Origin of the sequence: Tsukamurella sp. PLM1 (genome assembly GCF_023168325.1) — a bacterium.
Lineage (GTDB): Bacteria > Actinomycetota > Actinomycetes > Mycobacteriales > Mycobacteriaceae > Tsukamurella.
Genome location: NZ_AP025688.1, coordinates 2788854 through 2902023, shown reverse-complemented (window position 1 = coordinate 2902023; position 113170 = coordinate 2788854). Strand labels below are relative to the sequence as shown.

General features: G+C 69.8%; 103 protein-coding genes, 3 tRNA genes, 1 other RNA gene and 19 pseudogenes (1 of these 126 running past the window's edge). 75 read left to right on the top strand and 51 right to left on the bottom strand.

The annotated features are described in order from the left end of the window. The 4 genes in view from MTP03_RS14950 to MTP03_RS14935 are tightly spaced (at most 40 nt apart) and all read right to left on the bottom strand, a layout consistent with a single transcriptional unit that may run on beyond the window. A protein-coding gene (locus tag MTP03_RS14950; protein ID WP_248488930.1) for a sulfate adenylyltransferase subunit 1 crosses the window boundary here: on the bottom strand, positions 1-58 show its 5' portion. The gene continues 1220 nt to the left of window position 1, outside the view; 58 of the gene's 1278 nt are visible here — the first part of the coding sequence; its start codon is at positions 56-58; its stop codon lies off the left edge, out of view. After that, the gene (gene cysD, locus MTP03_RS14945) at positions 58-999 is read right to left on the bottom strand and encodes a sulfate adenylyltransferase subunit CysD (RefSeq protein ID WP_248488929.1); all 942 of its coding nucleotides are present in this window, start codon (positions 997-999) and stop codon (positions 58-60) included. The genes MTP03_RS14950 and cysD overlap by 1 nt, the downstream gene beginning before the upstream one ends. Then, complete coding sequence (locus tag MTP03_RS14940; protein ID WP_248492211.1) at positions 996-1697, bottom strand: phosphoadenylyl-sulfate reductase; 702 nt, start codon at positions 1695-1697, stop codon at positions 996-998. The genes cysD and MTP03_RS14940 overlap by 4 nt, the downstream gene beginning before the upstream one ends. Positions 1698-1737: 40 nt before the next feature. Then, the gene (locus tag MTP03_RS14935; RefSeq protein WP_248488928.1) at positions 1738-3459 is read right to left on the bottom strand and encodes a nitrite/sulfite reductase; all 1722 of its coding nucleotides are present in this window, start codon (positions 3457-3459) and stop codon (positions 1738-1740) included. A 270-nt stretch (positions 3460-3729) separates the two neighbouring features. Here MTP03_RS14935 and hemW point away from each other — a divergent pair, with 270 nt between their 5' ends. After that, positions 3730-4911 carry a radical SAM family heme chaperone HemW gene (hemW, locus tag MTP03_RS14930; RefSeq protein ID WP_371820773.1) on the top strand — a complete coding sequence of 394 codons (1182 nt, stop codon included), beginning with the start codon at positions 3730-3732 and terminating at the stop codon, positions 4909-4911. Position 4912: 1 nt separating this feature from the next. Here hemW and MTP03_RS14925 read toward each other — a convergent pair whose 3' ends face one another. The 3 genes from MTP03_RS14925 to MTP03_RS14915 form a co-directional block, all read right to left on the bottom strand. Further along, positions 4913-5650 carry an SIMPL domain-containing protein gene (locus MTP03_RS14925; RefSeq protein ID WP_248488927.1) on the bottom strand — a complete coding sequence of 246 codons (738 nt, stop codon included), beginning with the start codon at positions 5648-5650 and terminating at the stop codon, positions 4913-4915. 68 nt (positions 5651-5718) lie between these two features. Next, complete coding sequence (locus MTP03_RS14920) at positions 5719-6351, bottom strand: SIMPL domain-containing protein (RefSeq protein WP_248488926.1); 633 nt, start codon at positions 6349-6351, stop codon at positions 5719-5721. Positions 6352-6363: 12 nt separating this feature from the next. After that, positions 6364-6714, bottom strand: a complete 351-nt coding sequence (locus MTP03_RS14915) for a type II toxin-antitoxin system VapB family antitoxin (RefSeq protein ID WP_248488925.1) — start codon at positions 6712-6714, stop codon at positions 6364-6366. 63 nt (positions 6715-6777) lie between these two features. Between MTP03_RS14915 and hrcA the strand changes: the two genes are divergently transcribed. The 13 genes and pseudogenes from hrcA to MTP03_RS14845 all read left to right on the top strand — a co-directional run. Further along, a complete protein-coding gene (hrcA, locus tag MTP03_RS14910; RefSeq protein ID WP_248488924.1) occupies positions 6778-7812 on the top strand; it encodes a heat-inducible transcriptional repressor HrcA in 1035 nt (344 codons plus the stop codon). 114 nt (positions 7813-7926) lie between these two features. Beyond that, on the top strand, positions 7927-9093 hold the full coding sequence (gene dnaJ, locus MTP03_RS14905) for a molecular chaperone DnaJ (protein WP_248488923.1): 1167 nt from the start codon (positions 7927-7929) through the stop codon (positions 9091-9093). A 6-nt stretch (positions 9094-9099) separates the two neighbouring features. Next, a pseudogene (locus tag MTP03_RS14900) lies at positions 9100-9875 on the top strand (16S rRNA (uracil(1498)-N(3))-methyltransferase). 55 nt (positions 9876-9930) lie between these two features. Then, positions 9931-10659 carry a S9 family peptidase gene (locus MTP03_RS14895; protein WP_248488922.1) on the top strand — a complete coding sequence of 243 codons (729 nt, stop codon included), beginning with the start codon at positions 9931-9933 and terminating at the stop codon, positions 10657-10659. Between the two features lie 77 nt (positions 10660-10736). Further along, positions 10737-11156 carry a hypothetical protein gene (locus MTP03_RS14890; RefSeq protein WP_248488921.1) on the top strand — a complete coding sequence of 140 codons (420 nt, stop codon included), beginning with the start codon at positions 10737-10739 and terminating at the stop codon, positions 11154-11156. A gap of 147 nt (positions 11157-11303) precedes the next feature. After that, positions 11304-12313: pseudogene (locus tag MTP03_RS14885) on the top strand (PhoH family protein). After that, positions 12310-12849 carry an rRNA maturation RNase YbeY gene (gene ybeY / locus MTP03_RS14880; protein ID WP_248488920.1) on the top strand — a complete coding sequence of 180 codons (540 nt, stop codon included), beginning with the start codon at positions 12310-12312 and terminating at the stop codon, positions 12847-12849. The pseudogene MTP03_RS14885 and the gene ybeY overlap by 4 nt, the downstream one beginning before the upstream one ends. 3 nt (positions 12850-12852) lie before the next feature. Then, a pseudogene (locus MTP03_RS14875) lies at positions 12853-14173 on the top strand (hemolysin family protein). Beyond that, complete coding sequence (locus MTP03_RS14870) at positions 14170-14502, top strand: cytidine deaminase (protein WP_248488919.1); 333 nt, start codon at positions 14170-14172, stop codon at positions 14500-14502. Before MTP03_RS14875 ends, MTP03_RS14870 begins: the two are co-directional and overlap by 4 nt. Continuing rightward, positions 14499-15455: a GTPase Era gene (gene era / locus MTP03_RS14865; RefSeq protein WP_248488918.1), complete on the top strand. Its 957-nt coding sequence runs from the start codon at positions 14499-14501 to the stop codon at positions 15453-15455. The genes MTP03_RS14870 and era overlap by 4 nt, the downstream gene beginning before the upstream one ends. 64 nt (positions 15456-15519) lie before the next feature. Continuing rightward, a pseudogene (locus tag MTP03_RS23860) lies at positions 15520-16457 on the top strand (LLM class flavin-dependent oxidoreductase); the annotation flags it as partial. Positions 16458-16682: 225 nt separating this feature from the next. Beyond that, positions 16683-17501 (top strand): annotated as a pseudogene (gene recO / locus MTP03_RS14850) (DNA repair protein RecO); the annotation flags it as partial. Positions 17502-17504: 3 nt separating this feature from the next. Beyond that, positions 17505-18262 (top strand): annotated as a pseudogene (locus MTP03_RS14845) (isoprenyl transferase); the annotation flags it as partial. Between the two features lie 32 nt (positions 18263-18294). On the opposite strand, the gene MTP03_RS14840 reads toward MTP03_RS14845, so the two are convergent. Next, on the bottom strand, positions 18295-19722 hold the full coding sequence (locus MTP03_RS14840) for a zinc-binding dehydrogenase (RefSeq protein ID WP_248488916.1): 1428 nt from the start codon (positions 19720-19722) through the stop codon (positions 18295-18297). A 117-nt stretch (positions 19723-19839) separates the two neighbouring features. Then, entirely contained in the window at positions 19840-20265 is a 426-nt protein-coding gene (locus MTP03_RS14835) for a MarR family winged helix-turn-helix transcriptional regulator (RefSeq protein ID WP_248488915.1), read from the bottom strand. Between the two features lie 212 nt (positions 20266-20477). On the opposite strand from MTP03_RS14835, the gene MTP03_RS14830 reads away from it, so the two are divergent. The 5 genes from MTP03_RS14830 to MTP03_RS14810 all read left to right on the top strand — a co-directional run bounded on the left by MTP03_RS14830 (position 20478) and on the right by MTP03_RS14810 (position 23908). Continuing rightward, positions 20478-21740 carry an alkane 1-monooxygenase gene (locus tag MTP03_RS14830; RefSeq protein ID WP_248488914.1) on the top strand — a complete coding sequence of 421 codons (1263 nt, stop codon included), beginning with the start codon at positions 20478-20480 and terminating at the stop codon, positions 21738-21740. Then, positions 21737-21898 carry a rubredoxin gene (locus MTP03_RS14825; RefSeq protein WP_248488913.1) on the top strand — a complete coding sequence of 54 codons (162 nt, stop codon included), beginning with the start codon at positions 21737-21739 and terminating at the stop codon, positions 21896-21898. The genes MTP03_RS14830 and MTP03_RS14825 overlap by 4 nt, the downstream gene beginning before the upstream one ends. Before the next feature lie 42 nt (positions 21899-21940). Next, complete coding sequence (locus tag MTP03_RS14820) at positions 21941-22129, top strand: rubredoxin (protein ID WP_068521261.1); 189 nt, start codon at positions 21941-21943, stop codon at positions 22127-22129. Beyond that, the gene (locus tag MTP03_RS14815) at positions 22126-23166 is read left to right on the top strand and encodes an NAD(P)/FAD-dependent oxidoreductase (RefSeq protein WP_248488912.1); all 1041 of its coding nucleotides are present in this window, start codon (positions 22126-22128) and stop codon (positions 23164-23166) included. Before MTP03_RS14820 ends, MTP03_RS14815 begins: the two co-directional genes overlap by 4 nt. A gap of 226 nt (positions 23167-23392) precedes the next feature. Next, the gene (locus MTP03_RS14810) at positions 23393-23908 is read left to right on the top strand and encodes a TetR/AcrR family transcriptional regulator (RefSeq protein WP_248488911.1); all 516 of its coding nucleotides are present in this window, start codon (positions 23393-23395) and stop codon (positions 23906-23908) included. Between the two features lie 10 nt (positions 23909-23918). Here the strand turns inward: MTP03_RS14810 and MTP03_RS14805 are convergent, their stop codons facing one another. Both MTP03_RS14805 and MTP03_RS14800 read right to left on the bottom strand, forming a co-directional pair. Continuing rightward, positions 23919-24299, bottom strand: coding sequence for a Fur family transcriptional regulator (locus MTP03_RS14805; RefSeq protein ID WP_248488910.1), 381 nt, complete (start codon positions 24297-24299; stop codon positions 23919-23921). Positions 24300-24343: 44 nt separating this feature from the next. Continuing rightward, positions 24344-24670: pseudogene (locus MTP03_RS14800) on the bottom strand (ArsR/SmtB family transcription factor); the annotation flags it as partial. A gap of 184 nt (positions 24671-24854) precedes the next feature. Here MTP03_RS14800 and MTP03_RS14795 point away from each other — a divergent pair. Next, on the top strand, positions 24855-26258 hold the full coding sequence (locus tag MTP03_RS14795) for a glycine--tRNA ligase (RefSeq protein ID WP_248488909.1): 1404 nt from the start codon (positions 24855-24857) through the stop codon (positions 26256-26258). Between the two features lie 61 nt (positions 26259-26319). Here MTP03_RS14795 and MTP03_RS14790 read toward each other — a convergent pair whose 3' ends face one another. Further along, on the bottom strand, positions 26320-26748 hold the full coding sequence (locus tag MTP03_RS14790; protein WP_248488908.1) for a lipoprotein LpqH: 429 nt from the start codon (positions 26746-26748) through the stop codon (positions 26320-26322). A gap of 50 nt (positions 26749-26798) precedes the next feature. On the opposite strand from MTP03_RS14790, the gene MTP03_RS14785 reads away from it, so the two are divergent. The 5 genes from MTP03_RS14785 (at position 26799) to MTP03_RS14765 (ending at position 31578) form a co-directional block, all read left to right on the top strand. Further along, complete coding sequence (locus MTP03_RS14785; protein WP_248488907.1) at positions 26799-27290, top strand: cold-shock protein; 492 nt, start codon at positions 26799-26801, stop codon at positions 27288-27290. Continuing rightward, positions 27291-28613: a deoxyguanosinetriphosphate triphosphohydrolase gene (locus MTP03_RS14780; RefSeq protein WP_248488906.1), complete on the top strand. Its 1323-nt coding sequence runs from the start codon at positions 27291-27293 to the stop codon at positions 28611-28613. A 20-nt stretch (positions 28614-28633) separates the two neighbouring features. Beyond that, the gene (dnaG, locus tag MTP03_RS14775; protein ID WP_248488905.1) at positions 28634-30562 is read left to right on the top strand and encodes a DNA primase; all 1929 of its coding nucleotides are present in this window, start codon (positions 28634-28636) and stop codon (positions 30560-30562) included. Positions 30563-30739: 177 nt separating this feature from the next. Next, positions 30740-31108 (top strand): hypothetical protein, encoded by a 369-nt coding sequence (locus MTP03_RS14770; protein ID WP_248488904.1) that lies wholly within the window; start codon positions 30740-30742, stop codon positions 31106-31108. 65 nt (positions 31109-31173) lie between these two features. Next, on the top strand, positions 31174-31578 hold the full coding sequence (locus tag MTP03_RS14765; protein ID WP_248488903.1) for a helix-turn-helix domain-containing protein: 405 nt from the start codon (positions 31174-31176) through the stop codon (positions 31576-31578). Positions 31579-32024: 446 nt separating this feature from the next. On the opposite strand, the gene MTP03_RS14760 is transcribed toward MTP03_RS14765, so the two are convergent. Continuing rightward, positions 32025-32339, bottom strand: a complete 315-nt coding sequence (locus MTP03_RS14760) for a hypothetical protein (protein WP_248488902.1) — start codon at positions 32337-32339, stop codon at positions 32025-32027. 90 nt (positions 32340-32429) lie between these two features. On the opposite strand from MTP03_RS14760, the gene MTP03_RS14755 reads away from it, so the two are divergent. From MTP03_RS14755 to MTP03_RS14745, 3 genes are read left to right on the top strand one after another with little or no spacing between them, the layout of a single operon-like run. After that, a complete protein-coding gene (locus MTP03_RS14755) occupies positions 32430-33113 on the top strand; it encodes a YggS family pyridoxal phosphate-dependent enzyme (protein ID WP_248488901.1) in 684 nt (227 codons plus the stop codon). Between the two features lie 48 nt (positions 33114-33161). Continuing rightward, complete coding sequence (locus MTP03_RS14750) at positions 33162-33404, top strand: hypothetical protein (protein WP_248488900.1); 243 nt, start codon at positions 33162-33164, stop codon at positions 33402-33404. A gap of 41 nt (positions 33405-33445) precedes the next feature. Continuing rightward, positions 33446-34444 (top strand): DUF5685 family protein, encoded by a 999-nt coding sequence (locus MTP03_RS14745; protein ID WP_248488899.1) that lies wholly within the window; start codon positions 33446-33448, stop codon positions 34442-34444. A gap of 28 nt (positions 34445-34472) precedes the next feature. Here MTP03_RS14745 and MTP03_RS14740 read toward each other — a convergent pair whose 3' ends face one another. Continuing rightward, positions 34473-35288, bottom strand: coding sequence for a class I SAM-dependent methyltransferase (locus MTP03_RS14740; RefSeq protein ID WP_248488898.1), 816 nt, complete (start codon positions 35286-35288; stop codon positions 34473-34475). 193 nt (positions 35289-35481) lie between these two features. Here MTP03_RS14740 and MTP03_RS14735 point away from each other — a divergent pair, with 193 nt between their 5' ends. Further along, the gene (locus MTP03_RS14735; RefSeq protein WP_248488897.1) at positions 35482-36246 is read left to right on the top strand and encodes a helix-turn-helix domain-containing protein; all 765 of its coding nucleotides are present in this window, start codon (positions 35482-35484) and stop codon (positions 36244-36246) included. Between the two features lie 12 nt (positions 36247-36258). On the opposite strand, the gene MTP03_RS14730 is transcribed toward MTP03_RS14735, so the two are convergent. The 3 genes from MTP03_RS14730 to MTP03_RS14720 form a co-directional block, all read right to left on the bottom strand. Continuing rightward, positions 36259-37767 carry a glyceraldehyde-3-phosphate dehydrogenase gene (locus MTP03_RS14730; protein ID WP_256465156.1) on the bottom strand — a complete coding sequence of 503 codons (1509 nt, stop codon included), beginning with the start codon at positions 37765-37767 and terminating at the stop codon, positions 36259-36261. Positions 37768-37849: 82 nt separating this feature from the next. Beyond that, a tRNA-Ile gene (locus tag MTP03_RS14725) sits at positions 37850-37926 on the bottom strand. Between the two features lie 24 nt (positions 37927-37950). Continuing rightward, complete coding sequence (locus MTP03_RS14720) at positions 37951-38568, bottom strand: trans-aconitate 2-methyltransferase (protein WP_248488896.1); 618 nt, start codon at positions 38566-38568, stop codon at positions 37951-37953. 114 nt (positions 38569-38682) lie between these two features. On the opposite strand from MTP03_RS14720, the gene MTP03_RS14715 reads away from it, so the two are divergent. The 4 genes from MTP03_RS14715 (at position 38683) to MTP03_RS14700 (ending at position 41980) form a co-directional block, all read left to right on the top strand. Continuing rightward, positions 38683-39723, top strand: a complete 1041-nt coding sequence (locus MTP03_RS14715; RefSeq protein WP_248488895.1) for an adenylate/guanylate cyclase domain-containing protein — start codon at positions 38683-38685, stop codon at positions 39721-39723. A 142-nt stretch (positions 39724-39865) separates the two neighbouring features. Next, entirely contained in the window at positions 39866-41443 is a 1578-nt protein-coding gene (locus tag MTP03_RS14710; protein WP_248488894.1) for a hypothetical protein, read from the top strand. A 99-nt stretch (positions 41444-41542) separates the two neighbouring features. After that, positions 41543-41615 (top strand) — tRNA-Asn (locus MTP03_RS14705). A 134-nt stretch (positions 41616-41749) separates the two neighbouring features. Then, positions 41750-41980: an alpha/beta hydrolase gene (locus MTP03_RS14700; RefSeq protein ID WP_371820977.1), complete on the top strand. Its 231-nt coding sequence runs from the start codon at positions 41750-41752 to the stop codon at positions 41978-41980. A 71-nt stretch (positions 41981-42051) separates the two neighbouring features. On the opposite strand, the gene MTP03_RS14695 is transcribed toward MTP03_RS14700, so the two are convergent. After that, positions 42052-42609, bottom strand: a complete 558-nt coding sequence (locus MTP03_RS14695; protein WP_248488893.1) for a TetR family transcriptional regulator — start codon at positions 42607-42609, stop codon at positions 42052-42054. A 104-nt stretch (positions 42610-42713) separates the two neighbouring features. Here MTP03_RS14695 and MTP03_RS14690 point away from each other — a divergent pair. Both MTP03_RS14690 and MTP03_RS14685 read left to right on the top strand, forming a co-directional pair. Further along, a pseudogene (locus MTP03_RS14690) lies at positions 42714-43316 on the top strand (MFS transporter); the annotation flags it as partial. A gap of 208 nt (positions 43317-43524) precedes the next feature. Further along, positions 43525-44217 (top strand): MFS transporter, encoded by a 693-nt coding sequence (locus tag MTP03_RS14685; protein WP_248488892.1) that lies wholly within the window; start codon positions 43525-43527, stop codon positions 44215-44217. 181 nt (positions 44218-44398) lie between these two features. Here MTP03_RS14685 and MTP03_RS14680 read toward each other — a convergent pair whose 3' ends face one another. Beyond that, entirely contained in the window at positions 44399-45931 is a 1533-nt protein-coding gene (locus tag MTP03_RS14680) for an FAD-dependent oxidoreductase (protein ID WP_248488891.1), read from the bottom strand. 374 nt (positions 45932-46305) lie between these two features. Here MTP03_RS14680 and MTP03_RS14675 point away from each other — a divergent pair, with 374 nt between their 5' ends. The 3 genes from MTP03_RS14675 (at position 46306) to MTP03_RS14665 (ending at position 47392) form a co-directional block, all read left to right on the top strand. Then, positions 46306-46524 (top strand): DUF2945 domain-containing protein, encoded by a 219-nt coding sequence (locus tag MTP03_RS14675; protein WP_248492204.1) that lies wholly within the window; start codon positions 46306-46308, stop codon positions 46522-46524. 77 nt (positions 46525-46601) lie between these two features. Then, positions 46602-47072: a DUF488 family protein gene (locus MTP03_RS14670; protein ID WP_248488890.1), complete on the top strand. Its 471-nt coding sequence runs from the start codon at positions 46602-46604 to the stop codon at positions 47070-47072. Then, entirely contained in the window at positions 47069-47392 is a 324-nt protein-coding gene (locus MTP03_RS14665) for an MGMT family protein (protein WP_248488889.1), read from the top strand. Before MTP03_RS14670 ends, MTP03_RS14665 begins: the two co-directional genes overlap by 4 nt. Here MTP03_RS14665 and MTP03_RS14660 read toward each other — a convergent pair. Further along, positions 47361-47810, bottom strand: a complete 450-nt coding sequence (locus tag MTP03_RS14660; protein ID WP_248488888.1) for a Rieske (2Fe-2S) protein — start codon at positions 47808-47810, stop codon at positions 47361-47363. The genes MTP03_RS14665 and MTP03_RS14660 overlap by 32 nt on opposite strands. Continuing rightward, entirely contained in the window at positions 47807-48256 is a 450-nt protein-coding gene (locus MTP03_RS14655) for a DUF2231 domain-containing protein (RefSeq protein WP_248488887.1), read from the bottom strand. The genes MTP03_RS14660 and MTP03_RS14655 overlap by 4 nt, the downstream gene beginning before the upstream one ends. 173 nt (positions 48257-48429) lie before the next feature. Here MTP03_RS14655 and MTP03_RS14650 point away from each other — a divergent pair, with 173 nt between their 5' ends. Next, positions 48430-48975 carry a pyridoxamine 5'-phosphate oxidase family protein gene (locus MTP03_RS14650; protein ID WP_248488886.1) on the top strand — a complete coding sequence of 182 codons (546 nt, stop codon included), beginning with the start codon at positions 48430-48432 and terminating at the stop codon, positions 48973-48975. On the opposite strand, the gene MTP03_RS14645 is transcribed toward MTP03_RS14650, so the two are convergent. The 5 genes from MTP03_RS14645 to MTP03_RS14625 all read right to left on the bottom strand — a co-directional run bounded on the left by MTP03_RS14645 (position 48968) and on the right by MTP03_RS14625 (position 52873). After that, on the bottom strand, positions 48968-49510 hold the full coding sequence (locus tag MTP03_RS14645) for an AAA family ATPase (RefSeq protein ID WP_248488885.1): 543 nt from the start codon (positions 49508-49510) through the stop codon (positions 48968-48970). The genes MTP03_RS14650 and MTP03_RS14645 overlap by 8 nt on opposite strands. Positions 49511-49615: 105 nt before the next feature. After that, positions 49616-50203 (bottom strand): DUF3558 domain-containing protein, encoded by a 588-nt coding sequence (locus MTP03_RS14640; protein WP_248488884.1) that lies wholly within the window; start codon positions 50201-50203, stop codon positions 49616-49618. After that, positions 50200-50577, bottom strand: coding sequence for a hypothetical protein (locus tag MTP03_RS14635; RefSeq protein ID WP_248488883.1), 378 nt, complete (start codon positions 50575-50577; stop codon positions 50200-50202). The genes MTP03_RS14640 and MTP03_RS14635 overlap by 4 nt, the downstream gene beginning before the upstream one ends. Positions 50578-50711: 134 nt before the next feature. After that, positions 50712-51203, bottom strand: coding sequence for a hypothetical protein (locus MTP03_RS14630; protein WP_248488882.1), 492 nt, complete (start codon positions 51201-51203; stop codon positions 50712-50714). Positions 51204-51385: 182 nt separating this feature from the next. Beyond that, entirely contained in the window at positions 51386-52873 is a 1488-nt protein-coding gene (locus MTP03_RS14625) for a hypothetical protein (RefSeq protein WP_248488881.1), read from the bottom strand. 208 nt (positions 52874-53081) lie between these two features. On the opposite strand from MTP03_RS14625, the pseudogene MTP03_RS14620 reads away from it, so the two are divergent. The 6 genes and pseudogenes from MTP03_RS14620 (at position 53082) to MTP03_RS14595 (ending at position 56176) form a co-directional block, all read left to right on the top strand. Beyond that, a pseudogene (locus tag MTP03_RS14620) lies at positions 53082-53902 on the top strand (serine hydrolase domain-containing protein). A 138-nt stretch (positions 53903-54040) separates the two neighbouring features. Further along, positions 54041-54556 (top strand): DUF3145 domain-containing protein, encoded by a 516-nt coding sequence (locus MTP03_RS14615; protein ID WP_248488880.1) that lies wholly within the window; start codon positions 54041-54043, stop codon positions 54554-54556. A gap of 124 nt (positions 54557-54680) precedes the next feature. Then, positions 54681-55100, top strand: coding sequence for a pyridoxamine 5'-phosphate oxidase family protein (locus tag MTP03_RS14610; protein ID WP_248488879.1), 420 nt, complete (start codon positions 54681-54683; stop codon positions 55098-55100). A gap of 157 nt (positions 55101-55257) precedes the next feature. After that, complete coding sequence (locus tag MTP03_RS14605) at positions 55258-55518, top strand: type IV toxin-antitoxin system AbiEi family antitoxin domain-containing protein (RefSeq protein ID WP_248488878.1); 261 nt, start codon at positions 55258-55260, stop codon at positions 55516-55518. Then, a complete protein-coding gene (locus MTP03_RS14600; RefSeq protein ID WP_248488877.1) occupies positions 55515-55964 on the top strand; it encodes a hypothetical protein in 450 nt (149 codons plus the stop codon). The genes MTP03_RS14605 and MTP03_RS14600 overlap by 4 nt, the downstream gene beginning before the upstream one ends. Continuing rightward, complete coding sequence (locus tag MTP03_RS14595; protein ID WP_248488876.1) at positions 55961-56176, top strand: hypothetical protein; 216 nt, start codon at positions 55961-55963, stop codon at positions 56174-56176. Before MTP03_RS14600 ends, MTP03_RS14595 begins: the two co-directional genes overlap by 4 nt. A gap of 218 nt (positions 56177-56394) precedes the next feature. On the opposite strand, the gene MTP03_RS14590 is transcribed toward MTP03_RS14595, so the two are convergent. From MTP03_RS14590 to aceE, 5 genes and pseudogenes are all read right to left on the bottom strand, one after another. Beyond that, positions 56395-57702, bottom strand: coding sequence for a KasA/KasB family beta-ketoacyl-ACP synthase (locus MTP03_RS14590; protein WP_305852762.1), 1308 nt, complete (start codon positions 57700-57702; stop codon positions 56395-56397). Between the two features lie 4 nt (positions 57703-57706). Beyond that, positions 57707-58012, bottom strand: coding sequence for a meromycolate extension acyl carrier protein AcpM (gene acpM, locus MTP03_RS14585; RefSeq protein ID WP_248488875.1), 306 nt, complete (start codon positions 58010-58012; stop codon positions 57707-57709). 120 nt (positions 58013-58132) lie between these two features. Next, complete coding sequence (locus tag MTP03_RS14580; RefSeq protein WP_248488874.1) at positions 58133-59035, bottom strand: ACP S-malonyltransferase; 903 nt, start codon at positions 59033-59035, stop codon at positions 58133-58135. Between the two features lie 137 nt (positions 59036-59172). Continuing rightward, positions 59173-60462 carry a CdaR family transcriptional regulator gene (locus MTP03_RS14575; protein WP_248488873.1) on the bottom strand — a complete coding sequence of 430 codons (1290 nt, stop codon included), beginning with the start codon at positions 60460-60462 and terminating at the stop codon, positions 59173-59175. A gap of 6 nt (positions 60463-60468) precedes the next feature. Further along, a pseudogene (gene aceE, locus MTP03_RS14570) lies at positions 60469-63188 on the bottom strand (pyruvate dehydrogenase (acetyl-transferring), homodimeric type). A gap of 367 nt (positions 63189-63555) precedes the next feature. On the opposite strand from aceE, the gene MTP03_RS14565 reads away from it, so the two are divergent. The 4 genes from MTP03_RS14565 (at position 63556) to MTP03_RS14550 (ending at position 65308) form a co-directional block, all read left to right on the top strand. Further along, complete coding sequence (locus MTP03_RS14565; protein WP_248492198.1) at positions 63556-63942, top strand: DUF3052 domain-containing protein; 387 nt, start codon at positions 63556-63558, stop codon at positions 63940-63942. Next, positions 63939-64448, top strand: a complete 510-nt coding sequence (locus MTP03_RS14560) for a peroxiredoxin (RefSeq protein ID WP_248488872.1) — start codon at positions 63939-63941, stop codon at positions 64446-64448. The genes MTP03_RS14565 and MTP03_RS14560 overlap by 4 nt, the downstream gene beginning before the upstream one ends. Beyond that, positions 64439-64512, top strand: a tRNA-Val gene (locus MTP03_RS14555). The genes MTP03_RS14560 and MTP03_RS14555 overlap by 10 nt, the downstream gene beginning before the upstream one ends. Before the next feature lie 265 nt (positions 64513-64777). Further along, positions 64778-65308: a DUF6817 domain-containing protein gene (locus MTP03_RS14550; RefSeq protein WP_248488871.1), complete on the top strand. Its 531-nt coding sequence runs from the start codon at positions 64778-64780 to the stop codon at positions 65306-65308. Between the two features lie 23 nt (positions 65309-65331). Here the strand turns inward: MTP03_RS14550 and MTP03_RS14545 are convergent, their stop codons facing one another. Then, positions 65332-66747, bottom strand: a complete 1416-nt coding sequence (locus MTP03_RS14545; protein ID WP_248488870.1) for an NAD(P)/FAD-dependent oxidoreductase — start codon at positions 66745-66747, stop codon at positions 65332-65334. A gap of 222 nt (positions 66748-66969) precedes the next feature. On the opposite strand from MTP03_RS14545, the gene MTP03_RS14540 reads away from it, so the two are divergent. The 4 genes and pseudogenes from MTP03_RS14540 to cbiB all read left to right on the top strand — a co-directional run bounded on the left by MTP03_RS14540 (position 66970) and on the right by cbiB (position 69349). Beyond that, entirely contained in the window at positions 66970-67434 is a 465-nt protein-coding gene (locus MTP03_RS14540; RefSeq protein WP_248488869.1) for a hypothetical protein, read from the top strand. Then, complete coding sequence (gene infA, locus MTP03_RS14535) at positions 67431-67655, top strand: translation initiation factor IF-1 (RefSeq protein ID WP_248488868.1); 225 nt, start codon at positions 67431-67433, stop codon at positions 67653-67655. The genes MTP03_RS14540 and infA overlap by 4 nt, the downstream gene beginning before the upstream one ends. Before the next feature lie 81 nt (positions 67656-67736). Continuing rightward, a pseudogene (locus tag MTP03_RS14530) lies at positions 67737-68352 on the top strand (glyoxalase). 295 nt (positions 68353-68647) lie between these two features. Beyond that, entirely contained in the window at positions 68648-69349 is a 702-nt protein-coding gene (gene cbiB / locus MTP03_RS14525; RefSeq protein WP_371820772.1) for an adenosylcobinamide-phosphate synthase CbiB, read from the top strand. Here cbiB and MTP03_RS14520 read toward each other — a convergent pair. Both MTP03_RS14520 and MTP03_RS14515 read right to left on the bottom strand, forming a co-directional pair. Then, the gene (locus tag MTP03_RS14520; protein ID WP_371820976.1) at positions 69288-70157 is read right to left on the bottom strand and encodes an SURF1 family protein; all 870 of its coding nucleotides are present in this window, start codon (positions 70155-70157) and stop codon (positions 69288-69290) included. The two genes, cbiB and MTP03_RS14520, sit on opposite strands and share 62 nt — an antisense overlap. Further along, positions 70150-70620: a low molecular weight protein-tyrosine-phosphatase gene (locus MTP03_RS14515; protein ID WP_248488866.1), complete on the bottom strand. Its 471-nt coding sequence runs from the start codon at positions 70618-70620 to the stop codon at positions 70150-70152. The genes MTP03_RS14520 and MTP03_RS14515 overlap by 8 nt, the downstream gene beginning before the upstream one ends. A 63-nt stretch (positions 70621-70683) precedes the next feature. Between MTP03_RS14515 and MTP03_RS14510 the strand changes: the two are divergent. From MTP03_RS14510 to MTP03_RS14465, 10 genes and pseudogenes are all read left to right on the top strand, one after another. Next, a pseudogene (locus tag MTP03_RS14510) lies at positions 70684-71774 on the top strand (Nif3-like dinuclear metal center hexameric protein); the annotation flags it as partial. A 12-nt stretch (positions 71775-71786) separates the two neighbouring features. Then, complete coding sequence (locus tag MTP03_RS23855) at positions 71787-72563, top strand: zinc ribbon domain-containing protein (RefSeq protein ID WP_371820975.1); 777 nt, start codon at positions 71787-71789, stop codon at positions 72561-72563. Continuing rightward, positions 72560-73282, top strand: coding sequence for a histidine phosphatase family protein (locus MTP03_RS14500; protein WP_371820771.1), 723 nt, complete (start codon positions 72560-72562; stop codon positions 73280-73282). Before MTP03_RS23855 ends, MTP03_RS14500 begins: the two co-directional genes overlap by 4 nt. Before the next feature lie 33 nt (positions 73283-73315). Beyond that, positions 73316-73725, top strand: an RNA gene (gene rnpB, locus MTP03_RS14495) — RNase P RNA component class A. Between the two features lie 187 nt (positions 73726-73912). Next, a complete protein-coding gene (locus MTP03_RS14490) occupies positions 73913-74212 on the top strand; it encodes a DUF6194 family protein (RefSeq protein ID WP_371820770.1) in 300 nt (99 codons plus the stop codon). Between the two features lie 34 nt (positions 74213-74246). After that, positions 74247-75240, top strand: a pseudogene (locus MTP03_RS14485) (ATP-binding cassette domain-containing protein). Further along, positions 75237-76064 (top strand): annotated as a pseudogene (locus MTP03_RS14480) (ABC transporter permease); the annotation flags it as partial. The pseudogenes MTP03_RS14485 and MTP03_RS14480, both read left to right, overlap by 4 nt. Before the next feature lie 13 nt (positions 76065-76077). Beyond that, complete coding sequence (locus tag MTP03_RS14475; protein ID WP_248488865.1) at positions 76078-76896, top strand: acyl-[acyl-carrier-protein] thioesterase; 819 nt, start codon at positions 76078-76080, stop codon at positions 76894-76896. 16 nt (positions 76897-76912) lie between these two features. Further along, positions 76913-78309: pseudogene (locus MTP03_RS14470) on the top strand (RNB domain-containing ribonuclease). Position 78310: 1 nt separating this feature from the next. Beyond that, positions 78311-79048: a cutinase family protein gene (locus tag MTP03_RS14465; RefSeq protein WP_248488864.1), complete on the top strand. Its 738-nt coding sequence runs from the start codon at positions 78311-78313 to the stop codon at positions 79046-79048. 4 nt (positions 79049-79052) lie between these two features. Here MTP03_RS14465 and MTP03_RS14460 read toward each other — a convergent pair whose 3' ends face one another. The 4 genes and pseudogenes from MTP03_RS14460 to MTP03_RS14445 all read right to left on the bottom strand — a co-directional run bounded on the left by MTP03_RS14460 (position 79053) and on the right by MTP03_RS14445 (position 84253). Next, a complete protein-coding gene (locus MTP03_RS14460) occupies positions 79053-80576 on the bottom strand; it encodes a CYTH and CHAD domain-containing protein (RefSeq protein ID WP_248488863.1) in 1524 nt (507 codons plus the stop codon). 3 nt (positions 80577-80579) lie between these two features. Next, a pseudogene (gene pip / locus MTP03_RS14455) lies at positions 80580-81552 on the bottom strand (prolyl aminopeptidase). A 64-nt stretch (positions 81553-81616) separates the two neighbouring features. Then, entirely contained in the window at positions 81617-82465 is an 849-nt protein-coding gene (gene panB / locus MTP03_RS14450) for a 3-methyl-2-oxobutanoate hydroxymethyltransferase (protein WP_248488862.1), read from the bottom strand. Positions 82466-82519: 54 nt separating this feature from the next. Further along, entirely contained in the window at positions 82520-84253 is a 1734-nt protein-coding gene (locus MTP03_RS14445; protein WP_248488861.1) for an NAD+ synthase, read from the bottom strand. A gap of 54 nt (positions 84254-84307) precedes the next feature. On the opposite strand from MTP03_RS14445, the gene MTP03_RS14440 reads away from it, so the two are divergent. Next, entirely contained in the window at positions 84308-85915 is a 1608-nt protein-coding gene (locus tag MTP03_RS14440; protein WP_248488860.1) for an alpha/beta hydrolase, read from the top strand. A 40-nt stretch (positions 85916-85955) separates the two neighbouring features. Here MTP03_RS14440 and MTP03_RS14435 read toward each other — a convergent pair whose 3' ends face one another. Continuing rightward, positions 85956-86531 carry an FKBP-type peptidyl-prolyl cis-trans isomerase gene (locus tag MTP03_RS14435; RefSeq protein WP_248488859.1) on the bottom strand — a complete coding sequence of 192 codons (576 nt, stop codon included), beginning with the start codon at positions 86529-86531 and terminating at the stop codon, positions 85956-85958. A gap of 98 nt (positions 86532-86629) precedes the next feature. Here MTP03_RS14435 and MTP03_RS14430 point away from each other — a divergent pair, with 98 nt between their 5' ends. The 3 genes and pseudogenes from MTP03_RS14430 to MTP03_RS14420 all read left to right on the top strand — a co-directional run bounded on the left by MTP03_RS14430 (position 86630) and on the right by MTP03_RS14420 (position 91972). Next, positions 86630-87970: a glutamine synthetase family protein gene (locus tag MTP03_RS14430; protein WP_248488858.1), complete on the top strand. Its 1341-nt coding sequence runs from the start codon at positions 86630-86632 to the stop codon at positions 87968-87970. A 10-nt stretch (positions 87971-87980) separates the two neighbouring features. Continuing rightward, a pseudogene (locus MTP03_RS14425) lies at positions 87981-91009 on the top strand (bifunctional [glutamine synthetase] adenylyltransferase/[glutamine synthetase]-adenylyl-L-tyrosine phosphorylase). Positions 91010-91033: 24 nt separating this feature from the next. Beyond that, positions 91034-91972, top strand: coding sequence for an endonuclease/exonuclease/phosphatase family protein (locus MTP03_RS14420; RefSeq protein WP_248488857.1), 939 nt, complete (start codon positions 91034-91036; stop codon positions 91970-91972). Here MTP03_RS14420 and MTP03_RS14415 read toward each other — a convergent pair whose 3' ends face one another. Next, positions 91973-92359: an FKBP-type peptidyl-prolyl cis-trans isomerase gene (locus tag MTP03_RS14415; RefSeq protein ID WP_248488856.1), complete on the bottom strand. Its 387-nt coding sequence runs from the start codon at positions 92357-92359 to the stop codon at positions 91973-91975. Positions 92360-92545: 186 nt separating this feature from the next. On the opposite strand from MTP03_RS14415, the gene MTP03_RS14410 reads away from it, so the two are divergent. Continuing rightward, entirely contained in the window at positions 92546-93889 is a 1344-nt protein-coding gene (locus MTP03_RS14410; RefSeq protein WP_248488855.1) for a polysaccharide pyruvyl transferase family protein, read from the top strand. Here the strand turns inward: MTP03_RS14410 and MTP03_RS14405 are convergent. After that, a complete protein-coding gene (locus MTP03_RS14405; RefSeq protein WP_248488854.1) occupies positions 93798-94184 on the bottom strand; it encodes a class I SAM-dependent methyltransferase in 387 nt (128 codons plus the stop codon). The genes MTP03_RS14410 and MTP03_RS14405 overlap by 92 nt on opposite strands. Positions 94185-95616: 1432 nt before the next feature. Here MTP03_RS14405 and MTP03_RS14400 point away from each other — a divergent pair. The 3 genes from MTP03_RS14400 (at position 95617) to MTP03_RS14390 (ending at position 100706) form a co-directional block, all read left to right on the top strand. Further along, a complete protein-coding gene (locus tag MTP03_RS14400; RefSeq protein ID WP_248488853.1) occupies positions 95617-97872 on the top strand; it encodes a protein kinase/lanthionine synthetase C family protein in 2256 nt (751 codons plus the stop codon). A gap of 220 nt (positions 97873-98092) precedes the next feature. Continuing rightward, positions 98093-98776, top strand: a complete 684-nt coding sequence (locus tag MTP03_RS14395; RefSeq protein ID WP_248488852.1) for an ABC transporter ATP-binding protein — start codon at positions 98093-98095, stop codon at positions 98774-98776. 19 nt (positions 98777-98795) lie between these two features. Continuing rightward, entirely contained in the window at positions 98796-100706 is a 1911-nt protein-coding gene (locus MTP03_RS14390) for an FtsX-like permease family protein (RefSeq protein ID WP_248488851.1), read from the top strand. Between the two features lie 44 nt (positions 100707-100750). Here MTP03_RS14390 and MTP03_RS14385 read toward each other — a convergent pair whose 3' ends face one another. From MTP03_RS14385 to MTP03_RS14375, 3 genes are all read right to left on the bottom strand, one after another. Beyond that, positions 100751-100945 (bottom strand): hypothetical protein, encoded by a 195-nt coding sequence (locus MTP03_RS14385; protein WP_248488850.1) that lies wholly within the window; start codon positions 100943-100945, stop codon positions 100751-100753. A gap of 76 nt (positions 100946-101021) precedes the next feature. After that, positions 101022-101489, bottom strand: a complete 468-nt coding sequence (locus MTP03_RS14380; protein ID WP_248488849.1) for a hypothetical protein — start codon at positions 101487-101489, stop codon at positions 101022-101024. A gap of 126 nt (positions 101490-101615) precedes the next feature. Next, positions 101616-102836, bottom strand: coding sequence for a DUF222 domain-containing protein (locus tag MTP03_RS14375; RefSeq protein ID WP_248488848.1), 1221 nt, complete (start codon positions 102834-102836; stop codon positions 101616-101618). Here MTP03_RS14375 and MTP03_RS14370 point away from each other — a divergent pair. Then, complete coding sequence (locus MTP03_RS14370; protein ID WP_248488847.1) at positions 102827-102976, top strand: hypothetical protein; 150 nt, start codon at positions 102827-102829, stop codon at positions 102974-102976. The genes MTP03_RS14375 and MTP03_RS14370 overlap by 10 nt on opposite strands. A 215-nt stretch (positions 102977-103191) precedes the next feature. Here MTP03_RS14370 and glnA read toward each other — a convergent pair whose 3' ends face one another. After that, positions 103192-104625 (bottom strand): type I glutamate--ammonia ligase, encoded by a 1434-nt coding sequence (gene glnA / locus MTP03_RS14365; protein WP_248488846.1) that lies wholly within the window; start codon positions 104623-104625, stop codon positions 103192-103194. A gap of 198 nt (positions 104626-104823) precedes the next feature. Here glnA and MTP03_RS14360 point away from each other — a divergent pair, with 198 nt between their 5' ends. Further along, on the top strand, positions 104824-105306 hold the full coding sequence (locus tag MTP03_RS14360; protein ID WP_248488845.1) for an RDD family protein: 483 nt from the start codon (positions 104824-104826) through the stop codon (positions 105304-105306). 37 nt (positions 105307-105343) lie between these two features. On the opposite strand, the gene MTP03_RS14355 is transcribed toward MTP03_RS14360, so the two are convergent. Next, positions 105344-106111, bottom strand: a complete 768-nt coding sequence (locus MTP03_RS14355; RefSeq protein WP_248488844.1) for a DUF4191 domain-containing protein — start codon at positions 106109-106111, stop codon at positions 105344-105346. A 78-nt stretch (positions 106112-106189) separates the two neighbouring features. Further along, complete coding sequence (lipA, locus tag MTP03_RS14350; RefSeq protein ID WP_248492193.1) at positions 106190-107143, bottom strand: lipoyl synthase; 954 nt, start codon at positions 107141-107143, stop codon at positions 106190-106192. Positions 107144-107212: 69 nt separating this feature from the next. On the opposite strand from lipA, the pseudogene MTP03_RS14345 reads away from it, so the two are divergent. Further along, positions 107213-108307, top strand: a pseudogene (locus tag MTP03_RS14345) (MFS transporter); the annotation flags it as partial. A 215-nt stretch (positions 108308-108522) separates the two neighbouring features. Here MTP03_RS14345 and MTP03_RS14340 read toward each other — a convergent pair. After that, a pseudogene (locus MTP03_RS14340) lies at positions 108523-109464 on the bottom strand (MMPL family transporter); the annotation flags it as partial. Then, entirely contained in the window at positions 109461-111560 is a 2100-nt protein-coding gene (locus MTP03_RS14335; RefSeq protein ID WP_248488843.1) for an MMPL family transporter, read from the bottom strand. The gene MTP03_RS14335 and the pseudogene MTP03_RS14340, both read right to left, overlap by 4 nt. Positions 111561-111698: 138 nt before the next feature. On the opposite strand from MTP03_RS14335, the gene MTP03_RS14330 reads away from it, so the two are divergent. Then, positions 111699-112082 (top strand): helix-turn-helix domain-containing protein, encoded by a 384-nt coding sequence (locus tag MTP03_RS14330; protein ID WP_248488842.1) that lies wholly within the window; start codon positions 111699-111701, stop codon positions 112080-112082. On the opposite strand, the gene lipB is transcribed toward MTP03_RS14330, so the two are convergent. Both lipB and MTP03_RS23850 read right to left on the bottom strand, forming a co-directional pair. Next, positions 112073-112774 carry a lipoyl(octanoyl) transferase LipB gene (gene lipB, locus MTP03_RS14325; protein ID WP_248488841.1) on the bottom strand — a complete coding sequence of 234 codons (702 nt, stop codon included), beginning with the start codon at positions 112772-112774 and terminating at the stop codon, positions 112073-112075. The two genes, MTP03_RS14330 and lipB, sit on opposite strands and share 10 nt — an antisense overlap. 111 nt (positions 112775-112885) lie before the next feature. After that, complete coding sequence (locus MTP03_RS23850; RefSeq protein ID WP_371820769.1) at positions 112886-113071, bottom strand: DUF1731 domain-containing protein; 186 nt, start codon at positions 113069-113071, stop codon at positions 112886-112888. Between the last annotated feature and the right edge of the window lie 99 nt (positions 113072-113170).

Sequence of the window (113170 nt, the reverse complement as noted above, 5' to 3'; positions counted from 1 at the left end):
TGCCGTCGTCGACGGAACCCGCGGTGGCGAGACGCAGGAGGGCGGGGGCGCTGCTCATCAGAAGTAGCCTTCCTTCTTGCGGTCTTCCATGGCGGCCTCGGAGACCCGGTCGTCGCCGCGGGTGGCGCCGCGCTCGGTGAGGCGCGACGCCGCGACCTCGGCCATGATCTGCTCGTTGGTCGACGCGGTGGACTCGATCGCGCCGGTCGTGGAGCCGTCGCCCACGGTGCGGTACCGCACCGACAGGGTGCGCACCTGCTCGCCGTCGCGGGCCCCGCCCCACACGCCGGAGGTCATCAGCATCCCGTCGCGGTCGAACACCTCGCGCTCGTGCGCGTAGTAGATCGACGCCAGCTCGATGTCCTCGCGGGCGATGTAGCGCCAGATGTCCAGCTCGGTGAAGTTGCTGATCGGGAACACGCGCACGTGCTCGCCCGGCGCGTGCCGGCCGTTGTACAGGTTCCACAGCTCGGGGCGCTGCCGCTTCGGGTCCCACTGGCCGAAGGCGTTGCGCAGCGAGAAGATCCGCTCCTTGGCGCGGGCCCGCTCCTCGTCGCGGCGGCCGCCGCCGAACACGGCGTCGAAGCGGTTCTCGGAGATGGCGTCCAGCAGCGGCACCGTCTGCAGCGGGTTGCGGATGCCGTCGGCGCGCTCCTCGAGCCGGCCGTCGGCGAGGTAGTCCTCGACCTTCGCCACGTGCAGGCGCAGGTTGTACTTCTCGACCATCCGGTCGCGGAAGTCCAGCACCTCGGGCAGGTTGTGCCCGGTGTCCACGTGCAGCAGCGCGAACGGCAGCGGCGCGGGCCAGAAGGCCTTCACCGCGAGGTGCAGCAGCACCGTCGAATCCTTGCCGCCGGAGAACAGGATGACGGGCCGCTCGAACTCGCCCGCCACCTCCCGGAAGATGTGGATGGCCTCGGACTCCAGCGCGTCGAGCGTGCTGAACTCCGTGGGGTCGCCAGTGGACACGATCGGCTCCGTGGGCTCAGTGATGGTCATGAGGCGTGCAGTCCGCATTCTGTCTTGGTCGAACCGGCCCAGCGGCCGCTTCGAGGATCGGAACCCGGGGCGGGCTTGTTCGTGCAGGGCTGGCAGCCGATCGACGGGTAACCCTCGTCGACCAGCGGGTTCACCAGGATGCCGTTCTCGGAGATGAACTCCTGCATCTGCTCGTCGGACCAGTCCACGATGGGGTTCACCTTGAGTAGCCCGAAGCCCTCGTCGAACGAGATGAACGGCGCGTTCGCGCGGGTCGGCGACTCGACGCGGCGGATGCCGGTGACCCACGCGCGGTAACCCTTCAGGGTCTCGCGGAGCGGCACGACCTTGCGCAGGTTGCAGCACTGCGCCGGGTCGCTCGCGAAGAGGTCCTTGCCGACGGTGGCGTCCTGCTCGCCGACGCTCTGGTCCGGGGTCACGTTGAGCAGTTCCACCTCGTAGATCGACTCGACTGCATCGCGCATGCCGATGGTCTCCGGGAAGTGGTAGCCGGTGTCCAGGAAGAGCACCTTGGGCCGGTCCTGGACCTGCTTGGCGAGGTGCACCAGTACCCCGTCCTGCATGTTGGACGCGACCACGAAGTCCTCGCCGAACGTGTCCAGGGTCCACTGCAACAGCGTGAGCGCGTCGGCGCCCTCGAGCTCCTTCGCGGCGCGGTCCGCGAGCGCGCGCAGGTCGTCCGCGTCGCGTCCGGTCAGGGGTTCGACGGTGACTGTGTCGCCGAGTCCGCTCGTGCGCTCATCGCAGGTCCTCCTCCGCGGCGCGCGCCACCCACTGCGCGAACCGCTCGTCGCCCTCGCGCTGCTCGGCGAACTTGCGCACCACTCGTTCCACGTAGTCCACGACCTCGGTCGCGAGCACCTTGTGCGCCCGAAGCTTGCGTCCGAACCCGGTGTCCTCGCCGAGGCTGCCACCAAGGTGAACCTGGAACCCCTCGACGTGATTCCCGTTGTGGTCGTCCACGAGCTGGCCCTTGAAGCCGATATCGGCGATCTGAACCCGCGCGCAGCTGTTCGGGCAGCCGTTGACGTTGATGGTGATGTTCGTGTCGTGCAGCTCGTTGAGATCGGCGAGCCGCTTCTCCAGCTCGGGCACGAGCGACTGGCTGCGGCTGCGGGTCTCGGTGAACGAGAGCTTGCAGTACTCGAGGCCGGTGCAGGCGATGAGGTTGCGGCGCCAGCGCGACGGGCGGGCCGTCAGCCCGACCTTCTCGAGCGCCGCCTCCAGGCCGGCGACCTTGTCGTCGGGCACGTCGACGACCACGATCTTCTGGTACGGCGTGGCCCGCACGCTGTCGGTGCCGGCCTCCTCCATGGCGTCGGCGATGGCGTCGAGGGCGTCCGCCGACAGGCGGCCCGAGACGGCGGAGAAGCCCACCGCGTTGAGCCCGTTGCTCTGCTTGGTCACGCCCACGTGATCGATGGTGAACTTCGGCGGGGTGGGGGCGGGGCCGTCGATCAGCTTGCGACCCAGGTACTCGTCCTCGAGGATCTGCCGGAACTTCTCCGGTCCCCAGTCCTTCATCAGGAACTTCAGCCGCGCCTTGCTCCGCAGGCGGCGGTACCCGTAGTCGCGGAAGATGGCGACTACGCCCTCCCAGACGTCGGGCACCTCGTCGAGCGGCACCCACACGCCGAGGCGCTGCGCGAACATCGGGTTGGTCGACAGGCCGCCGCCGACCCACAGGTCGAGGCCGGGGCCGTGCTCGGGGTGGTGCACGCCCACGAAGCTGACGTCGTTGATCTCGTGCGCCACGTCCTGCAGGCCCGAGACGGCGGTCTTGAACTTGCGGGGGAGGTTCGAGTACTCGGGGTTGCCGATGTAGCGGCGCTTGATCTCCGCCAGCGCGGGCGACGCGTCGAGCACCTCGTCGGGGGAGAGGCCGGCCAGCGGCGAGCCGAGCATGCCGCGCGGGCAGTCGCCGCACGCCTCGATGGTCTCGAGCCCGGCCTCCTCAAGGCGACGCCAGATCTCCGGGATCGACTCGATCTCGATCCAGTGGTACTGGATGTTCTGCCGGTCGGTGATGTCGGCGGTGCCGCGGGCGAAGTCGCGGGAGATCGACGCGAGGGTCCGGACGCCCTTGAGGCTGAGGTTCCCGCCGTCGGTGCGCACGCGCATCATGAAGTACGGCGCCTCGATGAGGTCCACGTGGTTGTCGCCGCTGTAGCTGCCGTCGAACCCCTCGGCGCGCTGGGTGTACAGACCCATCCAGCGGAATCGGCCGCGCAGGTCGGCCTTGTCGATCGAGTCGAAGCCGGCCTTGGAGTAGATGTCCAGGATGCGGCGCCGCACGTTGAGCGGATTGTCGTCGCGCTTGGACTGCTCGTTCGGGTTCAGCGGGGTCCGGTAGCCCAGCTTCCACTGGCCCTCGGACTTGCGCTGCGCCGGTCGCTTGCGGGCCGGGCGTGTGGGGGCCGTCGTGGCGGCAGGGGCAGGGGCGTCGGTGGTCGACGTCATGACAGACTCCTGGATTCAGCGGATGGTGCGCCGGGGCTGACGGCGCAGAGCGACTTCGTAACGCGCGACGGGCGTCAGGAATCAGGGCCGACAGCTGCTGCTGCAGACCCGCAGGTAGTCGATGTGCCGGCGCGATGCCAGCAGCTCACCCTGTCCATCCATCGAGATCATTGTGCCACCGGTCGGTACGGAAATGGGAATCGGGTTTTGCTCGCCCGTGCGTGAAACTCCCGTGAAACTCGGCCGCCGCGCACCTGCCAGACTGATCGGGTGTCAGTGCCCTCGGTCTCCTCGGTCCCCGCGCTCGGCCGGCTCGACGGTGACTCCGCGCCGTTCGGGCTGTACCTGCACGTCCCGTTCTGCGCGACACGCTGCGGATACTGCGACTTCAACACCTACACCGCCGGCGAGCTCGGGAACACGTCGTCGCCGCAGGCGTGGGCCGCGGCGATCGACGGCGAGCTGGCCCGCGCCCGCGACACCGTCGGCGACGTGGAGGTCTCGACAACGTTCGTCGGCGGCGGCACCCCGTCGCTCCTGGGCGGCGAGGGGCTCGCCGACCTTCTCGCGACGGCCCGTCGGCACTTCAGGTTCGCGGACGACGCGGAGGTGACCACCGAGTCCAACCCCGAGTCCACCTCGCCGGAGTTCTTCGCCCGGCTGCGCGACGCCGGGTACACGCGCGTGTCGCTGGGCATGCAGTCCGCGGCCGCGCACGTGCTCAAGGTACTGGACCGCAGGCACACCCCGGGGCGGGCCGTGGCCGCGGCGCAGGAGGCCCGGGCCGCGGGCTTCGAGCACGTGAACCTGGACCTGATCTACGGCACGCCGGGGGAGACCGACGACGACCTGCGCGCCTCCCTGGACGCGGTGCTCGACGCCGGTGTGGATCACGTCTCCGCGTACGCGCTGATCGTCGAGGACGGCACTGCGCTGGCCCGCCGGATCCGCCGCGGCGAGGTGCCCGACACCGACGACGACGTGCTCGCGCACCGCTACGAGCTGCTCGACGGTGCGCTGCGGGCCGCGGGCTTCGAGTGGTACGAGGTGTCGAACTGGTCCCGCTCTGAGGCGGGCCGGTGCCGGCACAACGAGCTGTACTGGGAGGGCGCGAACTGGTGGGGCGCCGGGCCCGGCGCGCACGGCCACGTCGCCGGAACGCGGGTGTGGAACGTCAAGCACCCCGCCCGGTACGCCGACGCCGTCGCGCGCGGCGAACTGCCCATCGCCGGCCACGAGGTGCTCACCGATGAGGACCGGCACGTCGAGGACGTGATGCTGCGCGTGCGCATGCGGTCGGGCATCCCGCTCTCGGTGCTGCGGCCCGACGAGGCCGCGCGGGCCGAGGAGGAGGTCACCGTCGGGAACCTGGAGCGGGACGGCGACGCGTACGTGCTCACCGACGCCGGGCGGCTGCTCGCCGACGGGGTGGTGCGCCGGATCCTCGGCTGATCTACGACAGCTGCCACACCACCGTGACCGTCACGGTGAGTGACTGCTCGCCGACCTCGATCGGAACGGCCGACGCGGCCGACGGCGCGGGGGTCATCGTGTAGTTGCGGCTGGTCGTGGGCCTGGGCGCGGCGCCCTCGGTGATGGTGCGTACCTCGCCGAGCTTGCCGCCGGACAGCTTCGCGTACTGCTCGGCGCGGGTCTTCGCCTCGGCGAAGGCCTTGTCGCGGGCGGTGGCCTTGAGTGCGGCGTCGTTCTCGATGTCGAAGCCCACGGAGCTGATCCGCGTCGCATCGCCGCCCGCGGTCGCGAGGTCGCCGAGCAGCTTCGACGCCGTGTCTACCTTGCGGACCTTGACCGTGAGCGACTGCGTCGCCTGGTATGACATGATCGCCCGGTCGGTGCCGTAGCGCGGGTCGACCTTGACGTTCGCCGTCGCGATGTCCTTGTCCTCGACACCGTTGGCCTTCGCGGCGTCGATCACCTTCTGCGCGCTCGCGGAGGCGTCGTTGAGGGCCGTCGTCACATCGCCGGCCTCGTGCTGGACCGCGAGCTGGACCGTGAGCACGTCCGGCTTGCCCGACGACTCGCCGACGCCGACGGCCGTGATCTCGCGCGGGGAGTCGTTGGAGGTGGCGGACGACCCGCACGCCGTCACCGATCCGCCGAGTGCGACCGCCGCGAGCAGTGCGGCGATGACGCGCAGTTTCCGTGCCGTGCTGGATCTTGAGTTCGCCATGCCACTCAGGGTGGCAGCGGCGGCGTGCCGCCGCAGCGGTTCGCGGGTTACGGCAACCGGGAAGACGGTTACGCCAACTCCCATTCGACGGTGACCCGCGCCGTGATCGTCTGTCGGCCCGCCTCCAGTGCGGGGCCGGCCGACGGTCCGCCGCCGGCCCGGGCGGCCAGCATCACCTCCGGCCGCGGCGCCGCGGGCGCCTCGTCGGTGATGGACAGCACCGCACCCAGCGCGTTCCCCGAGAGCCGCGCGTACTGCTCGGCGCGGGCCCGCGCGTCGGCGAACGCAGCCTCGCGGGCCCGGGCAGCGGGGGCGGCACCGTCGGACAGGGTGAAGGTGACGGAGCTGATCCGGGCCGCGTCCCCGGCGGCGGTCGCGGCGGCCTGCAGGACGGCGGCGGCCCCGGCGGTGTCCCGGACGGTGACGGTGAGCGACTCGCCTGCCGTGTACCCCTCGAGCCGGCGGTCCTCCCAGGGCCCGGTCTCGACGGCCTGCAGCGTGAGGTCGGCCGTCGCGACGTCGGCGGGCGCGACCCCGGCGGCGCGGACCGCGGCCACCACGGCGCGCGCGGCCTCGCCGGCCCCGGTGAAGGCGGTGGCGACGTCGTCGGCGCGAACCTGGACACCCACCTGCGCCACCACCGTGTCCGGGGTCGCGAAGGCCTGTCCGGTGCCGGTCTGGCGGATCGTGCGGTGCGTCATGGTCGGGTCCTCTCAGTCGCGACGTGCGTGCTTGCCGTGACCCTCCGGGGCCGGCCGCGGCGGAGTGCCGGGCGGGAGGGTGTGCACGCGGCAGTGCAGCACCTCGCGGCCGCGCAGCGCGGACCGGACGGCGCGGTGCAGCCCGTCCTCCAGGTACAGGTCCCCGTTCCACTGCACCGCGTGCGGGAAGAGGTCGCCGTAGAAGGTCGAGTCCTCGGACAGCAGCCGGTCCAGGGCCAGCACGGTGGTGGTGGTGACCAGGTCCGACAGGCGGACCTGCTGCGGCGGGATCTGCGACCATTCGCGGGGTGCGAGACCGTGATCGGGGTACGGCTTCCCGTCGAGTACGCCCTTGAAGATCACGGCTTGACTCTAGCCCGCGTAAGCTGGACATTCGAAGATTGCAGGCGAAAGGAGCGCGTGGGGATGTCGAGCACGGAGGATCGGCGTTTCGAGGTGCTCCGGGCCATCGTCGCGGACTACGTCGAGACCCACGAGCCCGTCGGGTCGAAGGCTCTCGTCGACAGGCACCAGCTGGGCGTCTCGAGCGCCACGGTCCGCAACGACATGGCGGTGCTCGAGGCCGAGGGCTACATCACGCAGCAGCACACCAGCTCCGGGCGGATCCCCACGGAGAAGGGTTACCGGCAGTTCGTCGACCGGATCGCGCAGATCAAGCCGCTGTCGCCGGCGGAGCGCCGGGCGATCCTGCAGTTCCTCGAGACCGGGGTCGACCTCGACGACGTGTTGCAACGCTCGGTCCGGCTGCTCGCGCAGCTCACCCGACAGGTCGCGGTGATCCAGTACCCGGTGCTCAGTTCGGCGCGGGTCCGGCACCTCGAGGTGGTGGCGCTCGCGCCCACGCGGCTGCTGCTCGTGGTGATCCTGGACTCGGGCCGGGTCGAGCAGCGGCTGGTCGAGCTCGGCGGGCCCGCGTCCGACGAGGACATGTCGCGCCTGCGCGAGCTGTTCGGCGCCGCGGTGCAGGGCAAGCTGATCCCCGACGCGTCGATGGCCGTCGCGGACCTGGCGCCGCTCGCGTCCCGGGATCTGCGCGACGCGGTGATCCGGGTGTCGACGGTGCTGGTGGAGACGCTGGTGGAGCGTGCGGACGACCGCCTGGTGCTCGGCGGCACCGCCAACCTCACGCGGAACGCGGCCGACTTCGACGCGGTGTCCGGATCGCTGCGGAGCGTGCTCGAGACGCTGGAGGAGCAGGTGGTGGTGCTCAAGCTGCTCACCTCGCGGCAGCAGCCGGGCACGGTGTCGGTGGCGATCGGCTCGGAGACGCAGGACGAGAACCTGCGCGGCGCGTCGGTGGTGTCGACGGGGTACGGCGCTCCGGGGACGGTGTTCGGCGGGCTCGGCGTCCTGGGGCCGACGCGGATGGACTACCCGGGCACGATCGCCTCGGTCGCGGCGGTGGCGCGCTACGTCGGCGAGGTGCTGGGCGACCGCTGACCTGCGCTGACCAGGCCGAATCGTCCTCGGGCCGGGCGGAGTGGAATCATGGGTTGAGTGCGGTCCGAGCAGGTCCGCGAGATGTCGTCGAGTTCGTTAGAGGGATTAGCCGCTGTGGCACGTGATTACTACCGCATCCTCGGGGTCGATTCGAAGGCCTCCGACCAGGAGATCAAGCGCGCGTACCGCAAGCTGGCCCGCGAGCTCCACCCCGACGTGAACCCGGACGATGCGGCACAGGAGAAGTTCCGCGACGTCTCCGACGCGTACGAGGTGCTGAGCGACCCCGAGAAGCGCCGCGTCGTGGATATGGGCGGCGACCCGCTCGACAGCTCGCCGGGCGGCGGCTTCGGCGCCGGCGGCTTCGGGGGCGCCGGGTTCTCCGGTGGCCTGGGCGACGTCTTCGAGGCGTTCTTCGGCGGTGGCATGGGTGGCGGCGGACGCGGCCCCCGCGGCCGCGTCCGCGAGGGCAACGACGCGCTGATCCGCATGGAGCTGAATCTCGACGAGTGCGCGAACGGCGTGAGCCGGGAGCTCACCGTGGACACCGCGATCCTCTGCGACAAGTGCCACGGCGCCGGCACGGAGGGCGACAGCAAGCCCACCACGTGCCCCACCTGCCAGGGCGCGGGCGAGGTCCAGTCGGTGCAGCGCTCGTTCCTCGGCCAGGTCATGACGTCGCGGCCGTGCCCCACCTGCGGCGGCGTCGGCGAGATCATCCAGAACCCGTGCAGCAAGTGCAGCGGCGACGGGCGGGTGCGCACGCGCCGCAACCTCACCGTGAAGATCCCCGCCGGCGTCGGCGACGGGATGCGCGTGCGGCTGGCCGGCCAGGGCGAGGTCGGCCCCGGCGGCGGCCCGGCGGGTGACCTCTACGTGGAGGTGTCCGAGAGCGAGCACGAGTTCCTCGTTCGCGACGGCAGCACCCTGCACGTGACGGCCCGCGTCCCGATGTTCGATGCGGCGCTCGGCGCCGAGGTCACCGTGCCGACGGTGATCGACGGCGAACTCACCGTCGAGGTCCCGGCCGGCACCCAGACCGGTGACACGAAGGTCCTGCGCGGCCACGGCATGCCGCAGGTCAACTCGCAGACCCGGGGCAACCTCGTCGTGCACTTCGACGTGGCGGTCCCCGCCCGGCTGGATCGCAAGCAGACGGAGAAGCTGCGCGAGCTCAAGGCGCTGTTCCCGGGCGAGGGCCCGCACGCGGCGCGCCGCGGCGGCGGCGAGCAGGCCGGCGGCATCTTCTCCCGCCTGCGCGACACCTTCGTCGGGCGGTAGACCCGAGTGGCGGCCACCGTCTTCCTCGCGGACCCGCTGCCCGCGCCCGGCGAGGAGTACGTCCTCGCCGGAGACGAGGGCCGGCACGCGGCCGCGGTGCGCCGAGTCCGGGTGGGCGAGGAACTCGTCCTGTCCGACGGTGCCGGCGGCCTCGCAAGGTGCGAGGCGACCGCGGTGGGCAGGGGGAGGTGACGGTCCGCTGCTCCGAGGCGTGGACGGTGCCGCCCGCGTCGCCCCGCGTCGTGCTGGTGCAGGCGCTGCCGAAATCCGACCGGTCCGAGCTGGCGGTCGAGCTCGCCACCGAGGCGGGTATCGACGCGATCGTCCCGTGGCAGGCGGCTCGCTGTGTCTCCCGGTGGGACGGCGGAGGGGCCGGTGGGAAGGGCGCCGGCAAGGCGGAGAAGGGCGTCTCCCGGTGGCGCGCGGTCGCGCGGTCGGCCGCGAAACAGGCACGGCGAGCGTACGTTCCAGAGATCCACGACCTGGTGACCACACGGGAACTCGTTCCACTACTCACCAGTATGGATGCGAATGTAGTTGTCTTGCATGAGGGTTCGGCGGTGCCTCTGGGTAAGGTTGACTTCTCAGTAACCGAAACCGTCGTTATCGTGGTGGGGCCGGAGGGCGGAATCAGCCCCGAGGAACTGGATGCCCTGGTCGGAATGGGTGCGCAGCCCGCGCTCCTCGGCCCGACGGTGCTGCGGACCTCCACCGCCGCCGCCGTCGCGCTGGGTGCTCTGGGAGTGATGACAGACAGGTGGTCCGGCACGCCGCCGGACTGATCGACCGGATCGGCGGGTGCCGTCCGGCGCTGGGACGAAGGAGTGCTCGGACACGATGGCGCGTCGCATCTTCTACGGCAGCGAGGAATCGCAGCACGGGCACTTCTATCCCGGCGACAAGGATAAGCCGCTGATCACGCTGGTGCACGGTGGCTTCTGGCGGAGCCTCTACACCATGAAGATGGAGGCGAAGGTCGCCAAGGACTTGAGCGACCGCGGCTACCCGGTCTGGAACGTCGAGTACCGCCGCGTCGGGGAGCCCGGCGTGACGTGGCCGATCCTCAGTCAGGACGTGCTCGCCGCGATCGACTACGGCACGGCCAAGCTGGCCAAGGGCGCCGGGCACATCGTGGCCGCGCACAGCGCCGGCGCCACCCTCGCGGTCTGGGCGGCCGCGCAGCGTCCGGACGACCTGCTGGGCGTGATCTCGCGCGGCGGCGTGCTCGACCTGATCGAGCGCGGCGACGGCGACCAGTCGATGCGGCTGCTCTTCGACCTCGGCCCCAACGCGAATCCGCGCCTGCTGAGGCGGACCTTCGCGGAGGCGAGCCCCGTGGGTCAGATGCCCTTCGCCACGCGGGTGCGGGTGCTGCACGGCCGGCTCGACGAGCAGGTGCCCTACCAGCTCTCCGAGTGGTTCCTGCAGCAGGCGCAGGAGAACGGCATGAACGACGTGACCATGACGATGATCGAGGGCGAGGGCCACGACGACTTCCTCGAGCCCGGATCGAAGGGACACAAGGCCACCGTGGCCGCCATCGAGGAGCTGTCCGCCGCGCCGTAACGGCGCGCGATCTCTCCACGACGTTCTGTAGAGACAGCAACGGAACGAGGTGGGAGAGCACGATGCGCGTACGCACGATGATCGGCACGACTACCGCGGCGCTGGTCGGCGCGGCCGGCCTGGCGGCGGGAGGCGGCACGGCGGCCGCGGACCCGCAGGCGTGTCGGGCGGACGGGCGGATGTCCGTCATGGCCGTGCAGGAGATGACGGGGTCCGTGCCGGGCCACGGCCCCGACACCCCCGTCCCTGGGAAGGCGCGGATCGAGATCAGCGTCCCCGAATGGAAGCAGACGCCGTGGACGGGCACGGTCTCCTGGCACGACCCCGTCACCGGAGCCCGCGGTGTCCTCGGACCCGAGCGGCCGCATCCCGTCGCTCCGGCCTTCACCACGTTCTACGCGGTGCCGACGGGGCCGGGGACCAAGACGCTGACCGCGTCGGCGACCGGCCACGGCGGCGAGACGCTGACGTGTTCGGGCACGTTCACGATCCGCTGAACCGCCCGGGCGAATCTCAGAGGCGGTGCGGTAGGCCGAGGGATTAAACTGGACGTATCCGCACCGTCAGGCGCGGTGACCGTTCCGGAAGAAGGATTGACGCACCGCGTGCCAGACCCCACCAGTTCCGAGAGCCGTGCCCGGGCAGTGACGCCGGCGCGGTCCACCATCGAGATCCCCATCGAGCTGACCTTCGGACTCCTCGGCCCCGCGGATGCCAATCTGCGCGCCCTGGAGGGTGCCCTGGCGGCGGACATCCACGCTCGCGGCAACGTGCTCACCCTGTCCGGTGAGCCGGCCGACGTGGCGCTCGCCGAGCGCGTGGTCGCCGAGCTGCTGGCCGCCGTGCGCAGCGGGGTCGCCGTCAGCGCGGAGGAGGTGCGGCGGTCCGTCGGCATGATGACCGACGGTTCCGGCGAGTCGCCCGCCGAGGTGCTCACGCTCGACATCATCTCGCGCCGCGGTAAGACCGTCCGCCCCAAGACGGTCAATCAGAAGAAGTACGTCGACGCGATCGATGAGCACACCATCGTGTTCGGCGTCGGCCCCGCCGGCACGGGCAAGACCTACCTCGCGATGGCCAAGGCCGTGCAGGCGCTGCAGTCCAAGCAGGTCAGCCGCATCATCCTGACCCGTCCGGCCGTGGAGGCGGGGAGCGGCTGGGCTTCCTCCCGGGCACGCTCAACGACAAGATCGACCCGTACCTGCGCCCGCTGTACGACGCGCTGCACGACATGATGGACCCCGAGGCCATCCCCAAGCTGATGGAGGCGGGCGTCATCGAGGTGGCGCCGCTGGCGTTCATGCGCGGCCGCTCGCTCAACGACGCGTTCATCATCCTCGACGAGGCGCAGAACACCACCGCCGAGCAGATGAAGATGTTCCTCACCCGCCTGGGCTTCGGGTCCAAGATCGTGGTGACCGGCGACGCGTCGCAGGTGGACCTGCCCGGCGGCGCCACCAGCGGTATGCGCGCCGCGGTAGAGATCCTGCGCGGCATCGACGACATCCACATCGCCGAGCTGACCAGTGCCGACGTGGTGCGGCACCGGCTGGTCGCGGAGATCGTGGACGCGTACGCGCAGTTCGAGGCGCAGCTCGCGACGGCCAAGCGCCCCCAGCTGGGCGGCGCGCGACGGATCCCGGGGCGCCGATGAGCATCGAATTCGCGAACGAGTCCGGCTTCGACGTCGACGAGGCGGAGGTCGTGGCGGTGGCCGGCTTCGCCATCGCGGCGATGGACGTGCACCCGGGCGCCGAACTGAACATGCTGGCCGTCGACCTGGACACGATGGCCGACCTGCACGTCAAGTGGATGGACCTGCCCGGCCCCACGGACGTGATGAGCTTCCCGATGGACGAGCTGACGCCGGGCGGCCGACCCGACATGGCGGACGCCGGCCCCGCGACGCTCGGCGACATCGTGCTCTGCCCGCAGTTCGCGGCCGAGCAGGCCGTGGCCGCGGGACACTCGACCGGCCATGAGCTGAACGTGCTCACCGTGCACGGCGTGCTGCACCTGCTCGGGTTCGACCACGCCGAGCCCGACGAGGAGCGCGAGATGTTCGCGCTCCAGGACAGCATCCTCGCGGAGTACTACGCGCAGCAGCGGGAGAAGGATCGCCGAGCCCGCCAGTCGGCGCGCGACGAGAAGCTGCTCGGACGGACGGGCTTCCTGGGGCGGCGGGACTAGCGCGTGCTCTCGTCGATCCCGCTGATCGTCGGCGTCGTCGCCCTCGTGCTGCTGGGCGGCCTGTTCGCGGCGCTCGACTCGGCGCTGCTGACGGTGTCGCCGGCCCGCGTCGAGGACCTCGTCGAGGAGGAGGCCCGGCGCCAAGCGCCTGCAGCGCGTGCTGGTCAACCGGCCCATGTACGTCAACCTCGTGGTGCTGCTGCGCACGGCGTGCGAGGTCCTGGCGACCGTGCTCGTGTTCCTCGTCCTCGACCGCTACCTGTCCACGGTGTGGACGGCCGTGGTCACCGCCGCGATCATGGCCCTGGTCAGTTACGTGCTGATCGGCGTCGGCCCGCGCACCCTGGGGCGGCAGCACGCGTACACCCTGGGCTGCACCACCGCGGTGGTGCTGCAGGGCATCGCGATCCTCATGGGGCCGATCACCCGCCTGCTCATCCTGCTCGGCAACGCGATCACGCCCGGCCGCGGCTACCGCAACGGCCCGTTCGCGACGGAGGTCGAGCTGCGCGAGCTCGTCGACCTCGCGCAGCAGCGCGGCGTGGTGGACGAGGACGAGGGCAAGATGATCCAGTCCGTGTTCGAGCTCGGCGACACCGCCGCGCGCGAGGTCATGGTGCCGCGGCCCGAGATCGTCTGGATCGAGGCCGACAAGTCGGTCCCGCAGGCGATCAAGCTCGCCGTCCGGTCCGGGCACTCGCGCATCCCCGTCATCGGCGAGAACGTCGACGACGTGCGCGGCGTCGTCTACCTCAAGGACCTCGTCGCCCTTCCCGACGGTGCCGACCGGCACACCATCGAGGTGGGCACGATGGCCCGCGCCGCGGTGTTCGTGCCGGACTCGAAGCCGGTCGACGCGTTGCTCCGGGAGATGCAGCACACCAACAACCACATGGCCGTCCTGGTCAACGAGTACGGCTCCATCGCCGGGCTCGTCACGATCGAGGACGTTCTCGAGGAGATCGTCGGCGAGATCACCGACGAGTACGACACCGACGAGATCGCCCCGGTCGAGGACCTCGGCGACGGGGTGTTCCGGGTGTCCGCCCGGCTCGACCTCGAGACACTGGGCGAGCTGTTCGACTCCGACATCGAGGAGGACGAGGTCGACACCGTCGGTGGCCTTCTCGGCCTCGCGCTCGGCCGTGTCCCGCTGCCCGGGTCCGAGGCCCGCGCGCACGGGCTCCTGCTGGAGGCGGAGGGCGCCACCGACCGGCGCGGGCGGATGCGGATCACCACGGTCCTGGTGCGCCGCGCCGAGGACGAGGAGGCGGCACCGTCGGACGACGCGGCCGCCGGCGACGACGAGAAGGAGACCGCATGACGGAGATCTCGGACGAGGATCGCAAGTTGGTGACCCTCGCGCGCGGCGCGATGGCCCGGGCGGGCGCCGGGCACGGCGCCGCGATCCGCGACCTGGACGGCCGCACCTACGCGGGGGCGCCGGTCGCGCTGCGGTCCCTGGCGCTGACGGGGCTGCAGGTGGCCGTCGCGACGGCGCTGAGCTCCGGGGCCCAGGGGTTCGAGGCCGCCGTCCTGGTGGGCGGCGTCGGCGGGGCCGACGGTGCCGACCCCGGGACCGCGGCCCTGCACGAGGTGACGCCGGCCGCGCCGGTGCTGGTGTTCGACGCGCGTGGAGAGGCCCTGACGTGACCGAGGAGACCCGGACGGCCGGCGACGAGGAAGCGGACTTCCGTTCCGGTTTCGTGTGTTTCGTGGGTCGGCCGAACACCGGCAAGTCCACCCTGACCAACGCGCTGGTCGGGACGAAGGTGGCGATCACCAGTTCGCGGCCGCAGACCACGCGCTCGACGATCCGCGGCATCGTCAACCGGCCGGACTGCCAGCTGGTGCTGGTGGACACGCCGGGCCTGCACCGCCCCCGCACCCTGCTGGGGCAGCGGCTCAACGACCTGGTGCGCGACACCTACTCCGAGGTGGACGCGATCTGCCTGACCATTCCCGCGGACGAGAAGATCGGCCCCGGCGACCGGTACATCCTGGACCAGGTGCGGCACATGGCGCCGAAGACCACGCTGATCGGCGTGGTCACCAAGATCGACAAGGTGGGCCGCGACCGGGTCGCGGAGCAGTTGGTGGCGGTGTCCGCGTTCCTCGGCGGCGACTGCGATGTGATCCCCGTGTCCGCCACCTCCGGGCAGCAGACCGAGGACCTGGTGCAGCTCCTCGCCTCGAAGATGGAGCCCGGCCCGGCGTTCTACCCCGACGACGAGATCACCGACACCGACGACGACACGATGATGGCCGAGCTCATCCGCGAGGCCGCGCTCGAGGGCGTGCGGGACGAACTGCCGCACTCCCTGGCGGTCGTGATCGAGGAGGTGGTCGAGCGGGAGAAGACGCCGGCGCAGGAGAAGTCCGGCAAGCCCGCGATGCTCGAGGTGCACGCGCTGCTGTACGTGGAGCGGCCCTCGCAGAAGGCGATCATTATCGGCAAGGGCGGCGCGCGCCTGAAGTCGGTGGGCACGGCCGCCCGCGGCGAGATCGAGCAACTGCTCGGCCGCAAGGTGTTCCTGTCGCTGCACGTGAAGGTCGCGAAGGACTGGCAGCGCGACCCGAAGCAGCTGGGACGCCTGGGCTTCTAACGCCGGAAGGCCGCGCGGAACCAGCGCCGGCCCCGGCGACCGATGGTAAGGATATGCTTACCTGATGGGCGGAACGGGAGCACTCGCGGTCGGGGTGGCGTTGTCGCCCACGTGGATGCGGGGCGACGGGTGGCGGCGGCCGGACAGCCGGGTGGAGGAGCTGTTCGCGCTGCCGTTGTTCGCCGACCTGGCCCGGGAGGCCGAGGCGGTGGGAGCCGACTTCCTGTTCCAGCCCGACGCCGGCCACCTCGATCCGACGGTGCTCGACGCCTCGCCCGGCTTCTCGACGTTCGATTCGACGGTCCTGACGGCGGCGCTCGCGGGAATCACCCGACGGATCGGCCTGGTCCCGACGGTGCAGACGGGTTTCGCTGAGCCCTTCACCGCGGCGCGACAACTGCAGTCGCTGCACCGGATCAGCGGGGACGCGCGGGGTGGAACGTCGTGACGGCGATCGGCGGCCATCGCAACTTCGGCGCGGATGATCCGCCGCCGTCGCCCGCGCGGTACGCCCGCGCGGCCGAGTTCGTCGCCGCCGTGCACGCGGTGTGGGAGAGCTATCCCGCGGACGCGCTCGTCCTGGACCGTGCGTCGGGCCGGTTCGCCGGCCCCGGCCGGGTGCGAGCGATCGACTGGAGCGGCGAGCACTTCAGTATCGCCGGGCCCGACACCGTGGCCGCGGACCCGGCCGGCCCGCCGCCGCTGTTCCAGGCCGGCGCCTCGCCCGCGGGCGTCGCGTTCGCCGGCGCCACCGCCGATGCGGTGTTCGGCGCGGCGCGCACCGTGGACGACGCCGTCGCGCAGCGCACCGCCGTCCGCGCGGCCGCGGCAGCCGCCGGACGGGACCCGGACGCGGTGCGATTCCTGCCCGGGCTCGCGTTCGAGGTCGTGGACGAGGCACCGTCGGACCCCGCGGAACGGGCCCTGCACTGGACCGTGCGCGGCACCGTCGACCAGGTGGTCGCGGAGGTGGAGCGCTGGACGGAGGCCGGAGCACTCGACGGCTTCATCGCCCTGGGCGGCGGAGGCTGGACGTCGGTGCAGCGGTTCCTGCGCGAGGTGCTGCCGCGGCTGTCCACGGCCGGAATCACCCGGCGCCTACCGCGGCACCACGCTGCGCGAGCATCTCCGGATCTGAACCGCGTACGGGCGGGGCCGGGTCACCGGGAGCCGAGCGCGGAGCGTCGATGGCGCCGGATGTCTGCGCGGGGTGGGATGATGTTCCTCATGAGGTCGTACCGGGACAGCGCTGTGGTGCTGCGGCAGCACAAGCTGGGGGAGGCCGACTACATCCTCACGCTGCTCACCCGGGAGAACGGCCTGGTCCGCGCCGTTGCGAAGGGGGTGCGCAGGCCGCGGTCGCGGTTCGGCGCCCGGCTGGAGCTGTTCGCGCACGTGGACCTGCAGCTGCACCCCGGCCGCAACCTCGACATGGTGACGCAGGTGCACTCCATCGCCGCCTACTCGGGCGATCTGGCGGGCGACTACGGCAGCTACACCACCGCGTGCGCCGTGATCGAGACTGCGGAGCGGCTCGCGGGCGAGGAGCGGGCGCCGGCGCCGGAACTGCACCGGCTCACCGTCGGGGCCCTGCGGGCGATCGCGTCCGGCCTGCGCGAGAAGGACCTGGTGCTCATCTCGTTCCTGTTGCGCGCCATGGACGCCGCGGGTTGGGCGCCGGCGCTCACGCTCTGCGCCCGCTGCGGCGACGAGGGGCCGCACCGGGCCTTTCACGTGGCCGCCGGCGGCGCGGTGTGCGTGCATTGCCGCCCGCCTGGATCGGCCGTCCCGAGCCAGGGCGTGCTCGACCTGATGGCCGCGCTCGCGCGGGCCGATTTCGCGTTCGCCGAGACCACGACGGACCGGGTGCGCAGGCAGGCGAACGGGCTCGCCGCGGCGCACCTACAGTGGCACGTGGGGCGGCAGCTGCGGTCGCTGCCCATGATCGAGCGGCACGCGCCGCACAGTCCGGCCCTCGCGGCCGGTGAGAGGAGGTCGACGGTGCCGGGACTGCGGCGGGGTAGGTCGAAGACGCCACCGGCATCGGTCGCGGTCCGGCCGCCGGATCCGCATCCCTCGGGCGCGACGCCGCCGGAGATCCCCGCGGAGCTCGTGCCGAACCACGTGGCCCTCGTGATGGACGGCAACGGCCGCTGGGCGAAGGAACGCGGGATGGCGCGCACCGAGGGGCACAAGCGCGGAGAGGCCGTCCTGATGGACACGGTCTGCGGCTGCATCGAGCTCGGCGTGAAGCAGTTGTCGGCGTACGCCTTCTCGACGGAGAACTGGTCGCGCAGCCCGGAGGAGGTGCGCTTCCTCATGGGGTTCAATCGCGACGTGATCCGCCGCCGCCGCGACGAGATGCACGAGATGGGCGTCCGGGTGAAGTGGGCCGGACGGCGGCCGCGCCTGTGGGCCAGCGTGATCCGCGAGCTCGAGGTCGCGGAGGAGCTGACCAAGGACAACACCGTCATGACGCTCACGATGTGCGTCAACTACGGCGGACGGGCCGAGATCGTCGATGCCGCACGGGAGATCGCGCGCCGCGCCGCGGCGGGGAGATCAGCCCGGACCGCATCACCGAGCAGTCCTTCCAGCAGTACCTGTACCAACCGGACATGCCCGATGTGGACCTGTTCCTGCGTCCCTCGGGGGAGAAGCGGAGTTCGAACTTCCTGCTGTGGGAGAGCGCGTACGCCGAGTACGTCTACCAGGACACGTTGTTCCCGGACTTCGACCGGCGGAACCTCTGGGACGCGTGCCTGGAGTACGCCAAGCGCGACCGCCGGTTCGGCGGCGCCGAATGACGACGCAGGACCCGCGGCTCGATGCGCTGCGCTCACGGCTCGAGTCGGCGCTGGCCGACGGGGTCGTGCTGCGCCGTGACGAGAACCAGGCGGTGCTGGTCGATTTCGGTGACACCCCGGCGTCGGTGCAGGTGTTCGAGCTCGCGCGCGAGGTGGACGTGTACTCGCTGACCCAGGTGGTGGCCTGGGACCTCGCGCTGACGGACGAGCTGCGTGACGACGTCCGGACCGTGGCCGAAGGCGTGCAGTTCGGGTCCTTGCGGCTGATGGAACGCGAGATCTCGGCCGATCTGGTGCTGCACTACAGCTTCCCGGCGGGGACGCTCGCGGGCGACGCCCTGCGGGAGTTCGTACTGTTCGTGCTCGCGCAGGGCGTCGACGCGCGCCGCCGTCTCGTCGGCTGAGGACGTGCGGTCATCGGTACCCGCGGGTACGGATGACCGCACGTTCCGCGCCGTCCGGCTCAGGGGCGGAGCAGGACCTTGCCCACGCGCCCGGGGCGCGCTCGCCGCAGCGGCTGCCGAGATCTCGTCGAGCGGATACACCCCGTCGATGGGGAGCGCGAGGGTGCCGGCGGCGACGCCGCGCACGACCTCGCCCATGAGCTCCGCGCGCTTGGCCGGAGGCATCTCCTGGCTCACGGTGCGGCCCCAGAAGCCCTTGACCACGATCTCCTTGAAGATCGCGACGTTGACCGGGATCTCCAGCATCGCGCCCTCGCCGGGGTTCGTGGCGCTCATCGCGCCGAACGAGACGAGGGTGCCGCGCCGGCCGAGAAGGAGGGCGAGCTGGGTGCTCGCCGCGCCGCCGATCGAGTCGACGGCGGCCGCGTACCCGGCCTCGCCGGCGAGCTCCTCGGCGCGGCCGCGCCAACCCTCGGTGTCGGTGGCGATCACGTTCGTCACGCCGAAGGTCGCGAGCTCGTCGACGGCGGCGGACCGTCGGACCAGGCCCGTGACGTTGATGCCCCGGGCGGTCGCGAGCTGCGCCAGCAGGCGCCCGACCATGCCGTTCGCGGTGTTCTGCACGATCCACTGCCCGGGCGCGACGTTCAGGTAGTCGAGCAGGCTGATCGCGCTGAACGGCATCGCGAACAGCTGCGCGGCCGACTCGTCGGAGATCTCGTCGGGCACGGGCAGCAACCCCGAGGCGCCCGCGACGAAGTACTCGGCCCAGGTGCCGAACGCGGAACCGGTGGCCACGCGCTGGCCCACGGTGAAGCCCTCGACGCCCTCGCCCAGCGCGTCGATCACGCCCACGGCCTCGGAACCGGACCGGGCGCCGGGGAGGGTGGGCTTGTAGCCGTAGTCGCCCTTCACGGTCCACAGGTCGTGGTTGTGGATCGGGGCGAGCAGAGTGCGGACCCGCACCTGGCCGGGCCGCGGCTCGGGCAGCGGGACGTCATGGACGGACAGGACGCGCGCCGGGTCGCCGAACTCGTCCTGGATCAGTGCACGCATGTATGTCTCCTTGGTCGGGTGGTGCGTGGGTCAGTCGTCGGCGACGGTCACGGTGACGTCGATGTCGCCGCGCACGGTGTTCATCTGAGGTGGTTCCTCCTGGAACGGTGCGGTGGATCAGGTGTGGGCGGCGCAGAACCGGTTCGCTAGGTCGCGGAGGAGGACGGTGTCCTCCATCGGCAGGTCGAACTTCTCGTAGACCCGGCGCCGCGCCGCGTCGACCCGGGGTCGCAGCGCGCGGCCCCGGTCGGTGACGTGGACCGTGACCAGGCGCTCATCGGCCTGGTCGCGACGCCGCTCGACGAGGCCCGCCCCCTCGAGGCGGCGGATCAGTGGCGAGAGCGTGCCGCTGTCGAGCCGCAGGCGTTCGCCCAGCGCCGAGACGGTCACGCCGTCCTGCTCCCAGAGCGCGAGAAGCGTGACGTACTGGGTGTAGGTGAGGCCGAGTGCCGACAGCTCGTCGCGGTACGCGTTCGACGCCACCCGTGCGGCGGAGTACAGCGCGAAGCACAACTGTTCGTCCAGGGTCGGGTGCGTGGTCACCCACGAATACTGACACACAACTCAGTTGTGCACAATCCAATTCGGCCTGGTTTGACGAATGTGCCCATGCTGTCTACCTGCGGCTTTACATTGGCTGCAGAAATGTCCACGATTCGCTTGACAGAGGCGAGCAACCTGTCAAATACTCATGCAAGAGCGTATGACATCAGTCACAGCCCCGACCCGGGGCGAACCAGAATAAGGAGGGCACCATGAAGGGCCTGGCTTATATCGACGCAGACGGCAACGAGGCCGTCTGGACCGACCACAAGAAGCGACTCTGGCTGTGGGGCCTGTTCGTCCCCACCGCCCTGTTCTTCGCGGTGGGGCTCATGATGCTGCTCGGCATCGGCAACACCCCGCTGCAGTACCTCGCCCCCGTGTTCTGGTGGATCGGCCCGATCCTGCTGTACGTCATCCTCCCGATCGTGGACATCAAGGCCGGCGACGACGGCGAGAACCCGCCGGAGGAGGTGATGGAGGCGCTGGAGGAGTCCAAGTACTACCGCTGGCTCACCTACATCTTCCTCCCGTGCCACCTCGCCTCCCTGGTCGCGATGTGCTACTTCCTCACCGCTGACAACCTGACCTGGCTCGGCGGCGTGTACGGAGACGGCGGCGGACTCGGCCTGATCAGCCAGATCGGCATCACCCTCAGCCTGGGCGTCGTCACCGGCATCGCGATCAACACCGGCCACGAGCTGGGTCACAAGAAGCCCGAGAACGAGCGCTGGATCGCCAAGATCACCCTCGCGCCGGCGATGTACGGCCACTTCTTCATCGAGCACAACCGCGGCCACCACGTCCGCGTCGCCACGCCCGAGGACCCCGCGTCCGGCCGCTTCGGCGAGACCTTCTGGGAGTTCCTGCCGCGCAGCGTCTGGGGCAGCCTCAAGTCCTCGTGGAGCCTGGAGAAGACCCGCCTGGAGCGCCTCGGCAAGAGTCCGTGGACCCTCAAGAACGACGTGCTCAACGCCTGGCTCATGACGGTCGTCCTGTTCGGGGGCCTCACCGCGATCTTCGGTTGGTACGTGCTGCCCTTCCTGATCGTCCAGGGCATCTACGGGTTCAGCCTGCTGGAGTCCGTGAACTACCTCGAGCACTACGGCCTGCTGCGCCAGAAGACGGCCTCCGGCCGGTACGAGCGCTGCGCGCCGAAGCACTCCTGGAACTCCGACCGCATCATCACCAACGTGTTCCTGTACCACCTGCAGCGCCACAGTGACCACCACGCGAACCCGACCCGCCGCTACCAGACTCTGCGGTCGTTCGAGGAGGCGCCGTCGCTGCCCCAGGGCTACGCCACGCTGATCGGCGTGACCTACTTCCCGCCCGTGTGGCGCAAGCTCATGGACCACCGCGTCCTCGACCATTACGACGGCGACATCACCAAGGTGAACATCCACCCCCGGGTCCGCGACAAGGTGCTCGCCAAGTACGGGGCCCCCAGCGCCGGAGAGCAGGCCGCGGCATGAGCTCCTACAAGTGCCCCATCTGCGACTACGTGTACGACGAGGCGGCAGGCGCACCCCGCGAGGGGTGGCCCGCCGGCACGACCTGGAACTCGATCCCGGACGACTGGAACTGCCCCGACTGCGGGGTCCGAGACAAGGTCGACTTCGAGCCGGTCTGACCTCGGCCACCCCACCACACCATCACGGAAAGGCGAACGATCATGAGTGATGCACCCTTCAAGCTGTTCCGCTGCCTGCAGTGCGGCTTCGAGTACGACGAGGCCGAGGGCTGGCCCGAGGACGGCATCGAGCCCGGCACCCGCTGGGACGACATCCCCGACGACTGGTCCTGCCCCGACTGCGGAGCCGCCAAGGCGGACTTCGAAATGGTCGAGGTGTCGCGGGCATGAGCACCGACGGTGTGGTGATCGTCGGCACGGGCGTCGCGGGCGCCACCGCGGCCCTGGCGCTGCGGACCGGCGGATTCGGCGGGGACGTGACCCTCATCGGGCGCGAACCGCACCTCCCGTACCGACGGCCCACGCTGAGCAAGGACGTGCTCCTCACCGGGATGGCGGTCGAGAAGGCCCTCATCAAGCCGCAGACCCACTGGGACGAGGCCGGAATCGGACTCCGCACCGGCGTGGCGGTCACAGGGGGCGACACCGCGTCGCACACCCTGGAGCTGTCCGACGGTGCCGGCCTCGAGTACGGCTCGCTGGTGCTGGCCACGGGCGGCGCCGCCCGGCACCTCCCGGGCCTCGAGCCCGGGCCGCGGGTGAAGTACCTGCGCGACTTCGCCGACGCCGCGGGCCTGCGCGACGAGTTGGAGCGGGCGGGCAGCGTGGTCGTCCTCGGCGCCGGCCTGATCGGCTCCGAGGTCGCCTCGGCGTCCGCGAAGCTCGGCGCGAAGGTCACCGTGATCGAGCCTGCGCCGCTGCCGCTGGTTCGGGTGGTGCCCCCGTCGATCGGGGAGCGGTTGGCCGCCCTCCAGCGCGGCGCCGGCGTGGACCTGCTGTTGGGCGTCCGTCCCGGCGAGATCACGGTCGAGCCGGATCACGTCGCGGTGGGGCTGCCCGCCGGCGCCGCGGTCGTGGCGGACCTGCTGGTCGTCGCCGTCGGGACCACCCCCGACACCGGGCTCGCGGAGCGACTGGCGGTGCGGGTGGACGACGGTATCCTGGTCGATGAGCGGTATCGCGCATCCGCCGACGACGTGTACGCCATCGGTGACTGCGCACGGGTGCCCAATCCGCTGGAGGGCGGCACCTACCGCGCCGAGAACTGGTCGGCTGCGCAGGATCAGGCACGGCGGTGGCGCAGGTGCTCCTCGGCGAGATGCCCGCCCCCACGGTGCCGTGGGGCTGGTCGAACCAGTTCGGTGCGGTGCTCCAGTTCGCGGGTTGGCCCGCGGCGGACGACACGTTGGAGGTGGACGGCTCGGTGAACGGAGCGACTGGCGGTACGTTCTTCGCGCGCTGCAACAGGGAGGGCTCCTCGTCGGCGCTGTCGCGATGGGCCGGCCGAAGGAACTGCGCGCCGTGCGCGGTGAGCTGTCCGAGCAGATCGCCACGGCGGTCGTGCGATGACCGTCCTCGTCGGGCGCGACGTCGATTCCGCGCCCAAGCACACGGTGCGTGATCAGGCGCTCGACGCGGTGAGCGGCTTCCTCCGTGGCCACGACTGGTCGGCGGTCACCATGGCCGCCGTGGCCGGAGGCCGGCGTCAGCCGGCAGACGCTGTACAACGAGTTCGGATCCCGCAAGGGCATGGCGGTCGCGTACGTCACGCGGTTCGTCGACGGCCTGCTGGCCTACGTGCAGGAGCGGATCGACGCGCATCCCGGGCAGATCGACGAGGCCGTCCAGGACGCCATGCACGGCGTGTTCCGGATCGGCATGGGGGACCCGGTGGTGCTCAACATCGTGGGTCCGGACCCCCATCGCGACCTCATGGGCATCGTCACCATCGACGGTACGCCGATCATGAAGCGCGCCTCCGACGGCCTGGCGGAGATCCTCGCGATGAGCTGGGCGCAGGTGCGGCGCTCCGAGGCGCAGATCGCGGCGGGCGTGCTCGTGCGCCTGGCCTTCAGCCACCTCACCATGCCCATCGAGGGGCCGGAGGAGGCCGCGCGCGAGGTGTCCTCGGTGCTGTCGCCCTTCCTGGCGCAGGCCGTCCGGGCCTGACGATGCGCTCTCAGGCGCGCGAGCAGTCCTCGCAGCGGCCGAAGATCTCCAGGGTGTGGGTGACATCCGTGAAGCCGTGGGCGGCGGCAGTGCGCGCGGACCATGCCTCGACCGCCCGGTCGGTCACCTCGACGGTGCGCCCGCACTCGCGGCAGACCAGGTGGTGATGGTGGTCGTCGGAGCAGAGCCGGAACAGGGCCTCGCCGCTGTCGGTGCGCAGGGTGTCGACCGCGCCGGCGTCGGCCATCGCCTGCAGGTTGCGGTAGACGGTGGTCAGCCCGATCGACTCGCCGTCGGCGCGCAGCTGCTCGTGCAGCTCCTGCGCCGACTTGAACTCCGATACCGATTGCAGCGCGTGGGTGATCGCGCCGCGCTGCTTGGTGGCGCGCACCCCGTGCCCTTCGTGGGTTCGCCGGGCACCGTCAGGCCCTGGCGTTCGGTGGCGTGCGCGACCGCGTCCACCACGATGTGCGCGAGGTGGTCGTCGACCAGGCGGTAGACGATCTCACGCCCGTTGCGCTCGCCGCGGACCACGCCGGCGGACTTGAGCACTCGCAGGTGCTGGCTGACGAGGGGCTGGGTGACGCCGAGGCTGTCCACCAGCTGGTGCACGCACAGCTCGGAGCGCATGAGTTCGAGCACGATCGCGATCCGGACCGGTGCGGCGAGCGCGCGCAGCAGGTCGCCCGTGGCGATCAGTACCTCGGGGTCGGGTTGGCCGGTCGGCTCGCAATCGGCGTCGACGGGGCACTCGGCGACGATGTCCGCCGCGATGTCGGTGGGAATGAGGGACACCTCCTGTTATCAAGAATCATTTTCATATGCAGAGTCGGCTACGTCAAGCCGGGTCGCGGGACCGTCCCATCGCGCCGCCCCGACCGGGGCGAACGGTAGAGTCGATGTGTTCGATCAGACCCGTCCCGCAGTTGGAGAGTTGAAGTACGCCGTGGCCAAAGCAACCAAAGTCGATACCGTCGCCAACCTGTGCAAGCGCAGGGGACTGGTGTTCCAGTCGGGTGAGATCTACGGCGGCACGAGGTCGGCCTGGGACTACGGCCCGCTGGGCGTGGAGCTCAAGGAGAACATCAAGAAGCAGTGGTGGCGGAACATGGTCACCTCACGTGACGATGTCGTGGGCCTGGACAGCGCGATCATCCTGCCGCGCCAGGTGTGGGTGGCCTCGGGGCACGTCTCCGTGTTCAACGACCCGCTGGTCGAGTGCCTCAACTGCCACAAGCGGCACCGTCAGGACCACCTGCAGGAGGCGTACGCCGAGAAGCGTGCCGCCAAGGGGGACGAGGTGAACCCGGACGACGTGCCGATGACGGAGATCGTCTGCCCGGACTGCGGCACCAAGGGACAGTGGACCGAGCCGCGTGATTTCAACATGATGCTCAAGACCTACCTCGGCCCGATCGAGTCGGAGGAGGGCCTGCACTACCTGCGCCCCGAGACCGCGCAGGGCATCTTCGTGAACTTCAAGAACGTGATGACCACCGCGCGCAAGAAGCCGCCGTTCGGCATCGGCCAGATCGGCAAGAGCTTCCGCAACGAGATCACGCCGGGCAACTTCATCTTCCGGACCCGCGAGTTCGAGCAGATGGAGATGGAGTTCTTCGTCAAGCCCGGCGACGACGAGACCTGGCACCAGTACTGGATCGACCACCGCCTCAAGTGGTACACGGACCTCGGCATCGACCCCGAGAACCTGCGCCTGTTCACGCACCCGCAGGAGAAGTTGAGCCACTACTCGAAGGGCACCGTCGACATCGAGTACCGGTTCGGATTCGCGGGCGGCGAGTTCGGCGAGCTCGAGGGCATCGCCAATCGCACCGACTTCGACCTCGGCACGCACACCGAGCATTCGGGCGAGTCGCTCGAGTTCTTCGATCAGCAGTCGGGCGAGCGGTACACGCCGTACGTGATCGAGCCCGCGGCCGGCCTCACCCGCTCGTTCATGGCGTTCCTGGTGGACGCCTACACCGAGGAGGAGGTGCCGAAGGCGGGCGGCGGCACCGACACCCGTGTGGTGCTCAAGCTGGATCGCCGGCTCGCGCCGGTCAAGGCCGCGGTGCTGCCGCTCTCGCGCGACGAGAAGCTTTCGCCCAAGGCCCGCGAGCTCGCCGCGCAGCTGCGTCAGTTCTGGAACGTGGAGTTCGACGACGCCCAGGGCATCGGCAAGCGCTACCGCCGCCAGGACGAGATCGGCACGCCGTTCTGCATCACCGTCGACTTCGACACGCTCGAGGACGACGCCGTCACCGTGCGCGAGCGCGACACGATGACGCAGGAGCGCGTGCCGCTGGCCGAGGTGCAGCAGTACCTCGCCGCGCGCCTCGCCGGCTGCTGAGTCCCGCCCGCCTTGCCCGCTCCGGAGGTGGACGGCGAGTACAGGTCGTCGTGTGCCGCGGTCAGCTGCAGGTGAACTCGAGCCGGAACTTCTTCATGCTCAGGTTGGCCGCGCGGGCTTCGCCGGTGACCGTGTAGCGGTTGCCGGCTCGCGACGCGGTGGCCGAACCCACCTTGCCCACGGGCGTGTTCAGCACCGTCATCGCGTTGCCGCCCGTGGCGATGAACAGGCTGTTGACAGTGGGCGGGTTGCCGTCGGCGAGGACGGCGCCGACGCCCTGGGCCGTCTGCACGCTGCCGGAGCCGACGGTGATCGTGTCGCCCACGCGCTGGCACCCGGCGTTGACGAACTCGGCCGCCGACTCGGCCCTGCCGTCGATCTCGACCACGGTGCTCGAGTCGATGTTGGGGGAGGTGCATGCCGCGAGCGCGGCCACGGCGCCGATGGCGACGACGGTCGCCACGCGGGCGGGAAGACGACGGATTCGCATAGCGACACCGTACCGGTCGATTCGCACTGCTCCGTGGGATACTGGCGGGCATGACGAACGGCAAGGTGGTCCATTTCGACACGCAGCGCGGCTTCGGCTTCCTCGCGCCCGATGAGGGCGGCGAGGACGTGTTCCTCCACGTCAACGACATCGACTTCGACGAGTCGGCGCTGCGTCCCGGTACCGCGGTGACCTTCGAGGTGGAGAAGGGCGACAAGGGGCTCAAGGCGGTGAAGGTCGCCGTGGTCGGCGGCGCACCCGCCGCGGCCCCGCGCCGCGATCACCGGGACAGCCGCGATCACCGGGACGGTCGCGACCACCGCGGCGACCGGGACCACCGTGAGCAGCGGCCCCGTCGGGAATCCGGCCCGCGCGACTCCGCGCCCCGCGCGGCCACCGGCGCGCTCGACATGCAGTCGTTCGTCGATGAGCTGACCGAGCTGCTGCTGGACTCCTCCGACGACCTGACCGCCGGCCAGATCATCGAGATCCGCCAGCGCATCGCGGACTTCGCCTTCTCTCGCGGCTGGGTCACCGAGTAGGTGCCGCTGCTCCCCGGGCCGGCGGCGTACCAGCCGGCCGATGTCGAACGCCTCGTCGCCGAGCCGCCGAAATCGGCGGGGCTCGAACCGGATTCCGAGCCCGCGCTGTTCTCGGGTCCGCAGTGGGAGGCGCCCCGGTGGGAGGGGCACAGCTCCGCGTTCGCACGCGACCGCGCCCGCGTGCTGCACAGCGCTGCACTGCGCCGCCTGGCCGATAAGACGCAGGTCGTGGGCCCGCGCGAGGGCGATACCCCGCGCACCCGGCTGACGCATTCGCTGGAGGTCAGCCAGATCGGCCGCGGTATCGCCCTGGGCATCGGCTGTGATCCGGACCTGGTGGACCTCGCCGGCCTCGCCCACGACATCGGACATCCGCCCTACGGGCACAACGGGGAGCGTGCGCTCGACGAGGTGGCCCGCGACATCGGCGGCTTCGAGGGCAACGCGCAGAACCTGCGCATCCTCACCCGGCTCGAGCCCAAGGTGCTGAACGCCGCGGGGGAGTCGGTGGGCCTCAACCTCACCCGCGCCGCGCTCGACGCCGCCACCAAGTACCCGTGGCTGCGCCGCGAGCCCGGCGGCAAGTTCGGCGTGTACGACGACGACGCGCACGTCCTCGAGTGGATGCGCGGCGGCGAGGACGGGCCGCACGGACGCCGGCAGTGCCTCGAGTCGCAGATCATGGACTGGTCCGACGACGTGGCCTACTCGGTGCACGACGTGGAGGACGGCGTGCTGTCCGGACGGCTGGACCTGCGGGCGCTCGCGTCGCCGGGCGAGGTGCGCAGCCTGTCCGGCTTCGGGGCCACCAGCTTCCGCGGGGTCGAGGCCGCCGAGTTGGAGGAGGCAGGCGCGCGCCTGGCGTCCATCGAGGTGGTCTCCGCGGCCGCGCAGTACGACGGTGCCCTCGCCTCGTCCGTGGCGCTCAAGCGGATGACGAGCGAACTGGTCGGGCGGTTCGCGTCCGCGGCGATCGACGCGACCCGCGCCGCCACCGGCGACCGTCCCGTGTGCCGCTATCAGGCCGACGTCGAGGTGCCGCGCACCGTGAAGGCCGAGGTCGTGCTGCTCAAGACGATGGCCCTGCAGTACATCTACTCGAACCAGATGCACCTGGCGATCCAACACGGCCAGCGGGACCGGATCCACCGCGTGGCCGACTTCCTGATGGGGGCGTCACCGTCGAACATCGACCCCCTGTACTCTCCGGCCTACCTGGCCGCGGAGTCCGACGCCGCCCGCCTGCGGGTGGTGATCGACCAGATCGCGTCGATGACGGAGACCCGCCTGGAGCGCCTGGACCAGAAGGTTCTCGAGGGCTGAGCGGCAGTACACTCGAACTCGTGGTCGGCAGAATCCCGGAGCGTGACATCGCGGCGATCCGCGAGCGTGCGCGCATCGAGGACGTCGTCGGCGATTACGTGGCGCTGCGTCCCGCGGGTGTGGGATCGATGAAGGGCCTGTGCCCGTTCCACGACGAGAAGACCCCCAGCTTCCACGTGCGCCCCACACAGGGCTTCTTCCACTGCTTCGGCTGCGGCGAGGGCGGCGACGTCATCTCGTTCCTGCAGAAGATCGAGCACGTGCCGTTCGTGGAGGCGGTGGAGCAGCTCGCCGACAAGGTGGGCATCCAGATCAGCTACGAGGGCGGCGCGCCCGGCCCGAAGCAGGACCGCGGCACCCGCATGCGGCTCGTCGCCGCGAACGCCGCCGCCCAGAAGTTCTACGCCGAACAGCTGCGGACCCCGGAGGCGGAGACTGCGCGGAAGTACCTGCAGGACCGCGACTTCACCGAAGAGGACGCGCAGTTCTACGGGTGCGGATACGCGCCCGCGGGGTGGGACACGATGACGAAGGCGCTGCTGCGCCAGGGGTTCGAGGTCAAGGAGCTCGAAGCCGCGGGGCTGACCAAGCAGGGCCAGCGCGGGCCGATCGACCGGTTCCACCGCCGGCTGCTGTGGCCCATCAAGAACCTGGGCGGCGACGTGATCGGCTTCGGCGCCCGTAAGCTGTACGACGACGACAACCTCGGCAAGTACATGAACACCAACGAGACCATGCTCTACAAGAAGTCTCAGGTGCTCTTCGGTCTGGATCACGCGAAGAAGCACATCGCCAAGGGGCATCAGGTCGTGGTCGTCGAGGGCTACACCGACGTGATGGCGATGCACTCCGCCGGCGTGGAGACCGCCGTCGCGTCCTGTGGCACCGCGTTCGGCGAGGAGCACGTCGCGCTGGTGCGGCGGCTCATGATGGACGACAGCTACTTCCGCGGCGAGGTGATCTACACCTTCGACGGCGACGAGGCCGGCCGCGCCGCTGCCATGAAGGCCTTCGACGGCGATCAGAAGATCGCCGGGCAGACGTTCGTGGCGGTCGCGCCCGACGGCATGGACCCGTGCGAGCTCCGGCAGAAGCGGGGGGACGAGGCGGTGCGCGACCTCATCGCCCAGCGCGTCCCGATGTTCGAGTTCGCGGTGAAGACGCTGATCGCGGAGTTCGACCTCGACACCGCGGAGGGGCGGGTGCACGCGCTGCGTCGCTCGGTGCCGGTGGTCGCGCGGATCAAGGACATGTCGCTGCGGGACGAGTACGCGCGTCAGCTCGCCGGCTGGGTCGGCTGGGAGGACGTGGCGCAGGTGCTGCGCCGCGTCCGCGAGGAGTCCGCCCGGATCCGCCGCGGCGAGGTGCGTCCCGGGCCCGGGGCGCCGGCACCGTCGAACGGCAGGCGCGAGCCGGTCCCGGCGGCGCAGGTCGCGCCCGCCCGCCCGACGGGGCCCCAGCGCCCCAATCCGGCCGACCCCGTGCTCTGGGTGCAGCGCGAGGTGCTCAAGGCGGCGCTGCAGGTGCCCGCGCTGGCGGGCACGGTGTTCGACGCGCTGTCCGACGACATGTTCACCGATCCCGCGTACCGCGCGGTGCGGCTGGCGATCGAGGGCGCGGGCGGGATCGCCGCGGGCCTCGGTGGCCCGGAGTGGGTGGATACCGTGGTCCGGCAGGTGGACGGGCCAGTGCTCGAGCCGCTGGTCACCGAGCTCGCCGTCGAGCCGATGCAGGTGGCGGGCGACCCGACGCCGCGGTACGTCGAGTCGGTGATGGCGCGGCTGCAGGAGGTGTGGGTCGGCGGGCAGGTGGCCGACCTCAAGTCGCGGCTCCGGCGCATGTCGCCCAATTCCGACGGTGACTACAACCGTCTGTTCGGCGACCTCGTCGCGCTCGAGAGCTACCGGCAGAGCCTGCTCAAGATGGCCGTGGGGGACACGGCGTTCTGATCGACCGATTCTTGTCGGACCTCGTCTGTACCGTGCCGATATCGTCGTCGGGTCGAGGGGGCTGAAGTGAAGAGACAACCTGCGCAGGGGGCTTCGGCGCGGGTCCTTCAAGGTGGCTGCTCGTGGAAGCGGCACAAGGATCTGTCCAACGACTTCGCGGCATACCCTGCCGAGGTCGTGCTCGATCGGGCATGGCTCGCCACCCTGAAGCAGTTGCTTCGTCGCGCGGCGCAGGGGACCGTGCGGAACGAGGAATGGGAGTACCCCTGCGCCACGTCTCGCGGCCAGATCGGCGAGCTCAAGATGACCTACGCGCACGAGTGCGAACGTGATGGCGAGCTCACCGATCTGAATGTGTGGCACCGGATCTACTACCACGAGCCGAGTGCCTGTCCGGCCGAGCTGTGGGCGGTGAGTGCGGGGTGCAAGGTGGACGGCGACGCGACCGGCGCCGCGCAGCAGCAGGATGCCATCGATCGTGCGTGCACCCGGGTCGCCTTCACCGACCCGCTCGGACGCGAGCTCCAGGAATGGCCGGTCTCGTGAATGCGAGGAAGGGGCCTCGTCGAACCGATTACCCGGGCAGCGGAGTTACGGTTAACCTGAACATCATGGACGATATGATCTCGGCCCTGGAGAAGGAGCTCGCAGCGGACCCGTACGGTCGGCTGCACGAGCGCCTGGCGATGAACGACGATGAGCTGCTCGAGGCGCTCGTCGTGCTCCGGCGCACCAAGAAGCTGACTCAGGACCAGGTGGCCGAGCGGATGGGCCGCTCGAAAACCGCGGTATCGAACTTCGAGCGACTCGGCGCAGATCCGCACCTGTCCACGATTCGCCGATACGCCGCGGCGATCGGAGCGTTGATCAGCACTCGGGTCGAGGACTACGACCTCGTGCGCGTCGGGCTCGAGCCGATCAAGACCGAGTATCGTCACCTGCCCAAGTCGGAGCAGTCCGACGATGTGGTCGCCGGGGTCGGCGAGTGGAACGGGACCCGGGTGACCTTGGTATGAGCGGCATTCGTTCTGATTCGCAGAAGGTGCAGCGTCTGGCGAGCGGTGAACACCTGGGTCGGTCGAGTATCCGAGTCGTTTCGGCTCAGTTCAAGCCGCGCGATGCGGATCCGGCTGAGGGGCAGTCATCTGCTGAACAGCTACAACGGCCCATGTCGATCGCCGGCCGTGTCAACACACCTGATCCAGGGGACTCGGCCTCCCTCGGGGTCGTCCTCAGGCTCGGGGGTGAATGGCCGGGACTCGAGGCTTCGCTGGAAGTCGAATCGACGTACGCATGGCCGATGCTCGACGTTGATCGGGACGAGTTGTTCGACTTCGCCGAGCAGTACGCGGTGACCGCCCTGTTCAACGCCGCGGTCGGCATATTCGCTGTTGAGCTACGGAAATTCGGAATCAGGATCGCGTTGCCACCCCGGGGCTGGTGGTGGACATCGCCAGCCAATTCATCGACCAGGCGCGGGAGCTGGTGGGCCGGAACGGTACGGATACCGGGACTGCGGGAGACGGCCCGGCTGATCAGTCGAGATCGGTCTTGGGGAGTAGATCACCGTCTGCGCGTCGATCTCGCGCATGGTGCGCATCTTCGGATCGGGGTTCAGCTGCTCGGACAGCTTGCGGCGCCCGATCTCGACGGCCTTCTTGGTGGCGGGGCTCGTGGCGATGGCCTTCGCGGTGCGATTGATCTGCTCGTACCGGCGGCGCCCGGCCTTGGTGCCCAGCACGTAGCCGGCCCCTGCAGCGATAACCAGACGGATCATGGGCTCGACTCTACCCGGCCGATAGGCTCGGCCCATGACTTCCTACCCCCGCCGCAGACCGTCGCCGAGTTCGAGACGAACATCGCAGGGGTGTTGGCGAAGATCGATGCGGCGGCGACCCGGGCGGGCCGCGCACCGTCGGACGTGCGGCTGCTGCCGGTCAGCAAGACCGTGCCCCAGGAGCGGCTGCGGCTCGCCGTCGCGGCGGGATGCCGCGAGCTCGGCGAGAACAAGGTGCAGGAGGCCAAGCGCAAGAGCGAGGAGATGGCCGACCTGGACCTGTCGTGGGCGGTGATCGGCCACCTGCAGACCAACAAGGCCAAGGACGTGGCAGCCTTTGCGAACGAGTTTCAGGCCCTCGACAGCGTGCGGCTCGCCGAGGCGCTCGACCGGCGGCTGCAGATGGTGGGGCGCGGCCTGGACGTGTACGTGCAGGTGAACACGTCGGCGGAGCCCCAGAAGAGCGGCCTCGCGCCCGCGGAGGTCCCCGCGTTCCTCGAGGCGCTCCCCGCGTTCAGTGCGCTGCGGGTGCGGGGGTTCATGACGCTCGCGGAGTTCTCGTCGGACGAGGCCCGCGTGCGGCGGTGCTTCCGGGTGCTGCGGGACGTGCGCGACCGCGCGGTGCAGGACTGGCCCGAGGTGGGGGAGCTGTCCATGGGCATGTCCGGCGACTACGAGATCGCGATCGAGGAGGGCGCGACGTGCGTGCGCGTGGGGCAGGCGATCTTCGGTTCCCGCGCGACCCCGGACAGCGCGTACTGGCCCGCGGGCTGACGGAGCCGCGGCGGGCCGCGGGGGTCGCGCGGCGGTAGGGTTCTCGGCGTGATGATCAACGACGAAGACCGCACGTTCACCCTCGGTGACCTCGTCGAGATCGTCCTGCTGGTCGCCGCGCTGGGCCTGTTGTTCTGGCTGCTGGATCCGCTGAACGCGTGGCTCAAGATCCCCGCGGTCCTGCTCGGGACCGCGGTGGTGCTCATCGCGTGGCGCGGGGTGCGCAAGCTGCTCGAGCGCCGGTCGGATCGCCGCAACGCCTCCGAAGACGGGCCGCCGGCCGCAGAATGAGCGGACCCACCCGGTTGTAGCCACTGATCGGAGGCCGCCCCGTGCTCGGACTCGTGCGCCCCTGTGCGTCCCACCTCGACCCGGCCGTCCGCGCCCGCTGGCGCGCGCACATGTGCGGCCTGTGCCTCGCGCTGCGCGACGCCGCCGGGCAGCCCGCCCGGGCCGCCACCAATACCGACGCCGCCCTCCTCTCGGCGCTCGTCGAGGCCCAGCAGCCCGACGGTGCCGCCACCCGTACTGCGGGTCCGTGCGCGCTGCGCGGCATGCGCCGCGCGGACGTGATCGCGCCGTCCGAACTGAGTGTGCGCCTGGGGCGTACGGCGTCGCTGGCGCTCGCCGCAGCGAAACTCGGGGATCGCGCCGCGGAACAGGAGCACGGCCTCGCCGGGCACGGCGCCACGGTGGTGGGACGGCGCACCGTCGGGCTGCTGCGGCGGGCCGAACGACGGGCGGGGGCCGCAGCGCTCGCGGACGGGGAGGTGGCGGCCGCGGCGCACGTGCCCGAAGCGCTGGCCGGCCTCGCGGAGCAGGCCCGGATCGAGGCGCGGGCGACGGAGCTCGCCGAGGTCACCGCGCCCACGGCGGCCGTCGTGGGCGAGATGTTCGCGGCGTCGGCGACGCTGGCGGGTCGCCCCGAGAACGCCGCCCCGCTGGCGGAACTGGGACGGGCGTACGGGGAGTTCGCGCACCTGGCCGACGCCCTGGAGGACCTGCAGCGCGACCGCGCCCGGGGCGACTACAACCCCCTGGACGCGACGGGGACCACGCGGGAACAGGCCGTCGAGCGGCTTCGGGCGTTGCAGGACATCGCGATCGAGCTGCTCGGTCGGGTGCGGCTGCGCGACGACCGGCTCGTGCGGCCGCTGCTCCTGGCGGCGATGGCGACGGTGCTCGTCGCGAACGGCGCCCAGAGCCGGAAGAAGCCCGACGACAAGGCGGCCAAGAAGCTGGTTCAGGCCGGCGAAGCGAAGCAGAACGCCGACGATTGTTGCGACGGGGACTGCTGCTGCGGCGACGGGTGTTGCTGCGACTGTTCGTGATTGGGTGACGTTCGGCGGCACCGACGGGTCACGGCCGGATGCCGGACACCACCAGCATCTCGCACGGGCCGACGAAACCGGTGGGTCCGTCGTACTCGCCGAGCGCGTGCTCGATCCGCTCCCACGTCTGCGTGCGGGTCGATTCGTCGACGCCCGCGAGCATCTGGTGGAGCGCGCCGAACGACTCCCGCTCGAAGCGCGTGCACTCCGCCGAGGAGGAGAACCGGACGGGCGACGGTACGGCCGTTGCCGTCACGTCGACGAACCCGGCGGCGGTGAAGGCCGCGGTGGCGACGCCGTCGCCGGCAAGACTGAACGGCCCGGGGAGCCCCGGGGCGGGCGCCGGAAGGCCGGCCGCGGCGCCGATGATGCCGACGGGAACGGCGAAGAATCCGTTCCGCTCCGCCGCGGCGTACACGACGGCCGACGCGCGACCGCCGGGCCGGAGTACGCGGTGCATCTCCGCGAGCGCCTGCCCGCGATCGGGGAAGTAGATCAGGCCGACCCGGGAGATCGCCGCGTCATAGGTCGCGTCGGGGATCGCGCGGAGGTCCTCCCCGTCCGCCTCGAGGGTCTCGACGTTCGTCAGGCCGGCGGCCGCTGCGGAGCGTGTCGCGAAGTCGAGGATCGCCGGCGAGATGTCGGTCGCGAGCACCCATCCCGAGCTCCCGGCGCGCCGGGCGGCGGCGACCGTCTGCCCGCCGGCTCCGGCGGCGATGTCGATCACGTGGGAACCGGCGGTGACGCCGGCGTCGTCGAGCATCCGCACCGTGGATTCGCCGAGCCATTCCTCGATCCGGGCCCCACCGATGCCAGGCCTCCGCGGCCGCCTGCCATTGCTCACGGGTGGTGGACTTGAACACCGATGGGTCGAACGTACTGGTCATGATAATTCCCTTCCTCGCTGGTCCTCTCAGGATGGCGGCGTCGGGGCGCGCGAACCAGGACGAGAACTGGACCGAGCCGGGACTGAATCTGGACCCGGCGCCGGAGGCGCCCACACTCGAAGGGAGCGCCCGCTCTCCGAGGAGGCCGCAGTGAAGGACTACAACCAGTACTGCCCGGTGGCCCTCGCCAGTGCCGTGATCGGAGAGCGCTGGACGCCGCTCATCGTCCGCGAGCTGATCCTCGGCGGACGCCGGTTCAACGACATCGACCGCGGGCTCCCGGGGATCTCGCGCTCGCTGCTCAAGTCCCGGCTGAGCTACCTGGAGCGCAAGGGGGTCGTCGAACGCGTCGCGGTTCCGCGCGGGGGTGGGCACGAGTACGTGCTGACACCGGCGGGCCGCGACCTCGAGCGGGTGATCATGGCGCTCGGCGAGTGGTCGGTGCGCTGGATGTTCAGCGAACCCGAGCCGCGCGAGGTGGACCCGGTGACGTTGACCTGGTGGATGTCTCGGAGATTGGTGACCGACGCGCTTCCCGAGCGGCGCACCGTCGTCGAGTTCGATTACGTGGGCGACGAGCCGCTCCGGATCTGGCTCGTCATCGAGCGCCGGGAGTCGTCGGTCTGCACGGATCCGCCGGGATACGACACGGACCTGGTCGTGCGCACCGACCCGGTGGACTTGATGCGGGTGTTCTCGGGCATCACCGACTACCCGCGGTCCGTCGCGACGGGAGGCCTGGTCCTGTCCGGCTCCGCCGGCCTGATCCGGTCGTTCCCCACCTGGTTCGCGTGGAGCCCGTTCGCCCCCGTGGTGCGGGAGCGCCTCGCGGCTCGGGGAGGGACCGGGGTGCCGCGCGACGTATCGGAAACGACACCGTCCCGGCAGGAGCAGCTGCTCCCACCGGGACGGTGACGGGTTCGGGTACTAGGCCTCGACGCGGACGTCAGCGCGGGCCGGGATGACCACCGGGTGCACGCCGGACATGCGCTCGAGCACGCGGACCACCTGGCAGGAGTAGCCGTACTCGTTGTCGTACCAGACGTAGAGCACGAGGTCCTTGCCGTCGGCGATGGTCGCGAGGCCGTCGACGATGCCGGCGCGGTGCGAGCCGACGAAGTCGGTGGACACGACCTCGGGCGACTCGATGTAGTCGATCTGCTGGCGCAGCTTCGAGTGCAGCGAGACGCGGCGGAGGTAGTCGTTGACCTCCTCCTTGCTGGTCGGCTTCTCGAGGGTGATGTTGAGAATCGCCAGCGACACGTCAGGGGTGGGGACGCGGATGGACGAGCCCGTGAGCTTGCCCTCGAGCTGCGGCAGCGCCTTCGAGACGGCCTTGGCGGCACCGGTCTCGGTGATCACCATGTTCAGCACCGCCGAGCGGCCGCGGCGGTCGCCCTTGTGGAGGTTGTCGATCAGGTTCTGATCGTTGGTGAACGAGTGCACGGTCTCGACGTGGCCGCGTTGGATGCCGTACGCCTCGTCCAGGGCCGCGAGCACCGGGGTGATCGCGTTCGTGGTGCAGGACGCGGCCGAGAGGATCGTGTCGGCGTCCTCGATCGTGCTGTCGTTGATGCCGTGCACGATGTTCTTCAGCGGCGCCTTGCCGGGCGCGGTGAGCAGCACGCGCGCGGCGCCCTTGCTCTTGAGGTGCAGGCCGAGGCCCTCCTCGTCGCGCCACTTGCCGGTGTTGTCGACGATGAGCGCGTCCTTGATGCCGTACGCGGTGTAGTCGATGGTCGACGGGTCGTCCGAGTAGATGACCTGGATGCGGGTGCCGTTGGCGATGATCACGTCGTTCTCGGCGTCGATCGACACCGAGCCCGCGAAGGGGCCGTGCACCGAGTCGCGGGCCAGGAGGCTCGCGCGCTTCTCGAGGTCGTTCTTGACGCTGCGGCGCACCACGATCGCGCGCAGGCGCAGGCCGTGCCCGTTGCCGGCGTGGCTGATCAGGATGCGGGCCAGCAGGCGGCCGATGCGGCCGAAGCCGTACAGCACCACGTCGGCGCCGCCGTCCTCGCCGGGCACCGGCACGTTGCGCTTGGCGATCTCCGCGCGCAGGAGCTCCTGCACGGCCTCGTCGTCCTCGAGGTCGGCGGCGAGCATCGCCAGGCGCGCGATGTCGATCGACGCGGGCTCGGGCTCGATGGCCAGCAGGCCGCGCAGCACCTTCTCGGTCTGCGACAGCGTGAGCGCCTGGTGGCCCAGCTCCTCGGCGCGCTCGTGCGCCGAGATGACCGCCGAGGTCGACAGGTTGATCAGCCGATGGCCGTGGATCGACGACACCACGCCGAACTGGCGGTACAGCCGCCCGATCATCGGGATCAGGCGCTCGGCCTGCTCCTCGCGCGCGACCCATTCGTCGCGGTGGCTGTCGTACGCGCCGCGTGCGCTCGCGTCGTACGAAGGGGAATCCGAATCCAGCTGTTGCGTCACGGGTGACATTATGCCTGCGAGCGGCACCGTCGTGGCCAGGTGGGTCGGATGCGGCGGGGTGGGCGACGCGCGCGGCGCGGTGTGGTGGGGCGAGTGGGGCTCGAACCCACGACCAGCGGATTATGAGTCCGCGGCTCTAACCGACTGAGCTATCGCCCCCTGGTGGAATCACCGCAGGTGAGGCTACAGGATTTCCCGTTGCTTCCGCGCGGCCAGGTGCAGCTCGGGGAACCGGTGGTGCGCCATCCCGTCGGGCCGGGAGATCAGCCGCCACTGCTCGGCGAACCCGGCGTCGGTCACCGCCTCGGCCAGCGCATCCGGATGCCAGCGCCAGGCCGGCGCGACGGCATGGTCGAACGGATGCACTCCGGGATCGTCGGTGGACTGCGTCGCGACGAGGAGCACGGCACCGTCGGGCAGGCGGGCGTGCCAGTCGCGCAGCACCGCACGCACCTCGTCGGGCGGCAGGTGGATGAGGCTGTAGCGGGCGAGGGCACCGTCGAACCCGCCGAGCTCGAGCCCGGCCAGCCCGGCGTCCCCGGCGCGCAGGTCGAGGCCGGGATGCGCGGCCCGGGCGAGCGCGAGCATGTTCGGGCTCGGTTCCACCCCGACGACGGTGCCGCCCCGCTCGGCGATGTGCGCGGCCACGTGGCCGATGCCGCAGCCGACGTCGACGATGCGGGGGCCAGGGAGGGAGCCGAGGAACGCGTCGACCGCCGCGCGTTCGAGGGAACTGGTGAACGCGTCCGGGAAGGTGTCGGCGTAGAGCTGGGCGAGGGCGTCGTAGCCGGGCTGATCCACCGTGCGAGTATGCCGCGCCGTCTCGCTCGGCGCGCCGTGCGCCAATCCCTCCCGTGTCGAAGGAACCCGTTCTACGCTGACCTCAGAAGACCCGAACCGGACGAAGGGGACAGCGTGCTGGATCACTACGACGTGCGCAGCGGCTACTTCAACCTCGGGATCCGCCCGCCCGCGGGGCGCCGCGCGAGCTTCGGCGTGTGGCGGGTGGTCAAGGCGGTGCTCGACGCTGCGGCGGACCTCGACGCACACGTCTACGGCGCGCGGCTGTGCGCGCGGAACGGGACGTGGTCAGCCTCGCAGTCGCGGCTGCGCCCGTCTACTGTTGACCGCATGCCGGACGACGCACTCGACGTGCCCGACGATGCCGCGGCTCGGCCGCAGGGACGGGGCCGCGCGTTCCTCGCCAGGAGCGCCGAGGCGGCGCACAAGGCGAACCGCAGTAAGGCGATGACCTCGCTGGTGCGCGCCGCGCGCGAGAACATGCCCGGCGGCCCCAAGAAGGACCTGTTCCAGCCCGACGCGGAGTCCACGGAGCGGCTGGCCGGCCTGGTGGACCGGATCGTGGGCGACGAGCCGACCGTGACCCGCGAGCTCGGCACCCTGGCTACCGCGACGTGGCAGGCGATGATCAGCCGACGCGACCGCGGCTACCTGCCGCCGAAGCCGATCACCATCATGTTCACCGATCTCGTCGCCTTCTCGACCTGGGCGCTGGGTCGCTCCGACGACGACATCGTTCGGCTGCTGCACGCGGTGAACAAGACGACCAAGGAGCTCGTGGAGCGGCATGGGGGAGTCATCGTCAAGACCATGGGCGACGGTGCCCTGGCCGCCTTCGACGGCGACACCGCGATCGAGGCGGCGTACGAGGTGATCGAGGCGGTGGGTGCGATCGACCTCGCCGAGGATTACCGGCCGACCCTGCGCGCCGGCCTGCACACGGGCACGCCCCGACGCGTGAAGGGCGATCTGATCGGCGTGGACGTCAACATCGCCGCGCGGGTCGCGGAAGCGGCGAACGGGGGCGAGGTGCTCGCCTCGGAGACCGTGTTCAGTATCGCCGATAGGGCCCGCTACCAGGTGCGACCGCGCAAGTTCAAAGCCAAGGGTGCGCCCCAGAAACTACAGGTCTTCTCTGTGCGTCCCCTGTACTGAACCTGCGGGAGAACCCTGAACTTCGCGATTTTCGCGGGTGGTGTGTAACGAAGTGGGGCATCGTCGGGATACAGGCTGTGACTTGAGTCCAGAGTCCACCGGCGGCCCTCGGCCCCGTCTCATCACCAAGGATGGATACCGCATGAACACCAAGAAGATCGGAGCCGCGTCGTTCGCCGTCGTGGCCGTCGCAGGCCTCGTCGCCGGGTGTGGCAAGTCGACCGAGGGGGAGAGTCCCGTCGCGTTCTCGCCCGTCACCGGCGATCAGTTCACCGCGAACCCGGGCGCCTTCCAGACCGACGGCATCGCCGTCCCGCCGAAGGGCGTCACGATGGTGGGCAACACCGTCGCCGCCCAGGCAGTGGCGAACTCCGGCCTCCCGCAGGGCACCATCACCTCGACCAGCAACAACACCACCGTCTACTACCCGGCCGCCCCGATCCCCGGCGTGCGCGTGGCTCCCCAGGCGCCGCCCCCGCCGCCGATGCAGCGCCCGGTCAACCACCGGCCGTGGAACTACACGCAGGAGCAGATCGAGATCTACCAGCAGATCTGTGAGTCGGCGTCCTGGAAGCGGACGTCGACCACCCCGGGCGGCACCGTCAGCACCGAGGTCCAGACCCAGACCTGCTGGACTCTGTACGGCCGCCAGCTGGGCGTGAAGCCGTGGCACCCGGGCGAGCCCCGCCCGTGGCAGCGGCCCGACTACCCGAAGCCGTGGTTCTCGGCCGAGTTCAAGGTCGACGTGCCCGTGTTCTACGTGTACCCGCCGAGCTGGACCGCGCCGCGGCCGCAGCCGCTGATCAACGTGTCGATCGGCATCAACATCGGCAACAACCCGTACCGCCGGGTGAACCCGGCCTGGGATCAGCCGTACTACCCGGTCTGGGCCGTGACCCCGGGCCGCGTCGTCGACGTGCGGGGCCAGGGACGGATCGTGGCGCCGGTGTACGCGACCGTCGGTGGGAGCGCCACCGTGACGGCCCCCGTCGCGCCCGGCGTCGTGCTCGCCCCGCTGCCGACCTCGGCGAACGTCAAGGCCGAGGTGGCCCTCCCCGGTGCCAAGGTGACCGGCAACGTCAACCTCGACGCCGGGGTGACCAACCCGCTGCCCACCGCGATCAAGGGTGCGACCATCCAGGCCGGCACCGTCGCCTCGCTGAACGAGGCCGTCGGCACCGAGGTCGAGGCGACCATCGCCAAGCCCAGCGCGGACAACGGCAACCGGGTGACCGCCAAGGTCGAGGCCACGGGTAACGCAGGTGCCACGGGTACCGCGGGCTCGGGTTCGACGGTGACCGGCGGCGCCGGTGTCGGCGGTTCGGTCGGCGGCAACGTGGGTGGCAACGGTGCGAGCGCCGGCGCCAGCGCGGGCGCCAGTGCCGGAGCCGGTGCCGGTGCGCAGACGACCACCACCACCAAGCCGGCCGACAAGCCCGCCGCGAAGCCGACCACGCCGGCGGAGCAGCCGACCAAGCCGGCTGAGCCGACCAAGCCCGCTGAGGAGACCACGGAGGCACCTGCGCCTACCCAGACGCAGACCCAGACCACCGAGGCTCCGGCCGTGACGACGACCACCACGCAGGCCCCGGCCGTGACCCCGCAGGCGAAGACCCGGACCGTGGCTCCGACTGCGACGGCCTCCGCCGGTGCTGAGGCCACGGTGTGCACCCCGGCGCAGGTCAAGGCCGGCACCTGCACCACCGGCGCAGGCAACTGAGCTGACCGCACTCGGGGAGACCTTCGGCAGGCCCTCTGACCTGCCGATTGGTCTCCCCGAGTGCGTATGCGCTAGACTCTCTTCTCGGTCAAAGTTCAATCCCCCATAGCTCAATTGGCAGAGCATTCGACTGTTAATCGAAGGGTTACTGGTTCGAGTCCAGTTGGGGGAGCAAGGAAGCCGCCTCTTCGGAGGCGGTTTTTTGTTTCTCCTGCTGTGTGAAGGGCAAGGCCCCGACGGCGAGGCTGAGCGCGTCGATCTCTCGTGTGAGAGCGGAGACCGGGAGGGGTAGCGCTCTCCAGAGGGATCACCGGTCTGCCAGGAACTCTCACCGTCTCAATCACAGGCGATCCCACGACTCCGTACGAGGGCGGCGTCTCGCTCGCCGGCTCTCTGGGCGGTGCGCTGCTCACCGTGGAGGGCGAGCAGCACACCGTCGTGATGAGTGGTGCGAGCAGATGTGTCAACGACGTCGTCAACGACTATGTCGTCGACCTCACGCTGCCGGATGAAGGAGCGACCTGCGCGCTCGAATGAGACCACCGTCAGCGCCGGCCTCATGTCAGCGCCGGCCTCGTGTCAGCGCCGGCCTCGTGTCAGCGCCGGCCTCATGTCAGCGTCGGCGCCGTGACATCGCCGAACGCCTCGAAGTAGGCGTCGAGCAGGGGCCGCAAATTCGCTGTCGGCGTGCGAGCCCACTCCTGCCAAGCGAGATCGACGGCCGTGACACCGGCAGCGGCGAGGATGTCGGCGCTGCGGTCATCGCGCAGACGAGCACGTAGCACGTCGGCGACCGCTGATTGGTCGCTGGCCCGCTGGGAGGCCAGGTACGCCTTGAGCGCGGGCACCTCGGTGATCATGCGTATCCGCGCTCGCAACGGATCTCCGCGCGTCTCGGCTGTGGTGACCATCGGTGCCGTCGCCGCGTGCAGGACCTCCCACGCGCGTGTGCCGGGTGTGGCCGCCTCGGTGGCCTCGGCGACGCTCTCGGCGAACGAGCCGGCGCGCGCGGCCGCACCGCGTGCGGCGAGCACCACCGCATCCTCTTTCGAGGTGAAGTAGCGGAAGAAGGTGGCGCGGGAGATGCCGATGCCGTGTGCCAGCTGCTCCGCCGTCACGTCGTCGAAGCCGTGCTCGACACAGAAGGTGGCAGCGGCGTCCGCCAACTCGCCCCGGAGGATGTCGCGACTGCGGCTGCGGACACTAATGGGCATGAATCGAAGTCTACAAGATGATACCGTCTGCTCTTGCTTGAGACTGAGTCTCAAGCATGTCCGATACACGAATGGAAGACTTACCGATGACCTCCACCCAGGACCAGGGAATGCCCCCGGTCTCCGTCGATGACCGCGGCACGCGTACGCCCCGACGCGCACGTGCGCAACACGAACGAGGCTCGGGGGTGATCCTCGCCGTGCTCGCCTTCGCGGGGCTCGGGGCGTCGTTCATGCAGACGATCCTCATCCCGATTCAGGGCGAGCTGCCGAGGCTGCTCAACACCACCAGCGATAACACGGCGTGGGCGATCACGGCCACCCTGGTGGCCGCTGCTGTGTGCACTCCTGTCGCCGGGCGGCTCGGTGACATGTTCGGCAAGCGGCGTGTGGTCATGGCGCTCTTGCTGCTGCAGGCCGGCGGCGCGATTCTCGCGGCGCTCTCGAACGATGTCGCGACGCTGATCATCGCGAGGGCTCTTCAGGGAGCAGTTGCCGGTGTCATCCCATTGGGGATCTCGATTCTTCGCGATGTCATGCCGCCGCAGCGGCTCGGTGGGGGAATCGCCCTGGTCAGCGCAACCCTCGGAGTCGGCGGAGCACTCGGCCTGCCGCTCAGTGCTCTCGTGGCCGAACATTTCGACTGGCATGCGCTGTTCTGGGTCGCGGCCGGCATCGCGGTCGTCGCCTTCATCGGTTGCGCTGTGTTCGTGCCGTCGGGCACACAGCGTTCGCCCGGCGCATCGATGTCGTCGGAATCATCGGACTCACACTCGGACTCGTGGGCGTGCTCATCGCCGTGTCACGCGGTGGCGAGTGGGGATGGGGAGACGCACGAACCTGATCCCGCTGATCGGTGGCGTCGTCGTGCTGGTGATCTGGGGCATGTTCGAGCTGCGTGTCCAGAGCCCACTCGTCGATCTGCGGGTCAGTTCACGCGGCCCGGTGCTTCTCACCAATCTCGCCTCGGTCGCAATGGGCTTCGCGCTCTTCGCATCGAACGTCGTGCTTCCGCAGTTGCTCACGCTCCCGCGGGAGACCGGAATCGGCCTCGGCCTGACCCTCACGGTCGCGGCACTCGTCATCGCGCCATCAGGCCTGGCGATGATGGCGGTCTCGCCCATTGCGGGTAGGGCCCAGCGGCGCTGGGGCGGGAAGACACTGCTGATCATCGGTGCTGTGATCCTCGCCCTTGCCTACGGACTCGCGGTGCTCTTGCACGCCGAGGTCTGGCAGATCCTCGGTGTCAGCGTTGTGCTCGGTGTCGGAGTCGGCCTCGGCTACGCGGCGATGCCAGCACTCATCATGCAGGCGGTGCCAGTAGAGGAGACCGGGGCGGCGAACGGACTCAACGCGCTGATGCGCTCGCTCGGAACGACGATCGCTGCGGCCGTCGCCGGCGCGATCCTCGCCCAGTCGGTCACGACCGTGGGCGGCGTGACCGGTCCGAGCGAGACCGGGTTCGTCGTGACACTCACGCTCGCGTTCGCCGCCTCGGTGGTCTGCATCGTCATCGCGGCTTTCATCCCGCGCACGGAGAATGCGGCAGCGCGCTCCTGACCCAGCAGCTGCGGCCCGAGGTCGTATCGGCGTCCGCCACCGTCACTCCCGTACGCCTCGGCGGCGCAGTCGCGGACGAGGCGCGCCGGGGCGTCGGCGGGCGTACCGTCGTCCGGCATCGGGCCCCAGCCGGCGGCGAGGCGGTCGTAGGCGGCCACGGTGCGCCGCCGGCGCTCTCCCGTCACGCGCTGTCGATGACGCCGACCCGCACCAGGTAGTCCCGGACGGCGGTCGTGCTCGTGGCGGGCGTGCGGAGTGCGAGGTAACCGTCCGGTCGCACCAGGACGAGGGTGTCACCGGTGACGCCGTATGCGGTGCGGGCGTGCCCGTCGACGTCCACCAGATCGGCGCCGCTTTCCGGCGCGCCCACCGACACCCGCCTGATGAGCCCACCGTGCGCGACGGAGGAGGCCCGGAACAGATCGACGCACGAGTCGCCGAATCCGAGAAGCGTGAAGTGCGGGCCGCGGAAGACGTCGAACAGCCGCCGTGGTGTGCCGGAGCTGTCCGCGCAGGGCGCGTCGGGTGCCCGATCACCGGCCTGCGGACCGGTCGGGGCGGCGCCGTTGGCGGACAGGTCGCTGGACCGGTACCCGAGCTCGAGCTGCTGGCCGTCCCGGTGTGCTCCTTCCGCGAGGTCGGTGCTGCCACCGGTGACGAACCGCTGCGAGATCCTGCGCAGCCCCTCGGTGCTCACACCGAGGGTCCACGCCGCGACCGGAAGCCGCTCCTGCTCGAACGTGTCCAGTAGCGACTGGCGTGCGCCGGAGCACACCAGGGCGAGCTTCCAGCCGAGGTTGTACGCGTCCTGGATCCCGGTGTTCATTCCCAGGCCACCGGCGGGCGGATGTACGTGCGCCGCATCGCCGGCCAGCAACACCCGGCCCACCCTCCATCGGTCGGCCATCCGCACGTTCACTCGGTAGGTGGACGTCCAGCTCGCCTTCGACAGCCGGATTCCGTGCGTGTCGGCGATGTCGTCCACGATTCGTTGGAAACGCGGCAACGAGAGGTCGCCCTGCGCGGCGACGTCGCTGAAGGGTACGGCCTGAAGCTGCCAGGACCGCTCGTGGCGGAACGGGCACAGGGCCACGAAGCCGCGGCCGCCGGCCGTCCACTGGTACCAGGCGTCCGGTTCGAGCCCGTCGAGTTCGACGTCGCCGAGCAGCATGGCCTGCTCCCCGCTCTCGCCCTCGAAGGGCACGCCGAGTGTCTTGCGCACGGTGCTGCGGCCGCCGTCGCAGCCGACGAGGTAGCGCGCACTCACCTGCTCGCCGGTGTCCAGCACGGCGTGTACCCGGTCCCGGTTCTGCCGGAACTCGACGACGCCCGCGGCACGCTCGACGTGCACCCCGGTCTCGGCGAGCCGCGTGCGCAGGATCCGTTCGGTACGCCACTGCGGGATCAGCAGCCCACCGTCATAGGGGCGATCCGGTGTGGGGGAGCGGTGCACGTGCGGATCGGTTTCGGCGACGAGGGCACCGTCGAGGTAGCGCCGATGCGGCAGGTGCCGGAATCCGTAGTGGAGCACCTCGTCGATGACACCGAGGTCGTCGAACACCTCCTGTGTGCGTGCGGTGATTCCCTTGCCGCGCGAACCGGCGAAGGGCTCGCCGGCTCGGTCGACGATGCGGACGTCGACTCCGCGGCGGGCCAACTCGATGGCGAGCGTGAGTCCGGTGGGGCCCGCGCCCACGACCAGTACGTCGATCACCGATTTCCCTCCCCGTACGCCGAAACCGCCGAGGCGGATTCCATGTTCACCATCAAGTCCTACCTGCCTATCGCTGCTTCTGAGACATCAACTGCGACGCTAGGGGACTCCGGGCGGTTGTCCTCGTGCTGGGGGTGGAGGTCTCGGTGGAGATCTTCCTGGGGAGTCTCCACCCGCGCAGCGAAGCCGGTTGCCACCTGATCCTGCAGGTTGATGGACGAAGCGACACCCCAGGGAGGATCATTACGCGGAGACCAGCCGGCCCGAAGGAAGCACTGCTGGCGCCGCACGGACAGGAGGACCGATATGAGTGGCTGCGTGAGCCGGTACTCGCAGGCGGAGACCTGCCGGGGTGGAAGGCATCTCTGACGATCATGGCACCGAGATTCGTTGTGGGCGAGCACGTCCGGTGGAACTCCGAGGCCGGTGAAGTGGAGGGGGTGATCCGCAAGGTGCACACCCGGAACGTCGATTTCCACGGTTACACGCGCCATTGCAGCGTGGATGATCCGCAATACGAGATCGAGAGCGATAAGACCGGTCATATCGCGATGCACAAAGGGAGCGCGCTCCACAGGATCTCCGACGCGTGACCTCATCACCGCTGACCAAGCCGAATGCGATTCACACCATCGGTCACTCGAATCGTGACTTCGATGACGTGGTCGAGATGCTTCGGGCGAATTCGATCACCGACCTGGTCGACATCAGATCGCTGCCCGGTTCGCGGAAATACCCGCAGTGGGATCAGGATCGGATCATCGAGGCCCTGCCGTCGGACATCTCCTACCACTGGATTCCCGAGCTGGGTGGGCGCCGCTCGACACCCGCAGCGCTGGACAGCCCGAACACGGGATGGGCGGTCAAGGCGTTCCAGGCCTACGCCGACCACATGGACACCCCCGAATTCGCGCGGGGTCTGGCGGCGCTGATCGAGATCGCCCGGGAGAGGCGCCCCGCGATCATGTGCAGTGAGGCCGTTCCGTGGCGGTGCCACCGTCGGTTGGTCACCGACGCGCTCCTCGTCGCGGGAATCGACGTCCTGGACATCATGTCGGCTACCTCGACGAGACCGGCCACATTGACCCGCCACGCACGGCTCGAGGGCGAACGCCTGACGTATCCCCCGGAGGTCGGATGAGGTCGGCCCTGATCGAGGAAGTCCGTGAGCGGATCTGCGCGATCCCTGCCGGTCGGGTGTCGTCGTACGGCGATATCGCTCACGCCGTGAACACGAGCGCCCGTCATGTGGGGCGCATCATGGGCTCCCTGGACGGTGGAGTGCCGTGGTGGCGGGTGGTGCGCGCCGACGGTACGCCGGCGACGTGCCACGGCGGCCGCGCGCCGGTCCTCCTCGAGGGTGAGGGGACGCCGATGCGAGGAGCGAAGGTCGACATGTCCCTCGCGCGATACCGCGATGCGGCGTGGCTCAGTGATCGGGCACGGGGTCGATCATCGTGACGCTGACGTGATCGTCCTCCACCTTGACGGCCCACGCGGGCTGCCGCACCGAGGCGGGGCCGCGAACCACGGCACCGTCGGCGAGGCGGAAGACGCTGCCGTGCCACGGGCACCGGACGCAGGCGCCGTGGCTGTGCTCGTCGATGATGTCACCCTCGTCCAACGGGCCGCTGGCATGCGTGCACGTCGACGACAGTGCGGTGATTCGCCCGTCGACCTTGACCAGGACGACGGGGACGGTCCCGGCCACGACCCGCTTCGGTGTGCGCTCCTTGAGCTCTGACACCGACGCGACCCGCACCCAGTCCGTGACGGGTGGCTCGAACGAGGTGTTGTTGACCCCGACGCCCCGGCCGAAGGAGAGGTGACCGCCCAGGTAACCCGCGGTCGCGGTGAGCCCCAGGGCGGCGGTGCTCACGGCGACACCTGTGCGCCGCCGGCCCCTTCCCGCTCGACCCACGACCAGGTGTGCATCGCGGTGGCGGCGAGATTGACCATGCCGTGGACGAGACCGACGCGTTGGTCGCCGCCGTACGAGTCCGACCAGTCCGAGGCGCCGGCGGCCGCGGTGGGCACCGCGCTGAGGATCCCGAGCCCCACGAGCCGTCGCGCCGCTGCGGCACCCTGTGCGCCCACGGTGAGGTCGACGGCGGACGCCATGACCCAGGCCCCGATCGGAAGGTCGGTGAGCAGTGGGTGCAACTGGTGCCCGAGCCAGTTCCCGGACAGTGCATTCTTGACCTGATCGGTCTTCGTGGCGCGATGGACGGCCTTGATCACGGGAGTGCCGATCTTGTCGAGCGGACGGTACTCACCGATACGGCTGATCGCGTCGCTCGCTAGCGTTACGGGTGAAGTTCCCATATCACACTCGTTTTCAGGCGACATCAGATATACGGGCAATGTACTCCGCGACGACCGCGCGCGAGTTGCTTCCGGTGTCCTCGATTTCAGGGCGGTGTCGAGATCACTCACTCGTTCGTCGAGTGAGCGGAAACGGCTGGCCGCCGGTCTCGCGCGCCCGCGATACTGATCGCATGGCGACGCAGTACGACCACATCACCGAGAAGCTGCAGGCTTTCATCGCGGAGCAGCACATGTACTTCGTCGCGACGGCCGCCCCCGCCGGGCGGGTGAACGTCTCGCCGAAGGGGCTCGACTCGCTGCGCGTCCTCGGCCCGAACCGGGTGCTGTGGCTCAACGGCACGGGCAGCGGCAACGAGACCGCCGCGCACCTGCTGCGGAGCCCGCGGATCACGCTGATGTTCTGCTCGTTCGAGCACAAGCCGCTGATCCTGCGGCTCTACGGCACCGCTCGCGCCGTGCACGCAGGGGATCCGGAATGGCCGGAAATGCTGTCCCGGTTCCCGACGGTGCGCGGCTCGCGCAATCTGTTCGACGTCACCGTCGACCTGGTGCAGACCTCGTGCGGCTTCGGCGTGCCGCTGTACGAGTTCGGTGGGCAGCGGACGCTGATGGACTCGTGGGCGGCCAACAAGGGCGACGAGGGCCTGGCCGAGTATCAGCGCGCCAAGAACGTCGAGAGCATCGACGGGTTCCCGACCGGGCTGCCCGTCACGTAGACAGCGCGTGCCGGCCCGCGTTGACGGCGGCATGCACGGCGTCGACGGTCTGCGCGACCGTCAGGGCCGTGGTGTCCAACGCGTGTGCGGCGTACCCGCCGAGGTCCGCGAACTGATCCACAGCCGCCAGGACCGGACCGGCGTCCGTGAGCGCGTCGGGGCCCGTTCGCTGCTGTGCCCGCGAGAGCGCGGTGGCGCGGTCGGGACGCAGGATCGTGTAATGCATCGCGATGTCGGGGTGGTGGGCCTGCGCCCGCAGGTAATGGTGCAGCATCCACGGCCCGACGATGCCGTCGACGATCGTCGTGTACCCGCCCTCGGCGTAGCCGAACGCCGCCGTCGCGATGACGCCGACGACGGTGTGGTTCTGCGGCTCGGATTCCGGCCGGTACGGCGGGATCGCGCCGCGGACGATGTTGTGCCAGAAGTCGTCCGTGTGCAGGTGAACCGCGCGTTCGTAGCGCTGCGCCAGCTCGCGGGCGACCGTGGACTTCCCCGAACCTGGCGACCCCGAGACGATGATGACCTCACCCATGCGGCAGCTCCGATCCTCGTGGTCAGGTATGCCCGATCGTGTATCAACCGCCGGCGCGCGGGCAACCGGATTGTTCATGGGGCGGAGCGAGGTGAGGTTGGAGCGTCACGGCGCCTTCGAGATCGCCAGCGTCGCAAACGCTATGGCGATCCTGCATTCCTCGGCGAGCCCGGCGGAGGGCGTGCCGGCCGAGGTGGTGCGGTAACTCGAGTGGACGATCGCCTTCTGTGACATGAAGGACGCGAAGCAGCCGTCGTCGTCCTCCTTGGTCCAGATGACGGTCCGCCCTCCGATCTGCAAGTCCGGTTCCCAGGGGCGAAAATCTTGCTTCGCCTTGTAGTTCGCGAGGGATTCTTCGTCGCCGACGATCTGATCAAGCTGGCCGACTTGTCCTGGCGTTTCCCAGTCGCAACCACGGAAGTTGGGGGAGTCGGAGAATCCGGCGTCCGAGATGGTTGTTGGGTCCGCACCTAGAGCTCGAATTTCTTCGGCGGAGTACGCCGTGCACGGTTCGAAGGATGTGCCGTCATTCCGATCGTTGGTGCGCTCCGAGATCGTCGGAGTGAATGGAAGTGGCTGGGGGCTTACTGCTGGGCGTGAACTAGATCCTGGCATTGCCTCACCACCTATCGATGCTGTGCAGCCGGATGTTGCCAGCATCAGTGCGGCGAGGATCGCGACGCGCAGCTTCACCGGGCAGCCGCTGTGATCGCGTGCTGGTTATCTACCTCGGTGTCTGTCAGGTCCGCGCCGATCTGCCTGAGCGCCCCAGCAATGTATCGCGCTCGCGACGCCTGTTCTTCGGTTGACTTCACCACAGACCGCTCGTGGTCGTGTACCGCGACGACGATGTTGTGGGTCGCTGCTTCGCCCTCGGAAGTGTTTCCGAGATGATTCTCGCGTCCGACGAAGCGCAATTCGCGGACGATCGCCTCCAAGCGAGCCGCGTGGCGGTCGTGGGCCTTCGCGAGTTCCTCGACGGGGTCGCCGTCGAGGACCATGGTGGGGCGGCCGGCGATGCGCTCGCGGGCCTCGTCGCGGATCTTGTCGGCTTCTGGGCTCCCCATGCTTCCTCCGATCGCAGAACGCCCCTCTATGAGTTGGACGCACCAGCAACGCGATCGGTTCCATCGAGTTCTTCTGAACGCACCGCGGGCCCGACGGCGTGCAGCCGTCGGGCCCGAAGTGCGGCGGTGCAGGACTACTCGGCGCCCGCGTTCTCCGTGGATCCGGATTCGGCCCCACCATCGGTGGTCCCTGACTCGCCCGCATCGGCACTGCCGACGTCGCCACCCTCGGCGTCATCACCATTGGCCTCATCACCACTGGCGTCGGCGCTGTCGTCAGCGGGGACGGTGTTATCGGTGGCGTCGGTCGTATCCGCGCCCTGGTTCTGATCGGTCGAGCCATCGTCGTTGCCGGTGATCGTGTCGATTCCGTCGGACACCTTGTCGCCGACCTTGTCGATCCCGGTCGTGATCTTGTCGCCGGTGTTCTGGATGCGGTCAGCGATCTTCTGAACGGGGGTGCCTTCCCGGTGTTTGCCACCGCTCTGGGCGGGCTCGGGCGTCTGGTCACCTGTGCCGTCGTCGGTGGAGCCGGCGTCACTGACGGGCGGCTTCGGGGCGTCGCCAGGTTCGCCCTGTTCCGAGCTGAGCGCTGTGATCGCGGGCACATCTTTCTGCTTCGTCACGGTCGACTGGCTGTTGTCTTCGGTGGGCGATGCCGCAAGTGCGGTCTGAGGTGCGCTGGGGAGGGCCTCCGCAGCTTGGCCGGAAATGTTCTTGAACCGCTCGGACAGGTCGAGGATGCCCGAAGCCGTGCCGTTGAGGAACGGGCCGTACTGCTGCGTGGCGAAGTCCGAGATCGGCGTAATTAGGGGGTGACCAGTCCTGTGTAGATCGGGGTCAGGGCGGTGCCGGTCTGTCCCATGAAGTCGGGCAGACCGAGCAACTCGGTGACCGAGGTGAGCTGCGTGGGAAGCAGTCGCGGGCCCACCAAGTTCAAGACGGACGCTGGGATGAGTCCATCTGGGCTCGTCTGTCCGGGAGCGGTGCCGATCTGGAACGAGGGGACCAGGCCGACGCCGAACAGCGACGGCAACGTGAAGCCCATGCCGGTGGTTCCTGCGTTGAACGAGCCCATCGAGTACACGATCGGGACCGGAATACCTGGCAGAGTAAGCGCGGTCTGTCCGGAGTTCACGTGGAAGCCGTTGGTGCCGAAGTACGACGAGCGCAAGGTGTTCGCATACAAGGCCGGCGTCGGCAACATAGGAATGTTGAACTGCCCGATGGTCGTGCCGCCGACCGTCGTTACGCCCGTGGCGGTTGGGAGTACCACGCCCGGGGTGTTGATGAATCCGGTCTGAAAGAGATCGAGAGGCGCGCTCAGACCGAATCCGCCGATCGGGATCGCGACTACCGTGTCGGTCGATGACAGCCCAAGGGGACCCGCGGCGACGGGACCGATGGCCAACGTGGGCATCGTCGCGAACCAACCAGTGCTTCCGCCCAGTGGCAGGTCGTAGAGGCCGCCGGCACTCGGCACCCATGCTGTGATCGTCGGAGTGTTGACGAGGTCATCAAGTGGGGCAAGGACACCTTCGAGGAGTGATGGCACGCCGCCTGGGAGATCTCCGAGCTTGATACCGCCGATCTCGAGGTTGCTCGTAATATCGGTGACGATCTTGGCTGCCGTGAGCTTCGGAATCGTGAGGAACAGGTTCGAAGCGGACGTACTGCCATCCATGCCGAGCCAGCTGTAACTGGAGTTGTACAACGTGCTCGTTGCCTCGAGGCCGGTGATGATCTCGCTCAGGGCTGGGATGCCGGTAAGTAGTCCTCCAAGAAGGGGGTCGTTCTGGATGCTCTCGAGTCCTTCCAGGACCGGGCCGACTACGGCAGCAATGCCGCTGACGGCCCCGAGCGCTGGATCGACCAGATCGCTGACGCCCGGTATTGATCCGATCCCAGGAATTGTGTTGCCGCTCGGCAGGCCGGGGATGTTGTCTGGGATCTGGATTTGGCCCACCTGACCGAGCGCGGTGAGGATTCCCGTGATCGATGTCAGGTCTGCCTGTGTCGTGTCCGCGGTGAACGTCGGAAGCAGGCCAAGGGGTACCTGCGAGGCGATCGGGTTCCAGGCGTTCCCGGCCGCACCGCCGAGATTGCCTGCACCGAGGAGGAAGTTGTCGTAGGCGTGCGAGTAGTCGCTGATGATCTGGGTGTAGTTCGGTGTGACCGTCGCTGCCTGCGCCGGGGCGCCCATCAGGCCGATGCTGGCGGTGGCGCCGATCGCGGTGGCGGCGATGGCGGTACGTTTGGCAGCCAGCTTCGACGCCTTGCGATGCTTCGCACTCATGGTGGGAGGTTCCTCTCGGACGATATGCAGACACGTTAATCGCGCGTCCACGAGGAGCGTAAGACTGTTGAAGACTTGAATATCGGAGAATTTGCATACGCGAATAAGAAGACTCGAACGTCAAGTGTTTCAACCTCATGCTATTGACCGAACCTAAGTTCAGAACCGCCCCCGCGATAGGGTGGTGATGACGATCGAAAGGATCCCGATGAGCCTCGCGGAACTCGCCGAATGGCCCGTCGACAACGCGGCCGGGGCGCTGGTGCGCGCCGACGAGCGGCGCACCGTCGACACGTACGGCGACCTGGAGCGCGTGTACGAATTGGCCTCGGTCACCAAGCTTCTCGTCGCCTACGGGGTTCTCGTGGCGATCGAGGAGGAGGCGATCGGGATGTACCAGCAGGCCGGGCCTGAGGGAAGCACCGTCGAGCACCTGCTGGCGCACGCTTCCGGACTGGCCTTCGACTCCGCGGCTGTGCAGGCGCCGCCGGCCACTCAACGCATATACAGCTCGTACGGTTACGAGCTGCTCGCCGATCTCGTCGAGAAGGAATCCGCGATCGCATTCCCGGATTACCTCCACGAAGCGGTTTTCGCTCCCCTCGGAATGACGAATACCGCACTCGTCGGCCCGGCCGGCCACGGCGCGCGATCCACGGTGTCCGACCTGATGCGGTTCGCCGCCGAGGTGGCCTCTCCACGCTCCTCGCGCCCGCCACTGTCGACGGTGCGCTGTCCGTTCACTTCCCGGGCCTGCCGGGCTTCGTGCCCGGCTACGGCAAGTTCGCCGACAACACCTGGGGTCTCGGGTTCGAGGTCAAGGGCGACAAGCGGCCGCACTGGACGGGCTCACGGAACTCGCCGCGCACCGTCGGGCATTTCGGGCAGGCGGGGACGTACCTGTGGTTCGACCCGGACCTGCAGCTCGCGGCCGTGGTTCTCACCGACCGGCCGTTCGGGGCGTGGGCGAAGCCGCTGTGGACGGACTTCAACGATCGGCTGATTTCTCAGGAACTTCAAGGCGCGTAACTGGCGCAACACGCGCATCATGGTGCACAATGGCTTCATAACTACATCGATGTGATAACGCAGCACGTGGTTGCTCCGCACGTTTCGACAGGTGGCTTGGGGAAGACGTCCTCGTCGAAACGAAGAAGGTGGCAAACCATGCAGCAGCTGAGTCAGTTTGCAGAGGTGACGACGGGAGTCGTCTGGATTCACGCCGCACCTGCTGCTCTGTGCCCGCACGTGGAGTGGGCACTGTCGAGGACCCTCGACGCCCGGGCCACCCTCAAGTGGTCCGCGCAGGAGGCGATCCCCGGCATGCAGCGCGCGGTTGTCGACTGGGTGGGCCCGGTCGGCAGCGGCGCGCGGATGGCGAACACCCTGAGGGAGTGGAACTCCCTCAGGTTCGAAGTCACCGAGGACCCCTCCGAGGGGGTCGACGGTGAGCGGTTCTGCTACGCCCCGGGGCTGGGGCTGTGGCGCGGCACCATGAGCGCGTCCGGCGACACCCTGCTGGGCGAGGCGCAGCTGCGCTCGATGATGCTCGAATTGAACGGCGAAGGCCTGCAGACGGCACTCGACTCCCTCCTGGGCACCGCCTGGGACGAGGCGCTCGAGCCGTTCCGCATGGGCGGCCAGGGTGCGGAGGTCACCTGGCTGTCGCAGGCCGTCGGATAGACCTGCCTGAAACCCGGCCCTGGCGGGCGAGCGCGGCGCTGCGGCGATGGCGCCCCGCCGGGACCGGGATACCCGGATCGCTCGCACGCTGAAAGATGTCGGCCTGATCTGCCACCATCGGGACATGGCACTCTCCGCGTCCGAGAAACAAGAATTCCTCGCCCGACCCCACGTCGCCGCGTTCTCCGTCGCCGAACCCGGCCGCGGCCCGCTCACCGTCCCCGTCTGGTACGCCTACGAGCCCGGTGGCCGGCCGTGGATCACGATCGGTACCGGGTCCCGCAAAGCGACGGCGCTCGCCGCGACCGGGCGGTTCTCGTTGATGGTCGACACCGTCGAGCCCCGCACGATGTACGTCAGCGTGGAGGGCCGCGTCGCCGAGTCGCGGCCCTCGACCGACGAGGAGATCCGTGCGATGGCGGCCCGCTACCTCTCGGGCCCCGCGCTCGACGGCTACCTCGAGTTCGCGTTCGGGCAACTGGGGGAGCACCTCACCGTGATCCTCGAGCCCGAGCACTGGTTGGGAGCCGACCTCACGATGTAGGAGTCTCCGCTCCCCGCCGATATCCCCGCTCGCCCCGCGAATCGCCGAGGTGAGCGGGGATTTCTGCGGGGAGGGGAGGGACCTCCGGGCGTTGCCCGGACATGTCGGACACCCGTGGCATCGTCCCGATACGGGGACACGGAGCCAAGGGGGAAACATGGCCGGAATTCTGACGCGGGCGATTCTCGACGCCCAGGGACTGTCGGAGCGCGCGCTGGCGAAGGAGCTCAAGAAGGGCTCGCTCCGCCGGATCGGGCAGGGGGCGTACACGCGCACGCCCAAGGGGACACCGTGGGACGAGCACCGTCTCCTCATCGAAGCGGTCGGGGTGCGCGGTAACGCGGTGATCTCTCACCAGAGCGCCGCGGTCGTCCACCGCATGGCGACGTACGGGGTGAGTTTGAACACGTGCACGTGACGATCGACTCCTCGCGCGGCGGCGGGATCAGGGGCGGTGTTCACGCGCACGCGCGTCCGATCCGCGAGGCCGACATCGTGGTGATCGACGGTCTGCGCGTGACCTCGCCCGCGCGCACCGCGGTGGATCTGGCGATGGCCGGCGACCACGGGCAGGCGCTGTCGATCGTGGACTCCGCACGGCTCACGGTCCGGTTCCCGAACGCGGACACGCGCCCGCCGGTCACCGTCGACCAGCTCGAAGAGTCGGCCGAGGTGCTCGGCTGGAGACCGGGGCTGCCCATGTTCCGGCGCGCGATGGCGGAATCAGTGCAGGACAGTGGATCGGCGGGGAGTCGCGCACCCGGGCGATGCTGCTGGAGTGGAACCTGCCCATCCCGCAGCTACAGACGCACTACCGCCTCGGCGGGCGGAACTACTACGCGGACTTCTCGCTGCCCGGGATGATCGGCGAGTTCGACGGTATGGCCAAGTATGCCGATGATCCCGACCGCAAGCAGTACGAGATTCAGCGAGCCGGCGACTTCCGCAGCGCCGGGATCGCGGTCGTGAACTGGTACTGGGAAGACCTCAAAGACCGGCACAGGATCTTCAAGATCCTCACCAACGAGATGGTTCGCTGCGACGTTCTCCGCCGGGTTCCCGTGTTCCCAGGCTGATCGCTCCCGCAGGAATCCCCGCTCCCCGCAGGAATCTCCGCTCGCCCCGGGGATTCGCGGGGCGAGCGGCGAAACCTGCGGGGACTGGCGAAACCTGCGGGGAGGGGCGTGGTCCGGCGCAGCGCACCGTCGGGCGGCCCGACGGTGCCGGACCACCCGGCCGGAAACGACGAACCGGCCGCCGGGGGATCCCCGACGGCCGGCTCTCGTGGAAACGATCAGTACTTGCCGAAGGCCAGCGCCACGTTGTGGCCGCCGAACCCGAACGAGTTGTTCAGCGCGTAGTTGATCTCGCCCTTGCGGGCGGCACCGTGCACCACGTCCAGCTCGATCTCCGGATCCTGGTTCTCCAGGTTCAGGGTGGGCGGGATGACCCCGTCCCGGATCGAGAGGACCGTCAGCGCGGCTTCGAGGGCGCCGACGGCGCCGATCGAGTGACCCAGCGCGCCCTTGGGCGCGTAGATCGCCGCGTCCGTACCGACGACCGCGTTGATGGCCTTGGCCTCAGCGGTGTCGCCGATCGGGGTGGCGGTGGCGTGCGCGTTGATGAAGTCGATGTCGGTGCGGGACAGGCCCGCGGTCTCCATCGCCCGCTTCATCGCGCGTGCCGCGCCGCCGCCCTCCACGTCCGGCGACACCATGTGGTAGCCGTCGGAGGTGATGCCGGCACCGAGCAGCCGGGCGATCGGCTTCGCGCCGCGCGCCAGGGCGTGCTCCTCGGTCTCGATGATCATCAGCGCCTGCGCCTCGCCGAACACGAAGCCGTCGCGGTCCTTGTCGAACGGACGCGACGCGGCGGCGGGATCGTCGTTGCGCGTCGACAGGGCGCGCATCATCGCGAACGACGCGATGGGCGGCGAGTCGATCCGACCCTCCACGCCACCGCAGACCGCGATGTCCGCATCGCCGAGCACGATCTGCCGCCACGCGTGCGCGATGGCCTCGTTGCCCGTCGAACACGCCGACACCGGCGCGATCGCGCCGCCACGGGCGCCGATCTCCAGGGCCGAGACGGCGCACGCGCCGTTCGGCATGGACATCTGCACCGCGAACGGCGAGACCTTGCGCACACCGGAGTCGCGCAACGCGTCCACGGCCTGCACCATCGTCTCGCCGCCACCGAGCCCGGTGCCGACGACCGCCGCGAGGCGGGTCGGATCGACGTCGGGGCGACCGGCCTTGTCCCACAGTCGTTTGGTCATCACATGGGAGACCTGCTCGACGTAGGACATGCGCCGCTTCGACACGTGCTGCTTGCTGATGTCACCGGCGTACTGCCGGTCGGGGCGCTCGGGCACCTCGTCCGACGGATCCGACAACAGCTGACCGCCGAACCGAACCGGCAGGTCGGGAATCTGCACGCCGATGAAATCGCCCTCGAGCGGTCGGATACCGCTCTTGCCGTCGAGCAGGCCCTGCCAGGTGGAATCGGTGTCGACTCCGATGGACGTGGTCAGCTCGATGGCGGTGACGACGACACTGGGGAACTGGCCGCCCAGCGTCGAGAAATTCCTCAGCGAAGGCAAGGGCCTACTTGCCCTTCTCGGCCTCGTACTTGCCCTTGAGCTCAGCAGCGAGCTCGGCGTTCTCCGCCTCGAGCTTCTGGATGTACGCGACGGCGTCGCCGACGGTCTTCAGGCCCGCGAGGTCCTCGTCCGGCACCTTGACGCCGTACTTGTCCTCGAGCTGCACCGCGATCTCGACCATCGACAGCGAGTCGATGTCCAGGTCGTCGATGAACGCCTTGTCCAGGGTGACCTCGGAGGGCTCGATGCCGGTGACCTCTTCGATGATCTCGGCGATGGCGGCGACGATTTCGTCCTGGCTGGTGGCCACAGTGGGTCCCTTTCCTTGTGTGACCCGACCCGCGATTTCGCGGAGACGGGAGTCCATCTGTGCGACGGCGTGCGTCGCGGGGTCCGACGGTGCCGGGCGGCCCGTCGGGTGGTCTGTTCGCTACTGCGCGGAGGCGAGCAGCTCGGCCAGGTCGGCCGGGGTCTTGACGGCGACCTGCGGCACGCCCTTGAGCTCGCGCTTGGCGATGCCCACGAGGGCGCCGGCCGGGGGCAGCTCCACGACCGTCGAGACCTCGGCCTCGCGCATGGTGGTGGTGCACAGGTCCCAGCGGACCGGGCGGGTGACCTGCGCGACGATCTGCGACAGGGCGGCCTCGCCGGACGTGACGGCCTTGCCGTCGCGGTTCGACAGGAGCGTCAGCTGCGGGTCGCGCGGGACGATGGTCTGCGCGGCGGCCGCGACGGCCTCCTGCGCGGGGGCCATGAAGTCCGTGTGGAAGGCGCCGGCCACGGCGAGCGGGCGCAGGCGCGCCTTCTCGGGGGCGTTGTCGGCCAGCTTCTGCAGGTTCTCGACGGTGCCCGCGGCCACGATCTGCCCGGAGGCGTTCATGTTGGCCGGGATGAGGTCGAACGACTCGAGGGTAGCCAGCACGTCCTCCTCGACGCCGCCGAGCACGGCGGTCATCGACGTGGGGACCAGTGCGCAGGCGGCGGCCATCGCGCGGCCGCGGATCGCCGCGAGGCGCACGGCCTCGTCGGCGGTGATGACGCCGGCGATGGCGGCAGCGGCGAGCTCACCGACGGAGTGGCCGGCGACGATCGTGTCGGCGGGCTGGGCGCCCATCTGCTCGAAGGCGAGCAGTGCGGCGGCCACCACGAGGGGCTGAGTCACAGCGGTGTCCGTGATCTCGTCGGCCTCGGCGATGGTGCCGAGACGGACCAGGTCGAGATCCGCGATCTCCGACCATGCGCGAAGGCGCTCCACGGCAGAAGGCTGATCGAGCCATGCCGTCAGCATGCCGGGCTTCTGGGAACCCTGTCCGGGTGCGAGCAGTGCAATCACGTGTTCCAGGAAACACCCCGGGAACCTGAAAAGAAGGTGTTGGAGCCTGAGAACCTGACTCATCGAATTTGTGGGGTTTCCACAAAAGTGCTGCTCAGCGATGCCTGGCTGTTACCAGAGTGTTATTTGTGACTCAGCTAGGTCAGTGTGATGTCTGTGATTCGCGTCATAGCGGAGGGGGTGAACCGGTCCGGATTGGCCGCCGCGAGACGCCCGATCGTCGCTGCAACACGGAGCACGAAGGCGTCGCGCGGGTCCTGCGGATCGCGCCCGGTGATCTCCGCGATCTTCTTCAGGCGGTACCGCACGGTGTTGGGGTGGACGAACAGTTCGCGGGCGCAGGACTCCACCGCGCCGCCCGAGTCCAGGTACGCGTCCAGCGTGTCCGACAGTGCGGATCCGGCCTCTTCGAGGGGTTTGACGAGCAACTCGTACAGCGTGCGGCCGGCGTGCGTGTCGCCGATGAGCGCCCGCTCGGGTAGGAGCTCCCAGCTGTGCACCGGACGGGGCGCCCCGGGCCAGCCCGCGACGGCGTTGACGCCCGCGATGGCCTCGACGGCCGACGCGTGCGCGTCCTCCAGGGTGGGCGTCGTGTGCCCGATCACCACGGGACCGTCGGCGAAGTGGAGCATGAGCGCCTCGCCGAACGGGTCCCCGGCCGTGACCGCGCCGCTGACGATGACTACCAATTTGGTGCCCTGCACAACGGCGAGCGCGGAGCGGCCGTTCGAGCGCGCCGTGTCGTGGACCGAGCCTGCGACCGACACGTTCTGGTCCGGCGGGGGATTGCCGACGATGACGGTGGCCGACGCGACCGGGTCCCAGTTGAGCGCCGCGGCCCGCGACAGAAGGTTCGCGCCGGTGTCGCCGCGGACCACCGCGTCGACCACGAGCGCCTCCATCCGGGAGTCCCACGCGCCGCGGGCCTCGGCGGCCGAGGCGTAGATCGACGCGGCGCCGAACCCGATCTCCCGGCCGTACCGCAGCACCGCCTCGGTGAGCGCGATCAGCTGCTCCTCGTTGCGGGCCACCAGCGGCAGCCAGCGCTCGAAGAACTCCATCGCGACGCGCACCATCTCGACGGTCTGCAGCAGCGACACCCGCCGCGCCAGGTCCTGCGGGACAGACTGGAACGCCGCCACCGTGTACGCCACATCGCCGCCGTGGTCGATCCACTCCGCGAAGTTGACCACCGCCGTCTGGACGACCAGCTGGATCGACGCGCGCTGGCTGGCCTCCAGGTCCGCGAAGTACGGGAGCTGCTCCTCCATGGAGCGCACCGCCGCCGTGGCGACGTGGCCCGAATGCTGGCGGATCCTGGCGAGGATCGCCTCGGGCAGCACGTCGCGAGGCTCGGGGCGCTTCCGGTTGAAGCCTCCCTTCCCCGGCTTCCCGGGGAGGGGGAACGAGCCCGTATCAGCGGTCATGGAGTCCTAGGCTACGCCGGGGTCCGATGTCTGCTTCGGGGCGGCGAGCACGTCGTCGATCCGGTACCGCTTCGCGGCCTCCGCGGCGACCGAGAAATCGAGTGCGCCGTCGCGTGCGAGGCCCGGAGAACGCCCACGACGATCGACTCCGCGTCCACGTTGAAGAAGCGGCGCGCGGCCGGCCGCGTGTCCGAGAAGCCGAAGCCGTCGGTGCCGAGCGTGACGTACGTGCCGGGCACCCACTGCCGGATGAGGTCCTGCGTGCCGCGCATGAAGTCGGACGCGGCGATCGTGGGGCCCTCGGTCCCGCCGAGCATCGTGGTCACGTGCGGGGTGCGGAACTCCGCCGAAGGGTCGCGCAGCGCGGCCTTCTCCGCCTCGATACCGTCGCGCGAGAGCTCGACCCAGCTCGTCACCGAGTACACCGACGCGGCGACGCCCCACTCGTCGGCCAGCATCTGCTGCGCCTTGAGCGCGTCGGGCATGGTGACGCCCGACGCCAGGATGTTCGCCTTCTTATCGCTCGCGTTCGCGGCCGGGCGGAACAGGTACATGCCCTTGAGGAGGCCGTCGACGTCGAGGTCCTCCGGCTCGGCCGGCTGGTGGATCGGCTCGTTGTAGACGGTGATGTAGTAGTAGATGTTCTCCGGGTTCTCGCCGTACATCCGCCGCAGGCCGTCGATCACGATGTGCGCGAGCTCGTAGCCGAACGCCGGGTCGTATGCGACGACCGCCGGGTTCGTGGACGCCAGCACGTGGCTGTGGCCGTCGGCGTGCTGCAGGCCCTCGCCGGTGAGGGTGGTGCGGCCGGCCGTGGCGCCGAGCACGAAGCCGCGGGCCATCTGGTCGGCGGCGGCCCACAGCCCGTCGCCGGTGCGCTGGAAGCCGAACATCGAGTAGAAGATGTACAGCGGGATCATCGGTACGTCGTGCGTGGCGTAGGAGGTGCCGACCGCGGTGAACGACGCCGTCGAACCGGCCTCGTTGATGCCCTCGTGCAGGATCACGCCCTGCGGGTTCTCCTTGTACGCGAGCATCAGCTGCGCGTCGACCGCCGTATAGGTCTGGCCCAGGCGGTTGTAGATCTTCAGCGAAGGGAACCAGCTGTCCATGCCGAAGGTGCGGGCCTCGTCCGGGATGATCGGGACGATCCGCCCGCCCACCTCCTTGTCGCGCAGCAGCTCCTTGAAGATCCGCACCACGGCCTGCGTCGTGGCCACCTCCTGTTTGCCCGAGCCCTTGCGCATCACGTTCAGCGCCTCGATGCCCGGCGTCTGCAGTACCTGCGCCTGCGTGCGGCGCGACGGTACGAAGCCGCCGAGCTGCTTGCGGCGATCCAGCATGTACTGGATCTCCCGCGACTCCGGTCCCGGGTTGTAGTAAGGCGGAAGGTAGGGGTCCTTCTCGAGCTCCGCGTCGCTGATCGGGATCCGCAGGTGATCGCGGAAGCCCTTCAGGTCGTCCAGCGTGAGCTTCTTCATCTGGTGCGTAGCGTTGCGGCCCTCGAAGTTGTGGCCCAGGCTGAAGCCCTTGACGGTGTGCGCCAGGATCACCGTGGGCTGGCCCTTGTGGTCCATCGCGGACTTGTACGCGGCGTACAGCTTGCGGTAGTCGTGGCCGCCGCGGCGCAGGCCCCAGATCTGCTCGTCGCTCATGTCCTGGACGAGTTCCTTGGTCCGCGGGTCGCGGCCGAAGAAGTGCTCGCGGATGAAGGCACCGTCGTTCGCGCGGAACGTCTGGTAGTCGCCGTCCGGCGTGGTGTTCATGATGTTCACCAGCGCGCCGTCGCGGTCCTTGTGCAGGAGCGCGTCCCACTCGCGGCCCCAGATCACCTTGATCACGTTCCAGCCGGCGCCGCGGAAGAACGACTCGAGCTCCTGGATGATCTTGCCGTTGCCGCGCACGGGCCCGTCGAGCCGCTGCAGGTTGCAGTTGACCACGAAGGTGAGGTTGTCGAGGCCCTCGGTGGCCGCGATCTGGATCTGGCCGCGCGATTCGGGCTCGTCCATCTCACCGTCGCCCAAGAACGCCCAGACGTGCTGGTCGGAGGTGTCCTTGATGCCGCGGTCGTGCAGGTAGTGGTTGAACCGCGCCTGCTGGATGGCGTTCATCGGGCCGAGGCCCATCGACACCGTCGGGAACTCCCAGAAGTTCGACAGCAGTCGCGGGTGGGGGTAGGAGGGAAGGCCCTTGCCCTTGTCCTCGTGCGACTTCTCCTGGCGGAAGCCGTCCAGGCGCTCCGCGGGGATGCGGCCCTCCAGGAAGGCGCGGGCGTAGATGCCGGGGGAGGCGTGGCCCTGGATGAACACCTGGTCGCCACCGCCGGGGTGCTCCTTGCCGCGGAAGAAGTGGTTGAAGCCCACCTCGTACAGCGATGCGGCGCCCGCGTAGGTCGAGATGTGGCCGCCGACGCCGACGCCGGGGCGCTGGGCCCGGTGCACCATGATGGCGGCGTTCCAGCGGATGAAGGCGCGGTAGCGGCGCTCGATCTCCTCGTCGCCCGGGAACCACGGCTCCAGGTCGGTGGGGATCGTGTTGACGTAGTCCGTCGAGGTGAGCGACGGGATCGAGACGCGGTTCTCGCTCGCCCGCTCCAGCAGGCGCAGCATCAGATAGCGTGCGCGCGCGGGGCCGTGGGTCGCGATCAGGTCGTCGAACGACTCGAGCCACTCGCCGGTTTCGTCCGGATCGATGTCCGGCAGATAGGAGGCGACGCCCTCCCGGATGACGCGGACGCGGTCCGGGCGACCGTCGTTCGACGGTGCGGGTCCCTCTCCTGAGGCGGATGCCGGGGTGGTGGCGGTCGAGTCGGTCACAAGTGCTCCTCACGGGTCGCGAAGGCGGTACTGGATGATGCCGGGGGTGCGCGGTGTGTCGCAGATCCCATCCTGCCGCATTGGAAAGCTACTCGACAGTCGGACTCCACATGGTGGAATTCGCTACTGCACTTGCGCGAGATCGCGGTACCGGGTCTGCTGTAGGGCGGAAGTACCGTAAGTTCGGTACCGATCGACCACCAGTACGCCGTGAACTCGGCGTCCGCGCAGAAGGAGGCTCCCACCGGTGTCCACGAATGGGTCCCACGCCCAGAAGATGGGTCTACAGCCCGGAAACATCGTGCAGGAGATCGGTTGGGACGAAGACACCGATGACGAACTGCGCCTCGCGATCGAAGAGGTCATCGGTGGCGAGATGATCGACGAGGACACCGACGAGGTCGTGGACGTGGTGGTGCTGTGGTGGCGCGACGACGACGGGGATCTGGTGGACACCCTCATGGACGTGATCACGCCCCTCTCCGACGACGGGTACGTGTGGGTCCTCAGCCCCAAGACCGGGCAGCCGGGTCACGTGCAGCCCAGCGAGATCGCCGAGGCGGCGCCGACCGCCGGCCTCACGCAGACCTCGTCGACGAACCTCGGGTCCTGGATCGGCTCGCGCCTCGTGCAGCCCAAGTCCGGCCGCGTGGGCAAGCGTTGAGCCTTCCCGACGGTGCCGTCCCCGACGGTCCGCTGCAGGTGGGGGCGCTCGCCCCGCCGTTCACCCTGCGCGATCAGAACAACCGGCCGGTGTCTTTGGAGTCGTATCGCGGGCGGAAGAACGTGCTGCTCGTATTCTTTCCGCTGGCGTTCACCGGCACCTGCGAGAGCGAGCTCGGGGGCATCCGCGATTCCCTTCCGTTGTTCGAGAACGACGATGCCGCCGTCATCGCCGTGTCCGTCGGTCCGCCGCCCACGCACAAGGTGTGGTCCGGTTCGCAGGGATACCTGTTCCCGATCGTGTCGGACTTCTGGCCGCACGGCGAGGTCGCGCGCGCGTACGGCGTGCTCAACGCCAAGAACGGCTACCCGAACCGCGGGACGTTCGTGATCGACCGTGACGGCGTGATCCGGTTCTCCGAGATGAACGAGCCCGGCGTCCCACGCGATCAGTCGCTTTGGGAACACGCCCTGGCTGCGCTAGCCTCATCCGGCAAGCGCACATAGCTCAGTTGGTTAGAGTCCCGGTCTTACACACCGGTTGTCGGGGGTTCGAGTCCCTCTGTGCGCACTCACGCGGGTGCCTTTCCGTCAGGTTGATGCGCCAGGCGTATAGACCTGTTGTTGCTGGTCGGCGGGCAGATTCTCCGCCAGGGCGATGCAGATTACGCGACGTCTCCGAGTCGTGCGCCCGGCGGTGGGTCTCCGACACGCATCGGGCGCGAGCGACGCGGTTCACGATGTCGGGGAACCGAGCACTACAGGTGCTCCGGCACACGTGTGTTGCCCCAGAACCCGACATCCTGAAGCGCGGGCCCGACCATAGACTCGGCGGCATGGATGCCGGTACTGATTGGCTGGATTCGCACGGTGCGGGGCGGGTGGCACACCCCGGCGGCACGTTGCGCGACCATCTTCTGCGGGTGGCGGACAGGCTCGCCGCGTGGCAACTGCCCCAGGCGGTGCAGACCGCCGGGCTCACTCATGCCGCTTACGGCACTGCGGGTTTCGACGACCAGCTGATCCCGTTCACGGCCCGCGCCGAGCTGCGCGTCGTGATCGGTGAGGACGCCGAGAACATCGTCTACCAGTACGGTGCGTGCGATCGGTCCACGTCCTACCCGCAGTTCCCGGGCTGCGATCCGTTCGTGCTGAACGACCGCTTCACAGGTCGAGCGTTGACGCTCACTGATGCCGAGACTCGCGCGTTCGTGGCACTGACCTTCGCGAACGAGATCGACGTGATGCAGCACAACACTTCGCTTGCACAGAAACATGGCGATGCTCTGCATGCACTTGCACTCAAGTCGCAGCACTGGCTTCCGCCTGCGGCCCACCCCGACCTGCCGCTCCTGCTGCCGCGGTGACCTCGTCCTCGGCGGGTGCTGGCCTACCGGTCCCGGTAGGCCTCGAGGAGCCGGAGCCACACCTCGCTGATCGTGGGGTAGGCGGGCACGGCGTGCCACAGCCGGTCGATCGGCACCTCGCCCACCACGGCGATCGTCGCCGCGTGCAGCAGCTCCGCGACCGCGGGGCCCACCAGCGTCATACCGATCACGACGCCGCGGCCCTCGTCGACCACCATCCGTGCCCGGCCCGAGTAGCCGTCGGCGTACAGGCTCGCGCCGGCCACCCAGCCGAGGTCGTAGTCGACCACCGCGACGTCCGTGCCCGACTTCCGCGCCTGTGCCTCCGTCACGCCGATCGCCGCGACCTCCGGTTCGGTGAAGATCACCTGCGGCACCGCCGCGTGATCCGCCGTCGCCACGTGCGCGCCCCACGCGGCGTCGTCCACGGCCGCCCCGCGCGCCCGGGCGACGATGGCGTCGCCCGCGGCCCGCGCCTGATACTTGCCCTGGTGGGTCAGCAGCGCGCGATGATTCACATCGCCGGCGGCGTACAGCCAGTCGTAGCCCTCGACCCGCAGCGTGTCGTCCACGGCCAGCCACGCCCCGGGCTCCAGCCCGACCGACTCCAGTCCCAGGTCGACGGTGCGCGGCGCCCGCCCGGTGGCCGCCAGCACCTCGTCGGCCACGACGGTGCGCCCGCCCGAGGTCTCGATCGTCACCTCGCCGCCCGCGCGGCTCACGCGCGTCGGGGACTCGCCGGTCACCACGTCGACGCCGAGCGCGCGGAGGCCCTCGCCCACCGCCTCGCCGGCGAACGGCTCGAGGTTCGTGAGCAGGCCGCTCCGCGCGATCAGCGTGACCCGGGAGCCGAGACCCGCGTAGGCCGTGGCCATTTCGGCGGCGACCACGCCGCCGCCGATCACCGCGAGCCGACCCGGCGCGGCCTTCGCACTGGTGGCCTCCCGGCTCGTCCACGGCGCCGCCGCCCGCAGGCCCGGGATGTCGGGGACGGCGGCGTCGGTTCCCGTCGCGACCACAACGGCGTGCCGTGCGGTCAGGGCGGTCTCGGCACCGTCGGGCCCGGTGACGGTGACGGTGACGCGGCGCGGCCCCGCGAGCCGGCCGTGGCCGCGGATCGTGGTGATCCCGGCGGTGTTCGCCCACCGCACCTGGCCCTCGTCGTCCCAGTTCCGGACCACGGCGTCCCGTCGGGCGAAGACCTCCGACGGATCGAGCGCGGTCGCGCCGGTGAGCGCGCCGCGGACGTGCTGGGCCTCGCGCAGCGCCTGCCCCGGCCGGAGCAGTGCTTTCGAGGGCATGCACGCCCAGTAGGAACACTCGCCGCCGAACTTCTCGCTCTCCACGAGCGCTGCGGTGAGGCCGCCCCGCACCGCTCGGTCGGCAACGTTCTCGCCGACCGGCCCGCCGCCGATCACCACCACGTCGAATTCGTCCATGCCGCACCTCCTTCGACCACCGTACGTGCGCTGGTGAGCCCGCTCCTGGAAAAGCAGATGCGGTGTGCCTGTGCCGGGGATACGCTGCGGGTAACCGTGACCGGCCGAAGGAGGTGAGACCCGTGAACGTTTCACGCATGTGGGTGCTCCCTCCGTTCTCACGGTCGACCTAGGTGTCACCACCAGGAGCGCCGCACGCAGGCATTCCTGGAAGGCATCACCATGAACGATTCCCCTCTCACTCTGCGGCGGGCGGACGACGGCGACTGGCTGGCCGTCGACGCCGAGAACCGCATCATCGGCCGCGGCGGTCCGGCGCGCCGGCGCGGATTCATCAGCGTCGACGCGTGGAGCGCACCGGCATTCGATCTGATCGCCGCTGCGCTCCTCGCGGAGCTGCCGCCGCCGCTGCACACGCTGGTGGCGGACGGTGACGACGAACTCCTCGCGGCCTGGCGCCGTCACGGCTTCGTCGAGCACCGTCGGGAGACGCTGTACTGCATCCCGCTCGACCCGCCGCCCGCCGTCACGCCGCCGGGCGCCTGGCGGGTCCGGTCCAAGCCCGGAATCGCGCCGTTCCTCGCGGCACACGCCGATCCCGCCGACGGTGCTGCCGTCGCCGTCCTCGAGCAGGCCGGTGGACGGCCGGTCGAGACGAACGTCGAGCTGGTGCGGGGGCTCGCATGACCAAGACATCGCGCGGCATCGAGGCCGCCGGCACCGTCGTCGAAGGACTGCGGAACGCGACGTTCCGCGTCGAACTGGATAACGGGCACGTCGTGCTCGCGCACATCAGCGGGAGGATCCGGAAGAACTACATCAAGATCGTCCCGCTCGACCGGGTGCTCGTGGAGATCAGCCCGTACGACCTCACCCGGGGGCGCATCATCTTCCGGTACCGGAGCTGACGGGTACCGGAAGTGACGGGCGGGCCGGATCGGTCAGGAATCGAGAAGCGGTCGGAATCTGCAGGTCATAGCGTTATCGACATGACAACCTCCCTGCAGACACCGATCCGTTCCCTCACCCTCGAGGTGGCCGACCAGGCCGCCGCCCAGGCGTTCTACGACACGGCCTTCGGCCCCGACCACGGCCTGAGCTTCACGGCTGCCACCGAGCCGTCCACCGGCTTCCGCGGGTTCGTGGTCTCGCTGGTCGTGGCCGAGCCGGCCGTCGTCGACTCCTTCGTCGCGCCCGCCCTTGCGGCGGGTGCGACGGAGATCAAGCCCGCGCGGAAGTCCTTCTGGGGCTACGGCGCCGTCTTCCGCGCGCCCGACGGCACGCTCTGGAAGATCGCCTCGTCGTCGAAGAAGAACACCGGTGCGCCGCTGCGGACGGTCGGCGACATGGTGCTGCTCCTCGGCGTCGACGACATCTCCGTCACCAAGGCCTTCTACGTCGAGCACGGGATGTCGGTGGCGAAGAGCTTCGGCCGCAAGTACGTCGAGTTCGACGCCGCGCCCGGCGCGGTGAAACTCGCCCTGTACGGGCGGAAGTTCGCGGCCAAGGACGCCGGCGTGGCGGTGGAGGAGCGGCTCGCACCGCCTGCAGATCGACGGTGCCCTGGGCGCGCTCACCGACCCCGACGGCTTCGTCTGGCGGTGACGCCCGCGCCGCCGGGCGGCGCACGCCGAACGGTGCGCTGCCGTGACCGGGTAGCGTCGACGTCCGTGAACCGGACCACCGAACTGGCGCTCGGCGTCCTCGCCGACGAGGCGTTCGGCGACCCGCGCAGCTACCACCCCGTGGCCGGGTTCGGCACCGCCGCGGCGGTGCTCGAGCGGCGGATGTACGCACCGTCGAAACTCCGCGGCGCCGCGTACACGGCGATCCTCGTCGGCGGCGCGGCCGCGCTCGGCTACGCGGGCCGGAACGTCCCGGGCGCCACCGCCGTCGGCACGTGGGCGGTCGTCGGGGAGCGGGCCTGCGAACGGTCGGGGCCACGCTGGGCGCGGACCTCGAGCGCGGCGACGTCACGGCCGCGCGGACCCTGCTCCCGAGCCTGTGCGGGCGCGACCCGTCGGTCCTCGAATGCGCCGGCCTCGCCCGCGCCGCCACGGAGTCGGTCGCCGAGAACACCTCCGACGCGGCGGTGGCCCCGCTCTTCTGGGGCGCCGTCGCGGGCCTGCCGGGCCTGCTCGCGTACCGCGCGGCGAACACGCTCGATGCGATGGTCGGCTACCGAAACGACCGCTACACCGAGTTCGGGTGGGCCGCCGCACGCCTGGACGACGTGCTCAACTACGTGCCCGCCCGGCTCGCCGGCGCCGTCACCGTCGCCCTCGCCCCGACGGTGGGTGGGGCACCGTCGGACGCCCTGCGGGCCTGGCGGAACGATGCGCGCAAGCACCCGAGCCCCAACGCGGGCGTGGCGGAGGCGACGGCCGCGGGCGCACTGGGCCTGCAGTTGGGCGGGCGCACGCAGTACGCGCACGGCGTGGAACTGCGGCCCACCCTCGGCGACGGCCGGGCACCCGAGCCCCGCGATCTGGCCCGCGCCGCGCGCCTGTCGCTCGCGGTCGAGCTGGGAGCCCTGGCGGCTACTGCCCTTTGCGTCCGTACCGGTCGGCGAGCCTGGCGGCGCGCGCGGCCTCGGGGGTGATCTCGGGCGCGTCGTCCGCCGGGTCCGGACCGGCGTCGGCTGCGGTGCCCGCCTCGTACACCGCCTTGTCCTCGCGACGCCGGCGCACCTCCGACCACACGAAGTACCCGATCGCGAGCGGCGCCATGATCCCGAACGCCAGCCACTGCAGCCCGTACGAGAGGTACGGGCCCGCGTCCAGCATCGGCAGCGGCACGGCGCCGAGTCCGCCGGGCTGGTCCTCCGCCAGGTTGAGGTATCCCGGCGCGAACGCGATGCCCAGCGCCGGCCCGATCGCGGCCGGGTCGATCGCGTACACCTGCAGGTATCCGCTCTCGGTGCGCGGCCCGCGGCTCGGGTCGGTCTTCTCGGGGGCGCGGATGCGGGCCTGGATCGTGACCGGCTCCGACGGTGGCGGTGCGAACTCCGGCACCACGCCGCCGGTGGGGGTGCGGACGAAGCCGCGGTCCACGAGATAGGTCGCGCCGTCGTCGGCGGCGAACGGGACGAGCACCTCGTACGCGGGGTTGCCGTCCTGGTTCCGCAGCCGGGCGAGTGTCTGCTTGTCGCCGAGGTAGGTGCCGGTGAGGACAACCCGGCGCCACTCGGCGTCCTTCGGCACGTCCGCGCGCCCGCCCAGGAGCTGCGCGGCCGGCACCGGCGCGGCGTTCACGGAGTCGCTGATCTGCTGGTTGCGGTGGCTCGTCGAAGTGTTCTTGCCCAACTGCCACGGCGCGAGCACCGACCAGCACAGCGCGGTGAACGCGAGCGCCGCCACCGCCAGCGCGATCCACCGCGGTTGGAGGACGACCCTGACCCAGTTAGGCAAGGCGCTCACGCGTCCAGTCGATCAGGCCGGGCATCGCGTCCTCCACCTGGGTGAGCGTCGCGCGGAACTCGTCGACGTCGCCGTAGTACGGGTCGGGCACGCTCTCGTGCGAAGCATCGGGGTCGAAGGTGCGCAGCAGTCGCAGCCGGTCCTCCGGAACCCCGAGGGCGCGCAGCGGTGCCACGTGGGAACGATGGAGCGCCACCACGAGGTCGGCGCCGAGGTGATCGGCGGTGACCTCCGCCGCCGCGTGCTCGGTGGGGTAGCCGGCCTCCGCCAGCACCTCCCGGGCGCGCCGGTCCGCGGGGTCGCCCTCGTGCCAGCCGCCGGTACCCGCGCTGGTGACGCGCACCCGGTCCGCGAGCCCGGCGTCGGCCACCGCGCGCTCGTAGACGATCCGGGCGATCGGCGACCGGCAGATGTTGCCGGTGCACACGAAGGTGACATGCAGCGGGGTTTTCACGCCTCCATCTTGCCCGACCGCGGCGAACCGCGATTGCGGTGCTGCCCGCCTACGCTGGCAGTCATGAGGCTCGCAGACGTGATCGACATGCTCGATGCGGCGTACCCGCCGCGGCTCGCGGAGGGATGGGACAGCGTCGGGCTGGTCTGCGGGGATCCGCAGGACGACGTGGACCGGGTGCTGGTGTGCGTGGACGTCACCGAGGCGGTGGTCGAGGAGGCGCTCGCGCGCGGCGCGCAGCTCGTGATCGCGCACCATCCGCTGCTACTGCGCGGCGTGGACACGGTAGCCGCCAGCACGCCGAAGGGCGCCTGGTCCACCGCCTGATCCGCGGCGGCTGCGCCCTGTTCACCGCCCACACCAACGCCGACCGCGCCCGCGGCGGCGTGAACGACGCACTCGCCGCGGCGCTCGGGCTCGAGGTGACCGGGCCCGTCGAGTATTTGGGCGCGGAGGCGCTGGACCGGTGGGGCGTGATGGTTCCGCCGGCCCAGGCCGACGAGGTCCTGACCGCCATGTTCGATGTGGGCGCGGGCGAGGTGGGGGAGTACTCCGAGTGCGCCTGGCGGGTCGACGGTGCCGGCCAGTTCCGGCCCGGCGACGACGCCAACCCGACGATCGGCACGGCGCGCGAGCTCACGCGGCTCACCGAGACCCGGGTCGAGCTCGTCGCCGACCGGCGCGTTCGCGATCAGGTCCTGCAGGCGCTCAAGGACTCCCATCCGTACGAGGAGCCCGCGTACGACGTCGTCGAGCTGGCCGGCGGCGATCGGGAATGGGGGCTGGGGCGCGTGGGCACGCTGCCGCAACCGCTGACGCTCACGGAGTTCACGGCCCGCGTCGCCGCCGCGCTCGGCGCGCCGGTGCGCGCCGCCGGGGATCCGGAGGCGGGCATCGGCACCGTCGCCGTGTGCGGGGGCGCCGGGGATTCGCTGCTGGGCACCGTTTCCCGGCTGGGTGTGGACGCCTACGTCACCGGCGACCTGCGGCACCACCCCGTCGACGAACACCTGCGCGCCGGCGGCCCCGCCGTCGTCGACGCGGGGCACTGGGCGACCGAGTTCCCGTGGTGCGCCGCGGTGGCCGAGCTGCTGTGGCCGTTCCTCGACGTCGAAGTCCACGCCGCCCCGACCGATCCGTTCACGGTGTGCGCCGCGCCCCGGCGGATGCGTAGAGTGGCGCAGATGAACGCTGATCCGGCCGCCCAACGCTCCCTGCTGGACCTCGCCGAGGTGGACGCGGAGATCTCCCGCCTGGCCCACCGCGCAACGCACCTGCCGGAGGACGCCGAGATCGCCGAGCTCGAGAAGCGCGCGACCACCGAGCGCGACGAGTCGGTGCGCGTGTCCATCCTGGTCGAGGACCTGGACCGCGACATCGCGAAGCTCGAGAAGGAGGTCGAGCAGACCCGCCTGCGCGAGCAGAAGGATCGCGAGCTGATGGCGTCCGGGCGGGTCGCGGCCAAGCAGCTCACCGAACTCGAGCACGAGCTGCGCGGCCTGGAGCGCCGCCAGTCCGTGTTGGAGGACGAGGAGCTCGAGCTCATGGAGAGGCGCGAGGCCGTCGAGCTCGACCAGCAGCGCGCCGAGGCCACCGTCAACGCCACCGCGGACGAGATCGCCGCCGTGGCGCGCCGCCGCGAGGAGGCGCTCAAGGACATCGACGTGGCGCGCACGCGCACCGCCGCCACCCGCGACGGCCTGGTGGGCGGTCTCCCGGAGGCCCTGTACGCGGAGTACGAACGGCGCCGGGCCGCCTCCGGTGCCGGCGCGGGGCTCCTCCAGGCCCGACGGTGCGGCGCCTGCCGCCTCGAGCTGGACCGGGGCTTCCTCGATGCGGTCGCCCGCAAGCCCGCCGACGAGGTGGTGCACTGCGACGAGTGCGGCGCGATCCTGGTGCGGACGAACGAGTCCGGTCTGCCGCAGGGTAAGCCCGAGGAATGACCGGCGCACCGACCGACCCGCAGGTGGGCGGCCCGGAGGAACGTGGCCCGGAGAAGCGCAGGCCGGAGGAGCGCGGCCCGGTGCAGCGCGGCGGATGGACCACGTCCGCCCACGAGCCCACGCGGGTGATCCTGCTGCGCCACGGCCAGACGCCCGCCTCGGTGCAGCGGCTGTACTCGGGGCGCGGCAACCCGTCGCTCACCGACGCCGGCCGCGAGCAGGCGCGCCGGGCCGCGGACCTGCTGCGCGACACGCGGATCGACGCGATCCTGACCTCGCCGCTGGACCGCGCGCGGCAGACCGCCGACGCGGTGAACGCGGGCCGCGGGCTCACCGTCGAGGTCGAGGACGGGCTGATCGAGACCGACTTCGGCGCGTGGGAGGGCCTGTCGTTCGGCGCGGCGCGCGAGCGCGACCCGGAGCTGCACTCCCGGTGGCTCGGCGACACCGCGGTGGCCGCGCCCGGGGGCGAGAGTTTCGACGAGGTGCACGCCCGCGTCGCCGCCGTGCTGGAGCGGGTCGCCATCGAGCACGCCGGCCGCACCGTGCTGCTCGTCTCGCACGTCACCCCGATCAAGACCGCGCTGCGCATCGCGCTCGACGTCGGCCCCCAGCTGCTGTACCGGCTGCACCTGGACCTCGCGTCGATCTCGATCGCCGATTTCTACCCGGACGGCGTCGCCTCGGTGCGCCAGGTGAACCGGACGGCGGGCCTGTAGTCGGGGCACGCCGGGTACTCTGTACGGCGCGGACGAGCTGACCGGGCGGCCGCGGCGTCGGGAACCGTCTGCTCCGCAGGCAGGCCCGCGTCGAGGAAAGTCCGGACTCCACAGGGCAGGGTGGTTGCTAACGGCAACCCGGGGTGACCCGCGGGACAGTGCCACAGAGAACAGACCGCCCGGGCTCCGGCCCGGGTAAGGGTGAAACGGTGCGGTAAGAGCGCACCAGCGCGGCGGGTGACCGTCGCGGCTCGGTAAACCCCACCCGGAGCAAGATCGAAGGCGCCACCGCACGGTGGCGCTGCGCGTGTACGAGGGCTGCCCGCCCGAGCGCGCGGGTGGATCGCTCGAGGCACCCGGCGACGGTGTGTCCAGATGGATGGTCGCCCCCGGCCACGGCGACGTGGCCGGGACAGGATCCGGCTTACACGTCAGCTCGTCCGCCCTTCTCGGTCCCGCCTCCCGATACGATCGGGGCGTGGACGAGATCATCGAGTACCTCCGCAGGCTGCCCGGTGTCACGGTGCAGACGGTGGCCCTGGTGACGCCACGGCCGACGGGACACCTCTGCCGGAGATCGCGTGGGGTGACACGTTCGCCTACTACACCCCGGACGGCGAGCCCGGCGTCATGCCGTTCGCCACGATCGTCACCAAGGACTACCCGGGCGATACGCTCTCGCGCCTCGACCGCGACGGCGCTTTCCGGGTGAACGCGAACGTCGGCCGTGAGGCCTTCGCGGAGCTGATCGGTTACCCGCCCGCCGAGCACGCGGTCCGGGCGGGCGAGTGGGATTACGCGGCCGACGGTGCCGTGGTCCCGCACCCGTTGTACGCGAAGCTGGGGTGGGTGTCTGTCGTCAACCCGGGCACCGTCGGGGTCGCGGCCGGGCCGATCGATCGGGCCCGCACCCACGCGGAAAAGTCGTAGAAACCTGTCAGTGTCCCGCACTACCGTTGTCGGCATGACACACGGTGACAGCGGTGACTGGGCGATCGAGGCTGAGAATCTGGTGAAGCGCTTCGGCGATTTCACCGCGGTGAACGGGGTGAGTTTCCAGGTGCCGCGCGGCACGGTCCTGGGCATGCTCGGTCCGAACGGCGCGGGGACGACGACGTGCGTGCGCATGATGACCACGCTGTCGCCGCCCACCTCGGGCACCGCGCGCATCGCCGGGTTCGACGTGCGGGAGCAGCCGGCGCAGGTGCGCCGCAGCATGGGCCTCACGGGCCAGGCCGCCACCGTGGACGAGATCCTCACCGGCCGGGAGAACCTGCGGATGATCGGCGGGCTGTACGGCATCCCGAAGGCGGTGCTCCGGCGCCGCTCGGAGGAGCTGTTGGAGCAGTTCTCGCTCACCGACGCGGGGAACAAGCAGGTCAAGGCGTACTCGGGCGGAATGCGCCGCCGGCTGGACCTGGCGGTCAGCCTGCTCACCGCGCCACCCGTGCTGTTCCTGGACGAGCCCACCACGGGGCTCGACCCGCGGGCCCGCTCGGAGCTGTGGGACGTACTGCGGGAGCTGGTGCGGCAGGGCACCACGTTGCTCCTCACCACGCAGTACCTCGAGGAGGCCGATCAGCTCGCGGACGACATCGTGGTCATCGACAAGGGAACGGTGATCGCGCAGGGCACCCCGTTGCAGCTCAAGGAACGGGCGGGCACCGCCAGCCTGGTGCTCACGGTCTCCCAGCCAGCCGACCTGCCGCGCGCCCGCGAGATCCTCGCCGGCCTCGGCGGCGAGGTCTTCGTGGACGAGGGCGCGCGCCGGGTCAGCACTCCGTCCGACGGGCTGGCCGACCTGAACCGCGTGGTCGCGCTGTTCGCCGACAGCGGCATCGAGGTGGACGATCTGGGACTGGCGCGGCCGAGCCTGGACGACGTCTTCCTCTCTCACGGGCAAACCCGCCGAGCCGTCCGCCCCGCAGAACGACGACGCCGAGGAGGCGCACGCATGACCACCATCACCCCGGTGAGCGCGGTGGAGACGCATCAGACCACGCTCTGGCAGCAGTCCTGGATCATGGTCCGGCGCAGCCTGATCCACACCAAACGGATGCCCGAGATGCTCTCCGACGTCACGATCCAGCCGATCATGTTCACACTGCTGTTCGCGTTCGTGTTCGGTGCCGCCATCCCCACCCAGGGCGTCTCCTACCGCGAGTACCTGCTGCCCGGCATCCTCGGGCAGACGATGGTGTTCACGTGTTTCGTCGTGGCGGGCGGCCTCACGACCGATCTCGACAAGGGCATCATCGACAGGTTCCGCTCACTGCCGATCAGTCGGTCGGCGGTCCTGATCGGCCGCAGTATCGCGAGCCTGATGCACTCGTCGATCGGCATCGTCGTCATGGCGGTCACGGGACTCGTGATCGGCTGGCGGATCCGCACCAACCCGGTGGACGCCGTGCTCGGCTTCGCCGTCCTGCTCCTGTTCGGCTTCGCGATGATCTGGTTCGGCATCCTCGTCGGCTGCGCCATGCAGTCGATCGAGGCGGTCAACGGGTTCATGTTCGCCACGATGTTCCCGATCACGTTCCTGTCCAACGCGTTCGTGCCCACGGAGGGGATGGCGTCGTGGCTCCGGGCGATCGCCGAGTGGAACCCGGTGTCGTCGCTCGTGCAGTCCATGCGGGTGCTCTGGGGCAACAGCGTACCCCTGCGGCCGGACGCGCCGTGGTCGCTGCAGCACCCGGTGGCGGCCACGGTGATCTGGTCGATCGCGCTCACCGTGGTGTTCGCGCCGCTCGCGCTGCGCGCGTTCAACAAGCGCACCGTCGACTGGTGTCAGGCGAGTGATCGGAGAACCCCTGCCCCCACGCATCACCGAGCCCGAGCGTCGCCAGCGGTTGCTGGACAGTGGCGCCATCTACACCGCTCAGCGGTCGGTACGGGGCGATGCCGTCAGCCAGGACCGGCGTCTGAAGTTCGACGGCGTCGCCCGGTACCTGCAGGACACGGGGCAGGACCACCTGCGGCACGTCGACTACGAGGACGTGCACCCGTACTGGGTGGTGCGCCGCACGGTGATCGAGATGATCGAGGGCGGCGACCAGCCCGACATCCTCACCGTGGAGCGCTGGGGCTCGAAGATGGGCTCGCGCTGGTGCAACGTGCGCATCGGCATCGACGGCCGCAAGGGCACCCGGATCGAGACCGAGGCGTTCTGGATCAACTTCAACATCGACACGCTGACGCCGTCGGCGCTGAGCGAGACGTTCCTGAGCACGTTCGGCGCGGCGGCGGAGCCCGGCGTCCTGCGCTGGAAGCAGTGGCTCGACCCGAAGCCGCATCCCGACGCGGTCGAGGTGCCGTTCCTGTTGCGCGCGGCGGATCTGGACATCATCCAGCACGTCAACAACGCGGTCTACTGGACGGCGCTGGAGGAGGTGCTGGCGACGCAGCCGGACCTGCGCGAGCGGCTACCGCTGCGCGGCATCGTCGAGCACAACTCCGCCCTACAGATCGAGGACGCCCCGCGGCTGCTCGCGCACCGCGACGGCGACGTCCTCTACGCCTGGCTCGTCGCGGGCGATCGCACCGCCGCGGCCATGAGCGTCGAGGCACTGCCCGCGGACACGCAGGCGGACGGGGCGCAGGCGGACGGGGCGTAGCGTGGCCGGCATCCCGATGCGCGGCCCCGTCCCGTCCAGCGACGTCGACTTCGGTTCGGTCCGTGCCGAGTTCGAGCTGGTCGAGGCGTTCGAGGCCGGCGTCGAGGCCGAGGCCGCCGCGGCGGCGGACCGGCACCCGCAGGGGGGCGGACCGTCGGGACATCGAGTTCGTGACGATCGACCCGCCCGGGTCCAAGGATCTCGACCAGGCCGTGCACATCGCCGCGGACGGCGACGGCTACCTCGTGCACTACGCGATCGCCGACGTGGGCGCGCTGGTCGCGCCCGGCGGTGCCCTCGAGGCCGAGACCCGCCGACGGGGCCAGACGATGTACCTGCCCGACGGTTCCGTCCCGCTGCACCCGCGATCGCTGTCCGAGGGCGTGGGATCGCTGCTGCCCGGTCAGGACCGGGCCGCGGCGCTGTGGGAGATCCGAATCGACGCCGCGGGCGAGGTCGCCTCGGCCACCGTGGCCCGCGCGCTCGTCCGCTCCCGCGCGCAGCTCGACTACGCCGGCGTGCAGGCCGATTTCGACGCCGGCCGCGTGCACCCGAGCATCGCCCTCCTCGCCGAGGTGGGGAAGCTGCGCCAGGCGTGGGGCCGTGTGCACGGCGCCGTCGACCTGCGGCTCCCCGCCCAGGAGGCGGTACAGGGCCCGGACGGGTGGACGCTGCGGATCGAACCGCGCACCGATTTCGACGCCTACAACGCCCAGATATCGCTGCTCACCGGCGTGTGCGCGGCGACGATCATGATCGACGCCGGCATCGGCCTGCTGCGGACCCTCCCCGCGGCGCCCGCCGACGCCGTCGCCGACCTGCGCCGCACCGCCGCCGCGCTGGGCGCGGACTGGCCGCAGGGCGTCGGCGTCGGCGACTTCCTGGCCGGGCTCGACGTCGAGACCCCGCAGGGGCTGGCCGTGATGAGCGACGCCACCCGCCTGCTGCGCGGGTCCGGGTACACGGCGTTCGGTGCCGGTGCGGCACTGCCGGACGACCATGCGCACGCCGGGGTGGGCGCGCCGTACGCGCACGTCACCGCCCCGCTGCGGCGCACGGCGGACAGGTACGCCACCGAGGTGTGTCTCGCCGCGTGCGCGGGCACGCCGATCCCGGTGGGCCTCGGGCGCCCTCACCGACGTCGCCGAGACCATGCAGCGCACGAACGGCACGGCGAACAAGGTGGACCGGGCGTGCATCGACCTCACCGAGGCCGTGATCCTGGCCGACCGGGTGGGGGAGGACTTCGCGGCGATCGCGGTGCGTGACGATCAGGTGCTGCTCGACGATCCCGTGGTCATGGCCCCGTGCACGGGCACGCCGCCCGAGGGCAGCCGGGTGAACGTGCGCCTGGAGACCGCGGACGTTGCCGCCAGAAAGGTGTCCTTCGCGTACGACGACGCGCTAGTTTGAGATGCATGAGTCGTCGCCTCGTCCTCATTCCCGCACTCGCAGCCCTGGTCGCGCCGCTGGCGCCGCGTTCGTCGCCGCCCCGGCGGCCGCGGCGCCCACCTGCGCCGACTACACGTTCATCGGCGTCGCCGGTTCCGGTGAGGGCCGCGAGGCGGGCGGCCTCGGCACCACGGTGAACGCCGCGGCGCAGGCCTTCGCGGCCCGCGTCCGCGCCGCGGACAAGACGGTGGCGATCCGGCCCATCCACTACCCGGCCGCGCCCGTGCCCACCGGCCTGGACAAGCTGGGCGGGTTCCTGGCCAGCATCAACACCGGCGCCGCGAACACCCAGGGCGACGTGGGCATCGTCACCAAGGCCTGCCCGTCGACGAAGATCGTGCTCGTGGGCTTCTCGCAAGGCGCCTCCGCAGTGCACCGCGCGCTGCAGCGCCTCGGCGACACGAAGCAGATCGTCGGCGCCGCGCTGATCGCCGACCCGGACCGCATCCCGAACGACACCACCCGCTACCTCGGCAGCGCGCCCCGCTCGCAGGGCATGGCGCAGGCCTCGGCGATGATCAGCGGCGCGAACCCCGCGCCGATCCCCGCACGGGTGGGCGGCCGCACGATCACCGTGTGCACCGCGGGGGACCCGGTGTGCCACTGGACGGGCAACCTCGCCGACACCGTGACCGACTCGCACAAGTCCTACTCCGGCGCCGATATCGGCGGCCGCCTCGCCGGCCTCGCCGGGCTCTGACGGCTCAGGCGGCCCGGCGCGGGAGGGCGTCGGCGCGGGAGGGCGCGTCAGCGGAGCTTGCGCAGGAGCGCGGGCAGCGCCTCGCGGGCCGGGCGGCGCGCCACTCCTCGGCCGCATCGAGCCGGCCGAGCCGGAACGCGATCGACGGGTCCGTGGTCTCCGCGGCGAGCTCGGTCACCGCGTCGCGCGCGATGGTGGCGTCCTGGAACTCGCCGAGCCGGGTCTGCACCTTCGCCAGCGCCTTCACCTCGTGCCGCAGGTCACCGCGCACCACCGGGTCGACCACGGCGGACGCGTACCGCAGCCGCTTGGCGTGCTTGCGCACCGCGTGCACGTCCTCGTCGGTGCAGGTGGGCAGCGCGAGGAGGCCCGCGGACTGCCGCGCGAACGAGCGGATCCGCTTGTCCAGCAGCGGGGCCAGGCTCTTGACGGCCGGCTGGTCCGCCCGCTCGCGCAGGGGCGGGTCGGCGATGAACGCGTCGATCGCGTCCAGCAGCACGAAATAGCGGTCGGAGCGGAGCGCGATGCCCACGCGTGACCAGCCGCGAGCCTCCGCGGCCCGCTGCCGCTGGGCGAGGGCGGCGCCCGCGCCCGCCAGGTCACCGTCGAACGCCTCGAACCGCTGCGCCAAGACCTCCGCGTCGCGCACCGCGCCGAGGATCGAGGCCAGCAACTTGAGCTCCGAGCTCAGCGCGGCCCGCGACGGGCCCTCGAAGAAGCCCGAGAACTCCGTCAGCACGCTGCGCAGCTGCCGCGTCGCGATCCGCATCTGGTGCACCGAGTCGTCGCCGCGCGCCCGGACCCGCGGATCCTCGCGCAGCAGCTTGTCGCGGTACGCGCCGAGCGCGGCCGTCAACAGCTGCCCGGCCGTCGCGCGCGACGCCTTCTTCGGCAGCTCGACGGTGCCCCGGGCCGGGTCCGAGTCGATGGCCCGCGCCAGCTTCGACGCCGCGTCGGGCCGCCCGCCGCCCGCGGCGCGGAGCGTCTTGTCGACGGCCGTCGCCGTCTTGCGGCCGAGTGGGGTGTCCGGCACCTCGAACTCCCACTCGCGCCAGTTCTTCTCGGCACCGTCGGGCAGCAGCGAGATCGAGTGCACGTGGTCGTCGACGAACTCGCCCAGGAGCTCCCCGTCCACCGCGTGGCGGTACGTGGTGTGCCGCTCGTTCTCCACGATCGCGATCGGCGCCAGCGTGCGTCCGCGGACCACCGCGCGCACGCGCTCGGTGAGCTCGGCCGGCACCTCGGCGGCGGCACCGTCGGGCTCGTCGCCGAGCGGCGCGGTCACCTCCCGGCGGTCGGCACCGTCGGGCAGCTTGAGGTGCCACCCGTCGTCCTTGCCGCCCGTGCGGCGCCGCAACGTGATCCGGTTCGCGGACAGGTCCAGCGCCTCGGTGTCGTAATACACGGCCACCAGGTGGAAAACCTCGTCGGTGGTGGTGCTGTCCACCCCGGGCACCGCGGCCAGAGACGGCGCCGCGGTGGCGGCGTCCACCTCGTACTTGGTCTCGATCTCGCGCTGCTCGGCCATCGGCTATCTGTCCCTTGCGTATCGGTCGGTGGCGTCGATGAGTGCCGAGCGGATGCCCGGCTCGAAGGCGGAGTGCCCGGCGTCCGGGACCATGACGAACTCGGCGGACGGCCAGGCGCGGTGCAGGTCCCACGCGCTGCGCGCCGGGCACACCACGTCGTAGCGGCCCTGGACGATCACGCCCGGGATGCCGGCGATGCGGCCGATGTCGCGCAGCAGCTGCCCCTCGCCGAGGAATCCGCCGTTCACGAAGTAGTGGTTCTCGATCTGCGCGAACGGGATCGCGAACCGCGGGTCGTCCGCGTCCGCGGCCTTCTCCGGCGTGTTGATCAGGTGGCTGGTGCCGCGCTCCCACTTCGACCACGCCTTCGCCGCGCGCAGCGCGACGTCCTGGTCGGGGGAGTGCAGCAGCCGGTGGTAGGCCGCGATCTTGTCGGCCGACGGTGCCCGGTCCGCCTCGTCGAGCGGCGCCAGGTACTCCTCCCAGTCGTCCGGATAGATGTGGGAGGCACCGTCGTTGTAGTACCAGTCGAGCTCGCTGCGGCGCAGCAGGAAGATGCCGCGCAGCACCAGCTCCGTGACCCGGTCCGGGTGGGCCGGGCGTAGGCCAGGCCCAGCGTGGAGCCCCAGGACCCGCCGAACACCTGCCACTTCTCGATGCCGAGGTGTTCCCGGATGCGCTCGATGTCGGCGATCAGGTGGGGCGTGGTATTCACGGCCAGCCGGTCGGCGAGTGAATCCCCCTCGCCGGAGGGCTGATCCGCGATGTGCGGCTTGCTCTGCCCGCAGCCGCGCTGGTCGAAGACCACGATCCGGTACGCCGCCGGGTCGAAGAACCGGCGGCACTCGGGGAGGTGCCGCCGCCCGGGCCGCCGTGGACGAACACCACGGGCTTGCCCGCGGGGTTCCCGCTCTGCTCGACGTACAGGAGCTGGCCGTCGCCCACGTCCAGCAGCTCGGTGCGGTAGGGCTCGATCTCGGGGTAGAAGTCCCCTCGGGGGCTCCGCCCCCGAGCACCCCGGTCGTGTTCTCCTCCGTCATCAGAATCCGTGCTCCGGTCCGGGGAACTCGCCCGAGGCGACCTCCGCCACGTAGTCCTGGGCGCCGCGCAGCAGCTCGTCGCCGATGCTCGCGTACTTCTTGACGAACCGCGCCGTGCGGCCGCGGTTGAGGCCGGAGAAGTCCTGCCACACCAGCACCTGGCCGTCGCACTGGTTGCCGGCGCCGATCCCGATCGTGGGGATCGAGATCTCTTTCGTGACTTGGGCGGCCACGTCCGACGGCACCATCTCCAGCACCACGGAGAAGGCGCCGGCGCTGTCCACCGCCTTCGCGTCGAGCCGGATCTTGTCGGCCGCCTCGTCGCCGCGGCCCTGAACCCGGTTGCCGCCCAGCGAGTTCACCGACTGGGGCGTGAAGCCGATGTGCGCCATCACGGGGATGCCGCGGCGCTGCAGGAATTCGATGGTGGGCGCCATGTGCACACCGCCCTCCAGCTTCACCGCCTCGGCGCCGGCCTTCATCAGCTTCGCGGCGCTGCGGTAGGCCTGCTCCGGGGACTCCTCGTAGCTGGCGAACGGCATGTCCGCCACCACGAGCGCGTACTTGGTGCCGCGGCGCACCGCGGCGACCATCGCCGCCATCACGTCCAGCTCCATCGGCAGCGTGGAGTCGAACCCGTACACGGTGTTCGCTGCGCTGTCGCCGATCAGTAGGGCGGTGACGCCGGCCTCGTCGAAGATCGAGGCGGTCATGTAGTCGTAACTGGTGAGCATCGCCCACTTCTCGCCGCGCTCCTTGAGCTCGGCCAGGTGGTGGATGCGCACCTTCTTCCGGGCCGGCGCGTTCCCGGCGCCGGTTCCGCTTCCGTAGACGGGGCTCTCGCTCATCGTGCTCGCTCCATTCCCTCTGTCCCAGCCGGTCTCTCCGGTCCGGGCAGTCTGTTACGCCGGGTCGTGCCAGCGATTGGTGATCGGCATCCTCCGGTCGCGGCCGAAGGCCTTGGGCGTGACCTTCGGTCCCAGGGGGTACTGCCGGCGCTTGTACTCGGCGCGGTCCACGAGCCGGGCCACCTTGCGGATCAGCTCGGGTTCGTAACCGGCCTCGGCGATCTCGGCGACGCCCTGGTCCTGCTCGACATAGCGCCGCAGAATGTCGTCGAGGATGTCGTAGTCCGGCAGCGAATCGCTGTCCTTCTGGTCCGGCCGCAGCTCGGCCGACGGCTCCTTGGTGATCGAGTTCTCCGGGATCGGCGGGGTCTCGCCGCGCTCGATCGCCACCTTGTTGCGCCATCGTGCGAGGTCCCACACCAGCGACTTCTCGACGTCGCGGATCGGCGCGTAGGCGCCCACCGCGTCGCCGTAGATGGTCGAATAGCCCACGGCCAGTTCGCTCTTGTTGCCGGTGGCCAGCACCAGGTGCCCGTCCAGGTTCGACAGCGACATCAGCGTCATGCCGCGGCACCGCGCCTGGATGTTCTCCTCGGCGAGGCCGCTCAGGTGCAGCTGGCCGACGAACGACTCCACCATGTGCTCGATCGGCTCGAACCGGAAGTGGATACCCATGCGGCGCGCCTGATCCGCGGCGTCGTCCTTGGAGTGGTCCGAGCTGTACTTGGACGGCATGCCCACGCCGTACACGTTGTCGGCGCCCACCGCGTCGGCGGCGATCACGGCCACCAGGGCCGAGTCGATGCCGCCGGACATGCCCAGCGCGACGGTGCGCCCGCCCACCTTGTGCACGTAGTCCCGCGTGCCGGTGACCAGCGCGGCCCAGATCTGTGCGGTCTCGTCGAGCTCGGCCGGGCGGGCGGCACCGTCGACGGTGGCGGTGGTGGGCCGGGCGGCCAGCGCGACCGTCTCGACGGCCCACCCGGCGACCTCGGCATCGTGCGGGCGGCCGAGCGCGGGGACGTCGGTGAGAGTGGTCGTCTCGACGAACTGCGCGCCGGGCGCCCAGTCGCCGCCCGGCAGCGTGACGAACGAGTCACCGTCGAAGACGAGTTCGTCCTGGCCGCCGACCAGGTTGACGTAGATCAGCGGCGCGCCTGCTTCGGCCACGCGCGCGGCGGCGATCTCGCGCCGCTGCGCCGGCTTGCCCACCTCGAACGGGCTGGCGTTGAGGCACAGCACCGCGTCGACGCCGAGCGCGCCCAGGCCGGCCACGGGACCGTCGGGCCACCAGACGTCCTCGCAGATGGCCAGGCCCAGCCGCACCCCGTCGACGTCGAGGACGACCAGCCGGTCGCCGGGCGTGAACCAGCGCTTCTCGTCGAAGACGCCGTAATTGGGCAGGAAGTGCTTGTCGTAGCGGGCGACGAGCCGGCCGCCGTGCAGGACTCCGGCGGCGTTGCGGGCGCCGCCGGTGGGGTTCGTGCTGGTCTCGGGGGCGTCCGGATCGCGGTCTAGGAAGCCGACGACCACGATCAGGTCGCCGCAGCCGGCGGCGTCGAGGGCACGGGCGAGCTCGTGGACCGCTTCGCGGGAGTCGACCGCGAAGGACCGACGGAGCAGCAGGTCCTCCACCGGATAACCGGTGAGGGCCATCTCGCCGAACACGGCGACCTGGGCACCGTGCTGGGCTGCCTCACGAGCGGCGGCGGTGATGCGGGTGACGTTGGCGTCCAGATCACCCACGACGGGGTTGATCTGGCACGCCGCGACACGAAGGGGCGTCATGGCTCAACCCTAGCGTCCCTCGGTTGCGGCCCGGCGCGTGGCAGGATCGGTGGAATGAAGGCCCGCAAGCCCCTCGTCGCCGCGTTCGCGCTCGCCTCCGCCGTCACCCTCGCGGGGTGCTCGGTCCAGATCGGCGGCGACCCCGTTCCGTCGGAGAGCTCGACGGTGTTCGGCGGCGCGACGGAGCCCGGCGGGGCCGCCCCGAGTGGACCCTCGGGCCTGAAGAAGTACTACGGACAGAAGCTGGACTGGGGCTCGTGCGCCGAGATGGCCAAGACCGACGAGGTGCAGGAGTACGACCGGCAGCGGCTCGAGTGCGCGCAGCTGACCGTGCCGATCGACTACAACGACCCGTCCGCGGGCGAGACGAAGCTCGCGGTGGCGAAGGTGAAGGCGTCGGGGAAGAAGCAGGGGTCGCTGCTGATGAACCCCGGCGGGCCCGGTGGGTCGGGCGTGCAGCAGGTGGCGGCGAAGTCGATGGACGCCGACAAGTTCGAGATCACCAGCACGTTCGACCTCGTGGGCTGGGATCCGCGCGGGGTGGGCGCGAGCTCGCCCGCGGTGCGGTGCTTCAGCGACAAGCAGCGCGACGAGAACCGGCTCTCCACGCTGGCCTTCGACAACTCGCCGGCGGGCATCGCCAAGCAGGAGGAGTTCAACGAGTCGCAGGCCGACCTGTGCGCCGAGAAGATGGGCAAGAAGTTCCTCGAGCACGTGGGCACCGCCGACACGGTCCGGGACCTGGACGTGCTGCGCGCGGTGCTGGGCGACAAGAAGCTCACGTACCTGGGGTACAGCTACGGCACGTTCATCGGCGCGATCTACGCCGAGCGGTTCCCGGAGAACGTCCGGGCGATGGTGCTCGACGGTGCGGTCGACCCGGCGCAGGACCAGATCACGTCGAACGTGCAGCAGATGGCCGGATTCCAGACCGTGTTCGACGACTGGGCGAAGGACTGCGCCAAGCGGCCCGACTGCCCCGTGGGCACCGATCCCGCGAAGGCGACGGAGACCTACCAGCAGCTGGTGCGGCCGCTGATCGACAAGACCGTCCGCGGCCAGGGCGGCCGGCAGCTGAGCTACAACGACGCCACCACCGCGACCATCCAGGCCATGTACGCGCAGCAGCTGTGGGAGCCGCTGCGGGTGGGGCTCGCCAACCTGAAGAAGGGCGACGGCGCACTCCTGCAGCGGATCGCCGACCTGTACCTCAGCCGCGACGAGCTGGGCCGTTACTCGCCGATGATGGACGCCAACACGGCGATCAACTGCGTCGACGGCCCGGCGATCACGGACCCCGCCGAGTTGTCGCGGCTCGACCGCGAGATCCGCAAGGCCGCACCGTTCCTCGACGATGGCCGCGGCACCGGGAAGGCGGCGAAGGGCACCTGCGCGTTCTGGGCCGCCGCGCCCACGCTGAAGCCGCACGAGGTGAACGCCGTGGGCGCCCCGAAGCTCGTGGTGATCTCGACGACGCACGACCCGGCCACCCCCTACGAGAACGGCGTGAGCCTGGCGAAGCAGCTGGGCGCGTCGCTGATCAGCTTCGAGGGCAGCCAGCACACGGTGTCCCTGGACGGCAACGCGTGCGTCGACGACGCCGTCACTGCGTACCTGCGCGACCTCAAGGCCCCGGCCGCGAACCTGCGCTGCACGGCGTAGCGCTGCGGCGCCGCCGGGTGCTGTAGAGCCGGCCGGCGCGTCAGTTCGCGGCGAGCACGGTGATCGCGTAGATCAGAGTGTCACCGGGCTCGATCCCGGCGCGCGGCTCGCCCTTGGGGTAGGCGTCGGCGGCGGTCACGGAGGCGACGACGGTGGCCCCGGATCGCTGCCCCACCAGCGCGGTGCGGAATCCCGCGATCATGTCGGGCAGCGCCACCTCGGCGGACGTGGCGCGGGAGAAGGCATCGTCGAACACCCTGCCGGTGCGTCCGTTGACCCCCTGATAACAAACGGTGACCACGGAGTTCTCGGTGAGCTCGGCGCCCGAGCCCGGCTGCGTCGTGGTCGCGTGGGACGCGTCCACGCGGTACGGGGTCTCGACGGTGACCCGTGGTGCGGAGTCCTTCGTCGGCGCGATCACGGCCGCCCGGCCGGCGGCGCCCGCCAACTCCACCGGCTTCGCGCCGGGCGCGGGGGCGCCGCTGGGGCAGACGGCGATCGGGTCGGTGCCGGTGCTCGGCGCGGCCGTGGTGTCCGACGGCGAGTCGCAGCCCGCGAGCCCCACGGCGCCGATCGCGGCGGATGCCAGTGCGATGCGTGCGGATGGTGCCTTCACGCCCCGGACCCTACTCGCGGGGCCCGGCACCCGCGGGGACCCGCGGATTCCCGGCACATGTAACACGCCGTTAACACCTTCTCGCCTAGGGTCGAGCCATGGATCGGCAGCAGGAGTTCGTCCTTCGCACCATCGAGGAACGGGACATCCGCTTCGTGCGGCTGTGGTTCACCGACGTGCTCGGTTTCCTCAAGTCCGTGGCCATCGCCCCGGCCGAGTTGGAGGGCGCCTTCACCGAGGGCATCGGGTTCGACGGTTCCTCGATCGAGGGCTTCTCCCGCGTGTCCGAGGCCGACACCGTCGCCAAGCCGGACCCCAGCACCTTCCAGGTGCTGCCGTGGACCAGCGGCGACGGCGAGATGCACTCGGTCCGCATGTTCTGCGACATCGCGATGCCCGACGGTACGCCGTCCTGGGGCGACAGCCGTCATGTGCTGCGGCGGCAGCTGAACCGCGCCGCCGATCTGGGTTTCTCCTGCTACGTGCACCCGGAGATCGAGTTCTACCTGCTCAAGAAGGAGCTCGCCGCGGACGGCCGGCCGATCCCGGCCGATACGGGCGGCTACTTCGACCAGGCGGTCCACGAGTCGGCGCCGAACTTCCGGCGCAGCGCCATCGAGGCCCTCGAGGCGATGGGCATCTCCGTCGAGTTCAGCCACCACGAGGCGGGGCCGGGCCAGCAGGAGATCGACCTGCGCTACGCCGACGCGCTGTCGATGGCCGACAACGTGATGACCTTCCGCTACCTCGTCAAGGAGGTGGCGATGGCCGAGGGCGTGAAGGCCTCGTTCATGCCGAAGCCGTTCGGCAACCATCCGGGCTCGGGCATGCACACCCACATGAGCCTGTTCGAGGGGGATTCCAACGCCTTCCACGACCCGGACGACGAGCTGCAGCTCTCGGCGACGGGCAAGGCGTTCATCGCCGGCATCCTGCACCACGCGCCGGAGATCTCGGCCGTGACCAACCAGTGGGTCAACTCGTACAAGCGCCTGGTGACCGGCGACGAGGCGCCTACGGCCGCGACGTGGGGCGCCGCCAACCGGTCCGCGATGGTGCGCGTGCCGCTGTACACGCCGAACAAGGCCAGCAGCCGCCGGGTCGAGGTGCGCTCGCCCGATTCCGCGTGCAACCCGTACCTGGCCTTCGCGGTGCTGTGCGCCGCCGGGCTCGCCGGCATCAAGGGCGGCTACGACCTGCCCGAGGCCGCCGAGGACGACGTGCGGCAGATGACCGCGCGCGAGCGCCGTTCGATGGGTTTCCGGGACCTGCCGACCAGCCTGGACGACGCCCTCGTCCTGATGGAGAAGAGCGAGCTGGTGGCGGAGACGCTCGGGGAGCACGTCTTCGAATACTTCCTGCGCAACAAGTGGTCCGAGTGGAACGACTACCGGTCGGTGGTCACCCCGTTCGAGCTCGACCGCTTCCTGTCGCTGTAAGGGGTCGACGGTGCCGCCGACCAGCCGTGAGGTCCGCCGTCCCGGTGCGGGCAGGCTCGGCCTGCTCGACCCCGCCGCCGACGAGAACCTCGAACTCCTCGGATGGGCGAACGCCGAGAGCGTGGACGTGCTCTGGGCGCTGTCCCGCGCCGCCGACCCGGACTGGACGCTGCGTGCGCTGATCCGGCTGCGCGAAGCCGTCGGCGACGACTGGACGGAGGTCGACGCGCTGATCCGTGCGGACACCACGTTCCGCGGACGGCTGTTCGGGCTGCTCGGTGCCTCCGACGCGCTGGGCGACCACATGATCAGCCGCCCCGCCACGTGGCGGCTGCTCACCGACACCGCCCCGCTGCGCTCGCGCGACGACCTTATCGCGGCGATGCTCGCGACCGTCGACGCGGTGAAGGTGCCCGGGCGCGCCGACGACGACCTGTTGTACCGCGCCGCCGTCACGGGCGGCGAGGCGATCGCGAGATTGCGCGACGGCTACCGCGACCTGATCATGATCCTCGCGGCCCGCGACCTCGCGGAGCTCGTGGAGAACGAGCCGACGCTGCCGTACCCGATCGTCGGCGCGCACCTGGCCGATCTCGCGGACGCCGCCCTCACCGCCGCGCTCGCCGTGGCCGTGGCGACCGTGTACCCGGACTCCGAGCCGCAGGGCCGGCTCGCCGTGGTCGCGATGGGCAAATGTGGGGCGCGCGAACTGAATTACGTCTCGGACGTGGACGTGATCTTCGTGGCCGAACCCGCCGACGGGCCGTCGGCCCGGCTCGCGGGCGAGATGATGCGGATCGGCTCCGCCGCGTTCTTCGACGTGGACGCGGCGCTGCGCCCCGAGGGGAAGGCCGGGAGCCTCACCCGCACGCTGGAATCGCATGTGGCGTACTACAAGCGGTGGGCCAAGACCTGGGAGTTCCAGGCGATGCTCAAAGCCCGGCCGCAGACCGGCGACATGGCGCTCGGCTACGAGTATCTCGCGGCGCTCAGCCCGATGGTGTGGGAGGCGGCCGAGCGCGAGGACTTCGTGCAGGACGTGCAGGAGATGCGCCGGCGGGTCGAGGAGAACATCGCTCCCGCGCTGCGCGACCGCGAGCTCAAGCTGGGCCGGGGCGGGCTGCGTGACGTGGAGTTCGCGGTCCAGCTGCTGCAGCTCGTGCACGGCCGCACCGACGAGACCCTGCGGGAGCGGAGCACCGTCGACGCCCTGGAGGCCCTGACCGCCGGCGGGTACGTGGGCCGGGACGACGGCGCGAACTTCACTGCGAGCTACGAGTTCCTGCGCCTGCTCGAGCACCGGCTGCAGCTGCGTCGGATGGAGCGCACGCACCTGCTGCCCCGCCCGACCACGAGGAGGCGTGGCGATGGCTCGCGAGGGCGGCGCACATGCGGCCCGACGGCGACCGCGACGCCGCCGGGGTGCTGCGCGCCGAACTCAAGCGGCAGTCCGCGCGGGTGCGGCGGCTGCACACCAAGCTGTTCTACCGGCCGCTGCTGGACTCGATCGCCGGCCTCGACGCCGAGGCCGTGAGCCTGACCGACGACGCCATCGTCGCCCGCCTCGGCGCCCTGGGCTTCCGTCAGCCGCAGCATGCGCTGGCACACCTCAAGGCGATGGCAGACTCGTCGCGCCGAGGCCGCATCCAGACCATCCTGCTGCCGACCCTGCTCGAATGGCTCAGCGAGACACCGAATCCCGATGGGGGTCTGCTGAACTACCGCAATCTCTCGGAGGACCTGCGCGACGTCGAGTGGTATCTGCGGGTGTTGCGCGACGAATCCGTCGTCGCGCAGCGGCTGATGACGGTGCTCGGGTCGTCCACGTTCGTCGGCGAGCTGTTGGCGCGCTCGCCCGAGGTGATCCGGATGTACTCCGACGGCGCGGACGGGCCGAAGCTCACGGCCACCTCGCCGCAGGAGGTGTACAACGGGATGCTCGCGGCGGTGAGCCGCGCGCACCACCGCGACCGCGCGATCGCGGTGGCGCGGGCCATGCGGCGCAGCGAGATCGCCCGCATCGCCTCCGCCGACATCCTGGGCATGATGACCGTGCCGCAGGTGTGTGCGGCGCTGTCGTCCGTGTGGGGAGCGGCCCTCGACGCGGCACTGGTCTCCGAGGTCGCGACGTCCGTCGCGGAGCGCGAATCCAGCCGCAGCGCATACCCGTCCGGCGCGCCCGCGCGGATCGCCGTGATCGGCATGGGCCGGCTCGGCGGCCACGAGATCGGCTACGGCTCCGACGCCGACGTGCTGTTCGTGTGCGTGCCCAACGAGGGCTACGAGGAGTCCGACGCGACTCGGTGGGCGAACCTGGTGGCGGACGCGGTGCGCACGCGGCTCGGCGCACCGTCGGTGGACCCGGGCCTGGAGGTGGACACCGGGCTGCGGCCCGAGGGACGCAACGGGCCGGTGGTGCGTACCCTGGCGGCCTACCGGACGTACTACGACCAGTGGGCCCAGCCGTGGGAGGTGCAGGCGCTGCTGCGCGCCACCCACGTGGCCGGCGATGAGGAGCTCTCCCGGGAGTTCCTGCACATCGTGGACGAGACGCGGTACCCCGACGGCGGCGTCTCGCCGGAGACGGTGCGCGAGCTGCGGCGGATCAAGGCCCGCGTCGATTCGGAGCGGCTGCCCCGCGGCGCCGACCCGGCGACGCACACCAAGCTGGGGCGCGGCGGGCTCTCCGATGTGGAGTGGACGGTGCAACTCGAGCAGCTGCGGTACGCGAGCGCCGTTCCCGCGCTGCGCAACACATCCACGCTCGAATCGCTCGACGCGATCCGCGAGGCCGAGCTGCTGCCCGAGGAGGACGTGGACCTGCTGCGCAGCGCGTGGCTCACCGCCACCCGGGCGCGCAACGCCCTGTTCCTGGTGCGCGGCAAGCCCGTCGACCAGTTGCCGGGCCCCGGCGCCGTGCTCTCGAACGTGGCGTACGTGGCAGGGTGGCGCGGCGCGTCGCTGGACTACCTCGAGGACTACCTGCGCACCACGCGGCGCGCGCGGGCCGTGGTCGACCGGGTGTTCTGGGGCGAGTAGCGCTTCGCCAGGCAGAATGGCAGCATGAGGATCTTCATCCGGATGGCGGCGAGCATCGTCGGTACCGTGGCGCTGCTCGGCGCGATCGCCGCGATCGTGCTGCACTTCTGGCCGTTCGCCCAGAAGGTGCCGGTGGCGGCCGCGGCGGTCTCGCCGGTGCTCATGGCGGCGACGCTCGCGCTCGCGCTGGTGTGCCTGCTGTCCGCCCGCGCCCTGTTCCGGGTGGCGCTCGCAGTGCTCGTGGCCGGGGTCGGGATCTGGGTGCAGTCCCCGCTCTGGCGCGGCGACGGTAGCCCCGCCGGGCCGCTCCTGACGGTGCTGAACGCGAACATCCAGGTGGGCGCGGGGGACGTGGGCGTGCTCGCGGCGCTGGTGCGCGACCGGCGCGTCGACGTGCTGGCGGTGCAGGAGATCACCCCTGAGGCGGCGCAGCGTGTGGCGGCGTCGACGATCGCGGCCGATCTGCCGCACGGCTTCGTCCGCGCCGCCGCCGGGGCGGACGGCACCGCGCTCTACAGTCGGTATCCGCTGGCGAGTACCGCGTCGATCCCCGGCTTCCTGCTCGAGGGGCTCACCGCCGTCGCGACCGTCCCGGGCCGCGGCGACGTGCAACTGTTCGCGCTGCACCCGGTCCCGCCTGTGGACGTCGACACCTGGCAGCGCGAGCTGCGCCAGATCGACTCGCTGCTGCACGGCGTGCCGGCGGGGCGTCCCGTGGTCGCGCTGGGCGACTACAACGCGACCTACGACCATACGCAGTTCCGCCGGCTGCTGCGGGACGGCTACCGCGACGCCGGGCAGTCCGCGGGCGCCGGCTTCCTGCCCACGTACCCCACCGACAAGGCGTTTCCGCCGGTGGTGGGGATCGATCACGTGCTGATCCGCGGCCTCACCGGCGCGGACGTCTCGCTCCACGACGTCCCCGGCGCGGACCACCGCGCAGTGCTGGCGACGGTCGGCTAGTCACTTCGCCGCGAGGATCTTGATGCTGAAGATCAGCGTGTCGCCGGGCTGGATGCCGGCGTCGGGGTTCCCCGTCGTATAGCCGTCCTGCGGGGCGATCGCGACGCCCACCGACGAACCGACCTTCTGCCCCACGAGGGCCTTCTGGAACCCCGCGATGACGCCGTTCGCGGCGAACGAGGCCGGCTTACCGCGATCGAAGCTGCTGTCGAACCGCTCGCCGGTGCGGCCGTTCACCCCCAGGTAACAGACCGTGACGGTGTTGTCCTCGGCGACCACCGCACCGTCGCCCTCGGGGTTGAATCGCTGCACATGCGTCTCGTCGACGGCGAACGGCTGCTCGACCTTGATCAGCGGAGCGGACGAGTCGGTGGGGCCGGTGACCACGATCGATCCCGTGCGGCCCTGATACGTCCAATCGGGCGCGTTCGCGGTGCTCGGCGCCCCCGACGGGCACGTCGCGGTCGCGTCCTCGGTGCACGCCGTGAGGCCCCGGCGGCGAGGACGGCGACGGTGGCGAAGGACACGAAGCGGTTGACTGGCATCCCGCCAACCTACCGGTAGCGTGTGGCCGTGGGTACACGCGAGCGGATGGCCGGCCTGGCCCGGACCAGCCGTCTGGACCGGCTGGCGCGTCGCGGCCTCGGCGGGGTCGAGCGCCTGCTGGGCACCCTGGGCGGCGGCCGGATCATCTACCTCATCGGGGTCGCGGGGCACCCGAACTACGGCGACGAGCTGGTTCTGCGCATCTGGCTGCGGCACCTGGCGCGGGTCCGCCCCACCGACACCGTGATCGTGGACGTCGCGCACGTCGGCGAGGCGGCTCTGCTGTTCGCGCACGATCACCCGCGCGCGGTGTTCGTCGACACGCTGTGGCGGCTCGCGCGGGCCGCCGATGAGCACCCCGAGCTGTGCGGCGATCTCTCCCCGTCCGACTGGGTCGCCTCCGCGGCCTCCGAGCTGGGCGTCGCCCCGGGGCTCGCCGAGGGCGTGGACCACCTGCTGCGCGCGTCCAGCATCCACATCGTGGGCGGCGGCTACATCAACGGCATCTGGCCCCAGTGGCTGCCCGTCGTGTCCGCCGTCGGCGCGGTCGCGCGGCGAACGGGGGCACGGGCGTACGCCTCGGGGCTGGGCCTCCTCCCGCTGCCCGACGGTGCCGCCCTCGCCCGGTTGCGTTCCGACGCCGCCGCGTTCACGGTGTTCGACGTGCGGGACCGGGCGTCGTTCGACGCGCTCGCGTCGGTGCCCGGGCGATCGTTCACCGGCGACGACGTGTGGCTCGGACTCGACGTGGCGGCGTCCGACGTGCCGGCACGGCCCGGCGACGTGGCGCTGTGCGTGCAGGAGGACCTGTCCGAGGGCTTCGCCTGGCGCGGACTGTCCGGCGCGGAGGGGCTCGCGGCGTACGTGGAGGCCGTGCTCGACGCGTGGCGGGTGCCGGGGGAGAACATCGTCGTGGTCGAGGGCATCCCCGGGCACGACTACACGGTGCCGAAGCTGCTGGGCGCGCGGCTCGACGGTGCCCGGATCATCCCGTTCCTCGATGTGTGGCGCGAGGGACTGCCGGCGGGGCGGGGCTCACGTGGATCAGCACCCGCTTCCACCCGCACCTCGTGGCCGCGGCCGCCGGTGACAGCGGCATCGCCATCGTGGCCAAGCCGGACTACTACGGGATCAAGCACGGGTCGCTCACCGCGGCCGGGTCGCGCTGGACCGTCGTCGACGGTGACTCACCCGTCCCGCCCCGGCCCACCGCCGGGGGTTTCCCGGCGGCGGACCGTCGGGCGAACGTGGCGCGCAAGGCGGCGCTGGCGGCCCGGATCTACCCGCCGGACTGAGCCGGCTGAGGCGACTGAGCCGACTGAGCCGGGCGCTGCCACGAGAGCGTGTAGCGGAACGGGATCCGCCGCGTGACGCGCGCGTCGCCGCCCAGCAGCTCGGCCGCGGCGGCGGCGATCTCGGCGACCGTTTCCCGCGGGTCGGCGACGGGGAAGCGTTCCGCGGGGCGCGGGCCGCGATGAGGTCGCGGGTGGGCGAGGAGACCCAGGACCGGGTTGGCGGCCGCGGAGCCGAGTTCCCACGCCAGGTCGGCGGGGGCGGTCGTCTGCCGCGCCAGCCCGACCACGAGGAGGCGGCCTCCGGGAGCGAGCAGCCCGCGGCAGCGTTCGAGGGTCGACCGCAGCGGCAGGTGGTGGAGCGAGGCGATCATGGTGATGAGGTCGAATTCGCCCTGCGCCGAAACCTCCGCGACAAACTCCGAGACACACAGCACCACGCCACCCGAAGCGCCGAACTCGGAACCCCCACCATGCCCAGCAGATAGGGCTAAAGCAGCACCGACCATGTCGTTGCTGCCAACGGGGACGGGTGGCGCTGGCCTGACAGGCTCCGCGTGAGCGGGCGATGGTGCTCGCCGCGGAGGCTAGGCGAGACGGAGAATCCGGATCCGTCGCGATCACAGCCGACGGCCTGGCGCGCTGCCCCTCTTGACAACCAGGGCGTCGGCTGCGACACTTAATTCGTTAGTACAACGTTCTATGTTCCTCGTCCATCTCGACAAGGCCCGACCACACACGGGAGAACTTCATGACCAACGCTGCTACACGAGCACGCACTCCGCTCGTTCGACGAGCACTTACTGCTACGGCAGCATTTTTTGTTGCTGGCGCGTGCGTCTTTTCTACGGCACCGAACGCGCTCGCGAACCCTGACTGCGAAGCCCTGTATCAGAGCACCTTGGCAACCTGTGAAAGCATCGCCGCATCAGGCAACAACGCTGCTGCTCAGCGATGCTTTTACGCCGCCCGAGAGAACCTGAGGCAGTGCCTTGAGGGCTAGTTCCATAATTGCCGAGAAGGTAGTTGAAACCGATACCGGAACATACTCGGTTACGATAGAAGCTCCCGTTGAAGTAATCGAAGGACAGTTCTGGGGGTGCCGGACCACTGTCACCAGGCCTGATGGCGAAGTGATAGAGCTGGATTCACGATCCGACAGCTCTTTTGGGGCAGTGATTCAGGCATCCGCGTTAGGATCGATGTCGCTTGCTGCTCACGCCGCTCACACCTCTGACGAGAACTTCTTCCGGCAGCACGGGCTTCTGTTCACCACCAAGAGTTCACGCGGAGATACAGTCTACCAATATGTTGACCGAGCTCCGGACTGATCGAAGACTCGACAAGTTGCAGTGCACGACGCAAGGGGGATAAGTGCGTCAACGAGCGGTATTTCCTGAAGATTGCTGCACAACTCCAAGCGGATATCACTTCTACGAGCGACCCTTATTTCTTCGCGACAACGGCGACACCCACAACCGATCCGGAAATAGATTCACCGTCCCTACTCCTGGATCATGGGTGACACAGGAGACTGCTGGGTGGGTTCACTACTACCCACGGGGCGCGGCTCTGCCCGATCAGGGGTGGAAGATCCATATCAGCACTGTTCCTGCGGAAGCAGATGACGTACTCCGGCGTACCGCGCAAGTATGCCATCAGCAATGCCTACCATTTAAGCACCTACCAAATTTCGCAGCACTCGCGCAGAGCAATTCCAAATATGCAGACCGCGCAGCCTCGGGTAAGTTCATCACGATATACCCTGTACAAGATGATGTCCGTCTCGAGGCTGCGCTAAACGCATTGGAAGTCACCCTCAAGGGCTACTCTGGTCCCGAGATACTATCCGATGCTCGATGGCGTGATTCTCCGGTATTTATCCGCTACGGGGCGTTTCGACAGCGGACCGCAATCGTCAGCGGCGAAGAAACTGCGGTCATCAAAGATGAGGACACTCTCGAGGACGTGCCCGACAGGCGTGTGCCGTACTTCATCTCGCCGCCTAGTTCGCGGATCCCAACGGTTCTCACCGACGCAATACAGAGGCGAACAAGCGGTGACACGGTCTCACGCGCAGAGTTTCCCTATACCGTTCTGTCGGCACTGCACTTCGCCAACTCCGGTGGCGTTTACCTCGCGCAACGGAACGAATCAAGCTCAGGCGCTTGCGTCCTTAAAGAAGGCAGATCCCACGTAGCGGTGGACCCGAATACTGGAGAAGACGCGGCGGATCGGTTATTGAACGAGTTCAATACCCTGAGAAACCTGACAGAAATCCCTGGTATTGTAAATGCGCATAATACCTTCATGGTGAACGGTCACAGATTCGCCGAATTGGAATTTGTTGAGGGTGTGACGCTCTACGAGTGGGTGGCTCAAAACTTCCCGTTCTCCAAAACGGTAGAGGTGGAGACGTACACGCGCCGATGCTTGGCAATCGCCAAGAAAATCTCGGAAATTGTTCTACATGCCCACGCGGCGGGATGTGCGCTCGTCGACATTCAACCCCGAAACATAATGATCAGCGAAGCTGACGGTCACTCCGTATCTGCGGCAGCTCCGGCCGTAACGCTAATCGACCTGGAGCTCGCTCATTTCTATATGGGCGCCAGGGAAGGGAAGCGAAGGTTTATCGGGACTCCCGGTTTCGTCTCCGACCTAGATTCAGCGTTCGATCCACGGCAACGCGATGGGTACTCAGTAGTCCGAAGTGTAATCCATATGTTCCACCCAGTTACGCCTCTCTGCTCGCTCAGCGACACGATCTGGGAAGGCCAGAAGCGGTTTATCGATGAAACTTTCGGTTCTCGAGCAGTCGATGCTATTCAAAGCATCGATGAGGAGTTCGGTTCTCCTCTGCTGAAGTCCGTTGCTCATGCGCGCCGGAGTCCGGTGCGATCAGCGTGGGTCGGTGTGCTTTCAACACCAGAGAGGACTCGCAATGGTCTAGTCGAAGGAATCCTGCGGTCACGTGCATCTAGCCGTGAGAAGGGCGTCTTTCCGGGCTCACCTGTGATGTATGAATCCGCACTGGGGGCTTGGTCTGTTGGATACGGAACTGCTGGTGTGATGCTCATGCTCGACAGAGCTGCTCCGAGCACGCGGCGGAATCGAGTGTTCGCAGCGGAGCTCGAGCAGCTCGAGGTTCAGTACCGGGCTTGTGAGGACTTCTCGCTGTTGACTGGGCGAAGTGGGCTGGCCTGTGCACTGAGTGAGTTCGGCGCGCCAGAGGATTCGGTCAGCGCTCTAGTCGCGGGCAGCGCTTCCGCTGCAGGTCGGTTCAATCGCTATGGTCTAGCCGACGGCGCAGGTGGGATAGCTGCGGCTCTGGCGTCGCTCTGCCTCAACGGCGGAGAGACCCCGCTCTCGGAGGCCGAAGCGATGGCAGCAAATCTGACTTCTGGCCCAATTGTCGACCGCGCGTTGGAAGGTCCTCTCGGGCTTTTCGACGGGATGGCCGGGCTTGCTGTAGGCGTGTTGTTGCTGTCTTTGTGTCCTGGGGTGGATGCGGACGCTCTGAGGTCGTCCGGTAAGGCGCTCATCGATGCGGCGGTCGATGCTCTGGTAGAGGCTCCGGACGGATCGCTGCAGGTGCGTTTTCGAGGTGCCCTGTATCCGTACCTGGGGAGCGGGTCGGCGGGGGTGGGTGTTGCGGTCGCTGTCATGCATCAGTTGACGGGCGAACCGTTGACCGCTCATCACGTGCATGTTCTGCATCGGATTCGGCAAGCCTGCGACGTTCGGTCCTGCCTGTACCCAGGCCTGCTCAAAGGCATGTCCGGCTTACTCGTCGCAGAACGGATGTTCACCGAGCTACTGGGCCCGCCACGAACAGCTATGAATCCACTTGAACTGCTGGCACCTTTCCTGTTTCACAGCCCCAGTGGTCTCCTGTCCTCCGGCGACGGAGGACGGCGTCTGGCGGTGGACTACGCACACGGTGCTGCTGGTCTGCTCCCCGCCCTAGCTAACTCGACGCATCTAGTGGACTGGCTTCCTGTAGCAAATCCACAGCGCCTGTTGTCGCCTAGAACACGCCAACCGATCACCATCAACTAGTTACACACAACAACCTGGAGGTTCATATGTCGCATATCCTAGATCTGCAGAAGCTCGACTACGCCGAGAGCGACACCTCGCGCAGCAGTTGGTCAACGTGGAGTTCGGGCTGCCATGAAAGCTGGAGCACATCGAGCACTGGCTGCTTCTGAAGTCCGTGACCAACCAAACCTCACCCAACGTGCAATCAGGTGGTGCTGCCGCACTGCAGATCTCCGGGTTGACCTACGCTGCCGGCCATCCAGCGTCAACGATCGTCAAAGACGTCGACCTCACTGTCAGGGAAGGGGAGTCAGTTGCGATCATGGGCCGGTCTGGATCCGGCAAGAGCTCGCTGCTCAAGCTTGGCGGTGGGCTCCTACAGCCGACTGCGGGGTCGGTTTCGGTGGCTGGCACCCGCATAGACGATCTAGGGGAGAAGGCGCGGGCTCTGGTCCGCCGCGGACCTGTGGGGTTCATATTCCAGGGCCTAAACCTTATCGGGAATCTCAGTGTCACCGACAACCTCGATGTTGCCGGTCACATCCGCGGACGGCGCTACACCACTGCCGAAAAGACCGCGGCGCTAGAGGCGGTAGGAATGGCAGCGATGGGGTCGCGCCTGGTCGAAGACCTGTCGGGCGGCGAGGCACAGCGTGTCGCCATCGCCCGCTCCTTGATGAGCAAGCCAACGATAGTGTTCGCAGACGAGCCGACCGGTGCACTCGACTCGACGAACGCAGCGAACGTCACCTCACTGTTTAAGGACGTTGTTACGACCGGCAGCGCGGTGGTGGTAGCCACCCACGATCCCGTCGTTGCGGCGACCACCAGCCGGGTGGTCTTTCTGTCCGACGGCAGAATCGTTGGAGAGCTGTCATCGCCCTCCGCTGAGGAGATCGCCCGGCGTGTTATCGCCCTGTAGCCGCAAGTAGGAGGCGCACGTGCTGTTTTGGATACGAACTGCGTTCCGCGGCAACGGAGCAACGTACCGCTGGGTGTGTATCGCAAGCGGGGTATGCGCGCTCGCAGGCGCGAACGCTGTAACCATCTTCTTGGCCGCGAGTGATACCTCGTCAGTCCCCGCAGGGCCGGATATCAACAGGTACGCCAAGGATCTCGTCGCAGCGGACGGGCTCGCATCGTTCGCGATTGTCATGACGATTGTGTCTTTGGTGTCTGCGGCGATGGTGATTCATGCGCTGGTCGGGTCAGTGGCAAACGCGCGGCGCGATGCCCTGGCCGTGTATCGCATCCTCGGAGCGACCCCGCGGCGCACAGGAATGATCTTCCTTCTCGAATGCGCAGTGTTCACCGCGATCGGCGCAGCGGTCGGCGCCGGCATCGGGACACTGCTCGCGCCGCCGACCCGGGTGGTGCTGGCCTACTATGACCTCGCCCCGCAAACTATTGCCGTCGGGCCGCGGATCTCAGCTGTCGCGCTGGTCTCCGTGCTCATAGTGATTGCGGCCATGGCCGGCTCCCGCTCGGGGTACCGCGATGTGATGACGCACGCCGACCAGAACCAGCAGCAGAGGGCCCGGCGGCGCCGCAGCATACGACCTGTGCCTCTCGCTATGGCAGCAGTGTTTCTAGCAGGAGCAACGGCGTTGGCGGCGCTTGTTCCGCCGACCGAGAAGGCGATCAACAGCGTCCCGTTCGGAGTCGCCTTGCTCGGTGTGATCGGGGCGGCACTGCTAACACCAGCTGTGACCTATACGTTCGCTGCAATCACAACTGCGATCTCGCATAGAGCGATGGTTCCCGACCGGCTCAGTAGCTACCTACGGATAGGTGGCCGATGGTCGGCAACAGGAGCAAGCCGCTCAGCCCGGATCGCCATCCCCATCACGCTCGCGATCACCGTGGTCGCAGTCATCTTCTCGCTCGCCCAGACCGGTCGCAGCGCCAGCGAGTACGACAAACTCAAATCCGTTGCAGCCGAATCCGTGCTGGACACATCAACACACCCCGACAGCGACTGGAACGTCTCCGCGCACGCCGACCCCCACAGTGTCGGCGTGCGCGGAGACTCGCGCTGGACCGCACCAGGACAGCGGGCGACCGTTATATCACTGTTTCGCATCACGCACCCCGAGAACCTAGCCACGATATTCCCCGGCATCAGCCCTGCCGCTCCGCTAGCACTGACAACCGAAAGCGAGCAAGACCGAAGCTCCCTTCGCGTGCTATCAGGAGACCCCAACGACACCGTCGGCGACACACGCCGTTGGGTCTCACCCGACAGGCAGGAAGTAACAGTTCGGGTAGTCGGCAAGGTCTCGGAAAACCGGTACCTCCGCTACCGGTACCTCGTTGTCGACGCTACCTTTCCAGATTCGTCCGACACTCCCGGTTTTGTCTTCTACCGCACCCCTGCTGATGGCTCGGCAGTATCTACTCGGCAATGGATCGAGGACCAACTTAAGGACAACCAGCGCAGCCAAACAGCAGGCATCACCGCTATAGTCGTCATACCGATATTACTGTGCGTGATCGCGCTTCTCGGTGTGGTCATGAACATTCGCCGAGAACTACTACCAGGACGCCGCACATTACAGCAGCTGGGGCTCACCCGGTCCGATACAGCGGCCGTGTTCGCGGTCATCGCCACGACTTCAATCGCAGGCGCGCTGATCACCGCCGCTGTCCCACTGATCCTGACCATCTACTCCGAACAGCGAATAGTGTACGGCATCGGATACGATATCCCGATAGCAATGCCCGCCGCGCCAGTGGCGGCAACCGCGCTTTCGCTTTCGCTAATAGCCCTGGCGAGCATGGTAGTCGGGTGGAGAACACCTAAGGGACGCACTCGTCACACGAAAATCCCAGTGCCCGCAAGGACCGGCTAAGTCCCGCGCCCGCCGAACTCCGTACCTCACACGCGATCGAACTCCTACGACAGGGACTGATGCCCCTCCTTGGGGCCAGATATCCCAGAGTTCGGTTCCGCGAGTCCATCGAAGTTGTACTCGGCGCTTAGCTTGACTGGTGCAGAGAAGCCCTTGAGTTTCGTCTCGAACATCGTCGCCTCCTCGTCGTCCTCGACGATACGCCCGATACGCCCGCGGAGCCGCTGCGCCGAGGTCACGCTGCGCTGAGGTCACGCGGCGGCGAGGTCACGCTGCGCTGAGGTTACGCGGCGGCGAGGTCACGCGGCGCCGAGGTCACGCCGCGGCGGCCAGCGGCCATGGGGGATCGGTGCGCCAGTGGTTGTCGTCGTCGTGTTCGGAGAGGAGGCGTTCGAGGGTGGGTGGTCCGTTCGGGCCGTCGAGGATCGCGTTGATGTCGTCGTGGATGGTGCCGACGAAGTCGCGGCAGAGGGCGCGTTCGTCCTCGGCGCGCCAGGCGTCGGCGTAGGCCTGCCGGCGCTCTCGGTGGTGTTGCTGGGCCAGTTGATACAGCTCGGCGGGGTGATGCGTGTGGTTGACCCTGTACTGGGCGGTGGGGTCGGCGGTGCGGCGCCATCCCGTCCGGCCCGGGTACTCGTGATCGTCGGGCAGGACCACGGTTTCGAGACCGCGGCGGACCTGGTCCGTACTGGGGACGACTTTGCCGTGGTGCTTGTCGCAGGCCAGGGTGAGCATCGTGATGTCGGTGCGGCCGCCGCCGGCCCATTCGGTGATGTGATGCACTTGGCAGCGGGCGGCGGGGGCGTCGCAGCCGGGGGCTGGCCGGGCCGGGTGAGGGCAGGCCTGTTCGCTAGGCTTCGCCCGCTCGCCTAGCGGCTCGGGGCTGCAGAATCGCTCACACGCCTGCCCTCACCCGCCCCTGGGTCCGATCAAGACCGAGCGGCTGGAGCTGGCGATGTGGTTGAGCGTGCCCATCATGGCTAGGGCGTCGGGCACGGGCAGCCGGCCGCCGGTGGCGGTGGTCGCGACCCCGGTCTCGGATTCGAGTTGGTCGATGCCGAGGGTGATGATCGGGACGCACGGCAACCCGCGGTGGCCGAGGATCCCGGATGCGATGCCGGCGCGCAGCGCGGCGACGAGCGCGTCGTGCCGACGCTGCCCGGCGGTCCGCTTGTCGCGTTTGGCAGCGTCGGCGATCGCGTCCGGGTCATCGATGTCGACGGGGTGCTCGGCGTCGGCGGGGTTGTTCACCCCGGGACGGGCGAGCTTCTCCATCACTGTGTCGACCAGTGCGTGGGCCTCGGGGGCCAGGCATCCTTCGAGCGTGCTCATGAGGTCGTCGTCGCGCTGTTTGCCCAGATGCAGGTCGCGTTGGCGGGCGATGCCCTCGGCGGAGGGCTCGGCACCGTCGGGGTCGATCAGCTCGTAGGCGCGGCGCCCGAGCAGGGCGATGTCGTCGGGGGTGACGCCGCCTTCGGCGGCGGTGACCAGCATGTCCTCCAGGTCGGTGACGTCGTTGAGTTTGCGTGCGCATTTGTCCAGGGCCTTTTCGATCGCGACGGCGTGCCGTTCGGAGACCCTCCCGGCGCGTTGTGCGGCGGCGAGCAGCGGACGCCGCGGTTCGGGCGGGACACCGCGTTCTTGCCGCGGTGCCCGGTTCAGGGCCCCGCGCATCCGCTCCTGCGCTTCCACCCCGGCGAGGGTGAGCTGATCTGTGAGGAGTTCTTTGAGGCCGGTGTACCCGAGCTGGGCGGGTAGGCCCTGTTCGAAGGCGATCGCGGTGACCGCGTACTGCGCCGACGGCACCTTCCGGGCGGCGGTCTCGAGCCGGCGCATCCCGTCGAGCACCTGTTCCGACGTCAGCATCACCGGATTCGCCCCGGCCAACCGCTCCGCGGCATGTTCGAAGGAGGCGAGCGCATCCAAATACTCTGCAGCGCTGGTGTTCGCGAGCATTGGGCACCTCCCTTCGATGCCTCCAGCGTGCGCCGATGTTCGGAGAGGTACCGTAGAAAACGAACACAAAGGCGAAGGCGGCACCGTCGACCCGCGGATGAGAGTTATGATGAGCAGCTCAAACGATGGCGGCCATTCGGGATCATGGAGGCGCAATGAGGTCGATGAACGCATCACCGAAGCTGCGTGAGGTGAAGCTGACGCCCGAGCAGCGCGCGCAACGACAGCAGCGCGCACAGGCGATCATCGCTCGAGCGAAGTCCCGCTCATACCAGCTGAAAGCCGACCCCAAACAGTCCCGTAGGGCGATCTAGCCCAGAGCGACACGCATCGCCCGCTCGATCGTCAAGGTCAAGGGTGTGCCCGGCGCGTTCGTGTTCCACGACTTGCGGCACTGGTCCCCGAGCAGACGAGTCGACCCGCGCCGTGATCGCGTGGATCATCACGGCGCGGGCCGACTCGTTACGAACTGCTGCGGGCCAACTGCGGGCCACCGACCAGGAATAGCCTGGTCAGCGGCCCTCAGAGGTCACACGTCGTAGTAGAGCTGGAACTCGTAGGGGTGCGGGCGCAGGTTGACCGGCGCGATCTCCTGCTCGCGCTTGTACGCGATCCAGGTCTCGATCAGGTCCTCGGTGAACACGCCGCCGGCGGTGAGGTACTCGTGGTCCTCCTCGAGGCGGTCGATCACGGCCGACAGTGAGGTGGGGGCCTGCGGGATGCTCTTTGCCTCCTCCGGCGGGAGCTCGTAGAGGTCCTTGTCCACGGGGGCGTGCGGCTCGATCTTGTTCTTGATGCCGTCGAGGCCGGCCATCATCATGGCGGCGAAGGCCAGGTACGGGTTGCCCGAGGAGTCGGGGCAGCGGAACTCGATGCGCTTGGCCTTCGGGTTGTTACCTGTGATCGGGATGCGCACGCACGCCGAGCGGTTGCGCTGGCTGTACACCAGGTTGATCGGGGCCTCGTAGCCGGGCACGAGCCGCTTGTACGAGTTGATCGTCGGGTTGGTGAACGCGAGCAGCGACGGGGCGTGGTGCAGGATGCCGCCGATGTAGTAGCGCGCGATGTCCGACAGGCCGCCGTAGCCGGCCTCGTCGTAGAACAGCGGCTTGCCGTCCTTCCACAGCGACTGGTGGGCGTGCATGCCCGAGCCGTTGTCGCCGAACAGCGGCTTCGGCATGAACGTGACGGTCTTGCCCTCCTGCCACGCGGTGTTCTTGACGATGTACTTGAACAGCTGGACGTCGTCGGCCGCGTGCAGCAGCGTGTCGAACTTGTAGTTGATCTCGGCCTGGCCGCCGGTGCCCACCTCGTGGTGGCCGCGCTCGAGCGTGAAGCCCGAGTTCTGCAGGTTGGTCGAGATCTTGTCGCGCAGGTCCACGTAGTGGTCGTACGGCGCGACGGGGAAGTAGCCGCCCTTGTTGCGGACCTTGTAGCCGAGGTTGGGGGAGCCGTTCTCCTCGACCGCACGGCCGGTGTTCCACGAACCCGAGATCGCGTCGATCTCGTAGAACGAGCCGTTGATGGTGGAGTCGTAGCTGATCGAGTCGAAGATGTAGAACTCCGCCTCGGCGCCGAAGAAGCAGGTGTCGGCGATACCGGTGCTCTTGAGGTACTCCTCCGCCTTGCGGGCGATGTTGCGCGGGTCGCGGCTGTACGCCTCCCGGGTGAAGGGGTCGTGGACGAAGAACGAGATGTTCATCGTCTTCGCGGCGCGGAACGGGTCGATGCGGGCCGAGCTGACGTCGGGGAGCAGCATCATGTCGGACTCGTCGATCGACTGGAAGCCGCGGATCGACGAACCGTCGAACGCCAGACCGTCCTCGAAGACGCTCTCGTCGAACGCCGAGGCGGGGATGCTGAAGTGCTGCATCGTGCCGGGCAGATCGCAGAAGCGGATATCGACGTACTCGACGTTCTCGGTCTTGAGGTAGTCGAGCAGTTCCTCTTTGGTAGTGAACACCTGTTACTGGCTCCTTCGTCGTCCGGTAGCGGCGGCGCTGGTCGTACCGGCGCAACCGCCACCGAGGTTACGAGAACGAACGCTATGGACGCGGTGTTGCCCGTGAACTAACGGAATGTTTCAACGGTGTTACACATCGCCCCGCGCGCTCCGGGCGGCGGCCTGCTGCCGCCGCCGGCGCCCACGTACCCTGAACGCATGGGTCGAGAAACGGGATCATGGCTGTCCGGCGCCTCCGCGGCGCTCCCCGAGGGCGCGCACGGCGACTACCGGGGCCAGGGCCTGGGGCTGCCGCGCGCCGGCGCCGGCTCCCTCGCCTCCACCGGGCGACGCGTGGTCGCGCTGCTGTTGGACTGGGTGCCGTCGGCGCTCATCGCGGCCGCCGTGGTCGGCCCCTCGCGGGTGTTCGGCGGCGAGCAGACGTCGTTCGACACCCTGACGCTCGGCATCTGGTTCGCAGTCGGCGTGCTCACGGTGACGCTGTTCGGCTTCACGCCCGGCCAGTACTTCGCCGGCCTGCGCGTGGCGCGGATCGAGGACCCGGACATGCGCGTGGGGATCATCCGTGCGCTCGCCCGGAACCTACTGATCGTGTTCCTCGTGCCGCCGCTGATCCAGGACGTCGACGGACGTGGCATGCAGGACCGGGCCACCGGCACCGTCGTCGTCCGCACCCGGTAGGCGCTACGACGGTGCCGGCCCGGCACCGTCGTCCTGGTCAGGCCGAGCCGTTGGAGCCCGTCTTGCGCCGGACGGTGCGCTGCACGCTGCGCATCTTCGCGCCCTGCGGCAGCGGGCCGCGGGGCATCTGGGCGCCGCCCGCGCGATTGGACAGCGCGGCCAGCCGGCCCTCGAGCTCGTCGATCTTCTTGCCGTTGATGTTCGACGGCAGCTTGTTCAGGTTGCGCTGCAGCTTGCGCAGCGGCACGGCCTCGTCGTTGCCCACCACGAACTCGTAGATCGGGGTCTGGCCCACGACGCGGGCGGTCTTCTTCTTCTCCTGCGCGAGCAGGCCCTTGATGCGGCCCTCGTTGCCCTCGGCCACCAGGATGATGCCGGGCTTGCCGATCACGCGGTGCACGGCGTCGGCGTGGGTCGTGCGGGCCACGGCCTGCGACACGCGCCACGAGCCGCGCATGTTCTCCAGCGCCCACCCGGCGGCGCCCACCTGGCCCTCGTTCTTGCGGTACACGCTGCGCTCGAGGCGCCGCGTGAACACGATGAAGGCGCCCAGCGCGCCCAGCAGCACGCCCAGGATGAGGAACATCCACCAGCTGCTCAGCGCGAGGCCGAGCAGCAGCGAGATCACCACTGCGCCGACGAACACGCCGGCCATGATCGGGATGAGCGCCCTGTCTTCCTTACGCTGCATCTGGAACGCCTGCCACATCTGCTTGCGGCGTTCCTTCGAAGCGGCCTTACGGGTGCGCTTCGCCTCGGCCTTCGCCGCCTTCAGTTTCTGTGCGGCTGCCTTGTCCTGTGCCATGACTCCCAGCTTAATGTCCTACTTCGCGGCGGCGGCCATGCGGCTCAGAACCGAGGTGCGGCCCTCCGCGCGGTGCGACTACTTCGTTGCGGCGAGGCGCTCCAGCACGGAGGTGGCCTCCTGCGCGGCGCTCCCCTCCGCGGTCAGGTGCGCCATGTTCTCCGGAATCGGGCGGCCGTGATGCGCCATCGCCTTCGCGTAGAGCTTGCCCGCGCGGTACGACGAGCGGACCAGCGGTCCGGCCATGACGCCGGCGAAGCCCATCTCCTCGGCGGCGGCGGTGTGCTCGACGAACTCCTCCGGCTTGACCCACCGCTCCACGGGGTGGTGTCGCGGCGACGGGCGCAGGTACTGGGTGATGGTGATGATGTCGCAGCCCGCGTCGTGCAGGTCGCGCATCGCCTCGGTGACCTCCTCGGGGGTCTCGCCCATGCCGAGGATCAGGTTCGACTTGGTGACCAGCCCGAAGGCGCGGGCCTGCCGGATCACGTCGAGCGAGCGCTCGTAGCGGAACGCGGGGCGGATGCGCTTGAAGATGCGCGGCACCGTCTCCAGGTTGTGAGCCAGCACTTCGGGGCGCGACTCGAAGACCTCCGCGAGCAGCTCCGGCTTGGCGTGGAAGTCGGGGATCAGGTTCTCGACGCCCGTGTTCGGGTTCAACTTGTGGATCTGGCGCACGGTTTCGGCGTACAACCACACGCCCTCGTCGGGGAGGTCGTCGCGGGCGACGCCGGTGATGGTGGAGTAGCGCAGACCCATCGCCTGCACCGACTCGGCAACGCGGCGGGGCTCATCCCGGTCCAACTCGGCCGGCTTGCCCGTGTCGATCTGGCAGAAATCGCACCGGCGGGTGCACTGCTCGCCGCCGATGAGGAAGGTGGCCTCGCGGTCCTCCCAGCACTCGTAGATGTTGGGGCAGCCCGCCTCCTCGCACACCGTGTGGAGGCCTTCACGCTTGACCAGGCCCTTGAGTTCGGTGAATTCGGGGCCCATCTTCGCGCGCGTGCGGATCCAGTTCGGCTTGCGCTCGATCGGGGTCTGCGCGTTACGGACCTCGAGGCGGAGTAGCTTGCGGGGTTCTCCGGGGTACTCACCCGGTCCATGCTACGCCCGGTCCCGCGGCCCGCCGGTGGCGCGGGTCACGCCCGTTCGACCGCGATCCTTCGATCATCTAATCTGGCTCGGGTAGGAGGTGCGGCGATGGTGCAGGGGAGGACCCCGTGGGGCACCTTCGGCGTTCTCTACCTGGTCTTCTTCCTCATGGGCGCCGAGATGAACCTGGTCGCGCCACTGCTTCCCGACATCGCGCGGTCGTTCGGTGCGTCGACCGGCGCCGCGGGCAACGTCGTCACCGCGTACGTCCTCTGCTATGCCGTCACCGGGCCGCTGTTCGGCCGGCTCTCGGACCGGCTCGCCCGCCGGAACGCGATCGCCGTCGGGATGGCGGTCTTCGCGGTGGCGGATGTCCTGAGCTACGTCGCGCCGTCGCTGGCGCTGCTCGTCGCGGCGCGAGCGCTGTCCGGGCTCGGGGCCGCGCTCGGCGCACCGTCGATCTGGGCGTACCTCGCCGAGTACGCCGCGCCCGCCCAGCGCGGCCGGGCGGTCTCCCTGGGCGCGGCCGCGTACGCGGGCGGCCAGGTCCTCGGCGTCCCGCTCGGTGCGTTCCTCGCGAACGGTCTCGGGTGGCGAGCGCCGTACCTGTTGATCGGCGTGCCGATGCTCGTCGTCGCCGCGGTGACGGCGCTGCGCCTGCCGTCCGCCGACCCGAGCGCGCCCGGGCCGGACCGGGGCGGTCTGTTCGCGCCGTGGCGCAACCGCCGGATTGCGCTCGCGTTCACGTCGTCCCTTCTGCTCCAGGCCGGCCGGCTCGGCGCGTACACGTACGTGGGCGTGCTGCTCTCGCAGCGGTTCGGCTACGGCCTCACCGCGCTGGGCCTGATCGGGCTCGTCGTGGGCGTCGGCTCGATGACGGGCTCCGTGGCGACGGGGGCGCTCGTCGACCGCCTGGCCCGGCGCGGTGTGCACCCGGCGTGGGTGCCGGCGGGGGCGGCACTGGTGGTCGCAGCGGGGGTGGCGGTCGCCACGACGGCGACGGTCCCGGCGGTCGCCATCGCGGCGATCGCGGTGTGGTGCGCGGGCGGCGGCGCCTTCTTCTCGGCCCAGCAGACGTACCTGTCCTCGGTCGACCCCGACAACCGCGCCGCGGTGCTCGGCTGGAACAACGCGTGTACCAACGCCGGTATCGCTGCGGGCACCTCGGTGCTGGGCGCGGTCGCCGTGGGTGGCCCGTTGTTCGCCGCCGCGGCCACCGGGTTCGCCGTGGCCGCGGCGCTCCTGTGCTTCGCCTCCGTCCGCCTCGGCGCCGCGCCGTCCCGGGCCCAGCGGACCCGGGACGCGGCCGTCACGGCTTCGACGGCCACCACGCGGTCGCCGAGCGCGGTGATCGCCGCCGGCACGAAGACGGTCCGCACCACGACGATGTCGATCAGCAGGCCGATGCCGATGGTCGAGCCGATCTGCAGCAGGTTGATCACGCTGCCGCTCATCAGCGCGAACATCGTGATGGCGAAGACCAGTCCAGCGGTGGTGATCACGCTGCCGGTGGTGCCGAACGCGCGGAGCACGCCCCGCACCGTCGAATCCCCGGCGGCCTCCTCGCGGATCCGGTCCGCGAACAGCATGCTGTAGTCCGCGCCCACCGCGACCAGCGCCATGAAGGCGATCGGCAGCACCGACCAGTCGACGGGGATCCCCAGGCCGTGCTGCCAGAGCAGCACCGACGCGCCCGCGGCGGCGGCGAAGGACAGCACCACCGTGGCGACCATGAGCGCCGCCGCGATCACCGCCCGGAGCAGCACCAGCAGCACCAGGAAGACGCCGATCACCGCGACCAGCCCGAAGAGCAGGAAGTCGCGCAGCACCTGCTCGCGCATCTGCGCCGAGATCGAGGCCAGGCCGAAGCCGTCCATCGTCGCGGACTCGAGCACGGTGCCGTGCGCCGCCGCCCGCGCGGCGTCGGGGATCGACGCGGCCGTGTTGAGGGCTTCGTCCGAGTACGGGTTGATGCCCCACACCACGAGGATGCGGGCGGACCGGCCGTCGGGCGACATGAGCACCCGCGAGCCGTCGACGAAGCGATCCGACTGCAGTCCCTGGGCGGGTAGGTAGAAGCCGCGGCCCGGGCCGTCGGTCGTGCCGGCACTGAGCCCGGTGAGGTAGTCCGTGGCGGCGCCGAGGCCCTCCTGGAGGCGGCCCGTCATCTCGACCACCTGATCGGTGCCCGTCTTGACCTGTCCGAGGCCCGCGCTGAGCTGGGACAGGCCCGTGGAGAGCTGGGAGACGCCCGCGTTCAACTCCGCGAGCTGCGCCTTGACCTGCTCGGGGCTGAGGCCGCCCAGGCCCTTGAGGAGACCCTGCAGCCGGGCCAGCGCGTCGTCGGCCTGGGCGAGCGCGGTCGCCGCGCGGTCGGTCGTCCCGGCGGGCAGCACGACGGTGGCCGCGCGGACCGCCGTCGAGGCCCGCCCGGACGTGGCGCGGTCGAGCTCGGCGAAGGCCCGGCGCGCGGCGGTGCAGTTCGCGTCGGCGGCACAGGCGGGGAGGCGGGGCCGACCAAGGGGCCGAACACCTCGCCGATCCCGGCGTACTGCCGCTGCGCGGTCCGGACGGCGTCGGCGGCGGTGGTCAGGGTGGCGACGGCGCTGCGCAGCAGGGCGGTCGCGGCGTTCACGTCGACGGTGCCGCCGCTCGCGGTGGCGAGGGCCTGCTGCGCGGAGGTCAGCGCGTCCAGCACACCCGACGCGAGCCCGGTCACCCGCTGGGTTCCGGCGACGAGCTCCGGGACCCGCCGGGACGCCTCGCTCGCGCCCGCATTGAGCTGATCGACGCCGGAAGCGAGGGCCTTGAGCTGCGGCGAGGCCTCCTTGAGCTGGCGGTTCGCGTCGCCCAGGCCGTTCGCCACCTGCTGCGTCTGGTAGCCGACGGCCGACTCGGGTATCGGCTTCCCGTCGGGCCGGGTGATCGACCGGACGTAGGCGACCTGCGGCAGGTTCGACACCCCGATCGCGATGGCCTCGAGCGCGGCGAGGTCGTGGGTGTTGCGCATGTCGTGGTCGGCGCGGATGAGCAGGAACTCGGGAACCGCCTCATTGACGCCCCAGTGCTCCAGAGTCGTCTCGTAGCCGTTGCGGGAGTCCGTGGCGCGCAGCTGCATCCGGTTCTCGTCGAAGCCGATGACCATGCTCGGCAGCACGGCTGCCGCGGCGACCAGCACGACCAGCGCGGCCGCCGTGAGCGGAACGGCCCGGCGCATCACCTTCACCCCGGTGCGGCGCCAGCGCTTCTCGCTGCCCGGCCGGGGTTCCACCCAGCCCTGCGCGCCCAGGTAGCGCAGCAGCGCGGGCGGCAGCGTGAGGGCGATGAGGCACGTCACGATGATCGAGATCGTCGTCGGCAGGCCCGCCGTGACGAAGATGCCGACCTTGCAGAAGATCATCGCGCCGCTCGCCACGGCGATGGTGAGGGCCGAAGCGACGATGATGCGCCCGACGCGCGTCGACGCGGCGACCGCGGCCTCGTCGGACGGGATCCCCGCGCGCCGCGCCTCGTGGTACCCCGCGACGGCGAAGATCGCGTAGTCGGTGGCCGCGCCCAGCACCATCGCGGTCATGATCGCGATGGAGAAGTTGGACACGGGGATCACCTCGTGTTCGCCGAGCAACGAGACGATGGGCCGCGCGACGGCGAGCGAGAGGCCGATGGTCAGCAGCGGCACCATCGCCGCGCCGATCGACCGGTAGGTGACGAGCAGCAGCGCCATGATGAGCACCACGGAGACCGCGGTGATGACGAGCAGCGACGCGTCGATCGCGGTGAACAGGTCCGACAGCGTCGGTGCCGTGCCCGTGAACTCGACGGTGGTACCCGCCGGCGCCGGGATCGAGCGGATGGTCTCCCGGATGGCCTCGGTGCTCGACTGCGCCCGGGTCGAGCCGATGTCGCCGACCTCGGCGACGAGCAGGTTGATGGCCTTGCCGTCGGGGCTCAGGCCCACCTCGCGGGCGGCCGGCCTGCCGAAGGTGTCGATGACGTAGGCGACGTGCTCCTTGTCGGCCTGGAGCGCGCTGGTGAGAGCGCGGTAGTACCGCTCCTGCTCGGGGCCGATCCTCCCCTCGGCGGCGACGATGACGTTGCCCTGCGCGGTGGACGACGGGGTGCCGAACTCCTCGGCCATGGCGCGCAGCCCGTCGACGCCGGGCAGGTCCCCGGGGATGAACGGCGCGGAGTGCTTGTGGACCGTGACCTCCAGCTGCGGCACCGCGACGTTGAGGATGCCGGCCAGGCCGACCCAGAACAGCAGGATCCAGGCCGCGTGGCGCACGCAGAGCCGGCCGAGCCGTGCGAAGAAGGGCTGCTTCGCTGCGGAATTACTATGGGCGTCGATCACGGTCACCTTCCGGTCCGCCGGAGGTCATCCGGCCGTGGTCCAAAAATCGAACTGGACTGATAGGTGTGAACCGTATCTCTATCGGCGAGGCGCGCCTAGTGCCTTCCGGTGTGGGTTCCGCCGCAGAGCGGCAGGGGGAGTGACATGAGTCACAGCGAGCGCGACGTCGACCGTCCGCTACCCGGGCGGCCCGTCCGCGGTTCCGACACCGGGCGCCCGATGATGGCCGCGCTCGACCTCTTCGGCCGGCGGTGGGCGCTGCGGATCGTGTGGGAGCTGCGTTTCGGGAAGTCGCGGTTCTCCGACCTGCGCAACGAGATCGAGGGCATCTCGTCGAGCACGCTCTCGCAGCGGCTCTCCGAGCTCTCGGCGGCGCACATCGTGACGCAGGCGTCCGACGGCGCCTACCGCCTCAGCTACCAGGGCAAGGCCCTCCTGATCGCTCTGGGGCCGCTGGAACTGTGGGCCAAGGCGTGGGCGAAGGCCGTCCGCGACGGCACCTCGGAGGACCCGGCCGATCAGGCGTGATCGGCGGCGTGCAGCGTCGCGTCGGTGACGGGGAGGTCGCCGTCGAGGGCGCGCTGGACGGCGTCGACGACGGCGTCGCGCACCTCGCCGACGGTGACGTCCCGGCCCAGCTCCGAGCTCAGCGTCGTCACCCCCGCGTCGGGGATGCCGCAGGGGATGATGGCGTCGAAGCCACCGAGCGTGTTGTCGCAGTTGAGCGCGAAGCCGTGCAGCGTGACGCCACGGGCCACGCGGATGCCGATGGCGCCCACCTTGCGCTCGGGCCGCGCACCGTCGGCGGGGAACCAGACGCCCGAACGTCCCTCGACCCGGCCCGCCCGCAGGCCGAGGCCGCGGCACACCTCGATCAGGGCCTGCTCGATGCGGCGCACGTAGTCGACGACGTCCATCGCCGAGCCGAGCTTGATGATGGGGTAGCCGACGAGCTGCCCCGGGCCGTGCCAGGTGATCTTGCCGCCGCGGTCCACGTCGATGACGGTGCTGCCGTCCGTCGGCAGGTCCTGCGGTTCCGTGCGCTTGCCCGCGGTGAAGGTGGGCGGGTGCTCGAGCAGGAGCAGCCGGTCGCCGATGGCGCCGTCGGCGCGCTGGTTCGCTAGGTCGTGCTGGAGGTCGAAGGCCTCCTGGTAGCCAATGGTGCCGAGGTCTTCGACGACGAGCGGATCGGACGAGGCGCGGGCGGAACGTGCGGGCATGACCTAGACGCTACGCCTTCGCGGCGGTGCGGCCCGCCGGGAACGTCGGACCCGGTTCCGGCGGGCGACACGCCGGGCGGACGCCGCCGGAACCGTCTCCGATTTCGGCCGTTAGGAGTCGTCCGCCATCGCCGCGGCGAGCGCGGCGGGAAGCGTGGTGTGCGCGAACCGGAATCCGCTCTCGTGGAGCACGCGCGGAACGGTGCGCTGCGACGTGAGGAGGCCCTCGTCGGCGATCTCGCCGACCGCGGCGCGGAGGGCGACGCGCGGCACCACCCAGCGGGCGGGGCGGTGCACCTCACGGCCGAGGGCCTCGCTGAAGGCCTGCTGCCGTACCGGCGCGGGGAGGCGATGTTCACGGGGCCGGACGTGTCACCGGACAGCGCACCGTCGAGC

What these genes read in the sequence shown, in the direction of transcription:
- cysD (WP_248488929.1), bottom strand. Translation starts at nt 999, where the DNA reads ATGACCATCACTGAGCCCACGGAGCCGATCGTGTCCACTGGCGACCCC.
- MTP03_RS14935 (WP_248488928.1), bottom strand. Translation starts at nt 3,459, where the DNA reads ATGACGTCGACCACCGACGCCCCTGCCCCTGCCGCCACGACGGCCCCC.
- MTP03_RS14925 (WP_248488927.1), bottom strand. Translation starts at nt 5,650, where the DNA reads ATGGCGAACTCAAGATCCAGCACGGCACGGAAACTGCGCGTCATCGCC.
- MTP03_RS14920 (WP_248488926.1), bottom strand. Translation starts at nt 6,351, where the DNA reads ATGACGCACCGCACGATCCGCCAGACCGGCACCGGACAGGCCTTCGCG.
- hrcA (WP_248488924.1), top strand. Translation starts at nt 6,778, where the DNA reads ATGTCGAGCACGGAGGATCGGCGTTTCGAGGTGCTCCGGGCCATCGTC.
- MTP03_RS14895 (WP_248488922.1), top strand. Translation starts at nt 9,931, where the DNA reads ATGGCGCGTCGCATCTTCTACGGCAGCGAGGAATCGCAGCACGGGCAC.
- MTP03_RS14890 (WP_248488921.1), top strand. Translation starts at nt 10,737, where the DNA reads ATGATCGGCACGACTACCGCGGCGCTGGTCGGCGCGGCCGGCCTGGCG.
- ybeY (WP_248488920.1), top strand. Translation starts at nt 12,310, where the DNA reads ATGAGCATCGAATTCGCGAACGAGTCCGGCTTCGACGTCGACGAGGCG.
- MTP03_RS14870 (WP_248488919.1), top strand. Translation starts at nt 14,170, where the DNA reads ATGACGGAGATCTCGGACGAGGATCGCAAGTTGGTGACCCTCGCGCGC.
- MTP03_RS14840 (WP_248488916.1), bottom strand. Translation starts at nt 19,722, where the DNA reads ATGCGTGCACTGATCCAGGACGAGTTCGGCGACCCGGCGCGCGTCCTG.
- MTP03_RS14830 (WP_248488914.1), top strand. Translation starts at nt 20,478, where the DNA reads ATGAAGGGCCTGGCTTATATCGACGCAGACGGCAACGAGGCCGTCTGG.
- MTP03_RS14825 (WP_248488913.1), top strand. Translation starts at nt 21,737, where the DNA reads ATGAGCTCCTACAAGTGCCCCATCTGCGACTACGTGTACGACGAGGCG.
- MTP03_RS14820 (WP_068521261.1), top strand. Translation starts at nt 21,941, where the DNA reads ATGAGTGATGCACCCTTCAAGCTGTTCCGCTGCCTGCAGTGCGGCTTC.
- MTP03_RS14815 (WP_248488912.1), top strand. Translation starts at nt 22,126, where the DNA reads ATGAGCACCGACGGTGTGGTGATCGTCGGCACGGGCGTCGCGGGCGCC.
- MTP03_RS14790 (WP_248488908.1), bottom strand. Translation starts at nt 26,748, where the DNA reads ATGCGAATCCGTCGTCTTCCCGCCCGCGTGGCGACCGTCGTCGCCATC.
- MTP03_RS14785 (WP_248488907.1), top strand. Translation starts at nt 26,799, where the DNA reads ATGACGAACGGCAAGGTGGTCCATTTCGACACGCAGCGCGGCTTCGGC.
- MTP03_RS14765 (WP_248488903.1), top strand. Translation starts at nt 31,174, where the DNA reads ATGGACGATATGATCTCGGCCCTGGAGAAGGAGCTCGCAGCGGACCCG.
- MTP03_RS14760 (WP_248488902.1), bottom strand. Translation starts at nt 32,339, where the DNA reads ATGATCCGTCTGGTTATCGCTGCAGGGGCCGGCTACGTGCTGGGCACC.
- MTP03_RS14710 (WP_248488894.1), top strand. Translation starts at nt 39,866, where the DNA reads ATGAACACCAAGAAGATCGGAGCCGCGTCGTTCGCCGTCGTGGCCGTC.
- MTP03_RS14675 (WP_248492204.1), top strand. Translation starts at nt 46,306, where the DNA reads ATGGCACCGAGATTCGTTGTGGGCGAGCACGTCCGGTGGAACTCCGAG.
- MTP03_RS14670 (WP_248488890.1), top strand. Translation starts at nt 46,602, where the DNA reads ATGCTTCGGGCGAATTCGATCACCGACCTGGTCGACATCAGATCGCTG.
- MTP03_RS14665 (WP_248488889.1), top strand. Translation starts at nt 47,069, where the DNA reads ATGAGGTCGGCCCTGATCGAGGAAGTCCGTGAGCGGATCTGCGCGATC.
- MTP03_RS14655 (WP_248488887.1), bottom strand. Translation starts at nt 48,256, where the DNA reads ATGGGAACTTCACCCGTAACGCTAGCGAGCGACGCGATCAGCCGTATC.
- MTP03_RS14650 (WP_248488886.1), top strand. Translation starts at nt 48,430, where the DNA reads ATGGCGACGCAGTACGACCACATCACCGAGAAGCTGCAGGCTTTCATC.
- MTP03_RS14645 (WP_248488885.1), bottom strand. Translation starts at nt 49,510, where the DNA reads ATGGGTGAGGTCATCATCGTCTCGGGGTCGCCAGGTTCGGGGAAGTCC.
- MTP03_RS14635 (WP_248488883.1), bottom strand. Translation starts at nt 50,577, where the DNA reads ATGGGGAGCCCAGAAGCCGACAAGATCCGCGACGAGGCCCGCGAGCGC.
- MTP03_RS14625 (WP_248488881.1), bottom strand. Translation starts at nt 52,873, where the DNA reads ATGAGTGCGAAGCATCGCAAGGCGTCGAAGCTGGCTGCCAAACGTACC.
- MTP03_RS14615 (WP_248488880.1), top strand. Translation starts at nt 54,041, where the DNA reads ATGCAGCAGCTGAGTCAGTTTGCAGAGGTGACGACGGGAGTCGTCTGG.
- MTP03_RS14610 (WP_248488879.1), top strand. Translation starts at nt 54,681, where the DNA reads ATGGCACTCTCCGCGTCCGAGAAACAAGAATTCCTCGCCCGACCCCAC.
- MTP03_RS14605 (WP_248488878.1), top strand. Translation starts at nt 55,258, where the DNA reads ATGGCCGGAATTCTGACGCGGGCGATTCTCGACGCCCAGGGACTGTCG.
- MTP03_RS14595 (WP_248488876.1), top strand. Translation starts at nt 55,961, where the DNA reads ATGATCGGCGAGTTCGACGGTATGGCCAAGTATGCCGATGATCCCGAC.
- MTP03_RS14575 (WP_248488873.1), bottom strand. Translation starts at nt 60,462, where the DNA reads ATGACCGCTGATACGGGCTCGTTCCCCCTCCCCGGGAAGCCGGGGAAG.
- MTP03_RS14565 (WP_248492198.1), top strand. Translation starts at nt 63,556, where the DNA reads ATGGGTCTACAGCCCGGAAACATCGTGCAGGAGATCGGTTGGGACGAA.
- MTP03_RS14550 (WP_248488871.1), top strand. Translation starts at nt 64,778, where the DNA reads ATGGATGCCGGTACTGATTGGCTGGATTCGCACGGTGCGGGGCGGGTG.
- MTP03_RS14545 (WP_248488870.1), bottom strand. Translation starts at nt 66,747, where the DNA reads ATGGACGAATTCGACGTGGTGGTGATCGGCGGCGGGCCGGTCGGCGAG.
- MTP03_RS14540 (WP_248488869.1), top strand. Translation starts at nt 66,970, where the DNA reads ATGAACGATTCCCCTCTCACTCTGCGGCGGGCGGACGACGGCGACTGG.
- infA (WP_248488868.1), top strand. Translation starts at nt 67,431, where the DNA reads ATGACCAAGACATCGCGCGGCATCGAGGCCGCCGGCACCGTCGTCGAA.
- MTP03_RS23855 (WP_371820975.1), top strand. Translation starts at nt 71,787, where the DNA reads ATGCGTAGAGTGGCGCAGATGAACGCTGATCCGGCCGCCCAACGCTCC.
- MTP03_RS14500 (WP_371820771.1), top strand. Translation starts at nt 72,560, where the DNA reads ATGACCGGCGCACCGACCGACCCGCAGGTGGGCGGCCCGGAGGAACGT.
- MTP03_RS14490 (WP_371820770.1), top strand. Translation starts at nt 73,913, where the DNA reads ATGCCGTTCGCCACGATCGTCACCAAGGACTACCCGGGCGATACGCTC.
- MTP03_RS14465 (WP_248488864.1), top strand. Translation starts at nt 78,311, where the DNA reads ATGCATGAGTCGTCGCCTCGTCCTCATTCCCGCACTCGCAGCCCTGGT.
- MTP03_RS14460 (WP_248488863.1), bottom strand. Translation starts at nt 80,576, where the DNA reads ATGGCCGAGCAGCGCGAGATCGAGACCAAGTACGAGGTGGACGCCGCC.
- panB (WP_248488862.1), bottom strand. Translation starts at nt 82,465, where the DNA reads ATGAGCGAGAGCCCCGTCTACGGAAGCGGAACCGGCGCCGGGAACGCG.
- MTP03_RS14445 (WP_248488861.1), bottom strand. Translation starts at nt 84,253, where the DNA reads ATGACGCCCCTTCGTGTCGCGGCGTGCCAGATCAACCCCGTCGTGGGT.
- MTP03_RS14440 (WP_248488860.1), top strand. Translation starts at nt 84,308, where the DNA reads ATGAAGGCCCGCAAGCCCCTCGTCGCCGCGTTCGCGCTCGCCTCCGCC.
- MTP03_RS14430 (WP_248488858.1), top strand. Translation starts at nt 86,630, where the DNA reads ATGGATCGGCAGCAGGAGTTCGTCCTTCGCACCATCGAGGAACGGGAC.
- MTP03_RS14420 (WP_248488857.1), top strand. Translation starts at nt 91,034, where the DNA reads ATGAGGATCTTCATCCGGATGGCGGCGAGCATCGTCGGTACCGTGGCG.
- MTP03_RS14405 (WP_248488854.1), bottom strand. Translation starts at nt 94,184, where the DNA reads ATGATCGCCTCGCTCCACCACCTGCCGCTGCGGTCGACCCTCGAACGC.
- MTP03_RS14370 (WP_248488847.1), top strand. Translation starts at nt 102,827, where the DNA reads ATGAACGCATCACCGAAGCTGCGTGAGGTGAAGCTGACGCCCGAGCAG.
- MTP03_RS14375 (WP_248488848.1), bottom strand. Translation starts at nt 102,836, where the DNA reads ATGCGTTCATCGACCTCATTGCGCCTCCATGATCCCGAATGGCCGCCA.
- MTP03_RS14360 (WP_248488845.1), top strand. Translation starts at nt 104,824, where the DNA reads ATGGGTCGAGAAACGGGATCATGGCTGTCCGGCGCCTCCGCGGCGCTC.
- MTP03_RS14355 (WP_248488844.1), bottom strand. Translation starts at nt 106,111, where the DNA reads ATGGCACAGGACAAGGCAGCCGCACAGAAACTGAAGGCGGCGAAGGCC.
- MTP03_RS14330 (WP_248488842.1), top strand. Translation starts at nt 111,699, where the DNA reads ATGAGTCACAGCGAGCGCGACGTCGACCGTCCGCTACCCGGGCGGCCC.
- lipB (WP_248488841.1), bottom strand. Translation starts at nt 112,774, where the DNA reads ATGCCCGCACGTTCCGCCCGCGCCTCGTCCGATCCGCTCGTCGTCGAA.